Here is a 109,716-nt window from a genome sequence, read left to right on the forward strand (position 1 = left end):
GTGCTCAGGATCTTCTGGATCGTCGCCTCCGGCACCTCCTCCTTGACGCCCTTGGCGCCGTACAGGTTCCAGGTGACGAAGTCGCCCGCGCCGTTCTTGAAGGCGAAGGTGATCGCCTTGCCCTCGGTGTCGCACTTCCCCTTCTGGGGCGTGCCCTCGGAGTGCGCCGTGATGACGCTGCCCTCGAGTCCGGAGGCGGTCGTGTACGCCTTCGGCTTGCCGTACTTGACGCTCTTCTTGTCCGGCTGGGTGTAACCGCCGAAGATCCACCACGGCACCCGGGTCTCGGCCGCCATGTTCGCGTCCTTGGCGCCGTTCTCCCCGCGCGTACCGGCGGTGGCGAGGGCGGTGCTCTCCTTGCGGCCGTCCTTGTTCTCGTCCGTCGTGCACCACTCGGACTTGAGGTAGGCCGGGGCGGTGACCGTGGTCCGGTCGAGCTTGCCGTCCTCCTTCTCCCACTCGAAACCGACGCTGGTGTCGGTGCTGTCGAGCTCCCAGTCGGCCGGCACGTCGAACATGGTGCCGAAGCGCGGGTTGGCGACGACTTGCCAGCCCTCGACGGTCGGCTTCAGCTCGCCGCCGCCGCGCGGGTTCTCGTCGGAGCCGGAAGCGCTCGGATCGGCGGTCGGGGACTGCGACTTCTCCGTGGACGCGGTCGCGGTCGGCTTCTTGTCCTTGCCGTCGTCGGCCTGGTCGTCCTTGTCACCGCCCAGCACCAGGAATCCGGTGACCCCGGCGGCCACCACGACCGCGAGCGCCGCGACGATCGCGACCACCTTGGTCCGGTTCCCGCCACCGCCACCGCTGCCGCCGGTCGTTGCCATCGGAGTGGTGACGGGCTGCGGCGTGCTCCACTGCTGCTGCCCGTACGCGCCGGGCTGCTGCTGGTAGCCGGGCTGCTGGTACGGATTCGGCTGCTGGTACCCCGGCTGCTGGTACGGGTTGCCCTGCGGATGGTTCGGCGGGTTGTTCTGCGGGTTCTGCTCGCCCCCGGGCGGCTGCTGTCCTGGCCACATGAGCAGTCACCCTAATGCCGCCGAGGACACGATTCGGTCACTGCCCTTTGTCAGGGACGTACCGAACGGTGGCGAGGATCTTCCGTACGGTGCCGTCCGGCACCTCGTCGGCGACGTCCGCCGCACCGTAGAACGACCAGGAGACGAGGTCGCCCCCGGCGGTCTCGAAGACGAACGTCGTCGCCTTGCCGTCCACGTCGCACTTGTCCCGCTTCTCGACCCCGGACGACCGGGAGGTGGCGACGCTGCCCGCGATGCCGGAGGACGTGGTGAAGGAGGTCACCGGTCCCGTCGACACCTTGTCGTGCGCCGGCTGGGCGAAGGCCCCGTAGACCCAGGCCGCCGAGTCCTTCCGGGCGATCTCCTCGGGGCCGCGCGCACCGTCGTTGCCCCGGGTGCCCGCACTGGCCAGGGGGACGTGGTCGACCCAGCCGTCCCGGTCGCTGTCCGCCGCGCACCACTTCTCCTCGAGGACGGCCGGGGCCCTCATGGCGACCAGGGGCTTGTCCTCGGGGTCGTCGTTCTCCGCCACGTAGGTGACCCAGGTGGGCGCCTTCGGCACCCAGGAGGCCGGCACGTCGAAGGCGATGCCCAGGGCGGGGTTGGTGACGACCTGCCAGCCCTCGACGGTCGGCCGCGGTCCGTCCGCACCGTCCGCCGGGCCGCCGGCGGCCGACGCGGACGCCTGGGAGGCGGTGGGGCCGGGCTCGGCAGGGTCGTCGCCGGCCAGGAGGACCGCCCCCGTGACCGCGGCGGCTATCACGACGGCCGCGGCGGCCACGACCGCCACCACCTTCGTACGGCCGCCGCCCGGTCGCCGGCCGGGCGGCGGGGTGCCCGGGAACGCGGGGGTGTGCCAGGCGGCGGGCGCCTGCCGGCCCGCGGAGGGCTGGTGCTGTCCGGCGTACGGGGACTGCCCGGCGTACTGGTGCTGCTGGTGGCCGGGCTGCCGATTCGGGTCGGGAAGGTGCGAGTTCGGTCCGCCGGTGGACGGCTGTTCTCCTGGCCACATGGCCGGCAAGCATACGGCGATCATTCCGCGTGCCTGGTCCTCGGATGCTACTCGTGGGTAACCTGTCGTCCATGAGCGCAGACCAGATGTCGATAGGCGAGTTGCTCGCCGCCACGGTGCCGATGGTCAGGACCCTGAACCTCGAGTACCTGGAGACCACTCCGGAGAAGGCCGTACTGGCCCTCCCGGACCAGAGCGAGTACCGCAACCACGTCGGCGGACCGCACGCCGGAGCCATGTTCACGCTGGGCGAGTCGGCCAGCGGCGCGATCGTGCTGGCCGCCTTCGGCGACCAGCTCTCCCGGGCGGTGCCGTTGCCGGTCACCGCGGAGATCGCCTTCAAGAAGATCGCGCTCGGCCCGGTCACGGCCACGGCGACGCTCGGCCGCCCGATCGCCGAGGTCGTGGCGGAACTGGACGCGGGCAGCCGTCCCGAGTTCCCGGTCACCGTCGCCATCCAGCGCGAGGACGGCGCCGTGACCGGTGAGATGACCGTCACCTGGACCCTGCGCCCCAACGGCTGACACCCGCTGAACAGGTAGGCTTCCCGGGCCGCCTCGATCGAGGCGACCCGGGAAGCGGCCAGGCCCACCCGGACCCGGCAGCAGGGGCGCGAATCGGAGGGTGTGGCGTTGCACGTCCAGGAGTGGCTCGACACGGTGCCCGCGGTGGCCGTCTACGCCGTGGTGGGACTCGTCATCGGACTGGAGAGCCTGGGCATCCCGCTGCCGGGCGAGATCATTCTGGTCTCGGCCGCCCTGCTGTCCTCCCAGCACGGCGGCATCGACCCGCTCGTCCTGGGCGCCTGCGCCAGCGCCGGGGCGGTGATCGGCGACTCCCTCGGGTACGCCATCGGCCGCAAGGGCGGCCGGCCGCTGCTGGCCTGGCTGGGGAAGAAATTCCCCAAGCACTTCAGCGAGGGGCACATCGCCACCGCCGAACGGTCCTTCCAGAAGTGGGGCATGTGGGCCGTGTTCTTCGGCCGTTTCGTCGCCCTGCTGCGCATCTTCGCGGGTCCGCTCGCCGGTGTGCTGCGGATGCCGTACTGGAAGTTCCTGATCGCCAACGTCCTGGGCGGCATCGTCTGGGCGGGCGGCACCACCGCCGTCATCTACTACGTCGGCGTCGTCGCCGAGTCCTGGCTGAAGCGCTTCTCGTGGCTGGGCCTGGTGCTGGCCGTGGCCATCGGTATCGCCTCGATGCTGATCCTTAAGCGCAAGGCGGCCAAGGCCCAGCCGGTGACCGCGGGGGAGTGAGCGCTCCTCAGGGGCGCGGGCCGTGTCGATCTCCGGCTCCGCCGCGCGGGCGCGATCAACCACGAACCACCTGCGGACGGCGTTCTACAGGTCCTGTCCCACCGCTCCCCGATGCTCCCCGGCCAGCGCCGCGTACATCGTGCCGTTCAGTGTGACCCCCTGACGCTCCTCCTCCGTCAGCTCCCGCTTCACCTTCGCCGGCACCCCCGCCACCAGCGACCCCGGCGGCACCTCCATCCCCTGCGGCACCAACGCCTGCGCGGCGACCAGCGACCCGGCGCCGATCACCGCGCCGTTGAGGACCGTCGCCCCCATGCCGATGAGACAGTCGTCACCGACGACGGCTCCGTGCACCACGGCGTTGTGCCCGATGGAGACCCGCTCGCCGACGGTGACGGGGAAACCGGGGTCCGCGTGGAGCGTGCAGTTGTCCTGGACGTTGCTGTCCGCGCCGACGGTGATCCGCTCGACGTCGCCGCGGAGCACCGCCCCGTACCAGACGCTCGCCCCGGCGTGCAGCGTCACATCGCCGATGACCGACGACGTCGGTGCCACGAAGGCCTCCGAGTCCACCTTCGGGCCCTTGCCGCCGATGCCCTGGATCAGTGCCTGCTGCCTCATCTTCGCCTCCTGTTCGGGGGGTGCCCCGGGTGATGTACGGCACCGTACGCCACCCGGTGGGGTGAAGATCACAGCCCTCCCGCGTCATGGTCGTAGCGCACGCGGACTACCGTGAGCGGGTGCCGAAGCGCAAGAACACGTTCTCCTCCTGGCGGACCCGCCTCGCGCAGCGGGCCGTCCACGCGGGCTGGGCCTGGGTGCAGCGCACCGGCTCCGTCACCGCCGCACACCCCGGACGCTTCCGCTTCGGCGCCCTCGGCACGGGCACCCGCCTCGCCTTCCCCCTCGGCACGGTCTTCGGCGAGCCCTGGATCCACGTCGGCGCCCACTGCATCATCGGCGAGCAGGTCACCCTCACCGCCGGGCTCATGCCCGACCTGGACCTGGGCCCCGAGCCGATCCTGCGCATCGGCGACGGAGTCGTCCTGGGCCGCGGCAGCCACGTCATCGCGGACACCACGGTCACCATCGGCAGCGACTGCTACTTCGGCCCGTACGTCTACGTCACCTCCACCAACCACTCCTACGACGACCCGCACCAGCCCATCGGCAAGCAGTGGCCCCGCATGGACCCGGTGGAGATCGGCCCCGGCTGCTGGATCGGCACCGGCGCGGTGATCCTGCCCGGCGCACGCGTCGGCCGGAACGTGGTGGTGGCCGCCGGCGCGGTGGTCCGGGGCACGGTCCCCGACCACGCCGTGGTGGCGGGCGCCCCCGCACGAGTCGTACGGCGCTGGACGCCCGGCGACGGCTGGCAGCCGCCCCTGCGGACGCCGGCCCCCGTGCCGATACCCGACGGGATCACGCCAGGACAGCTCCGGGCGCTGTCGCAGCTGGACGACGAGGCGGTGGCCCGGCTCGCCGACCTGGACGACCGGCCGGCGTCGGCCGGGAAACTGGCGGAACCGGCGGCCGAGAGCTGAGCGTTCGGGCGTCCGGCAGTACGGTCCAGAGCGCCCCGCAGTAGAGTTCGGTGAACGTCCGGGCGCGGCCGACGGCGGTCCGGGGCACTGCACCGCGTCGCCCGGATCAGCGAACCAACGCATGGACGGAAAGTGGCGGACCTCGAACTGCTGACCCAGTCCCTGGCGCGCAACGTCAGGCGCTGGCGCGCCGAGCGCGGCTTCACCCTGGAGACGCTCGCCGCGCGGGCGGGTGTCAGCCGCGGCATGCTCATCCAGATCGAGCAGGCCCGCACCAACCCCAGCCTCGGCACGGTCGTGAAGATCGGCGACGCCCTCGGCGTCAGCATCACCACCCTTCTCGACTGGGAGCAGGGGCCCACGGTCCGCGTCGTACCCGCCGAGCAGGCGGTACGGCTCTGGCACACGGACGCGGGCAGCTTCAGCCGGCTGCTCGCCGGGAGGGAAGCGCCCGGCCCGCTGGAGATGTGGGAGTGGCGGCTGATGCCGGGTGAGAGCAGCCCGTCCGACCCGCACCCCACTGGCACGGTCGAGCTGGTGCACGTCACGGCCGGGGAACTCACGCTCACCGTCGACGGCGTGGCCCACCGGGTCCCGTTGGGGGCGAGCGCCTCCTTCGAGTCCGACACTCCCCACACCTACGGCAACGAGGGCGACGCACCGATGGAGATGATCATGGCGGTCTCGGTGCCGCCCGTCCGCTGAGACGGCCGTTCGGCGCGGCCCCCGCTGTTGTTAGCGTGCCGCCATGCACGCACCCATCGGCAACTTCGACAGCGCCAAGCCCGCCCCGGACGCCCTCGACGAACTGACCCGCCCGGTCGCCGACGCCGTACGCCACTGGCGCGGCAGCGTCCCCGCCGACCAGATCGTCTACGTCGACACCGATCCGGAGTGGGCCGACACCGCCACCTTCGTCGAGCACTACGGTCGTGAGCTGCTCGAGCAGTCCGCCAACTGCGTCGTGGTCACCGGCAAGCGGGGCGGCGGCACGACCATCGCCGCCTGCGTGGTGCTCTCCACCACCCGGGTCGACGTCAACGGTGTCGTACGTCGTCACCTGGGCGCCCGCAAGGCCTCCTTCGCGTCCATGGACACGGCGACCGGCGAATCCGGCATGGAGTACGGCGGCATCACCCCGGTCGGCCTGCCCGGCGACTGGCCCGTGCTGGTGGACTCCGCCGTCGTCGACCTGCCCTACGTCCTCGTGGGCAGCGGACGCCGGCGCGGCAAGCTCCTGGTGCCGGGCAAGGCCCTCGCCGAGCTGCCGGGGGCCGTGGTGCTCGAAGGGCTGGGGGTCGCCTGACGCTCACCCGGTGGCGTGGTGGGCCAGCGCGAGGTGTGGGTCCTTCTCGCCGGGCACCGGTGCCGGATCGGCATGGACCAGGGCCGCGGTGAGGCGCGGTACGGCGTGCAGCAGGGCGTGCTCGGCCTCGACGGCGATGCGGTGGGCCTGGCGGACCGTCACCTCGCCGTCCACCACCAGAGCGACCTCGGCGCGCAGCCGGTGCCCGATCCAGCGCAGTCGCAGCTCACCCACTCCGTGCACGCCGGGGACCCGGGCCAGTGCCCGCTCGGCACGGTCCACCAGCGCCGGATCGACGGAGTCCATCACCCGCCGGAACACCTCGCGTGCCGCGTCCCGCAACACCAGCGCGATCGCGGCCGTGATCGCCAGCCCCACGACCGGGTCGGCGAGCCGCCACCCCAGTGCCGCCCCGCCCGCGCTCAGCAGCACGGCCAGTGAGGTGAAACCGTCCGTACGGGCGTGCAGCCCGTCGGCGACCAGCGCGGCGGAGCCGATCTCCCGGCCCACGCGGATCCGGTACCGGGCCACCCACTCGTTCCCGGCGAACCCGGCCAGGGCGGCCGCCGCCACCACCGGGAGGTGCGCCACCGGGCGCGGATCGAGCAGCCGGTCCACCGCCGTCCACCCCGCGAGGACCGCGGAGGCGGCGATCGTCAGCACGATGACGATGCCCGCCAGGTCCTCCGCGCGCCCGTAACCGTACGTGAACCGCCGGGTGGCCGCGCGCCGTCCGAGCACGAAGGCGACGCCCAGCGGCACGGCCGTCAGCGCGTCCGCGGCGTTGTGCACCGTGTCGCCCAGCAGCGCCACCGACCCGGAGACCGCCACCACGGCCGCCTGGACCACCGCCGTCGCACCGAGCACCGCCAGCGACACCCACAGCGCGCGCAGCCCGCGGGCCGAGGACTCCAGCGCCGGGTCCAGCTTGTCGGCGCTCTCGTGGGAGTGCGGGGTGAGGCGGTGCGCGAGGCGGCGCCACCGGCGGTGGGCCCGCGTCTGCTCGTCGTGGTCGTGGTCGTGGTCGTGGCCGTGGTGGTGCCGGTGCGGGTCGCTCACGGGGTGCCCCTTCCGGTGTGCCGGTGCGGTGGGTGGAGGCGGGGCGTCCACGACGCCATTATGTGCGTATGAGCGCACGCATGCACCTGTCACCTGCGGACGATGCGCATCCGCGCAGACCGGGCGAGGAGCAGTTCACGCTCGCCGCCGAGGTCCTCGCCCTGCTCGGGGACCGCACCCGCCTCACAATGCTGCACGCCCTGCTGGAGGGGGAGGCCGACGTCACCACCCTCACCGAGGTGTGCGGCGCGGCGCGGCCCGCGGTCAGTCAGCACCTGGCCCGGCTGCGGCTCGCGGGACTCGTGAGCACCCGCAAGGAGGGCCGCCGGGTCGTGTACGCCCTGCGCGACGGGCATCTGCGCCGCCTGGTCGACGAGGCGCTGAGCGTGGCCGACCACCGGCTCCGCGACCGGCCGCTGCACGACTGAACCCGGGCGCGAGCCGCCGCGCGGATGGCTCAGTCCGTCGTACGGGTGCCGAGGTACTGCTCGGCGAACGCGACCGCCGCGGCCCGCGAGGCGAACAGGCGGCGCATCCGGGCGAGCGCGGCGCCCGACCGGTACGGGTCGCCCGAAGCCGTCCCGTGGTACAGCTCCGCCAGCCACTGGGAGAACTCCTGGTAGTCCCAGGCACGGGCGAGGCACGCGTCCGAGTAGCCGGTCAGACCGCTGTCGTCGCCCCGGGTGAGGTGCGCGACAAGGCCGTCCCCGAGCCGGAAGGCGTCGTACAGGGCGAGGTTGAGGCCCTTGGCGGCGACGGGCGCGGTGAGGTGGGCCGCGTCCCCGGCCAGGAAGAGCCGCCCGAAGGTCATGGGCTCCACGACGTACCCGTGCATGTCCAGAACGCGCTTCTCGATCAGCCGCCCCTCCTCGAGCGGCCGCGCGTCCAACGCGGCGAGCCGCTCCCGCAGCTGGGACCAGACCCGCTCGTGAGACCAGTTCGCCGGATCGTCGCCCCGCGGGCACTGGAGGTAGTACCGGGTCACCTCGGGGCTGCGCGCCATGTGGCCGGCGAAACCGCTCGGGTGCATGCCGAACACGACGCAGTCCGAGGAGGGCGGGGCCTCGGCGAGCAGCGCCAGCCAGCCGACGCCGTAGTCGTGACGGGCCGTGCGGACCCGTCCGGGCGGCAGCGACGCACGCGTCACCCCGCGCGCACCGTCACAACCCGCCACGAACGCGGCCTCCACGACCCGCCGTCCGCCGGAGTCGGGGCACACGTACGACACCGAGGGCCTACCCGCCTCCAGCCCGTGCAGGCGGACGTCGCGGACACCGAACCGGACCTCGCCGCCCCGTACGTCCGCGTACTCCCGCACCAGGTCCGTCACGAGGAACTGCTGCGGGTAGACGTAGTGGTGAGAACCGGTCAGCGCGGTGTACTCGAACCGGTACCGCTCCCCGGCGAACCGGAACTCGAACGCGGTGTGCCGCTGCGCCCGTTCCAGCAGGACCCGTGCGAGCCCGCGCCGCTCCAGACCCCGTACGGCCCACTCCTCGATCACCCCGGCGCGGGGCCGCCGCTCGATGAACGAGCGGGTCTCGGTCTCCAGGACCAGGCAGTCGACCCCGGCGGCGCGCAGGACGTTGCCGACGGTGAGCCCGGCGGGGCCGGCGCCCACGACGACGACCGGGAAGTGCTGTGCGGCAACGGCTTCGGCGTGCGGCGGCGCTGCGGTCACGCGGACATTATGCCTGCGGTGGACGGCCCGGGGGAGGGGCGCGGGTCAGGCGCGGTGGCGCGGACCAGAGCCCGGCGGACTCAGCCGAGCCGCGGGATCTCGATCGCGGGGCAGCGGTCCATCACCATGTCCAGGCCCGCGGCCCGGGTCCGCTCGTACGCGGCCTCGTCGATCACACCGAGCTGGAACCAGACGGCCGCGGCGCCCTTCGCGACCGCCTCGTCGGCGACCGCTCCGGCCAGCTCGCTGTTGACGAAGACGTCCACGACGTCCACCTCGAAGGGGACGTCCGCGAGGGAGGCGTAACCCCGCTCCCCGTGCACCGTCTCCGCCTTGGGATGCACGGGTACGACGCGCTTGCCGAAGCGCTGGAGCACCTCGGCGACCCCGTACGCCGCGCGCTGCCGGTTGGACGACAGGCCGACCACGGCCCAGGTGTCGCCGAGCTCGGTGAGGATCTTGCGGACGGTTGCCTCGTCGCCGTACACCGGCGGCCTCCTTGGACTCGTGGACGGCTCGCGTGTCGGGCCTTCCGGTGGGGCAACGAACGGCGCCGCCCCGGGATTCCCGAGCGGCACGGGAGGGCCGGCGAGCGCGCCCCGGTGCGGCACGGCCCCACCACGCCTACGCTCACCCCGTGCTGCGCATCATCGACGCCCGAACCGGACAGCTCGTTCCCGCCGCCCCCGCCCGGCGGGGCCCCACCCGGGTCCAGGTCCACGCGCCGGGCCCCGGGACGGCCGGGGTGCGTGTGCTGCTCGTCGCCGACCTGCTCGTCCGCGCCCTGGAACTCGACGGCACGCCCGCGTGGGCGCTGCTGGGCGACGGGGAGGACGGGGCCCGACTGCGCGAGGCGGCGGCCGCCCTCGGCATCCGCCCCTTGGAGGACGCCGCCGCCTCCGGTCCGGGCGCCGGCCAGACCGTGCACGTGGTGCGCGAGGGCGGCGCCGCTCCCGAGGGGACGACGGTCGCGGTGGCCACCGCGGACCCGCCCGCGCCCGACCTCTCCGGCCCCGACGCCCTGCGTCTCGCCCTGCTGGCACGGAACCACCACGCGCGCGTGGAGCTCGACGCGACCGCGCTGGACGACGCCCGCGACACCCTCGCCCGCTGGCGCCGCGCGGTCGCCGCCTGGGCGCGGCAGCCGTCGCGCCCCGTGCCCGGCGAGGTGCGCGACCGGCTGCGGGCCGCCTGGGAGGACGACGTGGACGCGCCCGGGGTGCTGCGGGTCCTGCGCCACGTGGAGACCGCACCGGACCTGCCCGACGGAGCCCGGTTCGAGGCCTACGCCCATGCCGACCGCTTCCTCGGCCTCCACCTCGCCCGGGACGTCGGGGCCCCGCAGTGATCGCCGCCGCCCTCGCCCCCGGCCGGGACGGCCGCGCCGAGGGGCGGGACCCGGCGAGCACATAGGGTGGGCGGATGCAGGACGAGTACCGCACGGTCGCCCGCGCGGGTGTGCACGAGACCGAGATCAACCGCTCCCGCTTCCTGTGCGCCCTCGCCCCGGCCGCCACCGAGCAGGAGGCCCAGGAGTTCATCGCGGGCGTGCGCAAGGAGCACGCGGACGCCTCCCACAACTGCTGGGCGTACGTGATCGGGGCCGACGCCGCGGTCCAGAAGGCCAGTGACGACGGCGAACCCGGCGGCACCGCCGGCGTCCCCATGCTGCAGATGCTGCTCCGCCGTGACATGCGCTACGTCGTCGCCGTCGTCACCCGCTACTACGGCGGGGTCAAGCTCGGCGCGGGCGGACTCATCCGCGCCTACGGCGGCGCTGTCGGCGAGGCCCTGGACGACCTGGGCACCCTCACCCGCCGCCGGTTCCGCCTGGCCACCGTGACCGTCGACCACCAGCGCGCCGGGAAGCTCCAGAACGACCTGCGCACGGCGGGACGCGCGGTGCGCGACGTCCGGTACGCCGAGGCGGTCACCATCGAGATCGGTCTGCCGGAGGCCGACGTGGACGCCTTCCGGGCCTGGCTCGCGGACGCCACCGCGGGATCGGCCGGGTTCGAGCTGGGCGGGGAGGCGTACGGGGATGCCTGAATCGGTGTGGGCAATAAGGGCTTAACGGACATTGTGGAGCGGGGGTTGAAGGGCGAAACGGGAGTAACCGCCCGGGCTGTCGGACCCTGCCGTTAGTCTCGGGGATCATGCGACTGCTGCACACTTCCGACTGGCACCTCGGCCGGGCGTTCCACCGGGTGAACATGCTCGGCGCCCAGGCCGGGTTCGTCGACCACCTGGTGGAGACCGTGCGCGAGCACGGTGTCGAGGCCGTGGTCGTCTCGGGAGACGTGTACGACCGGGCGGTCCCGCCGCTCGCCGCGGTCGAGCTGTTCGACGACGCCCTGCACCGCCTCGCCGGCCTCGGTGTGCCCACGGTGATGATCTCCGGGAACCACGACTCGGCCCGCCGCCTCGGCGTCGGTGCCGGGCTCATCGACCGCGCCGGCATCCACCTGCGCACCGACCCGGCGGGGTGCGGGTCCCCGGTGGTGCTGCCCGACGCGTACGGAGACGTGGCCTTCTACGGGCTGCCGTACCTGGAACCGGCTCTCGTGAAGGCCGAGTTCGGGGTGGAGAAGGCCGGCCACGAGGCGGTGCTCGCCGCCGCCATGGACCGGGTCCGGGCCGACCTCGCCACGCGCGCGCGGGGCACCCGTTCCGTCGTCCTCGCGCACGCCTTCGTCACCGGGGGCGAGCAGAGCGACAGCGAGCGGGACATCACCGTGGGCGGAGTCGCCGCCGTGCCCTCCGGCGTCTTCGACGGCGTCGACTACGTGGCGCTCGGCCACCTCCACGGCTGCCAGACCCTCACCGGGCGCGTCCGCTACTCCGGCTCCCCCCTGCCGTACTCCTTCTCCGAGGCCGCGCACCGCAAGAGCATGTGGCTCGTCGACCTGGACGCCGACGGCGCGGTGACCGCCGAACGCGTCGACTGTCCGGTGCCGCGCGCGCTCGCTCGCCTGCGCGGCACCCTGGAGGAGCTGCTCGCCGACCCGGAGCTCACCCCGCACGAGGAGGCGTGGGTCGAGGCGACCCTCACCGACCCGGTCCGGCCGGCCGACCCCATGGCCCGGCTCACCGAACGCTTCCCGCACACCCTGAGCCTCGTCTTCGATCCCGAGCGCGCCCCGGACGACCCGGCGGTGTCCTACGCGCGGCGCCTCGCCGGCCGCAGCGACCAGCAGATCGCCGAGGACTTCGTGAGCCACGTGCGCGGCGCCGGACCCGACGATCATGAACAGGCCGTGCTGCGGGACGCCTTCGACGCGGTGCGCGCCGACGACACCCTGCGGGAGGTGGCCCGGTGAGACTGCACCGGCTCGACATCACCGCCTTCGGGCCCTTCGGCGGATCGCAGAGCGTCGACTTCGACGACCTGTCGGCCGCCGGTCTCTTCCTGCTCCACGGACCGACCGGCGCGGGCAAGACCTCCGTCCTCGACGCCGTCTGCTACGCGCTGTACGGCTCGGTGCCCGGCGCCCGCCAGAGCGGCCAGGGCATGACCCTGCGCAGCGACCACGCGGCCGTCGGCACCCGCACCGAGGTGCGCCTCGAACTCACCGTCGCCGGACGGCGGCTGGAGGTCACCCGGCAGCCGCCCTGGGAGCGGCCCAAGCTGCGCGGCAAGGGCACCACCGTCGACAAGGCCCAGACCTGGCTGCGGGAGTACGACGCGGGCACCGGGGCCTGGAAGGACCTCAGCCGCTCCCACCAGGAGATCGGCGAGGAGATCACCCGACTGCTCGGCATGAGCCGGGAGCAGTTCTGCCAGGTCGTGCTGTTGCCGCAGGGCGACTTCGCGCGCTTCCTGCGCGCCGACGCGGAGGCCCGCGGCAAGCTGCTCGGCCGGCTCTTCGACACCCGGCGCTTCGCCGAGGTCGAGAAGCGCCTCGCCGAGCGGCGCCGCGCGACCGAGGCGCGGGTGCGCGAGGGCGACGCCGCGCTGCTGGCCGACGCCCACCGGATGCAGCAGGCCGCCGGCGGGGCCATGGAACTGCCGGAGCTGGCCCCGGGCGATCCCGGTCTGGCCGAGGCCGTGCTGGGCTCCGCCGCCGTCGCCCGCTCCACCGCCCGGGAGTTGCTGGCCGTCGCCGACAGCCGGCTCGCCGCCGCCGAGTCCGCCCAGGCCGCCGCCGAACGGAAACTGGGCGACGTACGGGAACTGGACCGGCTGCAGCGGCGGTTCGCCGAGGCGCGGGAGCGGGCGGGGCGGCTGGCCGAGCGGGCCGACGCCCACCGCGCGGCGCAGGAGCGCCTGGAGCGGAGCCGGAAGGCCGAGGCGGTGGCCCCGGCCCTGGAGCTGCGGGACGCCACCGACGCCGAACACCGGCGGGCGGGGGACGCGGAGACCCGCGCGCGTGCCCTGCTGCCGGACGACCTCGCGGACGCCGGTGCCGCCGGACTGGCCGCCGCCGCCCGCCGGGCCGCCGAGGAGCTGGGCGGCCTCGAAGCCGCCCGGCGGGCCGAACAGCGCCTCGCCGGGCTGACCGAGGAGCGGGCCGGACTGGACCGCCAGGAACGCGCCGACGACGAAGCCCTGCGGGAGGCGGAGGCCTGGCTGGCCGGCTGGGAGCCCGCCCGCGACCGGCTCCAGGCACGTGTCCAGGACGCCCAGGAGGCCGCGACCCGTGCCGAACAGCTCGCCGAGCGGCGCGACCCGGCCCAGCGCCGGCTGAAGGCCGCCCGGCAGCGGGACCGGCTCGCCCTGGACACGGAGGAGGCGGGGAGGCAGGCGCTCGAATCGGCCGAGCGTGCCGTCGAGGCCCGTGCCCACTGGCTCGACCTCAAGGAACAGCGACTGGGCGGCATCGCGGCCGAACTCGCCGCCGGCCTCACCGACGGCACGCCGTGCGCGGTGTGCGGAGCCACCGAACACCCCGCCCCCGCCCGGAAGATCGCCGGGCACGTCGACCGCGAGGCCGAGGAGCGCGCGCTCGCCGCCTACCAGACGGCCGAGGAGCGCCGGGCGGAGGCCGAGCGGCGCCTGGGCACCGTACGGGAGGCACTGGCCGCCGCGACGGCGGAGGCCGGGGACGCGACCACCGCACGGCTGGCCGGGGAGGCCGAGGAACTGGAGCGCCTGTACTCGCAGGCGCGTGAGGCCGCCTCCGGACTGCACGCCGCGCAGGAGGAACTGCGCCGGGCGGAGCAGGAGCGCGAGCGGCGGATCGCCGCCCAGCAGCAGGCGGCCGTACGGGCCGCCTCCCGGGTCGCCCACCGGGAACGGCTGGAGACGGAAGGGGCGGCACTGGAGGAGGAGTTGGTGCGGGTCCGCGGCACCGCCGGCAGTGTGGCGGCCCGGGCCGCGCAGCTCGAACGCCGGGCCGCGCTGCTCACCGAGGCCGCCGACACCTCACGGCTCGCCGAGGACACGGCACAGCGGCTCAAGGACGCCGACGCCCGCCTGGCCGACGCCGCCTTCCGCGCGGGCTTCGACACCCCGCGCGAAGCCGCCGCCGCGCTGCTCGACGACGACGCCCGCCGCGAACTGCAGCGCCGGCTCGACGCCTGGGAAGCGGAGGAGGCCGCCGTCCGCGCCGTCCTCACCGAGGCCGACACCGCCGCGGCGGCCCAGCGCCCGCCCGCCGACCCGGCCGCGGCCGAACGCGCCGCCGCCGCCGCCGGCCGCCGCCTGCGCGACGCCGCCTCGGCCCGCGACGCCGCCGCCCGGCGCTGCGCCGAGCTGGATCGGCTCTCCGCCCGCGCCACCGCCTCCGTGCGCCGCCTCGCCCCGCTGCGACAGGAGCACGACCGCGTCGCCCGCCTCGCCACCCTGACCGCGGGCACCTCGGCGGAGAACGAACGCCGGATGCGCCTGGAGTCGTACGTGCTGGCGGCCCGCCTCGAACAGGTCGCGGCCGCCGCCACCGCCCGACTGCAGCGCATGTCCTCCGGCCGCTACACCCTCGTCCACTCCGACGACCGCACCGGACGCGGCCGCAGCGGCCTCGGTCTGCACGTGGTCGACGCGTGGACCGGTCGCGAGCGCGACACGTCCACACTCTCCGGCGGCGAGACCTTCTTCGCCTCGCTCGCCCTCGCGCTCGGCCTCGCCGACGTCGTCACGGACGAGGCCGGCGGTGTGCGCCTGGACACCCTCTTCATCGACGAGGGCTTCGGCAGCCTCGACGACCAGACCCTCGACGAAGTCCTCGACGTACTCGACGCACTGCGCGAGCGGGACCGCAGCGTCGGCATCGTCAGCCACGTCGCCGACCTCCGCCGACGTGTCCACGCCCAACTGGAGGTCGTGAAGGGGCGGTCGGGGTCGGTGCTGCGGCAGCGGGGCACCGGCTGAGGTGGGCCGGACACCCGGGCGGTACTTCAGCGGCCCAGCGGCCGGCGGGGGAGCGGCGAGGAGTAGACGACGCTCGTGGTGACCGACCCCAGCGCGCTGATCCGGCCGGACACCTCCTCCAGGTGCCGCATCGAACGGGCCGCGACCTTGATGACGAAGCAGTCGTCACCCGTCACGTGGTGCGCCTCCAGAATCTCCGGGGTCACCGCCACCAGGTCGTGGAACGGCTTGTAGTTGGCGACCGGGTAGCGCAGCCGCACGAAGGCCAGGATCGGCAGCCCCAGCCGCTCCGGATCGACGACCGCCGTGTACCCCTGGATGATCCCCGCCTCCTCCATCCGGCGCACCCGCTCGGTCACCGCGCTGGCGGACATCGAGACGGCACGCGCCAGCTCGGCGTAGCCCGCCCGCCCGTTGCGCTGGAGGGCGTCGAGGATGAGCCAGTCGGTGGTGTCCGGGATATACGTCGTCATCCGGGAGAAGTACCAGTGAATCCCCGGCGAAGGCATGGGCAGGCCGGGGAATCTCGCTTCTGGTGACCTGCTCGCCGACCATAGGTTTGCGGTCAGGAGATCCACCGAGGAAGGGCCGGAAGACCATGACCGCCACCACCGCCAACCCCGTCCTGCGCGTCGCCCCCGCGCCCCCCGCCGAAGCCGCCGCGTACTTCCGCGCGAGCCTCGCCTTCCACACCGACGTCTCCGACGTCGCCGCCGCGCTCGCGGCCGGCGGCGACCCGGGATTCGTCCTCGTGGACATCCGCTCCACCGACTCCTGGGACCAGGGCCACGTTCCCGGCGCCGTCCACCTGCCCACGGCGCTCATCACCGAACAGGCCGGCCTGCTCCTCGACCGAGACGTGCCGGTCGTGACGTACTGCTGGGGCCCCGGCTGCAACGGCGCGACCCGCGCCGCCCTCGCCCTCGCCGAACTCGGCTACCGGGTCAAGGAGATGCTCGGCGGCTTCGAGTACTGGGTGCGCGAGGGCTTCACCCACGAGACGCGGGAGGGCACCGCGCGCCGCACCGCCGACCCCCTGACCGTCCCGGTGGACGCGGCCGACTGCGGCTGCTGACGGGCGTGTAGGTTTCGCCGCATGGTGCGATACGCGGAGCCGGGCGCGGTGGAGTGGGTGGAGTCGGGCGGCGGTCCGCTCATCGCGGTCCCGGAGACGGTCCTGCCGTTCTGGACCGGCGCCGACGGCGGTGACACCGCCTCCGACTACGACCGGGCGTGCGAGGTCGACGGCCACGTCGGGCTCCTCCCGGTCGGGGACTCCACCGCCCTGGTGCTCGGCGACGAACCCGCCTCCACCGCCTATCTCGCCGGTCACGGAACCTTCGTCCGCTGGTGCGCCGCGGACTCCGAGGAGGAAGCGCTGGCCGGCGTCGCCGAGGCTCTCGACACGGCCGACTGGGGGCCCGAAGTGTCCTGGCACGTACCCGGGTCCGTCCTCCTCTTCGACGCCGCCTGGCCCGGCACCGCCTGCGACCGTGCCGACCACGTGCGGGTCGCCCTCGACCCCGGCCGCTACGCGGTGCGGGCCGCCGAGGTGCGCCCCGGACCGGAGACCTGGCTGACCGTCGTGCGACTGCGGCGGCTCGCGGACCGGTAACCGCCCGGCGCGATGGGTACCGCCGCGGTGATATTGGAATGCGCACCGGCGGCGCGCCGTCCATCATGGATGCCCATGCCCCGACTTCCGCACCCCGCCCCCGAAGAACTGCGCCGCGACCCCCTGCCCCTGCGCGGCCGCACCGCCCTCGTCACCGGCGCCAGCCGGCGCGGCGGCATCGGCCACGCCGTGGCCCGGCGGCTCGCCGCCTACGGGGCCAGTGTCTACCTGCACCACCACGTCCCGCACGACGCCGTCATGCCGTGGGGCGCCGACCGGCCCGAGGACGTCGCCGCCTCCGTGCGCGCCGCGCTCGGCGACCCGGACGCCACCGTGGTGGCCGGCCCCGGCGACCTGGCCGACCCCGCCGCACCGGGCGAACTCCTCGACACGGCCGCCGAAGCGCTCGGCGGCCGGCTGGACGTCCTGGTCGCCAACCACGCCCTCAGCGGCTCCGACGGCACCCTCGACACGATCGACGCCGCGATGCTCGACGCCCACTGGCAGGTCGACACCCGCTCGGTGCTGCTCCTCGTCCAGGCCTACGCCCGGCACCGCGCCGCGCTGCCGCCCCGCACGCCCGGCGGACGCGTCGTGATGATGACCTCCGGCCAGGACATCGCGGGCGGCATGCCCGGTGAGATCGCCTACGCGCTGCAGAAGGGCGCCCTCGCCTCCATCACCCGCTCCCTGTCCACGGCCCTCGTCGAACACGCGGTCACCGTGAACGCGGTCAACCCCGGGCCCGTGGACACCGACTACATGACGGGCGAGGACTACGACGCCATCGCCGCGCTCTTCCCCGCCGGGCGGTGGGGCATGCCCGACGACCCGGCCCGCCTCGTCGCGTGGCTCGCCACGGACGAGGCGGAGTGGGTCACCGGACAGGTTGTCGACTCGGAGGGCGGCTTCCGGCGCTGAGCGGTCCGGCTCACAGCCGCGACAGCTCGTCCACCAGGTCGTCCAGGCCCAGCGAACCCTGGGAGAGCGCCGCCATGTGCCAGGCCTTCGCGTCGAAGGCGTCACCGTGCCGCTCGCGGGCCTTCTCCCGGCCCAGCAGCCACGCCCGCTCACCGAGCTTGTAGCCGATCGCCTGGCCCGGGATCGTCAGGTACCGGGTCAGCTCGCTCTCCACGAAGTCCGCCGGCCGGCTGCTGTGCGCGCCGAAGAACTCCTGGGCCAGCTCCGGCGTCCAGCGCTCGCCCGGGTGGAACGGCGAGTCCGCCGGGATCTCCAGCTCCAGGTGCATGCCGATGTCCACGATGACCCGGGCCGCCCGCATCATCTGCGCGTCCAGGTAGCCGAGCCGCTGCTCGGCGTCCGTGAGGAAGCCCAGCTCGTCCATGAGCCGCTCCGCGTACAGCGCCCAGCCCTCGGCGTTGGCGCTCACCATGCCCACGGAGGCCTGGTAGCGGGACAGGTCCTCGGCGACGTGCGCCCACTGCGCGAGCTGGAGGTGGTGGCCCGGCACGCCCTCGTGGTACCAGGTGGAGACCAGGTCGTAGACCGGGAAGCGGGTCAGGCCCATCGTCGGCAGCCAGGTGCGGCCGGGGCGGGAGAAGTCCTCCGACGGGGGCGTGTAGTACGGGGCCGCCGCGCTGCCGGGCGGGGCGATCCGCGACTCCACCCTCCGGACCCGCTCGGCGAGTTCGAAGTGCGTGCCGTCCAGCGACTCGATCGCCTGGTCCATCAGGCCCTGCAGCCAGTCGCGGACCTCGTCGACGCCCTCGATGTGCTTGCCGTGCTCGTCCAGGTGGGCCAGCGCCGCCCACGGGGTCTCGGCGCCGGGCAGGATCTTCTCGGCCTCCTGCCTCATCTCGGCGAGCAGGCGGTGGTACTCGGCCCAGCCGTACGCGTAGGCCTCGTCGAGGTCCAGGTCCGTGCCGTTGTAGTAGCGCGACCAGCGCGCGTAGCGCTCGCGCCCCACCGTGTCCGGGGCACCTTCGATCGCCGGCGCGTACACGTCGCGCATCCAGTCGCGCAGCTCCACCACGGCCGCGGTCGCGCCCCGCGCCGCCTCGTCCAGCTCCGCGCGCAGCGCGTCCGGACCGGCGGACGCGAAGTCCTCGAACCAGCCCCGGCCCTCGCCCGTGTCCGCCCACTCGCCGAGCTGCTCGACGAAGGCGGCGGTCGGGCGCGGAGACGCGTGCAGCTTGCGCTCCAGGCCCAGGGCCAGGGACTCGCGGTAGCCCCCGAGTGCCGCCGGCACCGCGCGCAGCCGCTCGGCGATCCGCGCCCAGTCCTCGTCGGTCCGCGTCGGCGTCACCGTGAAGACCTCGCGCACCGAATGCGCGACGGTGCCCAGGTTGCCGACCGAGCGCAGGCCCTCCTCCGCCTCGTGCACGGCGAGCCCGGCCCTCAGGCGCTCGCGCAGCAGCCGGGCGCAGCGCCGCTCGACGTCACTGTCCCCGCCGGGCCGGCGCTCCGCCTCGTCCAGTCGGGCCAGCGTGGCCCGCGCCAGCTCCGCGAGCGCCTCCTGACCCGCGGGTGAGAGGTCGGGCAGGCGACTGGAACTCTCCTCCACGCCGAGGAACGTACCGGTGACCGGGTCGAGGGCGATGAGCTCGTCGACGTAGGCGTCGGCGACCTCGCGGGGCAGCGGGCTCTTGGTCTCTGACATGCGGACATCCTCGTACGGATCCCGGTACCGCGTCAGCCCGCTTTCCCCGGGCCGCCGCCGCGGGCGGCCGGATTTCGCTCAGGGCGTGCTGTCGGGCGGGGCGGGCGGCAGCAGCGGGCCGCACTCCCACTGCTGGAAGATCAGCCGCGTCTCGACGCGCGCGACCTCGCGCCGGGAGGTGAACTCGTCCAGGACCAGCCGCTGCAGGTCCGCCATGTCGGCGACCGCGACGTGGACCAGGTAGTCGTCCGGGCCGGTGAGGTGGAAGACGGTGCGCGACTCCGGGAGCGCCCGGATCCGGTCCACGAACGGGCCGACCAGCTCCCGCCGGTGCGGCCGCACCTGCACCGACAGCAGCGCCTGGAGGCCGCGCCCCAGCCGGGCCGGGTCCAGTTCCAGCCGGTGCCCGAGGATCACCCCGGCCCGCCGCAGCCGGGCCACCCGGTCCAGGCAGGTCGACGGGGCGACCCCGACCTGGGCGGCGAGGTCGCGGTAGGTGGTCCGGGCGTCGTTCTGCAGCAGCCGCAGCAGATGGAGGTCCACCGGATCGAGTACGACAGGTTCCGCCATCGGCCGAACGTAGCACGGGATCCGGTCCCACCGGCCCGGTCGGTGTTCACCCTTCGGTCCATGGATTCCGCGCGCACGCACACGTCACCACCCGACGACGTACGCTCCACCGCACCCACGGGCAGGGCACTGGCCACCGAGGCCGTGCACGCCGGCCGCGACGATCTCGCGGCCCGGGGACTGCACGCCCCGCCCATCGACCTGTCGACGACCTACCCGTCGTACGACAGCCGCGGCGAGGCCGCCCGCATCGACGCGTTCGCCACCACCGGCGCCGACCCGGACGGCCCGCCGGTCTACGGACGCCTCGGCAACCCGACCGTCGCCCGCTTCGAGACGGCCCTGGCCCGGCTGGAGGGCACGGAGGCCGCCGTCGCCTTCGCCAGCGGCATGGCCGCCCTGAGCGCCGTCCTGCTGGTCCGTGCCTCGATGGGACTGCGCCACGTGGTCGCCGTACGGCCCCTGTACGGCTGCAGCGACCACCTGCTGACCGCCGGGCTGCTCGGGTCCGAGGTCACCTGGACCGATCCGGCCGGCATCGCCGACGCGCTGCGCCCGGACACCGGCCTGGTGCTCGTCGAGTCGCCGGCCAACCCCACGCTGGCCGAGGCCGACCTGCGGGCCGTCGCCCACGCCTGCGGCTCGGTGCCGCTGCTCGTGGACAACACCTTCGCCACCCCCGTGCTCCAGCGGCCCGCCGAGGACGGCGCCCGGCTGGTGCTGCACAGCGCCACCAAGTACCTCGGCGGGCACGGGGACGTGCTGGCCGGCGTGGTGGCCTGCGACGAGGAGTTCGCCGGACGGCTGCGGCAGGTCCGCTTCGCCACCGGCGGCGTGCTGCACCCGCTGGCCGGCTACCTGCTGCTGCGCGGGCTGTCCACCCTGCCCGTACGGGTACGGGCCGCCTCCGCGAACGCCGCCGCGCTCGTCGAGCGGCTCGCCGCCGACCCGCGGGTGGCCCGCGTGCACTATCCGCGCATCGGCGGCGCGATGGTCTCCTTCGAGGTCCACGGCGACCCGCACGAGGTGATCGGCCGGGTCCGCCTGATCACCCCCGCGGTCAGCCTCGGCAGCGTCGACACGCTCATCCAGCACCCGGCGTCCATCAGCCACCGCATCGTGGACGCCGACGACCGCCGGGACGCCGGGGTCGGCGACCGGCTGCTGCGGCTGTCGGTCGGCCTGGAGGACGTCGACGACCTGTGGGCCGACCTGGACCAGGCGCTGGGGGAGCGGGCCGCCGAAGCGGTCCCGCTGCGGGAGGCGCTGGCACGGGCCGAGTGACGCCCCCCTGCCGGGGCGGCTCAGCAGTCCCGGCCGATCCGCTCCCCGCGCGGCAGCCGCGCCGCGGCCCGGGCCGCCGGGTCAAGACGCGCCGTGATGACCAGGGTCCCCTCCTCGATCTGGTAGTCGAGGGGGAGGCCCAGGCCGCGCATCGCGGCGACCATGCCGGTGTTCGACGCCTGCGTCACCGCGTACACGCTCGCGCAGTCCGTCTCGGCGGCCATGGCCACGAGCCGGCCGAGGAGTTCGCCGCCGATGCCCCGGTGCTGCCACGCGTCCTCGACCAGCAGCGCGACCTCCGTCTCGTCCCCGTCCCACAGCAGGTGACCGAGCCCGACGATCCGGCCCGACGCCGTCTGCACGGCGAGGGTGCGGCCGAAACGCGGGCTGAGCAGATGGTCGAGATACCGGTCGGCGTCCCCGACCGGGCCGTGGTACCGCATGCCGAGCGTCCGCGCGGAGCAGCGCTCGTGCATCGCCTTCGCCGCCGCGACGTCACGCGTGTCGGCCCGGCGGACCGTGATGTCGCTCCCCTCGGGCAGCGTCAGCACGTCCCGGCCGCGCGGGACGCGCGGACCGAGCCGGGCGTCCAGCTCGACCAGGGCCCGCGCCCGGGCGAACTCGGCCGGGGTGAACGGCAGGTACGGCCGCTCCACACTGATCACCCCGCCCTCCGGGGCGCGCAGCCGCAGCACGGTGTCCTCCAGCGACCCCTCCGGCGGCACGTCCCCGGCCGTACGTCCCACGGCCGCCGCGGGCAGCGACCGGATGGTGCAGCGGCCCAGCAACTGCCGCAAGGCCAACGGGAGTTCAGCCGTGTCCTGGGCCGTACGGGCCGCCAGGGCCAGCACCCGGGCCGGGGCGTCCACCAGGTCGTGGGCGTCCGCCCGCTCGGTCCACGTGTCGGCACCGCCCGCCGCCGACACCACGTCCGTCAGCCCGGACGCCGTCAGTGCGCCGGGGGCGCGGAGCAGGAACTCGTCCACCGTGCCCTCGGCCAGCGGGTGCGTCTGCAGGCTCAGGATGTCGACCCGCCGTTCGGCGAGGGCGGCGCAGAGCACGGCCAGCGACCCGGGCGCGTCGCGCACCGTCGTCCGCATCCGCCACAGAGCGGTGCCGGCGGTGCCGTCACCGGTCGCGGCACCGGTCGCTCCAGCGTCGCCCGGCTCGGCGTCGCCCCGGCTCCCGGCCGCCGCGGACGGCGGCCGGGAGCCGGTATCGTCCGCGGGCGGTGCGTGCCCGTGGCGCCGTGTCCGCCAACTCCGGAAGCCCGCCGTGGTCATCAGCGCCGCCACCGAGGCCAGCAGCATCACGGGCACCCCGGGACCGTGCTCGACGAGGCGGGCCACGGCATCCGTCACATCGGACATGTCTCGACTCATGCGGCCACTGTGAAGGAACGGTGTTGCCTGATCACGAACGCCCTGTGACGGATGGGTAAAGAAGGCTTGTGGGGATATTCATCGCAATTCACCCATGGGGTGGGCCGGGTCGCGCACCGGGGGATGACGCCGGTGCGCGACACCACCGACAGGCTACGGGACCCTACTGGCCGACGCGGCCCGGCCGGAGCACCTTCGTGAACAGCACCGTGCCGTCCTGCTCGCGCAGACGCACCGTCATCTCGGCACTGTCACCGTCGATCCGGACCTCGCCGAAGAACTGGTAGCCCTCCGCGGGGGAGACGTTGGAGGCGGTCGGCGCCTTCACGAACACCCGCTCCGGGCCGAAGGTCCCGTCCAGGGCGCTGGCCGGGAAGGCACCCGCGTTGAGCGGCCCGGACACGAACTCCCAGAACGGCTCGAAGTCGGTGAAGGCGGCACGCGAGGGCTGGTAGTGCTGGGCGGAGGTGTGGTGCACGTCGGCCGTCAGCCATACCGTGCCGGTGATCCGCCGGTGCTTGACGAAGCGCAGCAGCTCGGCGATCTGCAGTTCCCGCCCCAGGGGCGCGCCGGGGTCGCCCTGCGCGATCGCCTCGATGTTCGCCCGCCCCTCGCCGGTGTCGGGCACGACGAGGCCGATCGGCATGTCGGCGGCGATGACCTTCCACACCGCGCGCGAGCGCGACAGCTCCCGCTTGAGCCACTCCAACTGCTCGCGGCCGAGGATGCCCTGCGGGTCCACGCCCTGGTCGCCGGAGGAGTTGGCATTGCGGTACGTCCGCATGTCCAGCACGAACACGTCCAGCAGCGGCCCCTGACGCAGCACCCGGTGGACGCGGCCCTCCCGCGCGCCGGGGCGCAGCGTGGAGATCGGGAAGTACTCGGCGAACGCGCGCCGGGCGCGGGCGGCCAGCACGTCCACACTCTTCTCGGTGTAGCGGCTGTCCGTCTCAGCGATCGTCTGCCCCGGGTACCAGTTGTTGCGGACCTCGTGGTCGTCCCACTGGACGACCGACGGCACCCGGGCGTTGAAGCGGCGCAGGTTCTCGTCGAGCAGGTTGTAACGGAAGTTGCCGCGGAACTCGGCCAGGGTCTCGGCGACCTTGGACTTCTCCTCGGTGGTGATGTTCCGCCAGGTACCGCCGCCGGGCAGCTCGGCCGTCGCGGCGATGGGCCCGTCGGCGTAGACGTTGTCGCCGCTGCACAGGAAGAAGTCCGGGTCCAGGGCGCCCATCGCGTCGTAGATGCGGTAGCCGCCGATGTCCGGGTTGATGCCCCAGCCCTGGCCCGCCAGGTCACCGGACCACACGAAGCGCACCGACTCGCGCCGACGGACCGGCACCGTGCGGAAGGTGCCCGGCACCGGCTCGCCGGTGCGGCGCGGGTCGTCCGGGTCGGCGAGGAGCACACGGTAGTGGATCTGCTCGCCGGGCGGCAGGCCGCGCAGCCGGGTCGTGCCGGTGAAGTCCGTGTCCGGCCCGAGCAGCGGGCCGCGCCATCTGCGCGGGTTGCGGAACGACTCGGTCGCGGACGTCTCGACGATCATCCGGGCCGGCCGGTCGGACCGTACCCACACCAGACCCGAGTGGGAGGTCACGTCTCCCGTCTGCACGCCCCAGCCCGCGCCCGGCCGCCCGGAACGCGCGAACGCCGGCGCGGCGCCGAGGGCCGTGGGCAGGGTGAGGGCCGCCGACGCGGCGAGGGAGCCGCGCAGCACGCTGCGGCGACCGGGCAACGGACGGTGTGACATGGATGCGCCTCCAGGGACGTCCAGGGACGGGATCCGGCCAGCGACGAGGCCAGTGTGCACGGCCAGACCTACTGGTGCGGCGCGGCGGTCACGGAAACTCCGTGTGAACAACCGGCCGCCCGCGCGCGTGCAACCACCTCACCCGCCCCGCGTCACACGGCCCTGCCCATCATCTCCACCCCCGCACGAATCCGGCTCGGTGTCAGGTGCGCGTACCCGAGCACCAGCCGCACCTCCTTCGCCGCCGCGTCGTCACCACCCGCGCCGTGCGTGTACTCCGCCAGCGAGCGCACGGCGACCCCGGCCTCCGTCACACGCGCGAGGAAGCGCTCCTCGGGGCCGTACCGCTCGGGGAGGGTGGCGATGGCATGGAGTCCGGCGGCGATGCCGGACACCCGGGAGCCGGGAAGGTACTCCTCCAAGGCGGCCACCAGGGCGTCGCGCCGCTCACGGTAGGCGCGCTGGCAGGCGCGCAGTTGGCGGTCGTAGTCGCCGCGCTCCACGAAGCGGGCGAAGAGTGCCTGGTCGAGGGCCGGATGCCCGAGATCCGTGGTGCGCTTGCGCTCGACGACGTCGTCCGCCAGCCACTCCGGAACCAGCAGCCAGCCCAGCCGCAGTCCCGGAGCGAGCGACTTGCTGACCGAACCCGTGTAGGCGACGCGTTCCGGGTCGAGCCCCTGGAGTGCGCCCACGGGGGCACGGTCGTACCGGAAGTCGCCGTCGTAGTCGTCCTCCAGGACGAGGCCGTCCACGGACCGTGCCCAGTCCAGCAGCTCACCGCGCCGGTGCGCGGAGTAGGCGATCCCGGTGGGGAACTGGTGGGCCGGAGTCGTCACCACGGCCCGTACGCCCGAGGCGTGCAGCGGGCCGACGGCGAGCCCCTCGTCGTCCAGCGGCAGCGGCACGGTGTCCACGCCCGCCGACGCGTACAGGGCGTCGTGCTGGGGGCTGCCGGGGTCCTCGACGCCGGTGGCGCGCACCCCGCGCGCGTGGAGCACGCTCGCGAGCAGTGCCGTCGCCTGCGCCACCCCGGAGACCACCATGATCCGTTCCGGGTCGGCCACCACGCCCCGGCGCCGCGCGAGCAGCTGGGCCAGCGCGGTCCGCAGCCGGGGCAGCCCGCGCGGGTCGGGATAGCCGAGGCTCTCGTGCGGCAGCTCCGTCAGCACGCCCCGCTGCGCGGCGGCCCACGCCGAGCGCGGGAAGAGCGACAGATCCGGTGTCCCCGGCACGAAGTCGACGCGATCGGCGGGGGAGCGCGGGGCGAGATCACGCGCGCGCGGACGGGCGGCCCGCACGGCGTCCCCCACCCACGTCCCCGCGCCCCGCCCGCTGCGCAGATAGCCCTCGGCCGTCAGCTGCTCGTACGCCTCCGTCACCAGCCCCCGCGACACCTTGAGGTCGGCCGCCAGGTCCCGGCTGGACGGGAGGCGGGTGCCCGGCGCGAGCCGGCCCGAGCGGACCGCGTCGCGCAGGGCCTCCTGCAGGGCGCGGCCACGCGCGCGTGCCGGTGCCGAGGCGGCGGGCAGCAGCAACTCCCAGGCCGCGCTGGCGGCGGCGGAGCCCGGAGGGCCGCCCGGACCGGTCGACGGCGTCATGAAGGAAGTCCCCCCGAACATCATGTCTGCACCACGTCATCTCAATCACCCACACTTTACGAGGGGTTGGATCCCTTGGTGCGTAAACCGGAGTGAGAGACCACAGCGAGGGGGCGGGCCGATGTCGCGCCCCGGAATCGTACGCGCAATCCAGGAGCGCCCGTGGACGCCAAGAACCGTTTCGAGACGAAGACCACCTTCGCTCTCTCCCGACTCGAATGGCTGGGCTTTCTCGCCGTATCGCTCGTGCTCGCATTCCAGCACCACTCGGAAATCCGCTGGGCCGTCTTCGTGCTGCTGTTCGCGGTGATCGACGTCGTCGGATACCTGCCCGGCGCGATCGCCTTCCGGCGCAGCCCGGACGGACATGTTCCGCGCGGTTGCTACGTGGCCTACAACACGATGCACAGCCTGGTCACAGCGGGTGTCCTGGCCGGGGCGTGGGCGCTGTTCGTCCGGCCGGAATGGGCCCTGCTGGCCCTCCCGATCCACCTCATGGGCGACCGGGCGCTCTTCGGGAACTCCCTCAAACCCTTCGGTGTCGCCTTCGAGCCGGAAACCACCCCGGAGTTCCGCAGGTTCGAGCAGCGGTACCACTCGGCGGCGGATTCCGGTGAGAGCGCCGCCGTGCGGACTCCCGTGGAGGACGCCGATGCCGTCCGTGCTTGACACACTCGCCGCGCACAGCGACAACCCCAGTTCCTTTCTCGCCCTCAACAGCGGGAACGCGTACTTCCACGACGGCGGGTTCGACGGCGCCTGCGCCTATCGCACCTCGGGCCGCTACGTACTGCAATTCGGCGGCCCGTTCACCGCTCCGGAACACCGGGCACGCCTGCTGGACGCGTTCGCCGCCCACGCCGGCCGCCGCCTGGTCGCCGTGCAACTGCAGCGGGCGGACGCCGAGCTGTACGCGGCGCACGGCTTCACGGTCAACCAGCTCGGGGCGTCGTACGCGGTCGACCTGAGCCGTTTCACGCTGCGCGGCTCACGGTTCGTCCGGCTGCGGAACAAGATCTCGCGCGCCCGGCGGGCGGGCCTGGCGGTCGCCGAGGTCATGGCCGGCGACGACTGCGCCGAACTGGACCGGATCGACCAGTGCTGGCTGCGGGACAAGGGCCGGCACGCCAAGGAGCTGCGCTTCCTCGTCGGCCAGCGCAACGGGAGCCTGCAGAGGCACCGCCGTCTGTTCGTCGGCCGGATCGACGGCGAGACGGTCGGCTACATCAACTACTCGCCGGTCTACGGCAGCCGCTCCGGCTGGCTGCACGACCTCAGCCGGCGCCGCCCCGACGCGCCGCCCGGCGTGATGGAGGCGCTCAACGCCACCGTCATGGAACGGCTGACCGCCGAGGGAGCGGGCTGGCTGCACTTCGGCTTCACCCCGTTCACCGGGCTCGACCCGGAGCACGAACTACCCGGTGCCAGCCGTATGTTCACCCGGTTCACCCGTCTCCTGGCCGAGCGCGGCGACGTGATCTACCCGGCGGCCTCCCAGCTCGAGTACAAGCAGAAGTGGGCCCCGCACGTGGTCCTGCCGGAGTACATCGCCTTCCGCGGCAGGCCACGCCCCGGCGCGGTCTGGCAGTTGCTGCGCGCCACCAACGCCCTCTGAGCCACCTCGGCCACGGCCGCGCGAGTGCCGCGCCGATTCCGTATTCATCCCACCCTGGAGGACCGCACGCCCATGAGATTCCTAGAGCGTGAACGCGCCACCCTCGCGAAGCTGCTGCCCGAACTGGACCCCGCCCTGCGCGAGGCCCCGCTGATGGAACTGGAGCGGCCGGGCAGCCCGGGCATCCGGCACTTCCGGGACAGCGGCGGTCCTGGACTGCTGGTCCCCGAGTCCCACCAGGGCCGGGGCGCCACCGCGCTCGATGCCCTGCGCGTGCAGCGGGCCATCGGCAGCCGCTCGCCGTCCCTGGCCGTGGCCACCACCATGCACCACTTCTCCATGGCCACCCTTGTCGGGATCGGCGGCCTCGGCGACGGCTTGGAGTGGATGCTGATCGAGGGCGTGGCCTCGTCCAACCGCGTGATCGCCTCCGGCTTCGCCGAGGGCCGCAGCGGCGCGGGCATCCTCGACCCGTCGATGACCGCCACGGTGACCGCGGACGGCGTGCGGATCAACGGCGTCAAACGGCCGTGCAGCCTGGCCCACTCCATGGACGTGCTCACCGCCAGCGTGATGATCCCGCGCGAGGACGGGCAGGGCGACGAACTCGCCGTGGCCCTCGTGCCCGCGGAGAGCGAGGGTGTGAGTGTCAGCGGCTTCTGGTCCAGCGCCTTCCTCGCCGGGGCCGAGAGCGAACAGGTCACGCTCACCGACGTCCTCGTACCGCCGGAACTCCTGTTGCGTACCGCGACGACCTCCGGTGAACAGCTCGACGAACTTCAGACGGCCGGTCTGATCTGGTTCCAGACGCTGATGACGGGCAGCTACCTCGGCGCCGCGAGCGCGCTGGTGGAGCGGGTGCTGCTGAACGACCGCATCCCCGAGCACGAGCGCGTACGCCTCTTCGTCGAGACCGAGGCCGCCATGGCCACCGCCGAGGGCGTCGCCCGGCGTATCGACGCCGGTGACCTCGACGAGTCGGCGCTCGCACAGGCGTTGTACGTGCGCTACGGCGTCCAGGACGCCATCGCCCGAGTCGTCCCGCGCGCGGTCGAACTCCTCGGCGGCCTCAACTTCATGACGTCCGACGAGGTGGGCCACCTGGCCGCCTGCGCCAACGGACTCTCCCTGCACCCGCCGTCGCGCTCCCGGATGACCGCCCCGTTCTCCGCGTACCTGGCCGACCGGCCACTCGCCATCGCCTGACCGCGCCCCCACCGTCCATCGGTGGGCCGAGACCCGTTGGGAGAACACACCCCCCATGCCGTCAGACAACCAGCGTCTCGCCCTCCTGCCCGTCGGCCGTACGGGACGGCGCGACCGCCCCTTGCTGCTGCTCACCGGCGGTTCCGGAGTGCTCGGACGTGCCCTGATCGACGAGCTGTCACCCGACTTCGACCTGCTGTGCCTGCGCCGCAACACACCGTTGTGCGATCCGCGGGTGCGCGAGCTCCAGGGCGACCTGGTCGCTCCCCGGCTCGGCCTGAGCCCACTGGCCTGGCACGAACTGGCCCTTGAGGTGGACGTGGTGCTGCACTGCGCCGCCGAGACCAACTGGCGTACCCCGCCACAGGACATCTCGCGCACCAATCTGCGCGGTGCCGACAACATGCTCGACCTGGCGGCCCGGGCCGACGCCCCGCTGTACCTGGTGAGTACCGCGTTCGTGGCCAACACCCCCACCGAGGAGGACCGCCGGCGTTTCCCGGGTGCGGCCGCCTACCTCGACTCCAAGGCCAGGGCCGAACAGATGACACGCGAGGCGGGCGTGCCCGGCGCCATCGTCCGGCCCTCGGTCGTCATGGGTGACTCCGTCAGCGGGCGGATCGCCGGTCAGCAGGGGCTGACGAAGACGATCGGCGCGATGGTCCTGGGACAGGCCCCGGTGCTGCCCGGAGCCCCCGAGGCCCGGATCGACATGGTGCCCCAGGACTACGTCTCGCGGGCCATCGGCGACCTGGTCCGGGGCGGTGTTGCCGACGGCGAGTACTGGCTGACGGCCGGCAAGGAGGCCATCGACCTGCGGGAGTTCGCCGACGTCTGCGCGGACGTCGCCGTACGCCACGGCCTGCCCCGGCCCCAGCGGCCCCGGCTCGTCCCCGTCGATGCCGTGCACCGGCTGCTCCTGCCCATGCTGGAGGGCACCTCGCTGCCCGCGTCCCTGAGGCGGCGGCTGGAGTATTACGCGGAACTGCTGCTGGTGTTCCAGCGGGAGCTGCCGTTCGACACCTCCCTCGGCGAACCCGACTGCGGCACCCGCCCGACCCGGACCGACATCCGGGCCGCCCTCGTACGCAACGCGGAGAGCTGGGCCGGGGACAGGGCCGGCCTGCTCAGCCGGAACCGATCCGCCGCGACCGCCCCCATGGAGGTGGCGTCATGACCGTGTCACCACCGTCCACCGGGACCACCGGGCCGCCCTCCGGGTCCCGCGCCTCGTCCTCCGAGGCCGCCGGGCCGTCCTCCGGATCCCCCGCCTCGTCCTCCGGGGCTGCCGGGCCGCGCTCCGGGACCGCCACGCCGTCCTCCGCCCCGTCCTCCGAGTCCTCCACCCCGCGTGCCGGAACCGCCGCGCCGACCGACCGGCCCGACATCGTGGACCTCTACCTGAAGCACATCGGCTCCGGCCGTGCCGTGATGGGCCGTGTCATGGGCGGCATGGCCGAGGTCCGCTCCGAGGGGGCCTGGATCCACGCCGACGACGGCCGCCGCTTCCTGGACTTCGGCGGCTACGGCGTCTTCATCATGGGCCACCGGCACCCGGCCGTCGTCGAAGCGGTGCACCGGCAGATCGACACCCACCCGCTGGCCAGCCGCGTCTTCCTCGAACCCGTCGCCGCCCGGGCCGCCCAGGCCCTGGCCGCCCGCACCCCGCCCGGCCTCGACTACGTCCACTTCGTCAACTCCGGCGCCGAGGCCACCGAGGCGGCCCTGAAACTGGCCCGCGCCCACGGACTCACCTCGGTGATCACCACCCGCAGCGGCTTCCACGGCAAGACCCTCGGTGCGCTGAGCGTCACCGCCAACGCCACGTACCAGACGCCCTTCCAGCCCCTGCTCCCGGACGTCACCCAGGTGGCCTACGACGACCCGGCCGACCTCGAACAGGCGCTGGCCGCCCGCCGCGACCGGGCCTGCGTCATCGTCGAACCCGTCCAGGGCGAGGGCGGCGTACGCATCCCCCGCCACGGCTACCTCAGCCAGGTGCGGGCGCTGTGCCGGGCGTACGGCGCCTTGCTGATCGTCGACGAGGTCCAGACCGGCATGGGACGGCTGGGCACCTGGTGGGGCGTCGACGCCGAGGACGTGCGTCCGGACGTGCTGCTCGTCGGCAAGGGACTCAGCGGCGGTGTCGTACCGGTCGCCGCGATGGTCGCCACCGCGGAGGCCTACGCCCCCTTCAGCCGCGACCCCTACCTGCACACCTCCACCTTCGGCGCCTCGCCGATCGCCTGCGCCGCCGCCCTCGCCACCGTACGGGCGATGGAGGAGGAGGACACCGTGGCCCGGGCCGCCGCGCTCGGCCTGCGCATCCTCACCGCCGTACGGGACGTGTGCGCGCCGTACGAGGGCGGCCTGGTCCGGGAAGTGCGCGGCCGGGGTCTGCTGATCGGCGTCGAGTTCGCCGAGGAACAGGCGGTCGGCGAACTCCTGCTGGAACTGATCTCCCGCGGTGTGCTCGTCAACAACTCCCTCAACTCCACCCGGGTGCTGCGGCTGACCCCGCCGGCCGTGGTCGAGGACTCCGCGCTCGACCTGTTTCTCACCACCCTCGGCTCGGCCCTGCGGAGCACGGCCGGCCGTATGACCAGCTGACGCCGGCTCCTGGCGCCGGCGCCAGCCACCAGCTCCGGACGACCAGCGTCCAAAAACCCTCCGGGAAGGAACCGAACGACCCATGCGCCACGTGATCCTGCACGCCCTCGCCGACGGACTGGCACCCGCCGACGTCTACGGCCGCATCAGCGACTTCCGCCGTTATCCCGAGTACAGCGACACCTTCCGCGAGGTGCACGTCGAGCCTCCGCTGCCCGACGGCTCCACGGTCTCGGACTGGACCGTCGAGTTCCGGGGCGGCCTGATGCGGTGGCGGGAACGCGACACCTACTCGCCCGAGACGTACTCCATCGCCTTCGAACAGGTCAGCGGCGACTTCCAGGCCTTCGAGGGGAGCTGGCGCTGCGAAGCGAGGGACGGCGGCACGCTCGTCGTCTTCACCGCGGCCTTCGACCTCGGCATCCCCTCCATGGCCGAGATCCTCGACCCGGTGGCCGAGTCGACCCTGCGGACCAACATCGCCCGCGTCCTGCGGGGCCTTGCGGGCGCGGAGGTGATCGATGAGCGCGCGGCTGCGGCTGGTGGCTGACCGGACGGCCGTCACGGGCGCCCCGCCCCCGGCCGCCGATCCGCCGCACGAGGAGCCGCTGCACGAGGAACCGGGGCCCGGCGCTGCCCGCTGCCTCGGCCTGTACGCCAAGCTGGCCGCCGGGGTGACCGTCGTGACCGCCCGCGGCGAGGACGGCCCGCTGGGCATGACGGTGTCCGCCGTCACCTCGCTCTCCGCCCGCCCGCCGCTGCTGCTGGCCTGTCTGCGCGACGGCTCCCGCACCCTCGCCGCCGTCCGCGCCCGCCGGGCCTTCGCCGTGCACCTGCTGCGCGAGGAACAGCAGGATCTCGCGGGCCGGTTCGCGTCCCCCACCACGACCGCGGCGGAGCGGTTCGCCGGGACCGACACCCGGCAGGTGCTGGGCGTCCCCGTGCTGGCCGGCGCGCTCGCCTGGTCGGTGTGTCTGACCGAGGACGTACGCCGCTACGGCGACCACCACCTCGTCGTCGGCCGGGTCGCCGCCGTGCACGTGGGCGGCGGACGCCCGCTGCTGTGGCACGACCGCCGGTTCGGTGCGCTGACCGGGCCGGTGCCGGACGCCGTCGGATGACCAGACCACCGGCCGGAACGCCGTACTGGGACCCCGCGGAACTGCCGACGCAGCCCCAGCTGTACGGCGTGGTCACCGCCGACGTGGCCGTCGTCGGGGCCGGGCTGGCCGGGCTGTCCTGCGCCTACCACCTGGCGGAACGCGCCCCGGGGCTCGACATCGCGGTGGTGGACGCCGAGCACCCGGCCGCCGGCGCCAGCGGCCGGGGCACCGGTCTGCTGGGCCCCCGGGCCGGCCCCGCGGTCGACCGCGCGGTGCGCCGCTTCGGCCCGCAGACCGCGCGCAGGATGCATCGGGCCAGCGAGCAGGCGGTGCGGGACGTCCTCGACCTGTGCGCCCGGCTCGACGTGCCCTGCGGGCTGCGGCCCGGCGAGCAGCTGGTGGCCACGCGGTCGTCCGCGGGCCTGGTGGCACTCGCCCGCCAGGCCCGCGCCTGCCGCGAACTCGGTCTGGACGTCCCCGTCCTCTCCCCGGCCGGTATCCGCGACCGGGTCGGCGTGCCCTACCGGGCGGCACTCCTGCACCGCCCCGCCGCGACCCTCGATCCGGCCGCCCTGACCTGCGCCCTCGCCCGTGCCTGCGCCGACAAGGGCGTGCGATTCTACGGCCGCAGCCCGCTGCTGGCCCTCCGCCCCGGCGATCTGGTCGGCCCCGAGCTGGTGCTCCCGCACGGCAGGCTCTACGCCGGTCAGGCGGTGCTGGCCGTCAACTCAGCCGCGCAGGCACTGGACCTGCCGGTCGGCACCGTCCTGCCGCTCGAGGTGTACGCCGTCGCCACCGAACCGCTGAGCGCCCCGGCCTACGAGGCCCTGGGCGGGCGCGCCGGACACTCCGTCGTCGACGCCGTCCCGCTGGCGCCGTACTTCCGGCTGCTCCCGGACCGGGGCCTGGTGGCGGGTGGCGGTACCGCCACGGTCCCGGCGGACATCGGCGCTCCCCGTCTCCAGGCCGTCAGGGAGCGTGCCTGGGCCCGGCTGGAGAGATGGCTGCGGTCCCTGCATCCGGACCTCGCCCGGGTACGGGTCACCCATCGCTGGTCCGGCCGCATCGGCATGACGGGCGACGACCTGCCGGTGGTGGGGCCGGTGCCGGGCTTCGACGACGTCTGGTACATCGGCGGCTGCTGCGGGCACGGACTCGCCCTGTCCGTGGCGCACGGCGCGCACGTGGCCGCGGCCCTGCTGGGTGAGCCGGCACCCGGCGAACCGCTCCCGTGGCACCGTTCCCGGGCCCCGCGCCTGCCCGCACGCGGACCCGCAGGGCCCCTGCTGCGGGCGTACGTGGACGCATTGGGGCGAATCGCGCGGCATACCTGCTGACGGCAGGCACGGCCCGCATCCGTACCCCAGCTCCGCAGACCCCAGCCTCGCAGCCCGACAGACCACCCTCAGAACCCGACCAGGAGGTTTCACGATGCGACCCCACCTCGGTACGGACGGCCGCCTGCCGTCGGCCCTGTCCATGGGAACCGTAGATGTCGCGTTCCACCTGGCGACGGGCGGCAACCCCGTGCCCCTCGCGTTCACGTTCGGGTTCGAAGGCCGTGCCCCCACCCTGGACTCCGTACGCGCGCGGGTCGCCGAACGCGTCCACCACGTCCCGGCGTTGCGCTACCGCATCGCACGGGACCGCGGGAGATTCCGGCGAGTGGACCGGATCGCGGTGGACCGGCATGTGCACGAGGCGTGGCTGCCCGAGGACACCGACGGGTCGGCGACCAGCCGCCTGATGCTGTCCCGGCCGATGAGCACGGACGACCTGCCGCCCTGGGACGTGTGGCTGGTCCACGGCCCGGCGGACCGCCACACCCTGGTCTACCGAACCGACCACACCTTCCAGGACGGCATGGGCGCCGCCTACACCGCCCGTGCTCTCCTCGGAGACGACCCCGAGGGCGGGCCGGCCCCGCAGCATCCCGCCCGGCCCACCGCACACGGCCTCGCGGACGCCCTGGGCGAGGTGGTGGACGCCTTCCGCGCGCCCACCCCGAAACCCGCGTTCGACGGAGAATCCACGGGCCGTGTCGACGTCTGCCACGCCGACACCCCGCTGGCCCGGCTGCGCGCCATCGCCCGCGCCCACGGCGGCACGGTCACGGACGTCTACCTCGCGGCCCTGTCCCACGCCGTCCGCGCCTGGTACCTGAAGGACACCGGCTCGGCCCATCCGCCGCTGCCCGTGTCGATCCCGATGTCGGTCCGGGCCCCGGGAGAGGAGTACGCCCCGGGCAACCGCATGGTCACCGCCCGGCTCCTGCTGCCCTGCGACGAGGAGTCACCCCAGCGGGCCCTGGCCCGGGTCGTCGCCCGCACGGGCCGGCTGCGGGAGAGCCGGCGGCGCGACGCCATGCGCCTGCTGCTGTCCGCCGCCCCGCGGCCGCTCGGCGCCACCGTCGGCACCCGCCTGGTCCGCGGGGCGTTCGTGGCCGGCCCGGTGAGCAGTGTGAACTTCGGCACGGCCCTGGTCCACCAGGGGGTCGCGGCCCGTCGCGCGGCCGTCTTCGCCGGTGTCGCGTCAGGCATCCGGTGTGTGACGACGCTGACGAGCCAGCACGACACCGCGTGCCTGACCGTCGTTCACGACGAGGCCCTGGCGACCGCGGACGAACTCCCCGACCTGTGGCTCGCGGCGCTGCTGGAGCTGGAGCGGCCGTAGCCACGGCACCACGCGCAGGCCCCGGACGCACCGTCCGGGGCCTGCGCGCGGTGCCGTGTCAGGGAGTGCCGCGCAGCGTTCCGGTGGTGAGGAAGACGCTCTCCGCGGCGGCCGTGCCGATCAGCGGCAGATACGGGGAGAGGCGCTCGACCGCGTACGGCAGCGTGTACAGGTCGGCGGCCGCCGCGTCCCAGCCGTGCTCGGCCCACCAGCGCCCCGGATCGGCGATCTGCCAGTTCCAGGCCAGTCCGATCGTCGACAGGGCGTCCATGAAGGGCGCGACGAACGGCGAGGACGTGGTCGCGGAGTTCACGCACTCGGCGCCGAACATGCTGCCGGGGGCCGAGAGTTCGGTCATCGCGGCGACGACGGCCGCCACCTCCGGGGGCCGAAGGAAGTACAGGGGCGCCTCGCAGAGCCATGCGGTGGGCCTGCCGGGATCGAATCCCGCCGCCCTGAGTTCCTCTCTCCAGGATGCCGTGCCGTCGGCTTCGACGACGGTGCGGCGTCCGCAGGAGAGCCGGCTCCAGTCCAGTACGTACTCCTTGAAGGCATGTACGGCCGCGTCCTCCACCTCGAAGACGTGCACCCCGGTCGGCCAGTCGAGCCGGAAGGCACGGGTGTCCAGCCCGGCGCCGAGCAGCACCACCTGGCGGCAGCCCGAACGGGCCGCGGCGAGAAGGTAGTCGTCGAAGAAGCGGGTGCGTACCACCTGATAGTCGGGCAGCAGGCGCTGCAGCGGTCCGTCACCGGGCGGGCCCCCGTCGAACCCGGCCGCGTGGAGGAAGTCGGCGGCCCACGGGTCGCGGACGAGCGGCGCGGGCCGGAGGTTCTCCGCCGCGTGTGCGGCAGCCGTCCAGAGCGCCGCGCGGGAAATGCCGTGCGGGGTCGCGGCGGGCGGCGCGAACGGTGACTGCGGACGTGTGGATTCCGGCATGGGATCTCCTTGAGGTGGAGCGGGATGGCCGTGCGGACCCGGATCATCCGGAGCGGCGACGGCCCAGCAGGAAGGCCGCGGCACCCAGCGCGAGCAGGCTTCCGGAGGGGCGGGTGGGCCGCTGGCCGCCCATCGCGGCGGGGGTGCGCGGCTCGTGGATGTTCAGTGCGAACTGACGGTTGGCCACGTCGGAGAGGACGCCCCGGACCTGTTCCGGACTGGTGACGGCGGCCAGCAGCAGCTCCATGGAGTTCCGGGCGAACTGGTTGCGGCCGAGGAACTCGCGGCCCAGTGCGAAAAGGATCTTCGGCACCTCCGCCTGGAACACCTCGGGCAGCGTGATCTCGGGAGCCATGCACCGCACCGAACCGTCCAGGTTCGCGAAGGACTTGCCCAGCAGTGAGACGGCCGGCGGCGAACCGATCCCGCGCTTGGTCGCCTTGGCCAGCACGGTGGTGAGCGCGACACCGAAGTTCATGTCCTCCAGTGAGAGATGGGAGACGCTGGGCACGAACGCGGCCATGTCGGCGGCGAACGCGGGCATGTTGGCCCACGGCGTCATCCGGCCCATCTCCGCCCAGTGCTGCGCCGTCCCGGCGCCGTCGCTCTGCGCCAAGGCCATGAACAGCGGCAGCAGCTGAAGACTGGTCCTGCGGTCCAGACGGCCGACCATGCCCCAGTCGATCAGCGTCGCGGGTCCGCCGGGAGCGGCGAAGACGTTGCCGGCGTGCGGGTCGGCGTGGAAGAAGCGATGGACGAAGTACCCGTGGTACATGAACCGCAGCAGGTCCTTGCCGATCTCCACGCGCTCGTCGTCCGTGAAGTGGGCGCGGTCGACGTGCCGCACCGACTTCCCGTCGGCCAGCGACTGGACGAGGACCCGGGGGCTGGCGTGCAGTACCCGGGGCACCTCCAGCGAACGGAACGACCGGACCTGCCCGCGGGCTTCGTCCATGTTGCGGGCCTCGCCGGTGAAGTCCAGCTCCGGCTCCATGGCGTCGAAGACCGAGCCGAGCATCGCCTCGATGTCGATGACCTCGTTGAACCGGGGAGCGACGCGGGCCACGATCTTCGACGCCCGGCGCATCAGAGCCATGTCCGCGAGTACGCCCTCGCGGATGCCGGGTCGCTGGATCTTCACCACGGCCGCGCGCCCGCCGGGCAGCGTCACGCGGTAGACCTGGGCGAGGGACGCCGCCCCCAGCGGAGCGACGGTCTCGATGTCGTCGAAGCGCAGCTTCCAGTTCGGACCGAGGTCCCGGGCCAGTACCGGCTCGAACTCCGAGAACGGCTGGACGTCGACCTCGTCGTGCAGGTTCTGCAGTTCGTCCCGGATGGACTGGGGGACCATGTCGGGCCGGGTGGAGAGGACCTGGCCGAGTTTCACATAGAAGGGACCCAGGCTCTCCAGGGCATGCCGTACCGCCTTGGCACGGCGCTGGTCCGCCCCGGCGGTGGCCTCTGCCGCGGACCCGGCGGAGCCGACGAGGCCCTCCGCCGGGGACCGCGTGTCCCGCCTCGTACGTCTCCGCAGCCGGGTCGCCTGTCCCACCTCGTCGGCCACGAGGCTGCCCAGGACCCTGACCACGAGACGCAGCCGATCGCCGACGACAGACGTCATCGTGTGTGATCCTCCTCAGATCGGGACCCGGGTACGAAACGGCGGTCGGCGTGCACCACGGAGACGGCCGGACGGGACGGTGGCACGGCCGGTCAGCCCGAGGTCGAGGACTGTCCGCCCTGGGACGGCTTCCCGCCCTGCCCCTGCTGACCGGTCAGGCCCTGCAGGGCCGCCAGCCCCTGCTGACCGGCCTGGCCCGGCAGGTTGGTCAGGTTCTGCAGGCTCTGGACCGCCTCGAGGAGCTTGGGCAGCACCTGGAGCAGCTGGGTGAGCTGGGTCGGGAGCGCCATCAGGTCGCCCGCCCCGCTCGCCGCGTGTCCGAGGCCTCCGGCCAGCTGACCGAGCCCGCCGAGCGCACCCGCCGCGCCGCCGACCGCGGCGAGCGGATTGGCCGCCCCGCCCAGCGCGGCCAGGGGGTTGCCCGCCCCGCCCAGCGCGGCCGCGAGCGGGTTGCCGCCGCCCGCGGCACCGGTGAGCCCGGCCAGGGGGTTCTGCGCTGCGCCTGCGATGTTCCCCAGCGGGCCCGCGGCCCCCGAGGCGAGGCCGGCGAGCGGGTTGCCGGCTGCGCCGGCCCCGCCGAGGGCGGCCAGCGGGTTGGCGACACCCGCGAGCGCGGTCGCCGGGTTGACGGCCCCGGCCAGCGCGGCGAGGGCGTTCGGGGGCAGCTCGGCCAGCGTGCTGACGGCGTTGCCGGAGCCGCGCGACGATCCTGAGTCGTCGTCTCGGTTCAGGAGGTCGTCGAACGCCTCCTTCCAGCTGTCGGTCATATCACCGACCAGATCCTTGAAGATGTCTTGGATGTTCTTGCTATTACCCATGAGTGTGGTCCCTTTCCGTTTCTCTGTGATGGGAGAGGTGCGGCTTTCGGGTGTTATCGGGCACAGCCTTCCAAGGCTTTCGCGCAGACGTTCTTCAATCGCGCGCGGCCCCTGGTGAAGGCGGCTTCGGCCGCCTTGACGGAGATGTTGTGTATGCGGGCGAATTCCGCAGTGGAAATACCCTTGGCGCGGGCGAGTATGACCTCCTGCTCCCGCCCCCGCAGGTGTTGTACCTGGCCCAGAAGCCATCTGCCGAAGTCTTCGTCGCAGACGTCCTCCTCGGTCGCGCCCGGGGTTTCCGCGAGCGCCGCACGCTGGAGGAGTCTGCTGCGACGTTCCATGTCGCGGTAGAAGTCGATGCAGAGGCGAAGCGCCACGGACGTCAGAAAGGCACCGAGTCGATTCCTGTCCAACGCGGCGTGGGCGGCTGCCCGGGCCATGGTTTCCTGAACGCAGTCCTCGGCGTCCTGAAGACTTGGTAGTCTTCGCCGAACCAGCCGCATGAGGCGGTCCTGATGCTGGAAGATTTCTTCCCAGGAGCATTCAGCGGGCGATTGGCAGGTGGAATGTCGCACCATCGTGGATTGCAGCCCGTTGTCTCTCGGATTGTGCAGGGAGAACCGCGGCCGACTTTCCATTTGTCGGCCATGTGGTTTTCCTACCCGAGGCCCTGGAGCGGCAAACCGGAATACGCACCTCCGGCAGTCGGCAGGAATGTTTTTCCGCGCTCATTTCCGAGGGGCGGGCCGCCGCGCCCAGTCGCGGTTCCAGTTGAGCCACATGTCCCGTACGGTCTGGTGCACTTGGGAGCTGCCGGCGCGCAGCTCGGTGGTGCACGCCTGGGCCGCTTCCTTGCCCACCAGCCGCGCCCCGCCGGTGAAGTAGGAGCCCCGGACGTGCCGCGGTGAGCGGTACTTGCCCCACAGCAGGATCTTCATCAGCGGCCAGAGGGTGAACACCCCGGACGGGCACCGGTTGTCGGGGTCCAGGGTGCCCCACACCGTCGGGGCCAGTCCGCTCTCGCCCAGCACCTCGTAGATGCGTGCGATCGCCTGCTCCTTCGTCAACTCGCCCGCACGATAGGCGAGTACGGCGTCCCGCGACTGGTCGAACATCCGCTCCACCCAGGGGTTGTCCATACCCTGGAGACCTCGGTACGGCGGCAGCTCCAGCATGTCGAAACAGGCCGGGTCGTGCGTCTTCTCGAACGTCACGGCGACCTGGTTCTGGGCGTTCGTGCCGTACAGCGTCGTGATGGTCCACACGCGGTTCCAGGCGTTCCACAGGTCGAAGTCGTCGAACGCGATGTAGCTGCAGGACACCAGGTCGTCGTAGAACCGGAACATGCGCTTGGTCCAGTGGTCCAGGTACGCGAACCGGGAGGTGTCGAAGTCGTCCTGGCGCACCGCGTCGATCAGCCGGTGGCTCAGCGCGTTCAGTGCCATCACGGTGACGGCGAGACCGCTGGAGAAGAGCGGGTCGATGAAGTCACTGGCGTGCGGCAGCAGACACCACCGGTCGCCCACCACCTTCTGCGAGGCGAACTGGGTGCGGTCGGTGGACACGTACGGCCGGACCGCCCGCGCCCGCTCGAACTGCCGGGCCACACTGGGGAACCGGCGCACGTACCGCCAGAACTCGTCCTGAGCCGAGATGTCCTCCGGCCGGGGGTGCTGGTCGAGATCGAGGTTGATGCCGACACTGCACAACTGGTTCGTGCTGGTCGACTGGTTGTCGAACGGGATGACCCAGAACCATCCGCCCGGGAACATGTGGTGGAGCGTTCCCTGGCTGAACGGGCTGGGCATGCCGTGCTGTGCACGCGAAGGCGCCACGGCGTCGAAGGGGCGCACGTCCACCATGTGCGTGAAGATCGTGCGCGACCTCGTGCGGTAGGGCGGTTCCTGCCGCAGCCCGAGGCGCTCGGGCAGGACCGCCCGCATGCCGCCGGCGTCGACCACGTACGAAGCCCGGAAGGTGCCCCGGTCCCGGGTGACGAGAGTCGCGCCGTCCTCCTCGAACTTCACGTCGTCGACCATGGTGTGGGTGTACGCGGTCACGCCGTAGGACACGGCGACGTGGAACATGTACGCGTCCACGTCCTGCCGGAAGTAGTGCGAGTCGGGACCGAGCGGAGGTCCCCAGGTGGGGTACTGGGTGCACTCGTCGGGCCGGGTGGGCTCACCTTCCCGGTGGTAGATGAAGCTGAAGTTTCGCTTGACCCCGCTGTTGGACGACACGTGGCGGCGCAGTGCCGCGTTGGTCGCCAGGTGCTCGAGCTCGGGGACGTCGTAGCGGCGGGCCAGGACCCGGAGGCCGAACGTGGTCTCGGGGACGGTGGACTCTCCGATGGCGAACCTGGGGTGGCCGCTGCCTTCGAGCAGCAGCACACGCACGCCATGACGTGCGAGTACGGTCCCCAGCATCGTCCCGCCGATGCCGCCTCCGACGATGGCGACATCGAAAACACGCTGGTCTTCTTGCATGTCTGCGGTTCCTTTCGCGACGGGAAGGGCGAGTCACCGGGCTCCCCGGTCACCGGTGGGTGACCGGGGAGCCCGGCAGCACCCGGCGCAGCCCGCAGGCCACCACCCGGGCGGAGAAGGACACGGCGAACCCGGGGGTGGGTGCCAGTTGGGCCAACAGGCGGCGGTCACCGGGCACTTGCCGCTCGCCCCGCCCGGTGACGTCCAGCCACACGCCGAAGTGCAGCAGCCGCGCCTCGGGTCCGGCGTCGCGAGCGGGGAACGGCCGCATGTGCTCGCGCACCGCACGCGTGAGGGTCGTGCGCCGCACCGTGCCCACCTGGTGCCGGGCCAGGAAGTGGTCGAGCAACTGGGCGGAGCGGCAAGGGAATCCGCTGCGGCCGAGCGGAGTGCGTCCCACCAGCCCGGCGTCGTGGAACGCCGCGGCGGCCAGCAGGCCGACCCGGTCGTAGGCGGTCCCGTGGGTCCGCGCACAGGCGTCGGCCAGCAGGAACGTCCGCAGAGAGTGCACGGCGACGCGGGGTGGCAGGAGCCGGCACATCTCCGTCAGCGCGGCGCCCGCGAGGGGGTGCCCGAGCAGCTCCGCGAGGGCCGGGCGGCCGAGCAGAGGCTGCCATGCCTCGGGTAACACCTTGGGTGGATCGGAGTGTGAACTCGCCCCGCTCCCACCGGGATCGGGGACCTCCGGCATCTCAGGCCCTGCGGCCATGGCTCAACCCCCCTTGCCTTGCGACCTCTTGGCTGGGTCCGTCTCACCTGTCTTTACGCTCGGGCCGCCCCCGCCCCCCGCTCCCCGTTCCGCAACGCGCCGTCCGCGTAAGCGCGTTGGCGTGCAACCGACGGCGCGCGATACCGGTAACGCGCTCCGGGCGTACGTCCCGGCCGTCCATTCGGAGCCGTGGCCTGTTCGAATGAATGAGCCCTACTCATCCGTTGTGGCGGTGCGGGAGCGGGTGACGGCCAGGAGGATGCGCCCTGCGCTCCCACTGGTGGAAGATTTCTGTAGTAAACCTCGTGAGGTGCGGGGAGTGTTCAGGGCAGGACCGAATCTCGCCTGTGCTGAAATGCGGTGTTGGTATGGCCAGTTTCCCGACCAGCGACGATTTGCGACTTCCGGCGGAAATCGATGCGTCGGCTCTGACGGACGTTTCCGAAGGGCCGCCCGAGAGAATTCTGCTGACGGGAGCCACGGGATTCCTCGGCGGTTCCCTGCTCGCCGACCTGCTGGATGCAACCGACGCTCGAATCCATTGCCTGGTGAGGGCGGAGTCGGCCGCTCAGGCCCGGGAGCGGCTCGCCGGTCAGTTACGCGCCCGGGATGTGCCGGTGCACCACATGTCCCGGGTCGACGTCGTGCTCGGCAGCCTGGCGAAGCCGCGGTTCGGCTTGACCGACGAGGAGTTCTCGGGCCTCTCGCGCGGCATCGACGTCATTTACCACTGCGGTGCTTGGGTCAATCTTCTGGCGAGCTACCCGATCCTGCGCGGTTGCAATGTGTCGGGAACCCAGGAAATCCTGAGACTTGCGACCCGGACCCGCCGCATTCCCGTGCATTACATCTCGACGATGGGGGTGGTCCCGGCGGCCCGAGAGGCCGGGACCGGTGTCTCCGGTTACTGCGCCACCAAATGGGTCGCCGAGCAGTTGGTCGCCCAGGCCGCGGACCGCGGATCGCCCACGATGGTGCACCGGCCCGGTGTGATCCTGGCGGACTCGCGCACCGGCCTGGTGGGGAAGTCGGACTGGTTCGTCCACCTGACGAAGGCGAGCATCCGCGCCCGCTGCGCCCCCGACCACCCCGGTCTCCTGCCGGTGGGCACGGTCGACTTCACCAGCCGCGCCATCGTCGACCTGTCCCTGAGCCGGCGTGCCCGAGGACAGGTGTTCCACGTGATCGATCCCGAACCGCTGCCCTTCCGGTCGTACTTCCAGGGCTTAGCGGACGCGGGTGCCGACCTTCCGCTCGTTCCGTTCGACACCTGGCTGGAGCGGCTTCGCGACCTGGGCGACGAGGTACCCCGCAGCACCATGCGGCTGGCCGGCGAGACCCTCCGGCAGATGATCCCGGCCCCGGGGCAGGACACCGCCGGCCCCACCGCGGCGTCCGCGCACCGCGGCCCGCCCGCGCTCGACTCCGACTACTTCCGCAGGGTGCTCGCCTTCCTGAGCCGCGACGTCGTGCTGCCCGCCCAGTGACCACGCGCGGTCCTCTCCTCCCGTCCCTCCCGTGCACCCTCCCCGCACCTCATCAGCTGGAGTTTCCGCATGTCCCCTTTCACTCTGGAAGACCTGACGGCGATGGTGGCCGAGATCGCCGGCGCCGAAGCGGCCCGGGCGATCTCGGAGCAGCCGGCCGACGCGCCCTTCACATCGTTGGGGTTCGACTCGATGGCCGTCATCGAACTGGCCGAGCGGATCCAGGAGCGCTACGGCGTTCCCATCCCGGACGAGGCGGTGCACGACCTGCGCACCGTCCGGCGGACCCTCGACTACGTGAACGGCCGGGCAGCCGTCGCCGCGGCGGACGGAGGCCGCTGATGGCCCGGGGCGCGGGGCGGCTGACCGGCATCGGCGTCTACCGCCCCGGTGGCCTGCTCACCAGCGCCGAACTCGACACCAGGTTCGGTCACGAGGACGGCCATATCGAGCAGATCACAGGGATCCGGACCAGGCTGAAGGCCGACCCCGACGACACCTTCGTCGAGATGGCCGCGCAGGCGGCGGACAAGGCCCTGGCCCACGCGGGAGTGCTCGCCGAGGACCTGGACTGTGTCCTGTTCTCCTCCGCCAGCAGCGTCGGCCGGGCATCGTGCCGGGCCGCCAGTCTCACCCACCGCATCGGAGCCGGCCGGGCCGGCGGGTTCGACGTCAACGGCGGGTGCGCCGGGTTCGGTTACGGGCTGACCTTGGCCTCCGGACTCATCGCCGCACAGCAGGCGCGTCAGATCCTGGTCGTCGCCGCCGAGCGGCTGAGCGACATCACCGACCCCGACGACTGCGCGACCGTCATGGTCTTCGGCGATGCCGCCGGGGCCGCGGTGGTCAGCGCCGCGGAGCACGGCGGGATCGGACCGGCGGTGTGGGGAACCCACGGCCCCGGTGAGCCCTGGATGACCAGCGCCCCGCCCAAACCCGGTACCGCCCGCCCGTACATGCACATGGACGGCACCCGGGTGGTCCGCTGGTTCGGTTCGCACATGCCGCAAGTGGCCCGGGACGCACTCGACGCGGCCGGGCTCACCTGGGACGACATCGGCGTCTTCGTGCCGCACCAGTGCAACGGGCGGCTGATCGACGCGATGGTGCGCTGGCTGCGCCCGCCCGCGCACGTGGCGATCGCCCGCAGCATCGTCACCGACGGCAACACCAGTTCGGCGTCCATCCCGCTGGCCCTGGAGTCGCTGCTCGCCTCGGCCACCGTACGGCCCGGCGACAAGGCACTGCTCCTGGGCTTCGGCGCCGGGCTGACCTGGTGCGCCCAGGTGGTCGAACTTCCGTAAGGAGCACCTCATGAACGTCACGTCCGCGTCCCCCGCGGTCGACCCCAGGCCCGCCGGCGAACCCGAGGCCGGTGTCGTGGCCCGTCCCCTGTCCCGTCTGTCGGACGCCGATCTCGGCACGCTGCTGATGATCCGCCACTTCGAACTGGCCGTGCTGGAGCTGTTCTCCCAGGGCCGGCTGCACGGCACCACGCACACCTGCCTCGGCCAGGAGTACATCCCCGTCGCGCTCTACCCGCTGCTGGACGGAGGCGACTACGTCTTCAGCAACCACCGCGGGCACGGCCACTACCTGGCCCGCTTCCACGACCCGCACGGTCTGCTCGCGGAGATCATGGGGCGGGCCGGTGCCGTCTGCCACGGCGTGGGCGGCAGCCAGCACATCTACCGCGACCGCTACCTGTCGACCGGCGTACAGGGCCAGAGCCTGCCCGTCGCCGTGGGAGTCGGCCTGCACCTGAAGGGGGCCGAGCCGGGCCGGATCGCGGTGGTCCACATCGGCGACGGCACCTGGGGCGAGGGCGCCGTGTACGAGGCGCTCAACATGGCGCAGCTGTGGCAGGTCCCGGTGCTCGTCGTGGTGGAGCACAACGGGATCGCCCAGTCGACACCGACCGAGCGGCAGATGTCCGGCACCGTCGAGACCCGGGCGGCGGCCTTCGGCGTCGGGCACCTGCGGATCGACTCCGTGGACGTCACCGACGTACGCGCCGCCCTCACCCCCGTGGTCGAGCAGGTCCGCGGCCGGCACCGGCCGTACGTGGTCGAGTGCGTCACCCACCGCGTGGGCCCGCACAGCAAGGGGGACGACACCCGCGCGGCCGAGGTCCGTGAGCGAGCGGCCCGGCACGACTGGTACCGCCGCTACCGACGGGACCATCCCGCACAGTTCGCCGCCGCCGACCAGGCACAGGCGGAGGCCGTCGCCGCCGTCGTACGGGAGGTCGGCGCGCGTCCGGCGTCCCGATGGGAGGCCCGATGACCAGGCGCCAGCGCGTGGCCGAGAACCTCAACAGCGCACTGCACCACCTCCTCGGCGCCCACCCCGGCACTTATCTGATCGGCGAGGACGTCGCCGACCCCTACGGCGGAGCGTTCAAAGTGACCCGGGGGCTCTCCGACCGCTTCCCGGACCGGGTGCTCTCCGCACCGCTGAGCGAAGGCGGCATCGCCGGCGTGGGCGCGGGCCTGGCCCTGGCCGGCAACCGGTCCGTGGTCGAGATGATGTTCTCGGACTTCGCCGCGCTGGCCTTCGACCCGCTGTTGAACTTCGCCGCCAAGTCCGTGTCGATGTACGGCCGCAGGGTCCCGATGAGCATGGTCGTCCGCTGCCCCACCGGCGGCAACCGGGGGTACGGCCCGACGCACAGCCAGAGCCTGCAGAAGCACTTCCTCGGCATTCCCTCGCTGCACCTGCGGGAAGTCTCCCCGTTCCACGACAACCAGCGCGTACTGACCACGATGCTCGACCGCGAGGAGCCCGGTGTGCTCTTCGAGGACAAGGTGCTCTACACCCGCGCCATGTACCAGGCGGGGGTCGTGGACGACCTGTTCCGCTACGAGGTGCTGGCCGATCCCAGCGAGACCGCCCGGGTGTACGCGCCGGACTGCGGTCCCCCCGACTGGATCGTCCTGGCCCCGGGCGGGCTCACCGAACGAGCCGTCACCGCCCTGCGCACCCTGCTCCTCGAAGAGGAGATCACGTGTGAACTGCTGGTGCCCTCCCAGCTGTACCCCTTCGACAGCAAGGCGCTGCTCCCGGTGCTGTCCCGTGCCGACCGCATCTGTGTCATGGAGGACTCCACGGCCGACGGGACCTGGGGCGAACTGCTCGCACAGCAACTCCACGAGCAGCTGTGGAGCCGGCTGGCCCGCCCGGTGCTGCCGCTGAGCGCCGAGCCGAGCATCGTGCCGACCGCGGCGCACCTGGAGCACGACGTGCTGCTCCAGCCGTCCACCATCCACCGCGCGATCATGGAGGCGACGAAGTGATCGGCATCGAGCTGCCCACGCTCAACACGAACGACTCCAGCTACACCCTGGTCGAGTGGCTCGTCCCCGACGGCAGCAGCATCGAGGGCGAGGAACCGCTGGCGCTGGTGGAGACCTCCAAGGCCAGCGAGGAGATCGAGAGCACCGGCCCCGGAATCCTGCACGTCCTCGTCGGCGGCGGCCAGGACTGCAGGCCCGGGCAGACCATCGCCTACCTCTTCGAGTCGGCCGAGGAACGCGACTCCTACCGGGCGTCGGCCGCCACCCGGGCGACATCCGCACCCCCCGGCGCGGAGCTGAGCATCACCAACGCGGCCCGTGCGCTCGCCGACCGCCACGGCGTGTCCGAGGCCGAGCTGCGCGGTCTCGGGCGCACGGTCATCCGTACGGCCGATGTCGAGGCCCTGGTGCGGCGGGCCGCGTCGGCGCCCTCCTCCCCCCAGCGCCGACTGTCGAAGCGACAGCGGACGGTGGGGGCGGTGGTGACCGAGTCGATGCGGACCGTTCCGGCCGCGGCCGCCTACGCCAAGGTCGACGTCGGACAGGCTGAGGAACTGGCCCGGCAGCTGTCCGAGCGCACCGGCAGTTTCGTCTCCCTGCCCGTCCTGCTGATCAAGGCGGTGGCGCGCCGGCACGCGGCACACCCCCTGATGTTCGCCGCGCTCACCGACGACGGCACGGTACGCGAGAGCGAACGGGCCCATGTGGGCGTCACCATGGACGCGGGCCGAGGTCTGTACACCCCGGTGGTGCACGACGCCGCCGAGCTGAGCAGCGACCGGATCGCCGACCTGCTGACCGGCTTCAGGAGCAAGGCGTTCCGGGGCACGTTCCAGGCCGCCGAACTCGCCGGGGCCAACATCATGGTCGCCCCGCACACCACGGAGGGCATGGTCCTGGCCACCCCCATCGTCTTCCCCGGCCAGACCTGCGTGATCTCCATCGGCGCCGTCGACGACCAGGTGCTCCTGGACGCCCAGGGCACTCCTCACACCCACCGGTTCGTCCACCTCGGCCTGGTCTACGACCACCGGGTGGTCAACGGCAGGGACGCGATGGCCCTGCTCAAGGACGTCAAGGAGGAGCTGGAGGCACCGGTCGCGCTCGGCTGACCGCCGACCCGCCACCACGGAACCCCACCACACGGAACCCCACCCCCCCGGGTCCCGCCCGTCGGATTGGAAAGGACACCCCTGACATGACCACCGACACCACCCCCCGCAGCCGCGCCTACGACCTGCTCGCCTCGGTTCTCAGCAACAAGTTCGAAGTGCCCCCCGAGGCCATCGTCCCCACCGCGACCTTCGAGCAGCTGGACCTCGACTCGCTGGCCGTGGTGGAGCTCTTCGTCGTACTCACCGAGGAACTCGGCATCGAAGTACAGGACGGCGAGGCCGACCCGGACCTCACCCTGGCCGGCGTGGCCGACCTCATCGCCGAGGCCGTCAAGCCGTGACCGGCGCCCGTCCCGACGTCGCCGTCACCGGGATCGGCCTGGTCACTCCGGCCGGCACCGGCCGCGAGGCCACCTGGGACGGCGTGTGCGCGGGCCGCCCCACCGCCCGGCACGTCCCCGAACTCAAGGGCCTCCCGGTCGACTTCGCCTGCCTCGTACCGGACTTCTCCCCCCGCGGTCACGTCCCCGGCTCACGCCCCTGGCAGTACGACCGCTTCACCCAGTTCGCCCTCTACGCCGCCCTGGAGGCGGTCTCCGACGCCGGCCTGGACCCGGCCGACTGGGACGCGGACCGCGTCGCGGTGGTCTTCGGCAGCTCGGCCGGCGGCACCGGCACCATGCTGGAACAACACCGCAAACTGCTCGAACTGGGCACGGCACGCGTCTCACCGCTGCTGCTGCCGATGTTCCTGCCCAACATGGCCACCGGACAGCTCACCATCCACCTGCGTGCCCGGGGCCCGGCGCTGTGCACGGTCACCGCCTGCGCATCCGGCGCCACCGCCATCGGCACGGCCCTGCAACTCCTGCGCTCCGGGGCCTGCGACATCGCCGTCGCGGGGGCCTCCGACGCGGTCGTACAGCCCTTCTGGGTCACCGGCTTCGACCGGATGGGCGCGCTGTCCCGGCGCGGCGACGACCCGCGGGCCGCCTCCCGGCCCTTCGACACCGCCCGGGACGGCTTCGTCATGGCGGAGGGCGGCGCCGCCCTGGTCCTGGAGCCGGCGAGTGCGGCCAGGGCCCGCGGACGCCCGGGCTACGCCCTGCTGGCGGGCTACGGAGCATCGTCCGACGCCCACCACCCCGTGGCACCCGACCCCGACGGCGAGGGCGCCGCCCTCGCCGTGCGGCGGGCCCTCGACGATGCCGGCGCCCGCCCCGCGGACGTGCAGCACATCAACGCGCACGGCACCAGCACGCCGCTCAACGACGCCGCCGAGGCCCGTCTGATCCGTCGCCTCTTCCCTCACCAGCCCTCCGTGACCTCGGTCAAGGGCACCCTCGGCCACCTGCTCGGCGCGGCCGGGGCGGTCGAAGCGGCGGTCACCGCCCTGTCCGTGGCCCACGGCCGGGTGCCACCCGTGGCCAACCTCGAGAAACAGGAAGGAGACGCCGAGATCAACGCCGTCACCGGCACCAGCCGGGCGGAGCCCGTCGGCCTCGCCCTGAGCCATTCCTTCGGCTTCGGCGGCCACAACGCCGTACTCGCCTTCAGAAGCTGCCCCACCGAACCGGCCCGGGAGCCGGCCGCTCCTTCACCGTGAGCGTCTCCAGGCGGCGGCAGCGGCCATCCGAACGACCCCTCCGCCGGCCGCCGCCGGTCACTCAGGTTTCCCTACCGTCAGCGGCAGGAGTTTCATGCCCGCGGACACCCCGCCATCTCGCCGACCAGCCTCAGCACACAACGCAGCCGCATCTGCGGCCGCCGTGATGGGGTGAATTTTCTTCCCCAGGGAGAAGACCGTGAGTTTCCTCGATCCCCGTACCCCCGGTGCCAACCCGGACGACGTCGTCACGGACATCACCGAGGCCCCGCACCGCCTGCGTGCGGTCGCCCAGGCCTGCGGAGCGCAGGTCATCGCGACCGTCGACGTACAGGCGGGAGAGGACGACTGGAACGTCCCGCCCACCGAGGAGCATCCGCGTCCGGTGGTGCTCGTGCACGGCACCTTCGGCAACCGGGGCTACACCTGGACCACGGCGGCACCGCTGCTGCGGCAGCACGGTCACCGGGTCTTCCGGCTCGACTACGGCCGGCACGGCCACCCCGTGATCTTCGGCCTGGGCGACATCAAGCACTCCGCCCGGCAGCTCGCGGACTTCGTCGACGAGGTACTGCGGCGGACCGGAGCCCAGGAGGTCGACGTGGTCGGCTTCTCGCAGGGCGGCATGATGCCGCGCTACTACCTGAACGCCCTGGGCGGAGGACCCAAGGTGCGCAACTTCGTCGGCATCGCGCCCAGCAACCACGGAATCACGGCACAGGGCCTGATGAACCTCGCCCGCCAGATTCCCGGCGCGGTGGAACTCCTCGAACAGGGCGCCGTCGGGGAGGTCGTGCCGGCCTGGCCGCAGCTCCAGCACGACCACCCCTTCCAGCGCGAGCTGGCCGATCTCGGCGAGACGACGCAGGGCGTCCGCCACACCGTCATCGCCACCCGGTACGACGACGTGGTCACTCCGTACACGTCGTGCGCCCTCGCGAAGACCGAGGGCCGCTACGTCAACAACATCGTCCTCCAGGACATCGACCCGGACGACCACACGCCGCACGTGAGCATGCCCTACAACGCGACCGTGCTGAACGAGGTCCTCAAGGCCCTGGCCGACTGAGCCCCGCTGCCGTCCAGGAGGACGCGGGCGACCAGCGCCGGGTCGTCGTTCATCGGGACGTGGCCGCAGCCGGGCAGCCGCACCAGGCGGGCCCGCGGCATGGCGTGCTTGGCGCGTATGCCCTGCCGGGGCAGGAGGAGCCGGTCCCGGTCGCCCCACGCCACGGTGACGGGGATGCCGGGCACGTCGTCGGTGAACAGCACGCTCCGTCCGGCCCGGAGCGTCTCGGAGAACCCCTGCGCGTGCGCGAGCGCCAGCGTCTCGGCGACGACCGCCTCGGGGGAGCGGCGGGCGGGACGGGCGTAGATCGTACTCGTCAGCGCGGTGCGGCCGACCGCGGTGCGGGACAGCCGCTCGACCAGCGGGAGGGGCAGGCTCCGGGCGGTCCGGCGCATCCCCATCAGGACGCCGAAGGCGTAGCGCCGCTCGGCCCGCGTCCAGAAGCCGGCCGGGGACAGGGCCGTCACCGACCGCACCAGGTTCTCGCGGCCGAGTTCCAGGGCCAGCAGACCGCCCAGCGAGTTTCCGGCCACGTGCGGCCGGTCGAGCCCCAGCGCCGCGCAGAAGGCGCCGAGTACCGCGTTCATCGTCGGCAGATCGTGCGGCAGGCCGTGCGGCAGTGCGGACGACTGCCCGAACCCCGGCAGGTCCACGGCCACCACCTCGCGCTCGGTCGCGAGGATGTCGACCACCGGGTCCCAGGCCTGCCGGTGGTGACCTATGCCGTGCAGCAGTAGCAGCGGCTCGCCCTCACCCACGCGCGCGTAGGCGAGGGTGATGTCCTGCGGGCCGTGCTCGGTGGGGGCCGTGAAGGAGAGCGTTGCGGACATGGGGCTCCTTGTTGCTCCTTGTCGGGAACACGTGGGAACACGCGTTTCGGGAACGTATGTCGCCAGGAACAGATGAACGACGACGTTGCGTAGACACCTTGTCAGTAAGAGCTACCGACGGGTAGCCCCCGGTCGCCGGTCGGCTTCGGGCGGGGGTGATTCCGCCTGGACACGGCCGCACGCGTCCGCTGGGATGGAACGGTGACCACCGAAACCGCGACCGACATCTTCGAAGAGCACCGCCCCGTCCTCCTGGGCGTCGCCTACCGCATGCTGGGCCGCCTCGCCGACGCGGAGGACGTGGTCCAGGAGGCCTGGCTGCGCTGGTCCGGCGCCGACCGCTCCGCCGTCCGCGAGCCGCGCGGCTACCTGGTGCGGACCACCACCCGCCTGGCCATCGACCGGCTGCGCCAGATCAAGTCGCGGGGCGAGACGTACGTCGGACCGTGGCTGCCCGAGCCCTGCGTCACGGACTTCGGCCAGACCGTGCCGGACACCGCCGAGCGCGCCGTCCTCGCCGACTCCGTGTCCTTCGCCGTCCTGGTGGTGCTGGAATCGCTGTCCCCGCTGGAACGGGCGGTGTTCGTCCTGCGGGAGGCGTTCGGCTACCCCTACGCCGACATCGCCGTCATGCTGGAGCGCGGGGAGGCGGCGGTGCGCCAGCTCGCCGGGCGCGCCCGCAAGCACGTCGAGGAACGCCGGCCGCGGTACGACGTCGACCCGGCCCAGCGTCGTGACCTGACCGAACGCTTCCTCGCCGCCGCGACCGAAGGTGACCTGGACGGACTGATGGCCCTGCTCGCCCCGGACGTCCGCTTGATCGGCGACAGCGGCGGCAAGTCCAGGGCGCCGCTGCGGGTGCTGGAGAGCGCCGACAAGGTGGGCCGCTTCCTGCACGGCGCCGCGCGGAAAGGCATCCCGGACGCCTCCTTCCGCTTCCTGGAGCTCAACGGCGGAGTGGCCCTGCTGGTCCTGTCCGGGGGCGAGCCGGACTCCGTCTTCCAGCTCGACGTCGTCGACGGACGGGTCCAGTCGATCTACGTCGTCCGCAACCCCGACAAACTGCGCCACCTGGCCGGCCTCGGCTAGCCGCACCGCGCCGCGGCGCCCCGCCGACCGGCCGCGACCCCCGAAAGCCCCCGTCCCGCGACGGGGGCTTTCGCCGTCCGGTCACCGGATTGGTCTTGACCAAGGGGGTGGGCCGCCTTATCGTCGCAGAGAACTGCAACAACCTTTAATAAACAAGGGCGTCAAAACGCCGCCGGACCACGGCGATTGCGGAGGACAGGGTGGGGACCACGCAGTTGGAATCGGTGCCGGAACCGAAGTACTGGCACCTCAGGACCGTACTGAGCGAGGCCCTGGACTCGGAGTTCTCGGTGGGCGAGATCCTCCCCAACGAGCGCGACCTCGCCGCCCGCTTCGGCGTCGCCCGCGCCACGCTCCGCCAGGCCCTGGAGCAGCTCGAACTGGAAGGCCGCCTCCAGCGCCGCCGCGGCGTCGGCACGACCGTCGCCCCGCCGCGCGTCGGCGTGGCCGTGGGCACCGCACAGCACGCCTGGCCGGGAACGGCCGACGACGCCTGGGAAGCCACCGGTTGCGAGCTGGCGGCACCGCCCGCGACGGTCGCCGCGGCCCTGGGCATCGCCCGCGACGAGCCCGTGCACACCGTCCGCCGCTCCCGCGTGACGCACGGCCAGCCCGTCGCCGCCGAACTGCTCTACGTCCCGCCGTCCTCGGTGCCCGACCTCACCGCCATCGACGCGCCCTCCGCGGCCGCACGCGCGCGTGCCGTCCTGCGCGAACTGCAGCGCGGCGAACTGGAGCGCCGGGACAGCGCCGTGGAGCTGGGATCGGCCGGTGCCGAGGACGCGAAGGAACTGGACCGCCTCCCGGGCGCGCCCGTCCTCGTCGTCACCACCCGCTACCTCGCCGAGGGCCGCACCGCCGCGCTCTCCGTCGCCACCTACCGCGCCGACACCTGCCGCCTGACCTTCGGGGACGCCGGCGACGTGGAGATCCACCACGGCCCCCAGACCCGGGCCTCCTGAGCGGCCGGCCCGCACTCCCGCGGGTCAGCGGCGTGCCGTGGCGCCCTCCACGGCGAACAACTGCTCCTCGACGTGGTCGAGGGCGAGGCGCAGCGCGCCCGTCGCCACGGCGGCCTCGCCGAGGAGGGACAGGGCGACCTTCGGCGGACGCAGACAGTAGCGGGCCAGCTCGCGCCGCAACGGTTCCAGCACGTCGTCCAGCCCGGCCGCCCAGCCTCCGATGACGACCAGCTCGGGATCGAGGGCCAGCACCATCGCCGCCACGTCGTGCACCAGCCGGTGGATGTACCGCTCGACGGCCGCGCGGGCCCGCTGGTCGCCCTGGCGGGCCTCGGCGAACACCTTGGCGACCGCCTGCTCGTCCAGCGGATGCAGCGGCTCGTCCGTGGTGGACAACAGTGTCTCCGGGGTCACGTCCCGGCCCAGCAGGTGCAGCGCGCCGGTCTCGCCCGCCGCCCCGCCGTACCCCCGGTGCAGCCGCCCGCCGATCAGTGACCCGGCCCCGGGGCTCAGCCCCGCCAGCACGAACACGATGTCGTCCGACTCGGTGGCGGCGCCCTTCCAGTGCTCGGCGACCGCCGCCGCGTTCGCGTCGTTCTCCACCAGTACCGGACACTTGAAGGAACGCCCCAGCCGCTCGCCCAGGCGCAGCCCCGTCCACTCGGGCAGCGCGGTGCTCAGCCGCACCGTGCCGTCCGCCTCCACGATCCCGGGCGAGGCGGCACCCACGGCCCGCAGCGAGCCGCGCGCCACCCCGGCCCGGCGCAGCAGTTCGGCGACCGCGGTGCGCACCCGCTCCAGCCGCTCGTCGGCCGGCGCGCTCACGTCGACGTCCTTGGCCTGGGCGCCGATCACCCGGCCGTCCAGGTCCGACAGGAGCGCGGCCACACGGTGCGGACCGATCTCCAGCCCCAGCAGGTGCCCGGCCTCCGCCCGGAACCGGAACCGTCGTGCGGGCCGTCCCTGCCGACGGGCCGTCCGCTCGTCGGCGGCCGCCTCCACGACCAGACCCGCCTCGATCAGCCCCTCGACGACGCCCTCGACGGTGGGCCGGGACAGTCCCGTCACCCGAGTGATCTCGGTCAGCGTCGCGCAGTCCGTGGCCCGCAACGCGTGCAGCACCACGGCGGAGTTGATCCTCCGCAGCAGCGACGGGTCCCCGCCGGTCAGCCCGCCCAACTCCGTCCTCCCAGCTCGTGCGCGTGTTGGGCGGATCGTACTCGGCCCGCACCGCCCCGGCGAGTGCCGGTCCGCCCCTGCCCGGCCGGCCCGTCACCTCACCCGGGTGCCACGAACCCCGACTCGTACGCCGCGATCACCGCCTGCGTGCGGTCCCGCGCCCCCAGCTTCCCCAGTACCGCGCTCACGTGCGACTTCACCGTCTCCGTGCCGACCGCCAGGCGGGCGGCGATCTCCGCGTTCGACAGCCCGCGCGCCATCAGCCGCAGCACGTCACCCTCCCGCTCGGTCAGCTGCGCCCGCTCCAGCAGCGCGCGGGCGGCGCGGTTGCCGCCGCCGTCGCCGTACTCGGCGGCCAGTTGCCGCACCGACGCCGGGAACAGCAGGGACTCGCCCTCCGCGATCAGCCGTACCGCGTGCACGATCTCGGCCGGGCGGGCCCGCTTCAGCAGGAACCCGTCGGCGCCCGCGCGCAGCGCCTCGTACACGTACTCGTCGTTCTCGAAGGTCGTCACCACCAGGATCTTCGGCGGGTCGGTCATCGTCCGCAGCAGGACCCGCGTGGCCTCGATCCCGTCCAGCAGCGGCATCCGGACGTCCATGGCGACCACGTCCGGGCGTACCTGCCGCACCAGCGGGATCACCGCCGCCCCGTCGGCCGCCTCCCCGACCACCTCGATGTCCGGCTGTGCCTCCAGCACCGCCCGCAGACCGGCGCGTACCAGGGGTTCGTCGTCGACGAGGAGCACTCTGACCGGCATCCGCCCAGCGTAGATCAGCCCGGTGGCAGCTCGACCCGCACCTCCCAGTCACCGGCGCCGTCCGGGCCCGTGTGCGCCCGCCCGCCCAGCAGCGCGGCCCGTTCGCGTATGCCGCGCAGTCCGCTGCCGCGGCCGGGCGCGGTCCTTGCGTCCGGCAGCGGATTGCGCACCTGAAGGGTGAGCGCGCCGTCCGTGACCTCGACCCGTACCCGGGTCGGCACCGCGCCCGCGTGCCGCAGCACATTGGTCAGCGCCTCCTGGAGGATGCGGTAGCCCTCGCGCGAGACCGGACCCGGCAGGGAATCCAGCGGACCGGTGACCTCGGCGTCGACCTTGGCACCCGAGGCACGGGCGGACTCCAGGAGCCGGTCGGCGTCCGCGAGCGTCGGCCTGGCGCTCACGGGCCGCTCCGCCTCCCGCAGGACGCCGAGCACCCTTTCCAGATCCTCCAGCGCGGCCCGGCCGGTCTCCTCGATCGCGGTCAGCGCGCGGTCGGTGAACTCGGGACTGTTCGCCGCGCGGGCGGCCCCGGCCTGGACGACGGCGACGGTCAGCGCGTGGCCGATGGAGTCGTGCAGCTCGCGGGCGATGCGGTTGCGCTCCAGGAGCTGTTCGGTGCGCTCCTCCAGGGCGGTGAGCCGCTCGGCGGCGGAGGGGCCGAGGAGCGCGCGGGCCCCCGCCGTCGCCAGGAGGCCGAGGCCGACCACGGCGCCGTACAGGGCGAGAAGGGGGACCGGCGCGAGGAACGCGTAGGCCCAGTGCGGGGCGGTGTCCCGCAGCACCGGGATGTCGTCGATCCGGTGCCCCGCGGCGAGCCGGACCAGTTCGACGGTGAGGACCGGCAGCCAGACGCAGGCGCCCGTGGTCAACAGACCCAGCAGCAGGCGCCCTTGCAGCCACACCACCGTGCGCAGCCGGTCCCGCCAGGTCGCCGACGGGGCCACCGAGAAGCCGGCGTCCCCCTGACCCGGCGTGAGGAGCCACCGCGCCTGCACCCCCTCGCCGGTCCGCACCGCCGGGATGAGGCCGACCGGGACCAGCACGGCCGCCGGCACCCACATGCTGGTGTCGTCGATGAGCGCCCACACGCTCACGATCAGCATCGGCACCCACAGGTACACGAGCCGTGTGTAAGTAGCCCCCCGGAAGAGCGGGTGCAGGAAGCGGACCATTCGCACATCGTGCCAGCGGCCACCGACACCCGGTTCCCCCGCACGGGGGAGACGGTCTCCACCGGCGGGGGAGGACCGGCCCTCGTACGGACCGGCAGGCTGATGCCATGACCAGCATCGACGTCCAGAACCTCACCAAGGAGTACGGCGCCCGGCGAGCCGTCGACGACCTCACCTTCACCGTCCGCCCCGGCCGCGTCACCGGCTTCCTCGGCCCCAACGGCGCCGGGAAGTCCACCACCATGCGCCTGGTCCTCGGCCTCGACCGGCCCACCTCCGGCACCGCGACCGTCGGCGGACGTCCCTACGCCACCCTCCACGAGCCGCTGCGGCACGTGGGCGCCCTCCTCGACGCGGACGCCGCCCACGGCTCCCGCACCGGACGGGACCACCTGCGCGTCCTGGCGGCGAGCAACCGCCTTCCCGCGCGCCGGGTCGACGAGGTGCTGGAGGAGACCGGCATCGCGCCGGTGGCGCGCCGCCGGGTGAGGACGTACTCCCTGGGGATGCGCCAGCGCCTCGGCATCGCCGCCGCGCTGCTGGGCGACCCGGAGGTGGTGATGCTGGACGAGCCCTCCAACGGACTGGATCCCGAGGGCATCATCTGGATCCGCGAACTGCTGCGCCGGCTCGCGGCCGAGGGACGCACCGTCCTGGTCTCCAGCCACCTGATGAACGAGACCGCGTCCTTCGCCGACCACCTGGTCGTCCTCGGCCGGGGCCGGCTGCTCGCCGACACCCCGATGCGGGAGTTCATCGACGCGCGCGTGCAGCCCAGTGTCCGCGTCCGGACCTCGGACGCCACCGCGCTCAGGGCCGCCCTCGCCCGGCACGGGCACGAGGCGGTGGAACACGACGACGGGTACTGGACCGTGCCGCACGCACGGGTGGACGACATCGGCCGCGCCATGTCCGGTGCCGGCGTCCCGATCCTCGAACTGAGCTCGACGGAAGGCACCTTGGAACAGGCCTACCTCGACCTGACGGCCGCCGAGACCGAGTTCACCGCACAGCCGCAGGAGGCCTGACCATGCACTTCGCACCCGTACTCCGCTCCGAGGCGCTCAAGGTGCTCACCCTGCGCTCGCTGTGCGGCACGCTGCTGGCCGTGTTCGCCTGCACCACCGCCTTCTCCGCGCTGGCGGGGGTGTCCGACACCTCGGACCCGGACTTCGACCCGCTGTTCATGGCCCTCTCCGGCGTCATGCCCGGTCAGATCGCCGCCGTCGCGTTCGGCGCCATGGTCGTGTCGGCCGAGTACCAGGGCAACGGAATCCGCCTCTCCCTGGCCGCCGTTCCGCAGCGCGGGCGGTGGTTCGCGGCGAAACTGGTCGTCGTCGCCGTACCGACCCTCGTGGTCGGCCTGCTCACCTCGTGCGCCGCCCTCGTCGCCGCCCGGGCGGGCCTCGGCGCGGCGGCGGACGGGCTCACCGTGGGCGAGCAGGTGCGCGGTGTCGTGGGATGCGGGATCTACTTCACGCTGATGGCCCTGCTCGCGGCGGGCCTGACCGCCCTCTTCCGCAGCGGTGTGGCCACCCTGTCCACCCTGATCCCGTTCATCCTCATCATCGCCTTCGTGATCGGCGACGCGGCGGGCGGCGCCACGGAGTTCCTGCCGGACCAGGCCGGACAGGTGGTCATCCACCAGACGCACGACGGGATTCTGGGACCCTGGACGGGGCTCGCCGTGACCGCGGCCTGGGCGGGAGCCGCCGTCGCCGCCGGCGCCTGGCGGCTGCGCGGCCGGGACGCCTGACGCCGGGGGCCGCCCGACCGCGAGGGACGCCTGACGCCCCGCCAATTGTCAGTGGCGGCCGGTTTACTGGACGGCATGGACATCGCGCGGCACATCGCCCTCATCGACGAGCTGTGCTTCCGCCCCTTCCCGGCGGAGCACGGCCACTTCGTGGCGGTGCTGGAGAGCAGCCACGGCCTGCGCGAGGGCGACCAGGGGGAGCGGGGGCCGACCGTGGAGCAGTACGAGAAGTACCGCGACGCCCTCCACGAACGCTTCGCCACGCGCTGGGGGGAGACGGAGCCCTGGAACCTGCAGACGGTCCTCCTGCGGACCGAGCGGGAGGAGATACCCGAGCCGTGGGCCGCCCTCAGCGCCCGGGCGCGCCTGGCACACCTGTGGGAGGCCGAGGGGACCGGCCGCTGGGTCGCGGTCGCCGTCGCCGACCTGGACGAGACCGACGAGGTGCAGTTGCTGGCCGTCGTCACGCGGGAGGCGCCCCCCTGACCCCCGGCGGTTCCTTCGCCGGTCTGGGGCTAGTCCTCCGCGTCCGCCGCGATCCGCAGCCGCGCGAACTCCTCCGCCATGGTCTGCGCCGTCCAGTGCGCGTTGAGACCGCTGGGATTGGGAAGCACCCAGATCCGCGTCTCCCCGATCGTCCGCTCCTGGGGGCCGACCTGCGCCTTCCGGTCGTCGAACGCCGCGCGGTACGCGGTGACACCGACGACGGCCAGCCAGCGGGGCCGCAGCCGCGCCACCTTCAGCGCCAGAAGCCGGCCGCCCTCCCGGTACTCCTCGGCGGTCAGCTCGTCCGCCCGCGCGCTGGCCCGCTGGACGACGTTCGTGATCCCGAGCCCGTACGACGGCAGCTCCCCCTGCTCCGACGGCTTCAGCAGCCGCGGGGTGAACCCGGACAGATGCAGCACCGGCCAGAAGCGGTTGCCCGGGCGGGCGAAGTGGTGGCCGGTCGCCGCCGTCATCAGACCGGGGTTGATGCCGCAGAACAGCACGCGCAGGCCGTCCGCGACGACGTCCGGGACGAGACGGTCGCGGGCGGCCTCCAGCTCCGCCGGGGTGAAGCGCGTCAGAGGATCGCTCCGGGCGTGTATCCCGCGGCCTCCGGGCGCTGCTTCACGATCTCCTCGATCCGGCCGACGACGACGCCGACCTGGGAGGCCGCCGCACCCGTGAAGGACAGCTTGTCGGCCATCAGCGCCTCCAGGCCGGTCCGGTCCAGCGGGATGCGCTCGTCGGCGGCCAGCTTGTCGAGCAGTTCGTTGCGCTCGGCGCCCTGCTCGCGCATCGCCAGCGCGGAGGCGACGGCGTTCTCCTTGATCGCTTCGTGCGCGACCTCGCGGCCCACCCCGGCCCGCACCGCGCCCATCAGCACCTTGGTGGTGGCCAGGAACGGCAGGTAGCGGTCCAGCTCCCGGGCCACGACGGCCGGGAAGGCGCCGAACTCGTCGAGCACGGTCAGGAACGTCTCCAGCAGCCCGTCCAGCGCGAAGAACGCGTCGGGCAGGGCCACCCGGCGCACCACCGAGCAGGACACGTCGCCCTCGTTCCACTGGTCGCCCGCCAGCTCGCCGGTCATCGACGCGTAGCCGCGCAGGATCACCGTCAGGCCGTTGACGCGCTCGCAGGAGCGGGTGTTCATCTTGTGCGGCATCGCGGAGGAGCCGACCTGGCCGGGCTTGAAGCCCTCGGTGACCAGCTCGTGTCCCGCCATCAGCCGGATCGTCTTCGCCAGCGACGACGGCGCCGCCGCCAGCTGCACCAGCGCGGTGACGACCTCGTAGTCCAGGGAGCGCGGATAGACCTGGCCGACCGAGGTGAACGCCTCGGAGAAGCCCAGGTGACCGGCGATCCGCCGCTCCAGCTCGGCGAGCTTGTCCGCGTCCCCGCCGAGCAGGTCCAGCATGTCCTGCGCGGTGCCGACGGGGCCCTTGATGCCGCGCAGCGGGTAGCGGCCCAGCAGCTCCTCCACCCGGCCGTACGCGACCAGCAGTTCGTCGGCGGCGGTGGCGAAGCGCTTGCCCAGCGTCGTGGCCTGCGCGGCCACGTTGTGGGAGCGGCCGGCCATGACCAGCTCGGCGTACTCGCCGGCCAGCTTGCCGAGGCGGGCCAGGACGGCCACCGAGCGGTCGCGGATCAGCTCCAGCGACAGCCGGACCTGCAGCTGCTCGACGTTCTCCGTCAGGTCCCGGGAGGTCATGCCCTTGTGCACGTGCTCGTGCCCGGCGAGGTCGTTGAACTCCTCGATCCGCGCCTTCACGTCGTGCCGGGTGACCTTCTCGCGCTCCGCGATCGAGGCCAGGTCGACCTGGTCGAGGACGCGCTCGTAGTCGGCGATGGCGGTGTCGGGCACCTCGATGCCGAGGTCCTTCTGGGCCCGCAGCACGGCGAGCCAGAGCTGCCGCTCCAGCCTCACCTTCTGCTCAGGCGACCAGAGCGTGGCGAGCTCGGCGGAGGCGTAGCGTCCGGCGAGGACGTTCGGGATGCGGGGCTTGGCGGGAGCGGAAGTCACGTAGCGGAAGTTTACTGGCGATTCCTGCAGGCCGGCGCCACGGGGTTCCTCGTCGGAACCTACGAGAGCCCCGTGACCAGGACGATCACGGCGCCAGGTCCTCGTACGGCAGCAGCTCGGGACGCTTGGCGGGGCGTCCGTCGCCGGACGAGCGGCCGGTCAGCCTGCGGCCGATCCAGGGCAGCAGGTGCTGCCGGGCGAACCGGACGTCCGCGGTCCGGCGCATGACCCAGCCGGGCGGCGGCGTCGGCGGGACGGGCGCGTGCCAGTCGGGGTCCTCGGGCTCGTAGCCGAGCGACTGCCACACGGCCTCGGCGACCCGGCGGTGCCCCTCGGCGGTCAGGTGCAGCCGGTCCACGTCCCACAGCCGCGGGTCGGCCAGCGACTGGGCGCCGTACAGGTCGACGACCACGGCGCCGTGGCGCGCGGACAGGTCGTCGATGATCGCGAAGAGCGCCTCCATGCGCGGCCGGAACCGCTCCAGCACCGGCCCCTGGCGGCCGGGACTGCGCATCAGCACCAGCTGCTTGCAGTTGGGTGCGAGCCGCTCCACGGCCTGCGTCAGGAGATCCCGCACCCGGGCCATGTCGCACTTGGGCCGCAGGGTGTCGTTGAGGCCGCCGACCAGGGTGATCACGTCGGCCCCCATGGCCGCCGCCACGTCGACCTGCTCGTCGACGATCTGCCCGATGAGCTTGCCGCGCACGGCGAGGTTCGCGTACCGGAAGCCGGGGGAGCGGGCCGCCATCCGTGCGGCGAGGAGGTCGGCCCAGCCCCGGTAGGAGCCGTCCGGGAGCAGGTCCGACATGCCCTCGGTGAAGGAGTCACCGACGGCGACGAGACTGGTGTGGGTGGGGTTCGTCTGCATGGCGACAGAAATGGTAGCCCCACGCACATACCCGGCGGTCGGTCCCCCTTGGCTCCGTGGGGGGCGACGGGTCCGTTCGCGAGCCCGTTCCACCGGACGGGGCGCACTCCCTTCCGCCGGCCCCGCCGCAGGCGCCTGGTCCGGCGGGCCTGCCGCTGGTCCGGCCACGCGCCGGCCCCCGGGTTCAGGTCCGCTGCCCGAACAGCTCCCTCAGCACGTCCTCCATGGTCACCAGCCCCGCCAGCCGCCCGTCGGACCCGAGGACGGCCGCCAGATGGGTGCGGCTGCGGCGCATCGCGGTGAGCACGTCGTCCAGCGGGGTGCTCTCCCGTACCCGCGCGATGGGCCGCATGTCGCCGAGCCGGAACGGCAGGTCCCGCGGAGAGGTGTCCAGGGCGTCCTTCACGTGCAGGTAGCCGACGATGCGCCGCCCGTCGTCGACGACGGGGAAGCGGGAGAACCCGGACTGCGCCGACAGCCGCTCCAACTGCTCCGGAGTGATGCCAACGCGCGCGTGGACGACCCGCTCCAGCGGCAGCACCACGTCCCGCACCGGGCGCCGGCCCAGCTCCAGCGCGTCGTGCAGCCGCTCCTGGGCCCGGTCGTCGATCAGCCCGGCCTCGCTGGCGTCCTTGACGATCTCGGCCAGTTCCGCGTCCGTGAAGGTCGCCGAGACCTCGTCCTTCGTCTCCACCCTGAGCAGCTTGAGCAGCGCGTTCGCGAAGGCGTTGATCGTGAAGATCACCGGGCGCAACGCCCGGGACAGGGCCACCAGCGGGGGCCCGAGCAGCAGCGCGCTGCGCACCGGCTCGGCCAGGGCGATGTTCTTCGGCACCATCTCGCCGAGCAGCATGTGCAGGTACGTCGCCAGCGCGAGGGCGATCACGAACGACACCACGTGCCCCGCCCCGGAGGGCACGCCCGCCGCGTGGAACACCGGTTCCAGCAGGTGCGCGATCGCCGGTTCGGCGACCACGCCGAGGACCAGCGTGCACAGCGTGATGCCGAGCTGGGCCGCCGCCATCAGCGCCGACACGTGCTCCAGACCCCACAGCACGCTCCTCGCCCGCCGGTCGCCCTCCTCAGCGTACGGCTCGACCTGGCTGCGGCGCACGGAGATCAGGGCGAACTCGGCGCCCACGAAGAATGCGTTGACGACGAGCGTCGCCAGACCGATCAGCAGCTGTACGGCCGTCACCGCCCGCCCTCCCCTTCGTCGTCGGCGGCGGCCGCGTCGGCGAGCGGCGCGTGCAGCAGCACCCGGGCCGCCCTGCGTCCCGTGGCGTCCACGACGTCCAGCCGCCAGCCCGCGACCTCCAGGCTGTCGCCGACGGCGGGGATGCGGCCCAGCTCGGCCGCGACCAGCCCGGCGACCGTCTCGTACGGCCCCTCGGGCACCTTGAACCCCAGGCGCGCGAGCCGGTCGACGCGTGCCGCGCCGTCGGCCCGGTACAGCGCGCGGCCCCGCTCGTCGGTGCCGGCCGGGTCCAGTTCGGGCGTCTCGTGCGGATCGTGCTCGTCCCGCACCTCGCCGACGACCTCCTCGACGATGTCCTCCAGCGTCGCCACGCCCGCCGTCCCGCCGTACTCGTCGATCACGACGGCCATGGTGCGCCGCCCGGAGAGCCGGTCCAGCAGCCGGTCGACGGTCAGCGACTCCGGGACCAGCAGCGGCTCGCGCATCAGCTCCGCGACCGGCAGCCCCGCCCGCCGCTCGGCGGGCACCGCCAGTACGTCCTTGACGTGCGCGGTCCCCACCACGGCGTCGAGGGTGTCGCGGTACACGGGGAACCGGGACAGCCCGGTGGCCCGCGTCGCGTTCGCCACGTCCTCGCACGTCGCGCGGGCGTCGAGGGCGACGACCTGGACGCGCGGGGTCATCACGTGCTGCGCGGTCAGATCGGCCAGGTTCAGCGTCCGTACGAACAACTCGGCGGTGTCGGCCTCCAGCGCGCCCTCCTTGGCCGAGTGCCGGGCCAGCGCCGCCAGCTCCTGCGGCCCGCGGGCGGACGCCAGCTCCTCGGCGGGCTCGACGCCGAGCCGGCGCACGAGCCGGTTGGCCGTGTTGTTGAGGTGGGTGATGAAGGGCCGGAAGGCAGCGCTGAACCAGCGCTGCGGGCCTCCCACCCGCCTCGCGACCGCCAGCGGGGAGGAGATCGCCCAGTTCTTCGGCACCAGCTCCCCGACGATCATCAGGAAGACCGTCGACAGGGCGGTGCCCAGCACCAGCGCCAGCGAGGAGGCCGCCGAACCCGACATCCCCGCGCTCTCCAGCGGACCCGAGATCAGCGCGGCGACCGAGGGTTCGGCGAGCATGCCGACCACCAGATTGGTCACGGTGATGCCGAGCTGGGCCCCCGAGAGCTGGAACGTCAGGTTCCGTACCGCCTTCAGCGCGCTCGTCGCGCCCCGCTCGCCCCGCCGGGCGGCCCGCTCCAGTTCACCGCGCTCCACGGTGGTCAGCGAGAACTCGGCCGCGACGAAAGCGCCGCACATGAGCGAGAGCAGGACCGCCACCAGCAGCAGGAGCACTTCCGTCATCGGGTCACCTCGGATCCATGATCGGCCGGGCCGCCGGCGTTCGCGCGATGTCGTGGGCCGACGGAGGCACCGACAGGGGTGTCGCCGACGAGGGCTCGCTCATGCGCCGTTGGTCACAGCCTTTCAGTCGGTGAGGGATTCGGTGAGCGGCTTCACCCAGCGTCGCCACTGTTCCTCGGGCGCGTACCCGGCGGCCCGCCAGGCATGCTGAGCCCGCTCGTTGCGCCGCAGCACCATCGCGTCCCCGCGGCGCCCGCCGAGCCGTACGAACCGTTCCTCCGCGGCGGCCAGCAGGGCCGAGGCGATCCCCCGACGCCGGTGGCCGGGGTGCACGGCCAGCCGGTACAGATGACAGCGCCAGCCGTCGAAGCCGGCGATCACCGTGCCCACCAGGTCCCCGCCCCGCTCGGCCAGGATCAGCGCCTCGGGATCGCGGGCGACGAGCTGCTCCACGCCCTCCCGGTCGTCGCTGATGCTGGTCCCCTCGGCGGCCGTCTTCCAGAAAGCGAGCACGATGTCCAGGTCCTCGGGCCCGGCGGCCCGTATGCGCAGGTCGGTCATGCCGCGATCCCATCACGCGGGGCGCGTGCCCACGCGCGAATTCCGGCATGCGGACGGCCGGAACCGCCTGTGTCCCGGCGCTGCCGGGACTTGCGGAGCGTCAGTCGCCGCGCAGCGCCCGCATCACCGGGGCGAAGGCCTCCATGTACGGCTCCAGCACCGTCAGGTACGTGAACCCGTACCGCTCGCGCCGCGCCCGCACCTGCGCGGTGATCTCCTCGACGGTGCCCGCCAGGAAGACGGGCAGCTCCAGCACCTGGTCCGTGGTCAGGTCCGGCAGGTACTCGAGGAAGGGCTGTACGGCGGCCTCGCGGTCCTCGGTCACGACGACCATCTGCATCAGCAGATTCAGCTCGGCCGGTTCCTCGCGGTCCGCCGCGAAGTCCAGGTACCGGGCGACGCGCTCGTCCAGCTCGCCGGCCGTGACGGGCGCCGGCTGCCCCGTCGTACTGCCCCGCACCGTACGCCCGCCCGTGAACGCCGCGATGTCGGCGTGCCGGGCCGTCAGCTCCAGCATCCGGTCACCGTTGCCACCGATCAGCAGCGGCACCCCGGACCGCCGCGCCGGGCGCGGCAGGAACTCCTCGTCGCCGAGCAGCCGCTCCAGCTCCTCCACGGTGCGCCGCAGGTGGTCCACCCGCTCGCCCGGCGAGCCGAACGGCAGCCCGGCCGTGTCGTGCTCCGCCCGCACGTAGCCGGTGCCCAGTCCGAGTTCCAGACGTCCGCCCGTCAGGGCGTCCGTGGTGGCCACCTCCCGCGCGAGCAGGGCGGGGTTCCAGAAGCCGGCGTTGAGCACGAAGGTCCCCAGCCGGGGGCGGGCGGTGGCCCGGGCCGCAGCGACGAGCGCCGGGAACGGGGCCATCATGCCGAGGTGGTCCGGGACCTGGATGACGTCGTACCCCAGTTCCTCGGCCCGCCGGCACTTCGCACTCCACTCCTCGGCAGGTGCGGGGACCGTCAGGTTGACGCCGAAGCGGTACGGACGCGACATGAACTCTCCTGACGCGGACGGCAGTTCGGACGCCGGCAGTCAATCACCCGGGGGTGAGGTGCGCCAACGCACGCGTACCCGACACGGACGGCGTCCCGCCGCCCTTGCCGTTGCTAGCGTTTCGGCGCTAGCTTCGGGGTATGGCGAAGACCAGGAAGGCCCAGCTGAACGTGCGGGTGGACGAGGGCACCGCCCGGGCCGCCCGGGAACGGGCCGTGGCGCGGGGGATGAGCGTCAACCGCTACATCGAGGAACTGGTCCGGCAGGACACCGGCGAGGCCGGCCGCACCTTCGTCGACGCGGCCGCCGACTTCATGCGGCAGTACGAGAAGGTGTTCGCCGAGGAGGTCGGCGAGGGCCAGGGCCGCCGCTGACCCGCCGTACGAACCCGGAACCGGATGAACGACCTCACGATCGACCTCGCCTGGCTGCTGATGCTCGCCGAACAGCGCACCCCGGGAGACCCCCAGGTCACCGACTGGGGGGCCCTCGTCGCGGCGGTCGCCCGCCACCGGGCCGAAATATTCGGCACCTCCGTCTACGACGGTCCGCACGCCCGCGCGGCCGCGCTGCTCCAGCTGCTGATCCACGTCCCCGCCCTGGAACGCTCCAACGCCCTGTTCGCCTCCGCGGTCGCCTACGCCTACCTGGTCGCCAGCGGGGTCCGCGTCGTCACCACGGCCGAGCAGGTCCGGGACCTCGCCCTGCTGGTCAAGAACGGTGACGCGTCGGTCGACGACATCGCGGACGAGCTGCGCCGGTGGGGCGCGTGACTACTCCCCGTCGCCGGGCGGACGCCACGCCGTGCCGAGTACGCAGTACGAACTCGGCAGCGCCGGCCCGTTCTCCGGCATCATCGTCCGCCGGTAGGGCCCCAGCGTGAACCCGGCCTCCCGCAGCGCGGCGATCGGCTCGCGGGACAGGTGACAGCCGCCGCTGAGCGGGGGCCACAGCGTCCGGTCCAGCGCGCGCTGGGTGAAGGTCATCACCCGGCCGCCGCCCCGGCCGTGCTCGAAGAACCGCACCTCGCCGCCGGGGCGCAGCACCCGCCTCAGTTCGCTCAGCGCGCGTGGCACGTCGCGGACACTGCACAGCACCAGCGACACCACGGCCGCGTCGAACGCCTCGCTCTTGACCGGCAGCGCCTCCGCGGCGCCCGGTGCCACGTCCACCGGCACCTGGGCGCGCAGCGCCGCCTCCACGGCCAACTGCCGCAGCACACGCTCCGGTTCGACGGCGACGACCTCGGAGACGGTGCCCGGGTAGTGGGAGAAGTTCAGGCCGTTGCCCGCGCCGACCTCGATCACCCGCCCGGACAGCCCGGCGAGCAGCCGCTCGCGCACGCGGCCCATGCCCATCCGGGTCTCGGCGCTCACGCTGAACCGGGCGTAGTAGCGGGCGAACAGCGGATGGTGCACGGCGTCCCGCGGCACCGCGCGGGAACGGGCGGATCGCAATGGCATGGGACCTCCCTCACGAGGTGGTGCCTTACCGCGATTGTCCCCCGCTCCCACGCCCCGCACCCACCGCGCGGGTGCCGGGTTCTGCCCGGGCGTGCCGGGTGTCCCCGCCGTGGCGGCCCCTGGCTTCACCGCGCGGGTTTCGTCTTCGGGTGCCGCGTCGCGGGTGTGGTGGGATCGGCTCGTGCCTGCCATGCGGGTCGGTGCGCGGTGGGCCCGCGCTGAGCCGTGCCGTTCCAGCGTTCACGCGCCGCCGCGCGGACGGCCGGTTCCACCGCCGTCCGCACCGGGCAGCGCGAGCCTGCCCGGTGCGGCCTCCGCCCGGCGAGCCCGGCAGGCGCGCCGCACCAGGCGCGGCGACCCCGCGGGTCAGGGTGCCTCCCGGCGCCCGAACGCCTCCGCGTCCCACGCGCCGTGCAGCCGTGGCGCCAGCCAGTGCGGTGCCGCCGAGCGGAAGGCGGGCGGCGGGAGGGCCGCCGCGCCGGCGGGAACGGCGCCCAGGAGCGGCGCGCCGGCGACGTCGGGGAGGTCCGCGAGGTTGCAGCGTGCGGCCAGGTCCGGGGCCCCGGGCCAGCTGCCGATCACCACACCCGGCAGCTCCAGGCCGCGGGAGCACAGCTCACGCGCGGTCAGCTCCGTGGTGTTCAGCGTGCCCAGCCCGGCCGAGGCCACCAGCAGCACCGGCGCGTCCAGCAGAGCGGCGACGTCCGCCAGCGTCCCGCCGGCCGCGTCGAAGCGCACGAGCAGCCCGCCCGCACCCTCGACCAGCACCAGGTCGTGCTCGGTGGCCAGCTTGCCCGCCGCCTCGGCCACCTCGTGCGGCCGCACGGGTGCCCGGCCGGCCCGGCGCGCCGCCGTGGCCGGTGCCAGCGGCTCCGGATAGCGGGCGACCTCCGCCGCCGTCACGGCGCCCGCGAGGCGCGCGACCTCCTGCGCGTCCCCTGGCTCGTCCGGCCGTACGCCCGTCTGCGCGGCCTTGAGCACGGCCACCGACCGCCCGGCCGCCAGCGCCGTCGCGGCGACCGCCGCGGTCACGACCGTCTTGCCGATCTCCGTGCCCGTTCCCGTGATCACCAGTACCGGCATGTCATCCCTCCCGTGCCGCCGCGCACACCGCGCGGGCGATCCGTGCCACGTCCGCGTCGCCCGTGACGTACGGCGGCATGGTGTAGATCAGGTCCCGGAACGGCCGCAGCCACACACCCTCGCGCACCGCCGCCGCCGTCGCCGCCCGCATGTCGACGGCGTGGTCGAGCTGGACCACGCCGATCGCCCCGAGCACGCGTACGTCCGTGACGCCCGGCAGTCCGGCGGCCGGCGCCAGACCGTCCCGCAGGCCCGCCTCGATCCGCTTGACCTCCGCGAGCCAGTCCTGCCCGAGCAGCAGCCCGATCGACGCGCACGCCACGGCCGCCGCCAGCGGATTGCCCATGAACGTCGGCCCGTGGGCCAGGACCGGGACCTCGCCCCGTGAGATCCCGTCGGCCACTTCGGACGTACACAGCGTGGCCGCCATCGTCAGATAGCCGCCGGTCAGTGCCTTGCCCACGCACATCACGTCCGGCGTCACCGCCGCGTGCTCCGCCGCGAACAACGCGCCCGTACGGCCGAACCCGGTCGCGATCTCGTCGAAGACCAGCAGCACGCCGTGCGCGTCGCACGCCTCGCGCAGCACCCGCAGGTACGCGGGGGAGTGGAAGCGCATCCCGCCCGCGCCCTGCACCACCGGCTCCACGATCACCGCGGCCAGCTCGTCGGCGTGCCGCCCGATCGACGCGCGCAGATGATCCGCGTACCTCTCCTCGTACTCCGCCGGCGGCGCGTCCGCGAAGACCTGGCGCGGCAGGACGCCCTGCCACAGCTCGTGCATGCCGCCCTCGGGGTCGCACACCGACATGGGCTGCCAGGTGTCGCCGTGATAGCCGCCGCGCCAGGTCAGCAGGCGGCGCTTGGCCGGGCGGCCCAGCGAGCGCCAGTACTGCAGGCACATCTTGACGGCCACCTCGACCGACACCGACCCGGAGTCGGCGAGGAAGACGTGCTCCAGGCCGTCGGGTGACATGTCGACAAGGAGTTTCGACAGCCGCACGGCGGGCTCGTGGGTGAGCCCGCCGAACATCACGTGGCTCATCCGCTCCAGCTGCTCGCGCGCGGCCTCGTTCAGCACCGGGTGGTTGTACCCGTGGATCGCCGACCACCAGGACGACATCCCGTCGACCAGCTCGCCCGAGCCGTCGGCCGGCCGCAGCCGCACCCCGCTCGCCGACTCCACGACGAGCGGGTCCTGCCGGCCGGGCATGGGGCCGTACGGATGCCAGACGTGCCGCCGGTCGAGCGCCAGCAGCTCGTCCACGGTCAGTGCGGGCTCAGGCATTGGGCGCGAGGTCCGTTCCGGCACCCCGACGGCGTACGGCGACCAGGTCCGTACGGGGTTCACCGGCGACAACCGGTTCGGCGGGCACGGCGGAGCCGCAGCCGCCGGTCCCCTCGGCCGGGACGGAACCGCAGACACCGCCGCCCTCGTGCGCGGACCCGCAGCCCCCGCCCTCCCCGTGCGACCCGCATCCGCCCCGGTCCGCGACCCGGTGCTCGGGCAGCGTCACCTCTCCGGCGCCCTCCACCTCGAACCCGGCGTCCGCGATCATCTCCAGGTCGGCATGGCCGGCCTGCCCCTCGCTGGTGAGGTAGTCGCCGAGGAAGATGGAGTTGGCCAGGTTGAGGGCGAGCGGCTGCATCGTGCGCAGATGGACCTCGCGTCCGCCCGCGATGCGCACCTCGACGTCCGGGCAGACGAACCGCGTCATCGCCAGGATGCGCAGGCACCGCTGCGGGGTGAGGTGCCACTCCTTGGCGAGCGGCGTGCCCTCCATCGGGATCAGGAAGTTGACCGGCACCGAGTCCGGGTCCAGTTCGCGCAGCGAGAAGACCACGTCGACCAGGTCCTCGTCGCTCTCGCCCATACCCGCGATCAGCCCGGAGCAGGCGGACAGCCCGGCGGCGTGCGCCTTGTTGACCGTGTCCACCCGGTCGGCGTACGTGTGCGTGGTCGTGATGTCCCCGTACGTCGCCTCGGACGTGTTGAGGTTGTGGTTGTAGGCGTCGGCGCCGGCCTCGCGCAGCCGCTCCGCCTGGCCGTCGGAGAGCAGGCCCAGGCAGGCGCACACCTCGACGGCCTCGTTCTGCTCCTTGATGGCCTTGATGGTGTCCGAGACCCGGTCCACGTCCCGGTCGGTCGGCCCGCGCCCGCTGGCCACCAGGCACACCCGCTTGGCGCCCCCGGCGACGCCCGCCGCGGCGGCCCGCGAGGCCTGGTCGGGCTTGAGCCAGGTGTACTTCAGGATCTCGGCCTTGGAGCCGAGCCGCTGCGAGCAGTAGGAGCAGTCCTCGGGACACAGGCCCGACTTGAGGTTGACGAGGTAGTTGAGCTTCACCCGTCGGCCGAACCAGTGCCGGCGCACCTTGCCGGCCGCGGCCACCACATCGAGCAGGTCGTCGTCGGAAGTGGCGAGGACGGCAAGGGCCTCCTCGCGGGTCGGCGTCTCGCGCCGAAGCCCCTTGTCCACCAGCGTGTTCAGCAGGTCCATGAGAGCCGATCCTGTCCTAAGGGGCCGTCCGGGGCCAAGGAGAGTTTGCACAACACTGACAGATCGCCGTGTGGGTATTGCCACACCTCGCGGGGGTGGCGGTACCGCTATCGTCTGTCCATTGCCTACAAAACCCCGGAGGACCCGCCCATGGCGTTCGGCTGGATCGACGAGCAGGCCCGGGCGCGCCGCCGGGCGGGCCTCGTCCGGATTCTGCGCCCCCGTCCGGCCGACTCGCCGCTGCTGGACCTGGCGAGCAACGACTACCTCGGACTGGCCCGGCACCCGGAGGTCACCGAAGGGGCGGCGCGGGCCGCGCGGAGCTGGGGCGCCGGCGCGACCGGCTCCCGGCTCGTGACCGGCACGACCGAGCTGCACGCCGTACTCGAGAACGAACTGGCCGACTTCTGCGGCTTCGAGGCCGCGCTCGTCTTCTCCTCCGGCTACGCGGCCAACCTCGCCGCGGTCACCGCCCTGGCCCCGCACGGCTCCCTCGTCGTCTCCGACGCGGGCAACCACGCCTCGCTGATCGACGGCTGCCGGCTGGCGCGCGGCACGACCCAGGTCGTGGGACACGCCGACCCGGACGCCGTGCGCAAGGCGCTGGCGACGCACGACGGTCCCGCCGTCACCGTGTCCGACACGGTCTTCTCGGTCGACGGCGACGCGGCGCCGCTGGCCGCGCTCGCCGGGGCGTGCCGGGAGTACGGGGCGGGGCTGGTCGTCGACGACGCGCACGGTCTGGGCGTCCTCGGCGAGGGTGGCCGGGGCGCCGCGCACGCGGCCGGCCTCGCGGGCGCCGACGACGTCGTCGTGACGGTGACGCTGTCCAAGTCGCTCGGCAGCCAGGGCGGTGCCGTGCTCGGGCCCGCACGGGTGATCGAGCATCTGGTCAACGCGGCCAGGACGTTCATCTTCGACACCGGTCTCGCCCCCGCGGCGGCGGGCGGGGCGCTGGCGGCGCTGACCCTGCTGCGCAGCGAGCCCGAGCGGGCGGCGCGGGCGCGGGCGGTGGCGGCCGAACTGCACGCACGCCTGACCGCCGAGGGACATTGCGCGGTACGTCCGGACGCCGCGGTCGTCTCGGTGCGCGCCCCCTCCCCGGAGGGGGCCGTACGGTGGGCGGCCGACTGCCGTGCGGCCGGCCTGGCCGTGGGCTGCTTCCGCCCTCCTTCCGTGCCCGACGGCGTCTCACGGCTCAGGCTGACCGCTCGTGCGGACCTCTCCGGGGAACAGATCGAACGCGCTGTACGGGTCATCGGCGAAACGCGACCATGAGTCGGCGTGACACGGCCGTGCGCCGCCCGATGACCGACCTGATCAGTGGCGGTGGACCGAGGCGGTGAACGACGCCCAGCTCCCGGGGGAGAAGAGCAGCGCGGGTCCGGCCGGGTCCTTGGAGTCGCGCACGGCGAGCAGTCCGGCCCAGGGGCCGGCCGACGGCCGGGCCGTCTCCACACAGTTGTTCGCCCCGGTGCTGTAGCTGCTGCGCAGCCAGCGCACGACGGGCAACTCGGTACTCACTGGGATGTTCCGCACACGTGCCGTCGCGGTTCCTGACGTGGTGCCTGACATGGTGCCTCCTTACGCGCCCGCCGCGGTCGCGGCGATGAAGTCCAACGAGTCCTCGGGCGAAAGGGCATGAACCAGAAGGGCGTTGAAGGCCTCGGTGTAGGCCTCTAGGTCTTCTTTCCGTTCGAGATGCAGGCTACTCGTCAAGTGGTCGAGAACAACCACGTCGAGATCAGAAGTGCTCGAAAAAGAGAAGATTACGAAAGGGCCGGTGACACCGATGTGCGCCCCGGCGGCGAACGGCAGTACCCGCAGCCCGACATGGGGCAGGCGTGCGGCCTCGACCAGCCGCGCCAGCTGACGGGCCATGACCCCGGGCCCGCCCACCTCGCGGCGCAGCACCGCCTCGTCCAGGACCGCGCTCAGCCGGAGCGGCGGCTCGGCCCGCAGCACGTCCTGCCGGGCCAGCCGCACCTCCACCAACGTGTCCAGCCGTTCCTCCGGCAGTCCGTCCACCGCGGCGCGCGTCACCGCGCGGGCGTACTCCGGCGTCTGCAGCAGGCCGGGCACCACCGTGGTCTCCAGGGTGCGCATCGCGCTCGCCTGGGACTCCAGGCTGATGAAGTCCCGGTAGGTCGGCGGGAGCACCCCGCGATAGGCGTGCCACCAGTGGTTCCGGCCGCCGCCCGGCCCGTCCGCGCCGGCCAGCACCACCAGCAGTTCCCGCAGCTGGGCGTCGTCCACGCCGTAGGCGTCCAGCAGTAACCGCACGTCGGCCGGTTTCGCCCCGCTCGTGCCGGTCTCGATCCGGCTGACCTTCGACTGGTGCCAGCCCACCAGGCGGGCCGCCTCACCGCTGGTGATCCCCGCCGACGTGCGCAGGGCGCGCAGTTCGGCGCCCAGCTTCCGACGGCGCACCACGGGACCGTGCTGCATGGGCCACTCCTCTACTCCCTGTGAGCCGCCCGAATACGCTCTGCCGTCGCAGAGTTCACCGCATCGAGCGACAGATATATGCATATCTTGGTGGATCGCCGCACATCACCGTGCCGGTGATGGCAGTCTGGCGGCGAAGCACCAGTCCGGGACCGTACTCGAACCATCCGCTCCGTGTCGGACTGCGGTCCCGTGGGAAAGGGACGACGTCGCCATGGCAGACCATCTGGAAGCATCCGTCACTCTGCCGAGCGATCCGGCCTCGGTGGCCGCCGCGCGGACCTATGTGGTCGGCACACTGGCGGAGTGGGGCCTGCCGGCGGAGGCGGAGGTGTCAGAGACCGTCCGGCTGATCGTCTCGGAGCTGGCGACCAACGCGGTCCAGCACACCTTCGGTCAGTCGCCCACCTTCACGGTCGACCTGGCGCTCGACCGCGACGAGCGGCTGCGCATCGGCGTCACCGACAGCCATCCGCGCTTCCCCAAACGCCTGCCGGCCGCCGTCCAGCAGGACAACGGCCGGGGCATGGTGATCATTCGCTGGCTGACGGCGGAGTGCGGCGGCAAGCTGAGGGTGCGCCCCACGCGGGAGGGGGGCAAGACCGTCTCCATCGAACTTCCCTGGACGCCGCCGGACCGCGCGGTCCCGTACGAACCGGCCGCCGTCGCGGGAGGGGGCGCGGGCACCCAGGAGCCCAGGCGGTGACGCGGACGCCCGGCACGCGCGTGTCCGCCACCCGCCCCGGGCGGGCTACTTGACCCGGCCGTACCAGACGTTGCCGGTCCAGATCTTCTGCAGGCGCACCACGTCCCCGGTCTTCGGCGCGTGCCAGATCTTGCCCTTCCCGGCGTAGATGCCGACGTGGTAGACACTGCGGCCCGAGTGGAAGAAGACAAGGTCACCGGCCTTGCGGTTCTTGGCCGAGACGTGCTGGGTCTTGTTGTACTGCTGGGCCGCGGTGCGCGGCAGCTTCTTGCCGGCCTTCTTGAACGAATACAGCGTCAGCCCGGAGCAGTCGAACCTGCTCGGGCCGACGGCACCCCATTTGTACGGTGAACCCTTCTTGGAAGCCGCGATCGTGAGCGCCTTGGTGGCGTGGCTCGCCGCGGCCGCCTCGGAGGCGACGCCGGGAACCACGACGGAGCCGCCCACGGCGGCGAGGGTGAGAGCGGAGGCCGTACCGGCACGGGCCATCAGCGACGGGACTCGATTGAGCGCAGACATGCGCAACCCTTCGTCAGCCGCCTGTGAAGGATGACCTGTCGGATTCGGGCTGGCGAAGTTGCCCGGCCGCACGGGTGCGGCTTCACCCCAAGGGCTGCTCGGCGCGGCGTCCTCCTCCCGGAGACGGCCGTACCGGCGACCCGTCGTGCTCGGGTCCTCCACTCCTGCCGATCCACTCCTGTCGACCGGTCGTCCGGACGGCGGCAGGACTCGGCGTCCGCCCGGACCGCCCCGCCGCTGCGGCGGGGGCTTGTCGTCAGTCACGGATCTTGTCCCGCCCGGTGGGAAAATCCCAACGGAACGTGCCCTTTGTGTTGTTACTCACCACTCATCCGTTCGGGTGGACGGCTCTCCGTTCGGGGCCCCGTCCCATGCGGTGAGGAAGCCGGGACCAGCGGCGGAGCGAGTCGTTCCGGCGTCGGGGGGTGCCGCCCGCGCAACCCCGGAGGTCCGGAAATCCGAGGTGTTCCTACGCCGAAAGGGGGTACGCCGTTCGGTCCGTTTGGACGCCGCGTTCCTCAACTGCCGGGAGTCGGCGGAAGGCTGACCCGGGCCGTGCGCCGTTCACCGTCCAGCACGCGCAGCGCCCGGGCGAGCGTGGTGGTGTGCAGCTCCGTCTCGCCGCGCCGGTGCATGACCGCGAGCGCGTCACGCAGGGCGCTCGCCTTGGCCACCAGCGCCTGGGCGGCACGCAGCCCGCGGTAGGTGTCCCCCTCCAGCGCCGGGTTGATGCGGCCGAGCAGGTCGACGACTTCCAGGTAACGGTCGATCAGCTCGCCCTCGGCGCGGGTGAGGGCGGGCAGTGGGGGCGGTTCCGGTGGCAGCATCGCCGGGTCACCTCGCGCCGGGCGTGGGCGGTGTGGTCCTGTGGCCGGGCACGATCCGGTCGACCAGCCCGTATGCCACGGCCTGCGGCGCGTCGAGGACGGTGTCCCGCTCGATGTCGGCGCTCACCCGCTCCGGGGTGAGCCCGGTGTGCCGTACGAGGATCTCCACCAGGCGGGCACGGACGCGGGTCAACTCGTCGGCCTGGGCGGCCAGGTCGCTGGCCTGCCCCCGAACCGGCTCGGTCAGGGCGGGCTGGTGGAGCACCACTCGCCCGCCCGGCAGCACCGCGCGCTTGCCCGGCGTGCCGGCCGCCAGCAGTACCGCGGCGGACGAACCGGCCTGCCCCAGACAGGTCGTCGCCACGTCGCAGGCGACGTAGCGCATCGTGTCGTAGATCGCCGTCATGGCGGTGAAGGAACCGCCGGGCGAGTTGACGTAGAGCGCGATGTCCCGGTCCGGGGCCTGGTGCTCCAGGTGCATGAACTGCGCCATCACGTCGTTCGCGGACGTCTCGTCGATTGTTGTTCCCAGGAGGACGATCCGTTCCTGGAACAGCTTCGCGTACGGGTCCAGCGTGTGCTGCCCGGCGCTCGTGCGCTCGGTGAACTCGGACAGGACGTGGCGGGCGGACGGCCGGGTCATGGCGGACCCCTCCTCGTGGCAGAGCCGACTTCGGCTGCGCTGTATCTGTCAAAAATGTACAGGACGTACGTAGCCGGAGGTATGTGTATCGGCAGGATCGCGCGTTCGCCGGCGGCGGAAACGGGCGGTCAGGGCGCGGCGGGGTGTCAGTCGGCGCTCGGCGGCTCGTGCAGGCCGAAGACGGAGCCCTGGTTGTCCCGGCACAGAGCGAAGCGGCCGAACCGGGCCACCGACGCGGTGTCCTTCTCGCCCTCGTCGCCCAGGTCATCGACGGCACCACCCAGCTCCCGCACCCGGACCAGGGCGGCGTCCAGGTCGTCGACGCGGAAGAACAGGTACGGCGAGGCCCCCGCGTCGCCCCCGTGGAGGCCGCCCGGCACGCCGCCCGTACCGATGGAGAACCCGCGCCCCGCGGGGCCGGGCTCCAGGGTCCAGCCGAACAAGCCGCCGTAGAAGGCGCTTCCCCGTTCCGGATCCGCCACACCGAGCTCGAAGAAGGACGGTTCGCCTGCCATGGGGCACCTCCTGCGGGCCGGCGGCTGCGCGCGCCCCCGCCCCCCCATCGTCCTCCCCGCCGCACGGTGGCGCAGCCGGTAGTCCGGGCCCGAACCGTAAGCTGGGGGCATGGCCTACGAGATTCCGGTGACGCAAGCCAGGGCTGAGCTCGCCGACCTGATCAACCGGGTGGTGTACGGCGGCGAGCGGGTCGTCGTGACCCGCCACGGCAAGCCTCTCGTCGCCCTGGTCTCCGCCGCCGACCTCGAGCGCCTCGAGGATCTGCAGGAGCCGACCGGGGACCAGGTCGTCACCTCGGTCTCCCGAGTCCGCGACACCGCCGCCCCCGCGCCCGGGGAGCCCGGTCGCTTCGGCATCGCGGCGGAACACCGGGGGCCGAACCCGTCCTAGGCGAAGGCGAAGCTCAGGGCACCGCCCGGTACCGGGCACCGCGGTCCGCCCCGCGACGGGCTTCCGTGAGGCGGGGCCGTGGTGTCCCGGCCGGGGTGGTGGGGTGGCGGGGCGCTCGCGGTCGGGGACGCCGTCGGCGGGGCGTGCGCGGGCCCGGGCGGCCCGGCGTCTCAGGGCACCGGGGCCGGTGCCGGTGCCCGGTCCGGTGACGGAGCCGTACCGCGCGTACGCCGCCGCAGGGTCCCGCCCACCAGGACCGCCCCCAGGCCCAGCAGCGCCCACCAGGCGAGGGTCAGCGCGGGGCCGGTGGCCGCCGCACCGTCGAAGAACGACACCGAGCGCAGCAGCGAGGCGCCCGCACCCGGCGGCAGCCACTGCCCGATCGCCCCGGCCGGCTCCGGAAGCATCTCCGGCGCCGAGGAAGCCGCCGAGAAGGGGTTTCCCAGCAGCATCATCACCGCTCCGCCCAGCGCGAGGCCCGTGCGGCCGAGCAGTGCCGCCAGACCGGCGACGCCCGCGCCCACGGCCAGCGTCGACAGCCCGAAAACCCCGGCCACGGTCCACCAGTCCCCGGTGAGCGCCCCGAGCCAGCTGTGCGCGATCGCCGCCGCGACCAGTCCGGTCAGCGCCGCGGCGCCGACCAGTGCGAGCAACGCGCGCAGGCCCCGCAGTCCCAGCAGGGTCGCCACCGCGCCCGTCGCGATCCCGGCCAGCGCCAGCGGCAGCACACTCGCGCTCAGTGCCGCGCCGCGCGGGTCCGTACCGGGTGCGGGCACCACGTCGACGACCTGGACGGCGGTCCCCGCGGCGGACGCCTGTTCGGTCACCGCCTGCCGGAGCGACTGGGCCACGGCCGGGCTCGCGGCGGACGCGGTGAGCAGCTTCACGCCGTCGCCGCCGGCCACCACCACGCCGTACACGGTCCGGTCCTCGACGGCGTCGCGGGCCGCGGCCTCGTCGGCGTAGCGATGGAGCTCGAAGGCGCCCTCGCGCTGGGCGAGCCGCTCCTCGACCCGTGCGACCGCGGTGGGCGGCCCCGCCACGCCGAGCGGCAGATCACGGGGCGCCGTACGGGAGGCCGGCCACGCGAAGGCCCACAGAGCCAGGGAGACCAGCACGGGGACCAGGACGATCACGGCGATCAGGCGACGCGTGTCCATGAGGACTCCTCAAAAAGAAGGATCGTTCGTTTTAAGTTGTCTCCACCGTGCGTCCGCCAGGCCTCCTTGTCAAGAAGGAACGTTCGTTTTAGGTTGGTGGTCATGGCCCGCGTATCCCAGGAACACCTCGACGCCCGCCGCCGGCAGATCCTCGACGGCGCCGCGCTCTGCTTCGCCCGCAACGGCTTCCACGCCACGTCGATGCAGGACGTGCTGAAGGAGGTCGACCTCTCGGCGGGAGCCGTCTACCGCTACTTCAGCGGCAAGGAGGAGCTGATCGAGGCCATCGTCGCCGAAGTGCTGGGCGCCATCCGCGACGTGTACGAGCGGGCGGCTCAGGAGGACCCGCCGGCCATGCCCGACGAGCTCATCGCCCGCACCCTGGCGCACATGGCGCGGGAGCGGCCGGCGCTGACGGAGGACGGCCGGTGGCTGTTCCCGAGGCTCATGATCCAGGCCTGGACCGAGACGCTGCGCAACGAGACGCTGTCCGCCCTCCTCGACGAGGGCTTCGCCAAGGTCCTCGCGTCCTGGGCGAAGGTCGTCGTCCGCTACCAGGAAGCGGGCATGATGCGTGACGACGTCGACCCGGACGCCGTGGCCCGGACGCTGATGGCGACGGTGCAGGGCTTCGGGGCGCAGTACGCGCTGTTCGGCAGCTTCTCCCCGGAGGCTCTCCAGGCGGGCGTGCGAGGGCTGTTGAGCATGCGGGAGGCCACCGACGGCACCGGTAATCAGTCGGTCAAGAAAGCGTGACGCGGCGGAAACACTCTAGTCCTACTCTCCACCTCGATCCACCTGCGGTTTTTGAGCACCGGCGTGCGCATTCCGGCGCATTCATGTGTGTTACACCTAGAGCCGTCGCGGTGGACGCGGCAGCCGGACGCCGGGTCCTGGCGTCATGCCCTGTGAGGTGGTAAATGCAACTGACCCCGCACGAGCAGGAGAGACTGCTCATCCATGTGGCCGCGGACGTGGCCGAGAAGCGCCGCGCACGAGGCGTGAAGCTCAACCATCCCGAGGTGGTCGCCCTGATCACCTCGCACATCCTCGAAGGTGCCCGGGACGGCCGCACGGTCGGTGAACTCATGGCCTCCGGGCGCAAGTTGATCCAGCGCGACGAGGTCATGGAGGGGATCCCCGAGATGATCCACGACGTGCAGGTCGAAGCCACCTTCCCCGACGGCACCAAGCTGGTCACCGTCCACGATCCGATCATCTGACGGGGACGGCAGCCATGATTCCCGGAGAGATCCTCTTCGCCGACGAGCCGGTCGCCTTCAACGAGGGACGCCCGAGCGTCCGCCTGACCGTGCTCAACACCGCCGACCGGCCGGTCCAGGTCGGCTCCCACTACCACTTCGCCGAGGCCAACCCCGGTCTCGACTTCGACCGCGCCGCGGCCCGCGGCAAGCGGCTGAACATCGCCGCCGGCACCGCCGTCCGCTTCGAGCCCGGCATCCCGGTCGACGTGGAGCTCGTGCCCCTCGCCGGCGCCCGCGTCGTCCTGGGACTGCGCGGCGAGACCGGAGGTGCCCTCGATGCCTGAGCTTTCCCGCACCGCCTACGCCGACCTGTTCGGCCCGACCACCGGCGACCGCATCCGCCTCGCCGACACCGACCTCCTCGTCGAGATCGAGGAGGACCGCTCCGGCGGCCCCGGCCGCTCCGGCGACGAGGCCGTCTTCGGCGGCGGCAAGGTGCTGCGCGAGTCCATGGGCCAGTCCCGTGCCACCCGCGCCGACGGTGCCCCCGACACCGTTGTCACCGGTGCCGTGATCATCGACCACTGGGGCGTCGTCAAGGCCGACATCGGCATCCGGGACGGCCGGATCACCGGCATCGGCAAGGCCGGCAACCCCGAGACGATGGACGGCGTCCACCCCGACCTCGTCATCGGCCCCGAGACCGAGGTCATCGCGGGCAACGGCAAGATCGTCACCGCGGGCGGCATCGACACCCACGTCCACTTCATCTCGCCGGCCGCCGTCGACGAGGCACTCGCCTCCGGGATCACCACGCTCATCGGCGGCGGTACCGGCCCCGCCGAGGGCAGCAAGGCGACGACCGTCACCCCAGGCTCCTGGCACCTGGCGCGGATGTTCGCCGCCATGGAGTCCAGCCCCGTCAACATCGGCTTCCTCGGCAGGGGCAGCACCATGTCCAAGGAGTCCATGCGCGACCAGCTGCGCGCCGGCATCCTCGGCTTCAAGATCCACGAGGACTGGGGCGCGACGCCCGCGGTGATCTCCGCCTGCCTGGACGTGTGCGAGGAGTCCGGCGTCCAGCTCGCCGTCCACACCGACACCCTGAACGAGGCAGGCTTCGTCGGCGACACCTTCGACGCGGTGGCCGGCCGCACCCTGCACGCCTTCCACGTCGAGGGTGCGGGCGGCGGGCACGCACCCGACATGATCACGGCGGTGTCGCTGCCCAACATGCTGCCGGCGTCCACCAATCCGACCCGGCCGCACACCGTCAACACCGTCGAGGAACACCTCGACATGCTGATGGTCTGCCACCACCTGAATCCGGCGGTCCCCGAGGACCTGGCCTTCGCCGAGTCCCGCATCCGGCCCAGCACCATCGCGGCCGAGGACGTCCTGCACGACATGGGGGCGATCTCCATCATGTCGTCGGACGCCCAGGCCATGGGCCGCATCGGCGAGGTGATCCTGCGCACCTGGCAGACGGCGCACGTGATGAAGCGGCGCCGAGGGTTCCTGCCCGGCGACAGCCGCGCCGACAACCTGCGCGCGCGTCGATATGTCGCCAAGTACACCATCAACCCCGCCGTGGCCCAGGGCATCGAGCACGAGGTCGGCTCCGTGGAGCCCGGCAGGCTGGCCGACCTGGTGCTGTGGGAGCCGAGGTTCTTCGGTGCGAAGCCGCAGCTGGTACTCAAGGGCGGGCAGATCGCGTACGCGCAGGTGGGCGACGCCAACGCCTCCATCCCCACCCCGCAGCCGGTCCTGCCGCGCCCCATGTTCGGCGCGCAGGGCAGGGCGCCGGCCGCCAACTCGGTGGCCTTCGTGGCCGAGGCGGCCATCGAGGACGCACTGCCCGAGCGCCTGGGCATCGGACGGGAGCTGGTGCCCATCCGTTCGACCCGGGGCCGTACCAAGGCGGACATGCGGCAGAACGACGCCCTGCCGCGTGTCGAGGTCGCCGCGGACTCCTTCGCGGTGACCATCGACGGCGAGCTCGTCGAACCCGCACCCGTCACCGAACTGCCGCTCGCGCAGCGGTACTTCCTCTTCTGAGCGGCGACATGAGCCGCGCAGCACTGCTCGTCCTCGCGGACGGCCGCTTCCCCGCCGGAGGACACGCCCACTCCGGCGGGGCGGAGGCCGCCGTCCGGGCGGGACACATCACCGACGCCGCGAGCCTGGAGGAGTTCTGCCGGGGGCGGCTGCACACGAACGGAGCCGTCGCGGCATCGCTCGCGGCGGCCGCGTCCCTCGGCGTCGACCCCGGCGAACTCGACCTGGCCGCGGACGCCCGCACACCGTCGCCCGCACTGCGGTTGGCAGCGCGCAGACTCGGGCGGCAGCTGATGCGGGCCGCTCGCACCACCTGGCCGCATCCGGAACTCGACGCACTGGCGCGGCGGTTCCCCAAGGGCGCCCACCAGCCCGTCGTCCTCGGGCTGACCGCCCGCGCGGCCGGGCTCGGGGCGCTGGACGCGGCGTACTGCTCCGCCTACGAGGGGGTGAGCGGGCCGGCGACGGCCGTCGTGCGGCTGCTCTCCCTCGACCCGTTCGACGCGACCGGCGTGCTCGCGCGGCTCGCGCCCGACCTCGACCGGGTGGCGCGGGACGCCGTGGAGGCGGGGCGGGCGGCCGTGACCGAGGGCGTCGACACGCTGCCGGCGCGGTCGGCGCCGCTGCTGGAGACCGGGGCGGAAGCGCATGCCGCCTGGCCCGTGCGGTTGTTCGCCTCGTAGCGGCGCTTCTTCGCCCCCCCCCCCGCCGCCCCTTCCCTACCCCAGGGGCTCTGCCCCGTAAACCCCGCCAGGGGGCGGTGCCCCCTGGTCCCCCGTCGGTCTGAACGGCCTCGTCCTCGAACTCCCCCAGAGGGGGGACCCCAGGACGGGCTGGAACAGCCGGCCTCAGTTCTCGTAGGAGCCGTCATCGTGCATCTTGGTGATCACCACACCACCCCCGCCGTCTCCGCCGACGCCCACCGGCCCGACGGGAGCCGCCGTGCCCTGCGGATCGGGCTCGGCGGGCCGGTCGGGTCGGGCAAGACCGCGACCGTCGCCGCGCTCTGCCGGGCGCTGCGCGAGGAGTTCTCCCTCGCCGTCGTCACCAACGACATCTACACCCGCGAGGACGCCGAGTTCCTGCTCCGCGAGGCGGTACTGCCGCCGGAGCGGATCAGCGCCGTGGAGACCGGTGCCTGCCCGCACACCGCGATCCGGGACGACATCTCCGCCAACCTCGAAGCGGTGGAGGACCTGGAGGAGGAGGTCGGCCCGCTGGATCTCGTCCTGGTCGAGTCCGGGGGCGACAATCTCACCGCCACCTTCTCCAAGGGCCTGGTCGACGCCCAGATCTTCGTGATCGACGTGGCCGGGGGCGACGACATCCCGCGCAAGGGCGGGCCCGGCGTCAGCACCGCCGACCTGCTGATCGTCAACAAGACCGACCTCGCGCCGTACGTCGGCTCCGACCTCGCCAGGATGGCGGCCGACGCGAAGGCGCAGCGCGGTGAACTGCCGGTGATCCTGCAGTCCCTGCGCGGCGAGGACGGTGTCCGTGATGTCGCCGACTGGGTGCGGGGCCGGATCGCCGCGTGGACCGCGTGACCACCCCCGGCGGCGTCCGGGCGCGGGCACGCGTCCTCGCCCGCGGCGACGGGCGGGGCGGCACGGTCCTGCCCGTCCTGGAGGGCGAGGGGCCGCTGGCGGTGCGGCGGACCCGGGGGAGCGGTGCCGAGGCCCACGTCATGCTGGTCGGCGCGATGAGCGGGCCGCTCGGCGGCGACCACTTCACGGTGACCGCCGAGGCCGCGGCGGGCGCCCGGCTGCGGGTCGGCTCGGCCGCCGCCACCCTCGCGCTGCCGGGCCAGGACAAGGCCGGGGCCCGATACGACGTGCGGCTCACCGTCGGTGATAATGCCGAACTGCGCTGGCTTCCCGAGCAGTTGATCTCCGCGCGGGGCAGTGAGCTGTCCGTCGCCACCCGGGTCGACCTGGCTGCCACCGGACGGCTGCTGCTGCGCGAGGAACAGGTGCTCGGGCGGTCCGGCGAGGAACCCGGACGGCTCAGCAGCCGTCTCACCGTACGGGTCGCCGGCCGGTGCGTCCTCGACCAGGAGCTGGCCTGCGGGCCCGGCGCACCGGGCGGCTGGGACGGTCCGGCCGGGCTAGCGGGGCGCCGTGCCGTCGGTCAGCTGGTCGTCGTACGGCCGGAGTTCGCCGTCGCGCCGCCGCGGTCGCGCAGCTTCGCGGAGGGCGCGGCCGTGATGCCGCTCGCCGGGCCCGCCGCGCTGGTGACGGCCCTGGCGCCGGACGGGCTGCGGCTCAGGCGGCTGCTGGAGGAAGGGCTGTCCTCGCTGGGCTGAGGTCCGCCGACCGAACATTCATATCCGTTTATCGGATTGGCAAAGAAGCAGTACCACCCCTGTTCCCAGGGAACACACAGCCGGGAAGATCCCCGTACTTGTCGCGAACACGTACGGGGAGGCCCACTTGAGGAAGAGCAGACTGGGGCGGAGGACGGCGGCGCTCGGCTCGGCCGGAGCGCTCGTCACCGCCACGCTGATAGCCGGCGCCCTCGCGGCGCCCGCCGCGAGCGCCGCTCCGTCCACCGGCCAGGGACACGCGAAGGGCTGGGACCGCGAGGCCCGGGGCACCGCCATCGCCGCGGCCCGCGCCGCGAAGGCCGGCGTCGACTGGCAGGACTGCCCCGCCGACTGGAACCTGCCGAAGCCGATCCAGTGCGGCTACGTCACCGTCCCGCTCGACTACGCCAAGCCGTTCGGCAGGCAGATCCAGATCGCCGTCGACCGCATCGGCAACACCGGCACGAAGGCCGGGCGGCAGGGCGCCCTCATCTACAACCCCGGCGGCCCCGGCGGCTCCGGCCTGCGCTTCCCGGCCCGCGTGACGGGCAAGAGCAAGGTGTGGGCGAAGACCGCCGAGGCGTACGACTTCGTCGGCTTCGACCCGCGTGGCGTCGGCAGGTCCACGCCCATCTCCTGCGTCGACCCGCAGGAGTTCGTCAAGGCACCCAAGATGGACCCCGTGCCCGACTCCGAGGCCGACAAGCGCGCTCAGCGCAGGCTCGCCCGCGAGTACGCCGAGGGTTGCCACGAGCGCAGCGGCTGGATGCTGCCGCACATGACCACGCCGAACACCGCGCGCGACCTCGACGTCATCCGCGCCGCGCTCGGCGAGAAGAAGCTCAACTACCTCGGTGTCTCCTACGGGACCTACCTCGGCGCGGTCTACGGCACCCTCTTCCCGGACCACGTGCGCCGCATGGTCGTCGACAGTGTCGTCAACCCGTCCCGCGAGAAGATCTGGTACCAGGCCAACCTCGACCAGGACGTCGCCTTCGAGAAGCGCTGGAAGGACTGGCAGGACTGGGTCGCAGAGAACGACGCGACCTTCCACCTCGGCGACACCCGTGCCGAGGTCCAGGACCAGTGGCTGAAGCTGCGCGCCACCGCCAAGAAGGAGCCCCTCGGCGGGATCGTCGGCCCGGCCGAGCTGATCTCCTTCTTCCAGAGCGCCCCCTACTACGACTCGGCGTGGGTGCCGGTCGCGACGGTCTTCAGCAAGTACGTCGCGGGTGACACCCAGGCCCTCGTCGACGCCGCCGCCCCCGACCCGTCCGACACCGCGGGCAACGCCTCCGCGGAGAACGGCAACGCCGTCTACACCGCCGTCGAGTGCGCCGACGCCAAGTGGCCCACCAACTGGCGCACCTGGGACCGGGACAACACCAGGCTGCACCGCGACCACCCGTTCATGACCTGGGCCAACGCCTGGATGAACCTGCCGTGCGCCACCTGGCCGGTCAAGCAGCACACGCCGGTGAACGTCAAGACCGGCAAGGGACTCCCGCCGGTGCTGATCGTCCAGTCCGAGCGGGACGCGGCCACCCCGTACGCGGGCGCCGTCGAACTGCACGAGCGGTTCGAGGGCTCGCGCCTGATCACCGAGCGGGACGCCGGCTCGCACGGCGTGACCGGCCTGGTCAACCCGTGTATCAACGACCGGGTGGACACCTACCTGCTCACCGGCGAGGTGGACGCCAGGGACGTGACCTGCGCACCGCACGCCACCCCCAAGCCGTAACAGGCGACGCGCGACGGGGGAGGGGCGGCCGGTACGGTCCGGCCGCCCCTCCCGCCGTTCCGCCACCCGACTTCACGCCTGCCGCGCCGCCAGCCAGGTGTCCTCCGCCGCGTAGTCGAAGAGGTCGCCGTAGTTCCCGAACATCTTCGGGTACGCCTCCCGCCAGTCCCGCCCGGCCAGCCGCTCCTCGATGAAGGCGACCGTCTCCGGCAGGGTCTCGGCGTACCGGACCACCGGGCGGTAGCCCAGTTGCCGCCGCGCCTCGGTCATGTCGCACACGACCGGCGCGGGCACCGTCCACGGCGTGTCACCCACACCGTCCGCCGCCGGCGGACCGTCCAGCAGGACGTCCTCGGTCTCCACGCCCATCACCGCGTCGATCGCCGCCGCGATCCGCGCCACCGTCGGCGCCTGTGGGTCGACCGCGTTCAGGACGCGGGTGCCGGGCCGCGGCGCGGCCAGCCGGATCAGCTCGGCGATGTTGTGCACGCTCGCCGGGTGGAAGCGGCTCGCACCGCCGTAGGAGAGGACGCGCCGCCGCCGCCCGTCGAGGTTGCGCTTCACGAAGTACAGCTCGCGCGGGGTGCGGCAGTACGGCCCGTGGATCGCGCCCGCGCGCAGCAGCGTGACCGGCAGCCGGTCACCCGCCGCGAGGAGCTCCCGCTCCAGCGCTGCCTTGCGGGTGCTGTACGAGGTGTTGCCCGGGCGCACCGTACGCTGCTCCTCGGTCAACGGCACCGGGTACTGGGGGAAGCCGTCCGGCTCGGCCTGGGTGTCGAAACTGCGGCCCTCGTCGTCCTCGTAGACCGACACGCTGGAGATCACGACCGCGGAGCCGGCCCGCCCCGCGAGCGACACCAGTTGCCGCGCGTGGCCCTCCCCGAACGCCACCATGTCCACCAGCACGTCACAGCCGTCGCCGACCGCCGCCGACAGGGCCGCGTCGTCCTCCCGGTCGGCCCGCACCACGCGCACGCCCTCGGGCCAGCCCGCGTCCCGGTCGCCGCTCCGCGATACGGCCGTCACCTCCCAGCCGTCCCGGGCCAGCACCCCCACGGCCACCCGTCCGATCTGTCCCGTCGCTCCGAGCACCACAGCACGTGTCATACGGCGACCGTAGGCGCACGTCCGGCCGCTCGGCCACGCGCTTCTGCCGACGGCAGACAGCGGGTTCTCGCGATGCCCTACCGGAGCGGCCGCCGCGGGAACCTCGGCCCCCTCGCCGCCCTCTCGGCCTCCTCGGCCTTGACGTCGGCCGCGTACCGGTCGACGTACTCCTGGCCGGACAGCGACATGATCGCGTACAGGATCTCGTCGGTGACGGCGCGCAGCACGGCCTTCTCGCCCTCCATGCCGGCGTAGCGGGAGAAGTCCAGCGGCTCGCCGAACCGGATCACCACGGGGTGCAGCCTGGGGATCTTGCGGCCCGGGGGCTGCGCCTCGAACGTGCCGATCATCGCGCAGGGCACGACAGGCACCCCGGCCCTGAGCGCCATGACCGCCACCCCGACCTTGCCCTTGTAGAGCCGGCCGTCGTGCGAGCGGGTGCCCTCCGGATAGATCCCGAGCAGTTCGTCCTTGGCCAGGACGCCGAGGCCCTCGCGGATCGCGGCCTGTCCCGCCTCATTGCCGGAGCGGTCGACGGGGATCTGCCCGGCGCTGCGGAAGAAGAACGCGGTCAGCCGGCCCTTGAGGCCCGGGCCGGTGAAGTACTCGGCCTTGGCGAGGAAGGTGATGCGGCGCCTGAGCACCGCGGGCATCAGGAAGTGGTCCGAGAAGGAGAGGTGGTTTCCCGCGACGATCGCCGCGCCCGACGCGGGCACGTGGTCCAGGCCCTCGATCCGGGGACGGAAGACGACTTTCAGCAGCGGGCCCAGCAGCACGTACTTGAGCACGTAGTAGAACACGGTGTGTCTCCCACTCTCCCGGTAGGCACGGCCACTGACGGCAGCCACGGCACGGCCCCGTGCCGGACGTCCGCGTCCAGTGATCGATCGTAGCCCGGACCGCGCCGGTCGGACCGGGACCGTGCGGCCGGGCTCTCGGCGTCCGCTACCGGTGCCTACAGGGTCACACCGCCTGCCCGGGCCGGGAGTAGCCGAACGTCCCCGCCCTGTGGCAGCGCCTGTGACGCACTGACGAGGCGGTGGGGGCACCACGTGCCCCCACCGCCTCACGACGCCCGCTCAGAACTTCGGCGTCGGCGCCTGGGCCTCGACGATCTCCGCCGCCTCCTCGTCGGTCTGCACCGAGGGCGGGGAACCCTCCAGGGGCTGCTGCGCCGTCTCCTTCATGCAGGCCACCGCCACGACACCGACCAGGGCCGCGGCCATGGCGTAGTACGCGGGCATCATGTCGGAACCGGTCACGCTGATCAGGGCGGTGATGACCAGCGGCGTGGTGCCGCCGAACAGGGAGGCCGACAGGTTGTAGCCGACCGACAGGGACCCGTACCTGACGTTGGTCGGGAACATCGCCGGGAGCGCCGCCGACATCGTGCCGAGCAGGCAGACCAGGGACAGGCCGAGCATCAGCATGCCGGCCGAGACGGCGAGCAGACTGCCCTCCTGCACCAGCACGAAGGCCGGGGCGGACAGGACGAAGAAGCCGATCATCCCGGTCATGAGCAGCGGCTTGCGGCCGAAGCGGTCGGACAGCCGGCCGATCTGGTTGATGATCAGCATCAGCAGCACCATGGTCGCGACCAGGATCATCAGGCCGTGGCTCTCGCTGTAGTGCAGCTCGTCCGACAGATATGTCGGCATGTACGACAGCAGCATGTAGTCGGTGATGTTGTAAGCGCCGACGAGCGCGATGCACAGGATCAGCATGCGCCAGTGCGTGCGGAAGATCTTCGCGAGGTCGCCCCGCGCGGTGGTCTCCACCGCGGTCGCCGCCTCCGAGATGTGGACGTTGGAGTCCTCCAGCTTCAGGAAGGCGGGCGTGTCGTCCAGCTTCAGCCGCAGGTAGATACCGACGATGCCGAGCGGCGCCGCGACCAGGAACGGGATGCGCCAGCCCCAGGCGTCCATGGTGTCGCTGCCCAGCCAGGCGGTGAGGCCGGTGACGAGACTGGCGGCGCCGGTGTACCCGGCCAGTGTGCCCAGCTCCAGGAAGCTGCCGAAGAACCCGCGCCGCTTGTCCGGCGCGTACTCGGCGATGAAGGTGGAGGCACCGCCGTACTCGCCGCCCGTGGAGAAGCCTTGGAGCAGGCGGAACAGGATCAGCAGGACCGGGGCCCAGAAGCCGATGGAGTCGTAGCTCGGGATGAGTCCGATGGCGGCCGTGCCGATCGCCATGAGGATCATCGTCAGCGCCAGCACCTTCTTGCGGCCGATCTTGTCGCCCATGGGCCCGAAGACCATGCCGCCGAGCGGGCGCACCAGGAACGCCACGGCGAACGTGGCGAACGAGGAGAGCAGCTGCGCCGTGTCGCTCCCGGACGGGAAGAAGACGCGGCCGATGGTGCCCGCCAGATAGGCGTAGATGCCGAAGTCGAACCACTCCATGGCATTGCCGAGCGAGGCCGCCTTCACGGCCCTCTTGACCGCGGCCTCGTCCGTGACCGTGATGTCCGACCGGCGCAGTCGGGGGTTCTGCCGGCGCCTGATGGCCCGGAACAGGGCCGGGTGGCGGCGGACCGCCGCGGCGTCGGATTCCTGGCCGTTCTCGTTGGGGGACGTGGCGGCCTCCCTTTCCACGTGCAGACACCCCTGGCGGGGCACTGCTCGGTCGTACGATTCTCAGCTCGTACCCGTTCCCCCGATCATCCTGGGTATGGCCGTGACGTCAGTCATGTGGTTGAGCCGATGAGGTGAGGAGCGGCCCATTAGGCTTCGCACATGCGGATCTCCGTCTCCTCCGACATGGACGAACCCGTGGCCCGCCTCCTCGTCGAGGAGCTGCGCGGACGCGGACACGAGGTGCTGACCCACGGCGCCCTGGAACCCGGGGCGGACGCCCGGTGGGCGGTGTGCTCCGAGCGGGCCGCGCGCGAGGTCGCCGACGGGACCGCCGACCAGGCCGTGGTGTGCTGCTGGACCGGCACCGGCGCGTCGATCGCGGCCAACAAGGTGCCGGGCGTACGGGCGGCCCTGTGCACCGACGCCTACACGGCGGACGGCGCCCGCCGCTGGAACGACGCCAACGTGCTCGCCCTCAGCCTGCGCCTGACCTCGGCGCCGCTGCTGGGGGAGATCCTCGACGCCTGGTTCGCGGGCGCGCCCGGCGAGGATCCCGAGGACCGGGCCAACGTGACGCACGTGGAGCGGCTCGACCGGGGCCGAACCGCTCCGTGACTCCCGCGCGTCCTCAGGACGTCAGGACCTTCTCCAGGGTCCCGAGCGCGCCCTCCAGTTCCTCACCCGTGACCGTCAGCGGCGGGGCCAGCCGGATCGTCGAACCGTGGGTGTCCTTGACGAGGACGCCCTCGCGCATCAGCCGCTCGCTGACCTCGCGGCCGGTGCCGAGCGCCGGGTCGACGTCGACGCCCGCCCACAGCCCGCGCGCCCGGAAGCCGACCACGCCCTTGCCGACCAGGGCCGCCAGGCCCTCGCGCAGCACGGTGCCCAGCTCCGTCGCCCGGCGCTGGAACTCTCCCGTCTCCAGCAGCTCCACCACCGCCGTGCCCACCGCGGCCGCCAGCGGATTGCCGCCGAACGTCGAGCCGTGCTCACCCGGACGCAGTACACCCAGCACCTCCCGGCTGCCGACGACCGCCGACACCGGCACGATGCCGCCGCCCAGCGCCTTGCCGAGCAGGACCACGTCCGGCACCACCGACTCGTGCTCGACGGCGAGCGTGTGCCCCGTGCGGCCGAGGCCCGACTGGATCTCGTCGGCGACGAACAGGCACCCGGCCCGGCGCGTCAGCTCCCGCACGCCCGCCAGGTAGCCGTCGTCCGGGATGTTCACGCCCGCCTCGCCCTGGATCGGTTCGATCAGCACCGCCGCCGTCGTCCCGTCGACCGCCGCCTCCAGCGCCGCCAGGTCGTTGTAAGGGACGATCTTGAAACCGGGCGTGAAGGGGCCGAAGCTGGCGCGGGCCGTCTCGTCCGTCGAGAAACTCACGATCGTCGTCGTGCGCCCGTGGAAGTTGTCCGCCGCGACCACGATCGTCGCCCGGTCGGCCGGGACGCCCTTGACGTCGTAGGCCCACTTGCGGGCCACCTTGATGCCGCTCTCCACGGCCTCCGCTCCCGTGTTCATCGGCAGCACCATGTCCGTGCCGGTCAGCGCGGACAGCCGCTCGGCGAAGCCCGCCAGCCGGTCGTTGTGGAAGGCGCGGGAGGTGAGGGTGAGCCGGTCCAGCTGGCGGTGGGCGGCGTCGATCAGCGCCGGGTGGCGGTGGCCGAAGTTGAGCGCGGAGTACCCGGCCAGCATGTCCAGGTAGCGGCGGCCCTCCACGTCCTCGACCCAGGCGCCCTCGGCGCGGGCCACGACGACGGGCAGCGGGTGGTAGTTGTGCGCGAGGACGGGCTCCTCGGCGCGGATCAGCTCCTCGGAGCCGCGGGTGGTGCGGACGGGTGCGGTCATGAGCGGGACTCCCGGATCTCCTGGGTGCAGCACTTGATGCCGCCACCGGCCTTGTGGAACTCGGACAGGTCGACGGGGACGGGGACGTAGCCGCGGTCGCTGAGCCGGTCGGCGAGTTCCCCGGCCCCGGGGGCGATGAACACGTTGCGTCCGTCACTGACGGAGTTCAGCCCGAACGCCATGGCGTCCTCACGGGTGGCGATCACCGCGTCCGGGTACAGCCGCTCCAGCACCTCACGGCTGCCGGGCGAGAAGGCCCCCGGGTAGTACGCCACGTTCTCGTCGTCGAGGACGAACAGCGCCGTGTCCAGGTGGTAGAAGTACGGGTCCACCAGCGTCAGCGAGACCACCGGCACGCCGAAGAACTCCTGCGCCTCGCGGTGCGCCTCGGGGGTCGTGCGGAAGCCCGTGCCGGCCAGGATCCACCGCCCGGCCGGGACCAGGTCCCCCTCGCCCTCGCAGACCGCCTCCGGATGCTGGACCTCGAAGCCCTCCGTCTTGAACCACGCCTCGTAGGCCACGGACTCGCCCCGGCGCTCGGGCGCGTGGAAGCGGGAGCCGAAGACCCGGCCCTCCACCACGACCGCGCAGTTCGCGGCGAAGACCATGTCGGGCAGGCCCGGCACCGGCGCGACGGTGTCGACGGTGTGGCCGTGGGCCCGGTAGGCGTCGACCAGTGCCTGCCACTGGTCCAGGGCGCGGATGACGTCGACCGGTCGGCCGGTGCTCATCCACGGGTTGATCGCGTACTGCACGGCGAAGTGTCTGGGTTCGCAGACCAGAAAGCGCCGCCGGCGCGGCACACGGTTCTCGGGCACAGAGGGGTACCTCCGCTTCCTCACGGTGTGTGACTGGGGGTTGACACCACGGTAGGAAGCGGCGACCGCGCCCGACAAGCGACGAAGGCTGCGTGTCCACGCACCATCGCTGCGTTGTCGGCCAGGTCAGCGCACGTCTGATGCGCCCTCCGGGGCGAGGAGGCCGGCTCCCGCCTCCGGACTGTCCGGGATCAGGTGGGACAGCACCATCACACTGATCGTCTTGCGGATGAACGGCTCCGCACGGATGCGCTCCAGCACCTCCTCGAAGTGCTCCACGTCCCGCGCCCGCACGTGCAGCAGCGCGTCCGCGCCGCCGGTCACCGTCATCGCCGCCGTGATCTCCGGATAGGCGCGCACCACCTCCGCCAGCCGCCTCGGCGGAGCCGCCCCCTCGCAGTACACCTCGACGTACGCCTCGGTGCGCCAGCCCAGCGCGGAGGGCCGCACCGTAGCCGTGAACCCGGTGATCACGCCGGTCTCGCGCAGCCGGTCCACCCGGCGCTTGACCGCCGTCGAGGACAGCCCGACCTCCGCGCCGATCTCGGCGAAGGACGTCCGGGCGTTGGCCATCAGGGCGGTGACGATCTTCCGGTCGAGTTCGTCGAACGGGCTGGGCCTGCTGTTCATGCGGGCACTGTATCCAGCGGATACGTCCACGTCGGGGCGTGTTCAGGCGTACGGATTGCTCCTACACTCCACCTTCATGCTGCGCGCCCTGGCTGTCGACGACGAACGCCCCACGCTCGAGGAGCTCGTGTACCTGCTGAACGCCGATCCCCGCATCGGCACGGCGGAGGGCGCGGGCGACGCGACCGAGGCGCTCCGCCGCATCAACCGGGCGCTGGAGTCGGGTCCCGACGGTCCGGACGCCATCGACGTCGTCTTCCTCGACATCCAGATGCCCGGCCTCGACGGACTGGACCTCGCCCGGCTGCTGACCGGGTTCGCCCGGCCGCCGCTGGTCGTGTTCGTCACCGCTCACGAGGACTTCGCCGTCCAGGCCTTCGACCTCAAGGCCGTCGACTACGTGCTCAAACCCGTCCGCAGGGAACGGCTGGCCGAAGCGGTCCGCCGGGCCGTCGAACGCCGCGGCACCGCGACGTCCCCGGCCCCGCGCATCCCCGTGCACGAACCCGACCCCGACCACATCACCGTCGAACTCGGCGGCGTCACCCGCTTCGTCCCCGTCGACGACATCACCCACGCCGAGGCCCAGGGCGACTACGCCCGCCTGCACACCGACAAGGGCAGCCACCTCGTCCGCATCCCCCTGTCCACCCTGGAGGAACGCTGGCGCGCCCGCGGCTTCGTCCGCATCCACCGCCGCCACCTCGTCGCCCTGCGCCACATCGGGGAACTCCGCCTGGACGCCGGCAGCGTCAGCGTCCTGGTCGGCACCGAGGAACTCCAGGTCAGTCGCCGCCACGCCCGCGAACTGCGGGACCTGCTCATGCGGAGGCCGTGAGTCCATGCCCCAGGACCCCACCGAGCGGCGCGTCACCGTCACCGGCCCGCCCAGGCGCACGCGACGCGCCTCGGGCTACTACCGCCCGCGCACCGAGATCGACGAGCAGACCACCCTCGGCCACACCTACGTCCGCTCCCTGATGCGCAGCCAGCTGCGGGCCGGCCTCGCCGCCCTCGCGGTCCTCGGCCTCCTGGTCGGGCCGCTGCCGCTGCTGTTCGCGGCGATGCCCGACGCCCGCCTCCTGGAGTGGGCCGTCCTCGGCTTCGGCCTGTACGCCCCGCTCGTCCTCCTCGCCCGCTGGTACGTGCGCCGCGCCGAGCGCAACGAACGCGACTTCGTGCGCCTGGTCGAGGACCGATGACCCTGCCGGACCAGGCCGTGAAGGCACCATGAACTCCAGCTACGCCATACCCGCCGTCGCCCTCGTCGTCGTGGCCACCGTCCTCGTCGGCGCCTTCGGCCTGCGCATCTCCCGCACCACCTCCGACTTCTACGTCGCCTCCCGCACCGTCGGCCCCCGCCTGAACGCCGCCGCCATCAGCGGTGAGTACCTGTCCGCCGCGTCCTTCCTCGGCATCGCCGGCCTGGTCCTCGTCCAGGGACCCGACATGCTCTGGTACCCGGTCGGCTACACCGCCGGCTACCTCGTCCTGCTCCTGTTCGTCGCCGCCCCGCTGCGCCGCTCCGGCGCCTACACGCTGCCCGACTTCGCCGAGGCCCGGCTCGCCTCCCAGGGGGTACGACGGCTGGCGGGGGCCTTCGTCGTCGGAGTCGGCTGGCTCTACCTGCTGCCCCAGCTCCAGGGCGCGGGACTGACCCTGACCGTGCTGAGCGGGGCGCCCGACTGGCTCGGCGGGGTGATCGTCGCCGTCGTCGTGACCGCCATCGTCGCGGCCGGCGGCATGCGCTCCATCACCTTTGTCCAGGCCTTCCAGTACTGGCTCAAACTCACCGCCCTGCTCGTCCCCGCCCTCTTCCTGGTGCTGGCCTGGCAGGGTGACGGCGCTCCCGGCCGCCCCTTCGAGGAACCCGCCACCTTCCGCGAGCAGCGCTCGGTACGGGTCGACGACACCCTCACCCTCAAGCTGGAGCGGCCGCTCACCGTCACCGTCGACGGCACGGTGGACGGCCGCGCCCACGACGGCACCCGGGTCGACCTGCCCGCCGGCACCCACCGCATCGAGGCCGGCACCCGCCTGACCTTCGCCAAGGACGCCGCCGTCCCGGCCGCCGGACGCGGCGCCGACGACGCCCTGTCGCCGTCGCGGGCCGAGAGCCGCACCGAACGCCCGCTGTACGCCACGTACGGCCTGATCCTCGCCACCTTCCTGGGCACCATGGGCCTGCCCCACGTGGTGGTCCGCTTCTACACCAGCCCGCACGGCGTCGCCGCCCGCCGCACCACGGTCGCCGTCCTCGGCCTGATCGGCGCCTTCTACCTGCTGCCGCCCGTCTACGGCGCCCTCGGCCGCATGTACGCCCCCGAGCTGACGCTCACGGGCGACGCGGACGCCGCCGTCCTGCTGCTGCCGGACCGGGTGATCGGGGGAGTGGGCGGCGACCTGCTGGGCGCGCTGGTGGCGGGCGGCGCCTTCGCCGCGTTCCTGTCCACCGCCTCCGGGCTGACCATGGCCGTCGCGGGCGTCCTCACTCAGGACGTGCTGCCGTCCCGGGGCGTGCCGCACTTCCGGCTCGGCACGGTCCTCGCCATGGCGGTGCCGCTGGCGGCGAGCGCCCTGGTCGGCGGGCTGCCGGTCGCCGACGCGGTGGGCCTGGCCTTCGCCGTCTCCGCCTCGTCCTTCTGCCCGCTGCTGGTCCTCGGCATCTGGTGGCGGCGGCTGACCCCGCCCGGTGCGGCGGCCGGGATGCTGGTGGGCGGCGGCTCGGCGCTGCTCGCCGTCGCGGCCACCATGGGCGGCTTCCCGGGCGGCGGCGGCGCTCTGCACGCGCTGCTGGCCTGGCCCGCGCTGTGGTCGGTGCCGCTGGGCTTCCTCACCATGGTGCTGGTCTCGCTGGCCACCCCGGCGCGGGTGCCGGCCGGGACGGCGGCGATCCTGGCCCGCTTCCATCTGCCGGAGGAGCTGCGCGCGGACGAACTGCGCAAGGAGGTGTCCCCGTGAGCGGCTCCGTGAGCGGTTTTCTGGCCGGTCTGGCCGTCGCCGTGCTGCCCCTGCTGGCCGCGGGCTTCTGGCTGGGGCGCCGCACGGCCCGCCCGCGGCACCTGGGCGGGCTCGGCACGCCGGTCGAGCACGCCACCTTCCAGACCCTGCACACCGCCTCCCTGGCCACACCCCCGCTCAGGGCCGGTCTGACCGGGGAGACGGCCGGCAAGTCCGCCCGCAAGCTGCGCTCCCTGCTCGGCACGGACGCGCTGTGCCTGACCGACCTCGAGGAGGTCCTGGCCTGGGACGGCGCGGGCGCCCACCACCGCGCCGAGATCATGGAACGCCTCGCCGGTCCGCTGGAGACCGGCCGCGGCGAGGCCTTCCCGCTCACCTGCGACACCCCCGACTGCGCGGTGCGCTGGGCGGTCGTCGCCCCGCTCACCGTCGACGACCGCGTCCACGGCGCCCTGGTCGCCTGCGCGCCCCGCGAGTCCGCGGTGCTGGTCAGGGCGGCCGGCGAGGTCGCCCGCTGGGTCTCCGTCCAGCTGGAGCTGGCCGACCTCGACCAGTCCCGCACCCGGCTCATCGAGGCCGAGATCAAGGCCCTGCGCGCCCAGATCTCCCCGCACTTCATCTTCAACTCGCTCGCGGTGATCGCGTCCTTCGTCCGCACCGACCCCGAGCGCGCCCGCGAGCTGCTGCTGGAGTTCGCCGACTTCACCCGCTACTCGTTCCGCCGGCACGGCGACTTCACCACCCTCGCCGACGAGCTGCACGCCATCGACCACTACCTGGCGCTGGTGCGGGCCCGCTTCGGCGACCGCCTCGCCGTCACCCTCCAGGTCGCCCCCGAGGTGCTGCCGGTCGCCCTGCCCTTCCTCTGTCTCCAGCCGCTCGTCGAGAACGCCGTCAAACACGGCCTGGAGGGCAAGTCCGACCGCTGCCGCATCCAGATCACCGCCCAGGACGCGGGTGCCGAGGCCCTGGTCGTCATCGAGGACGACGGCGCCGGCATGGACCCCGACCTGCTGCGCCGCATCCTGGCGCGCGAGGTCAGCCCTTCGGGCGGCATCGGGCTGTCCAACGTCGACGACCGTCTCCGCCAGGTCTACGGGGACGACCACGGCCTCGTCATCGAGACGGCCGTCGGCGCGGGCATGAAGATCACCGTCCGGCTGCCGAAATACCAGCCGGGCGTGCACTCGGCGGGCCGCGTCGGCCGCGAGTGAGACGGCGTGTACGTCCCCGTGCGGGGCTCAGGCGCTGCGCGTGGCGACCATTCCCACGGTGATCAGCCCCAGCACGACCCAGCCGAACCACAGCCAGCCGTTGCTCCCGAGCGCCACCGTGTAGGCCGTCACCGCGACCAGGCCTCCGATGGTGAGCGCCCCCATCGTCTTCGTCGAACTGTCCGTGGAACCGGGCATCGCAACACCCTCCTCGTGGTCCGTTCCCCTCCATAGTGCCCCCGTTCCGCCTCCGTACGGTGCAGAGGACCAGATGTGACCCGGATTTCCAGGAACCCGCGGCCGTCTGGGGCCCGGCCTCGTGCAGGGAGGGGCCGAACCCGTAGTCGCGCGGCGGCACCTTCCGCGCGCACGCCTCGTCCGCCGCCGCGGGCGCCTCGGCGAGCGTGACACCGGCGGCCAGCCGGGTGCAGCCCAGTACCTGGGCGTCGTACCGGCCGCCGCAGGACACCAGCCGGACCTCCCGCGCGGAACGTACGTCCAGACAGTCCCGGCGCTGCATGGTCGCGGTGTCCGCGAACACCGACCCCGGCTCCCGGTGCCGGCCCAGCGGCCCGTAAACCGGCCCGTACGCCCCCAGCACCAGGCAGGCGGTGCGCCGCCGGGCGGTCTCGAAGCCGTCCTCGTCGGGTACGACCGCCACACTCCGCACTCCGGCCATCCGGCTCCCCAGTTCCCGGGGCCACAACGCGCGGACCCCAGCTCGCGGGCCTCCCGGGCGAAGGAGGCGGGCGCGAACGCCATCACCTGCCCGTCGGGCGTCCCGTCCCGGCAGTCCGCGTCCACGGTGAGGCGCGGGGCCCCGCGAACCGGGTACCGCCGGGCCAGCGGGCGCGCACGCAGTCCCCGTCCTCCAGCGGTGCCACCAGCCCCACGGCGCCGCCGTACGGCGCCCCGGTCCCGTCGGCCGGGCGGTCGGCCAGGGCGTACCAGACGCCGCCCAGGGCGAGCAGCACACCGAGTCCGCCGGCCAGGGCGGCACGCAGCGCGCGCGGACGCGGCCGCCGGTGCCCGCCGTGCGGGGCGACCGCCCCGGCGACGGGCGTGGGCGCCGCCGACCAGGGCGGCTGCGATCCCGGGTCGGTCCGCTGCCGGACGTACGTCTCGGTCTGCGGGGTGACGATCCACGCCAGCTCCGCCTCCGCCTCGGCCACCGCGGCGCGGGGCGGCGGACCGGCGAGCAGCCTCTCCAGCAGCGGTCCGAGCGCACCGGCCCGCACGGAGGCACGGGCAGGTCCCGGCCCGAGGGATCGCGGCCCTCGACGGCGTACTGGAGCGTGCGGCCCAGCGAGCGGAGACCGCCACCGTCCAGCGGGGCGGCCGTGCCGGGGCCCGTCAGCAGAATCCGGCCGTACGGCGTCCCCGCACGGTCCGGCGCCAGCAGGACGCCCGCCGGTGACACGCCCCGCTCGTGCCCGGCGGCCCACGCGTCGAGCACGGCGAGCCCGATCCGGGCGCACTCGGCAGGGCGCCAGCGGCCCGCTCCGGCCCACCAGCTCCCTCAGACCGACGGCATCGGGGACGTACTCCATGACGAGCCACGAGGCGCCGTCGTGCTCCACCACGTCATGGACGGTGGCCACGTGCGGATGGACGCGAGGAGACGGCAGGTCCGGTAAGCCGGCGCGGGCCGCCCGCAGCGCGACCTCGCCGCCCAGTCGCTGATCCGGGCGAGCCACACGCGCGCCGGACGGCCGTCACCGAGCGGACGCGACAGCACGTAGCGACCGGCGATCACCTGGCCTGAAAAGGCATGACGCGTCATACCGCTCCCCCCGGGCGGCCCCCCCGACGCGCCACATGCTACTGAACGAAGACGCCGCTCAGCCGCCGCGTGTGTTCAGTGAGGCCAGATAGGCGTTGTATGCCTCGAGTTCCTTGTCACCGTCGCGATCGGCGGCTCGGTCGGTGCGCCGGGCCTGCCGCTCCTCGGAGGCGTACCACTGGAACAGCAGGGCGAGCAGCACCAGCACGGACGGGACCTCGCTGAAGGCCCAGGCGATGCCGCCGGCCGCGTTCTGGTCGGACAGGGCGTCGATGCCGAGCGAGGCGGGCGGGTTCTGGAACGTCTCGACCATGGGAGAGGACGCCATCATCAGCGCGATGCCGAAGAACGCGTGGAACGGCATGCCCGCGAACAGCTCCAGCATCCGCATCACGTAGCCCGGCCGGTGCGGGCCCGGGTCCACGCCCATGATCGGCCAGAAGAACACCAGCCCGACGGCGAGGAAGTGCACCATCATCCCGATGTGCCCGACCTTGGAGCCCATCAGGAAGTCGAAGAGCGGGGTGAAGTACAGCGCGTACAGGCTCGCGATGAACAGCGGGATGGTGAACGCGGGATGCGTGATGATCCGCATGTAGCGGCTGTGCAGCAGCATCAGCAGCAGCTCGCGGGGGCCCTTGCGGCCACGGCCCGCCGTGGGCAGCGCGCGCAGGGTCAGGGTGATCGGCGCGCCCAGCAGCAGCAGGATCGGCGACACCATGCTGATGATCATGTGCTGCACCATGTGCACGCTGAACATCACCATGCCGTAGTCGTTGAGCTTGGTGCACATCATCAGCAGCACGCTCAGCACACCGGCGACGAACGACACGGTCCGGCCGACCGGCCACTTGTCGCCGCGCCGGGTCAGCCGGACGACACCCCAGCCGTAGAGCGCCAGTCCCAGGAGACAGGCGATGAGGAAGAAGGGGTCCGCCGACCACGCGAGACCTCGCCCCAGCGTGAACGGCGGCAGATCCGTCATCATGCCGTGCCCGCTGTGATCCATCCGCCGGCTCCTGTTTCGTGGGGGTTGAGCGCGGTTCAACGCCGCTTGTCCGAAGCCAAGCGTAGAACTGCCCCCGGCCACACTCGTGACCGGGGGGCAGTGAAACGCGCTCCAAAGGGGCGCGGGGAACTGCGCGATCAACCACACACGGTCCGCAGCCCGCGACGAACCTCGTGTCCCGAGCTCTCAACGGCCCCGCGAGATCACAGTACGCACTCCGCCTCCGCGTACCGCGCATCCGGCACCGTCTTCAACGACGCCACGGCCTCCGCGAGCGGCACCATCCGGATGTCCGTCCCGCGCAGCGCCGTCATCATCCCGAACTCACCCCGGTGCACCGCCTCCACCGCGTGCCACCCGAACCGCGTCGCCAGCACCCGGTCGTAGGCGGTGGGCGTCCCGCCCCGCTGCACGTGCCCGAGGATCACCGGCCGGGCCTCCTTGCCGAGCCGCTCCTCCAGCTCAACGGAGAGCTGGCGGGCGATCCCGGCGAAGCGCTCGTGGCCGTAGACGTCCTTGCCGCCCTCGTCGAAGTCCATCGTGCCGGGCTTCGGCTTGGCGCCCTCCGCGGCGACCACGATCGCGAACCGCTTGCCCGCCGAGAACCGCTCGCCGACCTTCGCGGTCAGCTCCTCGATGTCGAAGGGCCGCTCCGGAACGACGACGGCGTGCGCGCCGGCGGCCATGCCCGAGTGCAGGGCGATCCAGCCGGTATGACGGCCCATGACCTCGACGATCAGCACCCGCTGGTGGGACTCGGCGGTGGTCTTCAGCCGGTCCAGGGCCTCGGTGGCCACGGTGACCGCGGTGTCGAAGCCGAACGTCACGTCGGTGACCGCTATGTCGTTGTCGATGGTCTTCGGCACGCCCACGATCGGCAGGCCGTTGTCGGACAGCAGCCGGGCCGCCTTGAGCGTGCCCTCGCCGCCGATCGGGATGATCGCGTCCAGGCCGAGTTCCTCGACGTGGCCGCGGGCGCGCTCCACGCCGTCCCTCAGGTGCTCGGGACGGACCCGGGAGGAGCCGAGGATGGTGCCGCCGCGGGCGAGTATGCCGCCGACCGCGTCGAGGTCGAGCTTGAGGTAGTCGCACTCCAGGAGGCCCTTCCAGCCGTCCCGGAAACCGATGACCTCGTCGCCGTGGTCGACGACGGAACGGTGCACGACGGACCGGATGACGGCGTTCAGGCCGGGGCAGTCGCCGCCGGACGTGAGGACACCAATGCGCATAGCCCGAAATACCTTCTCAAGTGGCACGGGTCCGGACCGCGCTGTCCGGCTCGATCCCCGCCACCCTAGCGGCATCGGGGGGCGGGACCGAACCGTGCGTCCGCCTACTGGACGTGCCCGCTCACCTGTGCGGATGACTCATCAGACGGGCTGTCCCAGCAGGCTTCCGGCAGCCGTCAGGCGGGCTGCTGCGCCGCCGCGATCCGCTCGCCCCGCAGCGCTTCGTACCACCGGTCGTCGGTCGGCGGCAGCGCGTTCACGTCGAGGGCCAGCTTCAGCAGCAGGTCCGCGATCTGCGGGTTGCGGGCCAGTACCGGGCCGTGCATGTACGTGCCGAAGACGGTGTCGTTGTACGCCCCCTCCGTGCCGTCCCCGGTGCCGTTGCCGTTGCCGAAGCGGACCTGGGCCAGCGGGCGGGCGCCGGGGCCGAGGTGGGTGACGCCCTGGTGGTTCTCGAAACCGGTCAGCGGGGGCAGGCCCAGGCGCGGGTCGATGTCGCCGAGGACGTCGCCGACGCACCGGGCGCCCTCGCCGCGCGTGGAGACCACGTCGAGCAGGCCGAGGCCCGGCTCGCGCTGGCCGAGGTCGTTGATGAACTCGTGGCCGAGGATCTGGTAGCCGGCGCAGACGGAGAAGACGATCGCGCCGTTCTCCACCGCCCGGTGCAGACCGCCGTCGCGGCGCAGCCGCTCGGCCGCGAGCCGCTGCGGGCGGTCCTCGCCGCCGCCGATGAGGTAGATGTCGCCGGAGGTCGGGATCGGCTGGTCGCTGCGCACGTCGAGCCGGGCCACGTCGAGGCCGCGCTGCCGCGCCCGGCGTTCCACGACGAGGGCGTTGCCCTGGTCGCCGTACGTGCTGAGCAGGTCCGGGTAGATCCAGACGATCCGCAGTTGGTTGTCGCTCACGAAAGTCCCCTGAAATCTCGCGGTCAGTTGCCGACGCGGCGGCGCAGGTCCTGGAAGGCGGTGTAGTTCGCGATGACCTCGATCCGGCCGGGCGGGCACAGCGACACCGCCTGGTCGAGGTCCTCGCACACCTGGAACTGCTGGTTCGCGACCTCCAGGCGCACCGCGAGGTCCAGCTTGCGGTCGCCGATCACGCAGATCGGGTGGCCGGACAGCCGGGTGTAGTCGACGTCCCAGAGCCAGGAGGTGTCGGTGCCGTCGGCGCCGCGCGCGTTCACCGAGAGGATCACCGGGGCCGGCGGCGGGTCGATCAGGGAGAAGGTCTCCAGCCAGCCCGCCGGGTTCTTGGCGAGCAGCAGGCGCAGATCGCGGCCCTGGAACTGGACGACGTCGTAACGTCCGGCGACCGCCTGCACCTGGTACATGCGCTCCAGCGCCACCTGCGGCGGCACCCCGAATACGGCGGCGACGGCGGCCGACGAGGCGGCGTTGGCCTTGTTGGCGCGGCCCGGCAGCTGGAGGTGGATCGGCCAGGCGGAACCGTGCGGGTCCAGGACGTGGTCGCCGGAGAGCGCCCAGCTCGGCGTCGGGCGGCGGAAGCCGCACTCACCGCAGAACCAGTCGTCGCCCGGACGCTGCATCACGCCGCCGCAGGACGGGCAGGACCAGGCGTCGTCCTTCCACATCTGCCCGGCGGCGACCCAGATCACGTTGGGGGAGGAGGACGCGGCCCACACCACCAGCGGGTCGTCGGCGTTGGCGACGATCACGGCCTTGGAGCCGGCCAGGCCCTCGCGCCAGTTCTCGGCGAGCATCCGGGTCTCGGCGGCGCGGTCGAGCTGGTCGCGGGAGAGGTTGAGCAGGGCGATGCACTTCGGCTCGGTGGCCTGGGCGACGCCCACGAGGTACTTCTCGTCGACCTCGATGACGCCGTACCGGGCCTCCGAACCGGCCGCGAGGGCCGAGGTGATGCCGGCCGGCATGTTGGCGCCGAGCGCGTTGGAGACGACCGGGCCGGCCGCCTTGAGCGCCTCGGCGATGAGCCGGGTCGTGGTGGTCTTGCCGTTGGTCGCCGAGACCAGGGTCACGTCCAGGTGCCCGGCGAGCCGGTGGAGGAGATCGGGGTCGAGTTTCAGCGCGACCCGGCCGCCGATCACCGAACCGCTGCCGCGCCCGGCGGCGCGAGATGCCGCCGCGACCGCCTTGCCCGCGGTCACGGCGATCTTGGCCCGCGGCGTGAGCGGGTCCGAGTTGCCTGCCATCAGTTCTCGATCCTCCTTGCGTACGCGCCGCGCCTTAGCCTGACCGGCCACGTGGTGGGACCTCAGCCTATCGAGATCCATTCGCACTCCCGAATCGCGGCACCGGCCACGGGGCTCCGGCGGTGGGCGCGCGCCGCCGGGGGACACTGGGACCTTACTCTTGCCGCCATGCGACACGGCTCCATCCCGGGCGCCCACGGGCGCGTCCGGCCCCTCAGTCTCCTCGGCGATCCCGTCCTGCACGCTCCCTGCGAGGAGGTGACGGACTTCGGTCCGGAACTCGCGGCGCTCGTGGAGGACTTGTTCGCCACCATGTACGCCGCGCGCGGTGTGGGGCTGGCCGCCAACCAGATCGGCGAGCGGGTCCGGGTCTTCGTCTACGACTGCCCGGACGACGAGGACGAGCGCCACCTCGGCCACGTGGTGAACCCGCGGCTGGTGGAGACCGGCGGCGTGGTGGTGCGCGGACCCGAGGGCTGCCTGTCGCTGCCGGGGCTGGAAGCAGGGACCGAGCGGCACGACGAGGCGGTGGTGGCGGGTTTCACGGTGACCGGGGAGCCGGTCACCGTGCGCGGCACGGGATTCTTCGCACGGTGCCTCCAGCACGAGTGCGACCACCTGGAGGGCGGCATCTACGTGGACCGGCTCACGGGATGGCGCAGGCGGCGGGTGCTGCGGCGGGCGGCCAGGGCGTCATGGGGGCGCGCCGGGGCGCCGGAGCGGGCGGAGGAGCGGGCCTAGAACCCGGGACCGCCCGCCTTGTCCCCGGCCTCGGCGAGCCGGCCCCACAGCAGGTCGGCCAGACTGCGCACCAGCTCCGCCCGGGAGCACGGGCGTTCGCCCAGCCACCAGTCCCCGGCGGCGTGCATCATGCCGACGATCCCGTGGCCCCAGACCCGGGCCAGCTGCTGGGTGCCCGGCCCGACGTCCAGGCGTTCCTCGATGACCTGGGCCAGCTCCTCGCCCATGCGGCGCAGCAGCGGCGCGGAGTGCTTGCCGACGTCGAAGCCGGACTCGGCCTGGTCGCCCGGAGCGGTGGCGCCCTCGGCCGGATGCATCAGGAAGCGGTACACCTGCGGGCGTGCCTCGATGGCCGCCAGATAGGTGTCCAGGGTGGACTCGACGCGCCTGCGCCGCTCCGCCGGGGCGTCCAGGGCGGCCCGCAGCGAGGAGAGGAGAGCGTCGGTGTGCCGCTGCGCGAGGGCGGCGTAGAGTCCGCCCTTGTCGCCGAAGTGACGGTAGAGGATGGGCTTGGTGATGCCGGCCTCGGCGGCGATGGCGTTCATCGAGGCCTGCGGGCCGTCGCGCAGCACCACCCGGTCGGCGGCCTCCAGAAGCTCGCGCCGTCTGCGGTCGGCGGACCGCTGCTGATCGGTCCGCTGTGTGGTGTCCATGTGCTCTCCCCACCCGTGCTCGTTCGGTGACGCCTGCGCAAACTAACACCCACAGGACGTGGGACATCGACGGGAGGGCGACGGGCTCGCGGGAGTTGACTTTTCTTACCCGTGGGTAACAGACTCGTGTTACCGCAAGTAACATGCACGTGCGTCACTGGAGGGGACATGGCCGAGTTCACCATGGAGCTGAGCGACGAACAGAAGGAGGTCCGGGACTGGCTGCACGGCTTCGCGGCCGACGTCATCCGTCCCGCGGCCGCCGAATGGGACGAGCGTGAGGAGACTCCCTGGCCGGTCATCCAGGAGGCCGCCAAGGTCGGCATCTACTCCCTCGACTTCTACGCCCAGCAGTACTTCGACCCCACCGGCCTCGGCATCCCCATGGCGATGGAGGAGCTGTTCTGGGGGGACGCCGGCATCGCCCTGTCCATCGTCGGCACCGGCCTCGCCGCCGTCGGCGTCCTCGCCAACGGCACCGAGGAGCAGATCGGCACCTGGATCCCCCAGATGTACGGCGACGCGAACGACGTCAAGGTCGCCGCCTTCTGCTCCTCCGAGCCCGACGCCGGCTCCGACGTCGCCTCGATGCGCACCCGCGCGGTGTACGACGAGGCCAAGGACGAGTGGGTGCTCAACGGCACCAAGACCTGGGCGACCAACGGCGGCATCGCCAACGTCCACGTCGTCGTTGCGGTCGTCGACGCGGAACTGGGCTCCAAGGGCCACGCGTCCTTCATCGTCCCGCCGAACACCCCGGGGCTGTCCCAGGGCCAGAAGTTCAAGAAGCACGGCATCCGCGCCTCGCACACCGCCGAGGTGATCCTCGACAACGTGCGCGTCCCCGGCTCCTGCCTGCTCGGCGGCAAGGAGAAGCTGGACGCGCGCCTGGCCCGCGCCCGTGAGAAGGCCAAGAAGGGCGGCGAGCGCGTCAAGAACGCGGCGATGGCGACGTTCGAGGCGTCCCGCCCGGCGGTCGGCGCCATGGCGGTGGGCACCGCGCGTGCCGCGTACGAGGTGGCGCTGGAGTACGCCCAGACGCGTGAGCAGTTCGGCCGCCCGATCATCGACAACCAGGGCGTCGCCTTCCAGCTCGCCGACATGCGCACCTCCATCGACGCGGCGCGGCTGCTGGTGTGGCGGGCCTCCTGGATGGCGGTCAACGGCAAGCCGTTCACGGCGGCCGAGGGGTCGATGTCCAAGCTGTTCGCGAGCGAGACGGCGAAGAAGGTCACCGCCCAGGCGGTGCAGATCCTGGGCGGCAACGGCTACACGCGGGAGTACCCGGTGGAGCGGATGCACCGGGACTCCGCGATCTACACCATCTTCGAGGGGACGAGTGAGATCCAGCGGCTGGTGATCGCGCGGACGCTGGCGGGTATGCCGATCCGCTAGCGGTGCCTGAGCGGCGTCAGCTGCTCGATGTCGTACTTCGCGCGCAGCGCCTCGATCGCCGCGTGGTCCGGCGGGCCCCCGCCCCCGAGGATCTCCAGCAGTTCCTCGAAGTAGCGCTCGTGGTCCGGGGGCGGGCTGGCCTGGAAGAACACCTTGGCCGGCTCGCCCGTCGGGTTCGCGAAGGCGTGCGGGCACCCGGGCGGTACGACGATGACCGTGCCCGGCGTGGCGCGGACCACCCGGTTGCCGGAACTCGACTCCCACTTCTGCCAGTTGTCCGGCGTACGGACCCTCGGCTCGAAGGCGAGCACGTCCAGCTCGCCCTCCAGCACGTAGAACAGTTCCTCGCTGCGGGTGTGCACATGGGCGCCGACGTCGAAGCCCGGCGGCACGATCACCTCGAAGGTCGAGGCCATGCGCGAGTGCGAACCGGTCACCTTGAAGGTGACGTGCTGGGCCGGCGCCTGGACGACCCGCCCGTGCCCCGGCGGAACCAACAGCCCCTCCGTCGCCGCCGCGAGGGCGCTCACCAGGTCACCGGCAGGGCCTCGGGCCCGCGGATCAACGCCCCCTTCTTGAAGGGCACGTCCTCGGGCGGCACCGCGAGCTTCATGCCGGGCACCCGGTCCAGCAGGGTGTCGACCAGCAGCTCCGACTCCAGGCGGGCCAGCATGCCGCCGGGGCAGTAGTGCGGGCCGAAGCCGAAGGACACGTGCGGGTTGGGGTTGCGGGAGAAGTCGATCGCGTCCGGGTCCGGGAAGACTACCGGGTCCCGGTTGGCCGCCAGGTACGACACGTAGACCGCGTCGCCCGCCCGGATCCGCACCCCTCGCAGCTCCACGTCCTCCAGGGCGATCCGGGACAGCCCGACCGCGTTGCGATGGGGAATCCAGCGCAGCAGCTCGTCGATGGCGCGCGGACGGATCTCCGGCTCGGAGCGCAGGCGTTCGGCCAGTTCCCGGCGGGTCAGCAGCAGGTAGAACATCTGCCCGCTGTTGTTGGTGACCGCCTCGCCGCCGATCTGCAGCAGGACCGCGAGCCCGACCGCCTCCTCCGACGTGATCTCCTCCCGGGCGACGGCGGCGCCCAGGAGCGAGGTGACGTCCTCGCCGGCGCCGTCGGACCGCACTCCGATGAGGTCGGCGAAGTAGTCGTTCATCTCCTGCTTGGCCCGCTCGCTGACCTCCGCGCCGTGCGACGAGGAGAGGATCAGCTGGGTCCAGGTGTGCATGCTGTGCCGGTCGGCGGCCGGGACGCCCATCAGCTCGCAGATCACCGCGATGGGGAAGGGGCTGAGGACCGCCTCGGTCAGGTCGGCCGGCGGACCGGCCTTCAGCATGGCGTCGACGAGCTCGTCGAGCATGGAACGGGACCGGGAGCGCACCCGCTCGACGCCCCGCGCCGTGAACGCGGCGGCGACCGAGCGGCGCAGCCGGGTGTGGTCCGGCGGGTCCAGGAAGCCGACCGCGCCGCGCGCCGGGATGAAGTGCGGGGCGAGCCGGGTGACCTGCCGGTCCATGACCGCCTCGCGGCCGAACCGGGGGTCGTTGGTGACCATGCGGACGTCGTCGTGCCGGGTCACCAGCCACGCCCAGCCCTCGCCGTTGGGCAGCGAGATCCGGGTGACGGGCCCTTCGCGCATCAGCTCGGTCAGGACGGGGTCGAAGTCGGTGCCCGGCAGGTCGACGGCCGGCCAGTCCCGGACCGGCGGAGCGGCCCGGTCGATCGCTTCTTCGGTCACGCTTGCCTCACGCCTTGCAACTCGTCGGAGGTCAGCTCGTCGGAGGTCTGCCAGCGCCCCAGGGACATCTCCGCGGTGATGCCCGGACCGAAACCGGCCAGCAGCCCGCGCGCCCGGTCGTGGACGCCGCCTTCGTCGAAGAGCCTGCGCAGCGCGTCCAGGACGACGGCGCTGGCGATGTTCCCGTACTCGGTGAGCGTGGCCCGGCTGAACCGGAACGCGTGCGGATCGACCTTGAGGAACTTGCTGAGGTCGTCCAGGATCCGCGGCCCGCCCGCGTGCACCACGTAGAAGTCCAGGTCGGAGGCGTCCCACCCGTGGGTGCCCGCGAGGTCCGTCAGGGCCGGCGCGAGCGGCTCCATGGTGGCCGGCACCCGCTTGTCCAACAGGAAGTGGAAGCCGGTCGCCTTCACGTCGTACATGATCCACTCTTCGGTCTTGGGGATCAGGTACGAACCGTTGCGCTCCAGCCGGACGCCGGTGCCGCCCCGGCCGCGGACCACCGCGGCGGCGATGCCGTCGCCGAAGAGGCCGTTGGAGAGCAGGGAGCCCACACCGATGTCGGTGGGCTGGTAGCACAGTGAGCAGAACTCGCAGGCCACGATCAGCGCGTTGGCCTCGGGGTAGGCCGTGCAGAAGTCGTGGGCGCGGTTGATGGCCGCACCGCCGGCCGCGCAGCCGAGCTGGGCGATGGGTATCTGCCGCGTGGTGCTCTCGAAGCCCATCTCGTTGATCAGCCACGCCGTCAGCGACGGCATCATGAAACCCGTGCACGACACGTAGATGATCACGTCGATGTCGGTGGTGAGCAGTTCCGCGTCGTCCAGGGCCCGCTGGACCACCGCCGGGACCCGGGCCTTCGCCTCCCGCTCGTAGAGCCGGTTGCGGTCCTCGAATCCGGGGTGCTTCAGGGTCTCCTCGATGGGCTGCACGATGTGCCGGGTGCGAACCCCGGTGTTCTCTATCAACCGGAGGGCCAGCGGCAGTTGGGGATGGCCGGCGTGGCGCTCGCGCGCCAGTTGCAGCGTCTCCTCCATCGTGATCACGTGCTCCGGAACGGACACCGAGGGTCTGCACAAAGTCGCCATGTACCGTGCCTGCTTTCGCCTCGCGGAAGGCTCGCGCCCCCCGGCCGGGAAGTGCCGCACCCTTTTCGGGGTGCTCACCCACGATCACTCACGGGGGCGGCGATCTCTCGCCGGGCTACTCCGTCTCGGGGAACGGGCAGGGACGGCCGGGCGTGGCGTCAGGTGGACTGGCCGCTGCTGTGGGCGATGCAGGCCACGTCGATCCGGTCGGCCAGCTTGGCGAGTTCGATGGTCAGGGCCGCGACCGTGTCCTCGTCCAGACTCTCCTCGCCGGCCTCCACCAGGTGCAGCCAGCGCCCGCCCACCGTGCGCAGCAGCTTGCTCACGTCGGACGCGGCGACCTGGAGCGTGCCGCGGTCGTCGACGATCAGAGGCAGGGTCACTTCGCGGTTCACGAAGGGGATCGTAGTCGCGGAAGGCTCACGCTCCGTGCCATACGGTGGTGATGTTGCAGAACTCGCGGATTCCGTGCCCGGACAGCTCACGCCCGTAGCCCGACCGCTTGACCCCGCCGAACGGGAACGCCGGATGGGACGCCGTCATCCCGTTGACGTACACGCCGCCCGCCTCCAGGTCCCGTACGAAGCGGTCGACGTCGGCGTCGTCGCGGGTCCACACGTTGGAACTGAGGCCGAAGTCGGTGTCGTTGGCGATCAGCACCGCCTCGTCCAGGTCGGCCGCGCGGTACAGCGTGGCGACCGGGCCGAAGGCCTCCTCGCGGTGGATGCGCATCTCGCGGGTGACGCCGGCCAGCACGGTCGGCGGGTAGTACCAGCCGGGTCCGTCCGGGCGTTCGCCTCCGCACAGCACCTCGGCGCCGCCGCGCACCGCGTCGTCCACCAGCCCCACGAGGTCCTCGACGCCCTGTTCGCTGGAGAGCGGGCCCACCTCGGTCTCCTCGTCCATGGGGTCGCCCACCTTCAGTGCCTTCATGCCCTCGGTGAAGCGCGCGACGAAGGCGTCGTACACGTCGGTGTGCACGATGAACCGCTTGGCGGCGATGCAGGACTGGCCGGCGTTCTGGGTGCGCGCGTTCACCGCCACCCGGGCGGCGCGGTCGACATCTGCGGACGGCATCACCACGAACGGGTCGCTGCCGCCCAGCTCCAGCACCGTCTTCTTGATCATCTCCCCGGCGGTGGAGGCCACCGCGCGGCCGGCCGGCTCGCTGCCGGTCAGGGTCGCGGCCCGCACACGCTCGTCGCGCAGTACGTCGTCCACGGCCGCCGAGCCGATCAGCAGGGTCTGGAAGCAGCCTTCGGGGAAGCCGGCGCGGTGGAACAGGTCCTCCAGGTACAGGGCCGTCTGAGGCACGTTCGAGGCGTGCTTGAGCAGCCCGACGTTGCCCGCCATCAGCGCGGGGGCGGCGAACCGGACCACCTGCCAGAGCGGGAAGTTCCACGGCATCACCGCGAGCACCGGGCCGAGCGGCCGGTAGCGGACCAGGGCCCGGGAGGCGCCGGAATCCTTGACGTCGGACTCGGCGGGCTCCTCGTCGGCGAGCAGCTCCGCCGCGTGGTCGGCGTACCAGCGCATCGCCTTGGCGCACTTGGCGGCCTCCGCGCGGGCCTGCTTGACCGGCTTGCCCATCTCGGTGGTGATCACCTTGCCGATCTCGTC

115 protein-coding genes, 1 pseudogene and 1 riboswitch (2 of these 117 cut by a window edge) are annotated in these 109,716 nt (G+C 72.8%); of the genes and pseudogenes, 57 read left to right on the forward strand and 59 right to left on the reverse strand.

The window, feature by feature from the left end:
* Both ACFW47_RS26340 and ACFW47_RS26345 read right to left on the reverse strand, forming a co-directional pair.
* A protein-coding gene (locus ACFW47_RS26340) for a hypothetical protein (protein WP_386285600.1) crosses the window boundary here: on the reverse strand, positions 1–1,016 show its 5' portion. The gene continues 37 nt to the left of window position 1, outside the view; 1,016 of the gene's 1,053 nt are visible here — the first part of the coding sequence; the start codon lies at positions 1,014–1,016; its stop codon lies beyond the left edge, outside the window.
* Between the two features lie 37 nt (positions 1,017–1,053).
* Complete coding sequence (locus ACFW47_RS26345) at positions 1,054–2,028, reverse strand: hypothetical protein (protein ID WP_386307332.1); 975 nt, start codon at positions 2,026–2,028, stop codon at positions 1,054–1,056.
* Positions 2,029–2,114: 86 nt separating this feature from the next.
* Between ACFW47_RS26345 and ACFW47_RS26350 the strand changes: the two genes are divergently transcribed.
* Both ACFW47_RS26350 and ACFW47_RS26355 read left to right on the forward strand, forming a co-directional pair.
* Positions 2,115–2,552, forward strand: coding sequence for a DUF4442 domain-containing protein (locus ACFW47_RS26350; RefSeq protein WP_217250614.1), 438 nt, complete (start codon positions 2,115–2,117; stop codon positions 2,550–2,552).
* 108 nt (positions 2,553–2,660) lie between these two features.
* On the forward strand, positions 2,661–3,284 hold the full coding sequence (locus ACFW47_RS26355) for a DedA family protein (protein WP_386285727.1): 624 nt from the start codon (positions 2,661–2,663) through the stop codon (positions 3,282–3,284).
* Positions 3,285–3,368: 84 nt separating this feature from the next.
* On the opposite strand, the gene ACFW47_RS26360 is transcribed toward ACFW47_RS26355, so the two are convergent.
* Positions 3,369–3,905, reverse strand: a complete 537-nt coding sequence (locus ACFW47_RS26360) for a gamma carbonic anhydrase family protein (RefSeq protein WP_386307333.1) — start codon at positions 3,903–3,905, stop codon at positions 3,369–3,371.
* A gap of 119 nt (positions 3,906–4,024) precedes the next feature.
* On the opposite strand from ACFW47_RS26360, the gene ACFW47_RS26365 reads away from it, so the two are divergent.
* The 3 genes from ACFW47_RS26365 (at position 4,025) to ACFW47_RS26375 (ending at position 6,134) form a co-directional block, all read left to right on the forward strand.
* Complete coding sequence (locus tag ACFW47_RS26365) at positions 4,025–4,828, forward strand: acyltransferase (RefSeq protein WP_386285594.1); 804 nt, start codon at positions 4,025–4,027, stop codon at positions 4,826–4,828.
* Positions 4,829–4,960: 132 nt separating this feature from the next.
* A complete protein-coding gene (locus tag ACFW47_RS26370; RefSeq protein ID WP_386285592.1) occupies positions 4,961–5,533 on the forward strand; it encodes a helix-turn-helix domain-containing protein in 573 nt (190 codons plus the stop codon).
* Between the two features lie 43 nt (positions 5,534–5,576).
* On the forward strand, positions 5,577–6,134 hold the full coding sequence (locus ACFW47_RS26375) for a YbaK/EbsC family protein (RefSeq protein WP_386285590.1): 558 nt from the start codon (positions 5,577–5,579) through the stop codon (positions 6,132–6,134).
* Between the two features lie 3 nt (positions 6,135–6,137).
* Here ACFW47_RS26375 and ACFW47_RS26380 read toward each other — a convergent pair whose 3' ends face one another.
* Positions 6,138–7,193: a cation diffusion facilitator family transporter gene (locus tag ACFW47_RS26380; protein ID WP_386307334.1), complete on the reverse strand. Its 1,056-nt coding sequence runs from the start codon at positions 7,191–7,193 to the stop codon at positions 6,138–6,140.
* Positions 7,194–7,261: 68 nt separating this feature from the next.
* Here ACFW47_RS26380 and ACFW47_RS26385 point away from each other — a divergent pair, with 68 nt between their 5' ends.
* On the forward strand, positions 7,262–7,621 hold the full coding sequence (locus tag ACFW47_RS26385) for an ArsR/SmtB family transcription factor (protein WP_386307335.1): 360 nt from the start codon (positions 7,262–7,264) through the stop codon (positions 7,619–7,621).
* Positions 7,622–7,650: 29 nt separating this feature from the next.
* Here the strand turns inward: ACFW47_RS26385 and ACFW47_RS26390 are convergent, their stop codons facing one another.
* Together ACFW47_RS26390 and ACFW47_RS26395 are read right to left on the reverse strand one after the other, a co-directional pair.
* Complete coding sequence (locus ACFW47_RS26390) at positions 7,651–8,874, reverse strand: 4-hydroxybenzoate 3-monooxygenase (RefSeq protein ID WP_386307337.1); 1,224 nt, start codon at positions 8,872–8,874, stop codon at positions 7,651–7,653.
* A gap of 80 nt (positions 8,875–8,954) precedes the next feature.
* Complete coding sequence (locus ACFW47_RS26395; protein ID WP_386285582.1) at positions 8,955–9,362, reverse strand: CoA-binding protein; 408 nt, start codon at positions 9,360–9,362, stop codon at positions 8,955–8,957.
* Positions 9,363–9,511: 149 nt separating this feature from the next.
* On the opposite strand from ACFW47_RS26395, the gene ACFW47_RS26400 reads away from it, so the two are divergent.
* From ACFW47_RS26400 to ACFW47_RS26415, 4 genes are all read left to right on the forward strand, one after another.
* Positions 9,512–10,222: a hypothetical protein gene (locus ACFW47_RS26400; protein WP_386307339.1), complete on the forward strand. Its 711-nt coding sequence runs from the start codon at positions 9,512–9,514 to the stop codon at positions 10,220–10,222.
* Positions 10,223–10,296: 74 nt separating this feature from the next.
* Positions 10,297–10,923 (forward strand): YigZ family protein, encoded by a 627-nt coding sequence (locus ACFW47_RS26405; RefSeq protein ID WP_386285578.1) that lies wholly within the window; start codon positions 10,297–10,299, stop codon positions 10,921–10,923.
* 107 nt (positions 10,924–11,030) lie between these two features.
* A complete protein-coding gene (locus ACFW47_RS26410; RefSeq protein ID WP_386285576.1) occupies positions 11,031–12,194 on the forward strand; it encodes an exonuclease SbcCD subunit D in 1,164 nt (387 codons plus the stop codon).
* On the forward strand, positions 12,191–15,184 hold the full coding sequence (locus ACFW47_RS26415; protein WP_386285574.1) for an AAA family ATPase: 2,994 nt from the start codon (positions 12,191–12,193) through the stop codon (positions 15,182–15,184). Before ACFW47_RS26410 ends, ACFW47_RS26415 begins: the two co-directional genes overlap by 4 nt.
* A 26-nt stretch (positions 15,185–15,210) precedes the next feature.
* Here ACFW47_RS26415 and ACFW47_RS26420 read toward each other — a convergent pair whose 3' ends face one another.
* Positions 15,211–15,657 (reverse strand): Lrp/AsnC family transcriptional regulator, encoded by a 447-nt coding sequence (locus ACFW47_RS26420; protein WP_386285572.1) that lies wholly within the window; start codon positions 15,655–15,657, stop codon positions 15,211–15,213.
* A gap of 125 nt (positions 15,658–15,782) precedes the next feature.
* Here ACFW47_RS26420 and ACFW47_RS26425 point away from each other — a divergent pair, with 125 nt between their 5' ends.
* From ACFW47_RS26425 to ACFW47_RS26435, 3 genes are all read left to right on the forward strand, one after another.
* Complete coding sequence (locus tag ACFW47_RS26425; RefSeq protein WP_386285570.1) at positions 15,783–16,259, forward strand: rhodanese-like domain-containing protein; 477 nt, start codon at positions 15,783–15,785, stop codon at positions 16,257–16,259.
* A 21-nt stretch (positions 16,260–16,280) separates the two neighbouring features.
* A complete protein-coding gene (locus ACFW47_RS26430; protein WP_386285568.1) occupies positions 16,281–16,799 on the forward strand; it encodes an immunity 21 family protein in 519 nt (172 codons plus the stop codon).
* Between the two features lie 75 nt (positions 16,800–16,874).
* Positions 16,875–17,720, forward strand: a complete 846-nt coding sequence (locus ACFW47_RS26435) for an SDR family oxidoreductase (protein WP_386285566.1) — start codon at positions 16,875–16,877, stop codon at positions 17,718–17,720.
* A 10-nt stretch (positions 17,721–17,730) separates the two neighbouring features.
* On the opposite strand, the gene ACFW47_RS26440 is transcribed toward ACFW47_RS26435, so the two are convergent.
* Together ACFW47_RS26440 and ACFW47_RS26445 are read right to left on the reverse strand one after the other, a co-directional pair.
* The gene (locus tag ACFW47_RS26440) at positions 17,731–19,419 is read right to left on the reverse strand and encodes a DUF885 domain-containing protein (protein WP_386285564.1); all 1,689 of its coding nucleotides are present in this window, start codon (positions 19,417–19,419) and stop codon (positions 17,731–17,733) included.
* Between the two features lie 78 nt (positions 19,420–19,497).
* The gene (locus tag ACFW47_RS26445) at positions 19,498–19,989 is read right to left on the reverse strand and encodes an Lrp/AsnC family transcriptional regulator (RefSeq protein ID WP_386285559.1); all 492 of its coding nucleotides are present in this window, start codon (positions 19,987–19,989) and stop codon (positions 19,498–19,500) included.
* A gap of 60 nt (positions 19,990–20,049) precedes the next feature.
* Between ACFW47_RS26445 and ACFW47_RS26450 the strand changes: the two genes are divergently transcribed.
* The gene (locus ACFW47_RS26450; RefSeq protein ID WP_386307341.1) at positions 20,050–21,273 is read left to right on the forward strand and encodes a trans-sulfuration enzyme family protein; all 1,224 of its coding nucleotides are present in this window, start codon (positions 20,050–20,052) and stop codon (positions 21,271–21,273) included.
* A 20-nt stretch (positions 21,274–21,293) separates the two neighbouring features.
* Here ACFW47_RS26450 and ACFW47_RS26455 read toward each other — a convergent pair whose 3' ends face one another.
* The 3 genes from ACFW47_RS26455 to ACFW47_RS26465 form a co-directional block, all read right to left on the reverse strand.
* Complete coding sequence (locus ACFW47_RS26455; protein WP_386285555.1) at positions 21,294–22,643, reverse strand: GNAT family N-acetyltransferase; 1,350 nt, start codon at positions 22,641–22,643, stop codon at positions 21,294–21,296.
* A 175-nt stretch (positions 22,644–22,818) separates the two neighbouring features.
* On the reverse strand, positions 22,819–24,405 hold the full coding sequence (locus tag ACFW47_RS26460) for an alkaline phosphatase D family protein (protein WP_386285554.1): 1,587 nt from the start codon (positions 24,403–24,405) through the stop codon (positions 22,819–22,821).
* Positions 24,406–24,557: 152 nt separating this feature from the next.
* Positions 24,558–26,003 (reverse strand): PLP-dependent aminotransferase family protein, encoded by a 1,446-nt coding sequence (locus tag ACFW47_RS26465; RefSeq protein ID WP_386307342.1) that lies wholly within the window; start codon positions 26,001–26,003, stop codon positions 24,558–24,560.
* 162 nt (positions 26,004–26,165) lie between these two features.
* On the opposite strand from ACFW47_RS26465, the gene ACFW47_RS26470 reads away from it, so the two are divergent.
* The 9 genes from ACFW47_RS26470 to ACFW47_RS26510 all read left to right on the forward strand — a co-directional run bounded on the left by ACFW47_RS26470 (position 26,166) and on the right by ACFW47_RS26510 (position 35,210).
* Positions 26,166–26,672, forward strand: coding sequence for a hypothetical protein (locus tag ACFW47_RS26470; RefSeq protein ID WP_386285551.1), 507 nt, complete (start codon positions 26,166–26,168; stop codon positions 26,670–26,672).
* Positions 26,656–27,618 (forward strand): bifunctional lysylphosphatidylglycerol flippase/synthetase MprF, encoded by a 963-nt coding sequence (locus ACFW47_RS26475; protein WP_386307344.1) that lies wholly within the window; start codon positions 26,656–26,658, stop codon positions 27,616–27,618. The genes ACFW47_RS26470 and ACFW47_RS26475 overlap by 17 nt, the downstream gene beginning before the upstream one ends.
* 72 nt (positions 27,619–27,690) lie before the next feature.
* A complete protein-coding gene (locus ACFW47_RS26480; protein ID WP_386285547.1) occupies positions 27,691–28,824 on the forward strand; it encodes an acyl-CoA dehydrogenase in 1,134 nt (377 codons plus the stop codon).
* A gap of 55 nt (positions 28,825–28,879) precedes the next feature.
* Positions 28,880–30,001: an SDR family oxidoreductase gene (locus ACFW47_RS26485; protein ID WP_386307346.1), complete on the forward strand. Its 1,122-nt coding sequence runs from the start codon at positions 28,880–28,882 to the stop codon at positions 29,999–30,001.
* Positions 29,998–31,434: an aspartate aminotransferase family protein gene (locus ACFW47_RS26490; RefSeq protein WP_386285543.1), complete on the forward strand. Its 1,437-nt coding sequence runs from the start codon at positions 29,998–30,000 to the stop codon at positions 31,432–31,434. The genes ACFW47_RS26485 and ACFW47_RS26490 overlap by 4 nt, the downstream gene beginning before the upstream one ends.
* An 82-nt stretch (positions 31,435–31,516) precedes the next feature.
* The gene (locus ACFW47_RS26495; RefSeq protein WP_386285540.1) at positions 31,517–31,984 is read left to right on the forward strand and encodes an aromatase/cyclase; all 468 of its coding nucleotides are present in this window, start codon (positions 31,517–31,519) and stop codon (positions 31,982–31,984) included.
* Positions 31,956–32,555 carry a flavin reductase family protein gene (locus ACFW47_RS26500; protein WP_386285538.1) on the forward strand — a complete coding sequence of 200 codons (600 nt, stop codon included), beginning with the start codon at positions 31,956–31,958 and terminating at the stop codon, positions 32,553–32,555. Before ACFW47_RS26495 ends, ACFW47_RS26500 begins: the two co-directional genes overlap by 29 nt.
* Complete coding sequence (locus tag ACFW47_RS26505; RefSeq protein ID WP_386307347.1) at positions 32,552–33,874, forward strand: NAD(P)/FAD-dependent oxidoreductase; 1,323 nt, start codon at positions 32,552–32,554, stop codon at positions 33,872–33,874. The genes ACFW47_RS26500 and ACFW47_RS26505 overlap by 4 nt, the downstream gene beginning before the upstream one ends.
* Before the next feature lie 94 nt (positions 33,875–33,968).
* Positions 33,969–35,210, forward strand: coding sequence for a wax ester/triacylglycerol synthase domain-containing protein (locus tag ACFW47_RS26510; RefSeq protein ID WP_386307348.1), 1,242 nt, complete (start codon positions 33,969–33,971; stop codon positions 35,208–35,210).
* 58 nt (positions 35,211–35,268) lie between these two features.
* Here ACFW47_RS26510 and ACFW47_RS26515 read toward each other — a convergent pair whose 3' ends face one another.
* The 6 genes from ACFW47_RS26515 to ACFW47_RS26540 form a co-directional block, all read right to left on the reverse strand.
* On the reverse strand, positions 35,269–36,147 hold the full coding sequence (locus ACFW47_RS26515) for an SAM-dependent methyltransferase (RefSeq protein ID WP_386307350.1): 879 nt from the start codon (positions 36,145–36,147) through the stop codon (positions 35,269–35,271).
* Positions 36,148–36,190: 43 nt separating this feature from the next.
* On the reverse strand, positions 36,191–37,768 hold the full coding sequence (locus tag ACFW47_RS26520; RefSeq protein ID WP_386285530.1) for an ABC1 kinase family protein: 1,578 nt from the start codon (positions 37,766–37,768) through the stop codon (positions 36,191–36,193).
* Between the two features lie 92 nt (positions 37,769–37,860).
* Positions 37,861–38,586 (reverse strand): hypothetical protein, encoded by a 726-nt coding sequence (locus ACFW47_RS26525; protein ID WP_386285528.1) that lies wholly within the window; start codon positions 38,584–38,586, stop codon positions 37,861–37,863.
* Between the two features lie 53 nt (positions 38,587–38,639).
* Complete coding sequence (locus ACFW47_RS26530) at positions 38,640–39,224, reverse strand: RNA polymerase sigma factor (RefSeq protein WP_386307351.1); 585 nt, start codon at positions 39,222–39,224, stop codon at positions 38,640–38,642.
* Positions 39,225–39,314: 90 nt separating this feature from the next.
* Entirely contained in the window at positions 39,315–41,072 is a 1,758-nt protein-coding gene (locus ACFW47_RS26535) for an NAD(P)/FAD-dependent oxidoreductase (RefSeq protein ID WP_386307353.1), read from the reverse strand.
* A gap of 49 nt (positions 41,073–41,121) precedes the next feature.
* Complete coding sequence (locus ACFW47_RS26540; RefSeq protein WP_386307355.1) at positions 41,122–41,703, reverse strand: hypothetical protein; 582 nt, start codon at positions 41,701–41,703, stop codon at positions 41,122–41,124.
* Positions 41,704–42,149: 446 nt separating this feature from the next.
* On the opposite strand from ACFW47_RS26540, the gene ACFW47_RS26545 reads away from it, so the two are divergent.
* The 9 genes from ACFW47_RS26545 to ACFW47_RS26585 all read left to right on the forward strand — a co-directional run bounded on the left by ACFW47_RS26545 (position 42,150) and on the right by ACFW47_RS26585 (position 50,354).
* The gene (locus ACFW47_RS26545; protein ID WP_386307356.1) at positions 42,150–43,268 is read left to right on the forward strand and encodes a thioester reductase domain-containing protein; all 1,119 of its coding nucleotides are present in this window, start codon (positions 42,150–42,152) and stop codon (positions 43,266–43,268) included.
* 69 nt (positions 43,269–43,337) lie between these two features.
* On the forward strand, positions 43,338–43,610 hold the full coding sequence (locus ACFW47_RS26550) for an acyl carrier protein (RefSeq protein WP_386307358.1): 273 nt from the start codon (positions 43,338–43,340) through the stop codon (positions 43,608–43,610).
* Entirely contained in the window at positions 43,610–44,572 is a 963-nt protein-coding gene (locus tag ACFW47_RS26555; RefSeq protein WP_386307359.1) for a ketoacyl-ACP synthase III, read from the forward strand. The genes ACFW47_RS26550 and ACFW47_RS26555 overlap by 1 nt, the downstream gene beginning before the upstream one ends.
* A gap of 10 nt (positions 44,573–44,582) precedes the next feature.
* Complete coding sequence (locus ACFW47_RS26560) at positions 44,583–45,554, forward strand: thiamine pyrophosphate-dependent dehydrogenase E1 component subunit alpha (RefSeq protein ID WP_386307361.1); 972 nt, start codon at positions 44,583–44,585, stop codon at positions 45,552–45,554.
* A complete protein-coding gene (locus ACFW47_RS26565) occupies positions 45,551–46,564 on the forward strand; it encodes an alpha-ketoacid dehydrogenase subunit beta (protein WP_386285514.1) in 1,014 nt (337 codons plus the stop codon). Before ACFW47_RS26560 ends, ACFW47_RS26565 begins: the two co-directional genes overlap by 4 nt.
* Entirely contained in the window at positions 46,561–47,676 is a 1,116-nt protein-coding gene (locus ACFW47_RS26570) for a 2-oxo acid dehydrogenase subunit E2 (RefSeq protein ID WP_386285512.1), read from the forward strand. Before ACFW47_RS26565 ends, ACFW47_RS26570 begins: the two co-directional genes overlap by 4 nt.
* Before the next feature lie 86 nt (positions 47,677–47,762).
* Entirely contained in the window at positions 47,763–48,020 is a 258-nt protein-coding gene (locus tag ACFW47_RS26575) for an acyl carrier protein (protein WP_386285510.1), read from the forward strand.
* A complete protein-coding gene (locus ACFW47_RS26580; RefSeq protein WP_386285508.1) occupies positions 48,017–49,285 on the forward strand; it encodes a beta-ketoacyl-[acyl-carrier-protein] synthase family protein in 1,269 nt (422 codons plus the stop codon). The genes ACFW47_RS26575 and ACFW47_RS26580 overlap by 4 nt, the downstream gene beginning before the upstream one ends.
* A gap of 199 nt (positions 49,286–49,484) precedes the next feature.
* The gene (locus ACFW47_RS26585; RefSeq protein WP_386307362.1) at positions 49,485–50,354 is read left to right on the forward strand and encodes an esterase/lipase family protein; all 870 of its coding nucleotides are present in this window, start codon (positions 49,485–49,487) and stop codon (positions 50,352–50,354) included.
* Here the strand turns inward: ACFW47_RS26585 and ACFW47_RS26590 are convergent.
* Positions 50,306–51,184: an alpha/beta fold hydrolase gene (locus ACFW47_RS26590; protein WP_386285503.1), complete on the reverse strand. Its 879-nt coding sequence runs from the start codon at positions 51,182–51,184 to the stop codon at positions 50,306–50,308. The two genes, ACFW47_RS26585 and ACFW47_RS26590, sit on opposite strands and share 49 nt — an antisense overlap.
* A 201-nt stretch (positions 51,185–51,385) precedes the next feature.
* Between ACFW47_RS26590 and ACFW47_RS26595 the strand changes: the two genes are divergently transcribed.
* Positions 51,386–52,273 carry an RNA polymerase sigma-70 factor gene (locus ACFW47_RS26595; protein ID WP_386307364.1) on the forward strand — a complete coding sequence of 296 codons (888 nt, stop codon included), beginning with the start codon at positions 51,386–51,388 and terminating at the stop codon, positions 52,271–52,273.
* Between the two features lie 200 nt (positions 52,274–52,473).
* Complete coding sequence (locus tag ACFW47_RS26600; RefSeq protein ID WP_386307365.1) at positions 52,474–53,235, forward strand: GntR family transcriptional regulator; 762 nt, start codon at positions 52,474–52,476, stop codon at positions 53,233–53,235.
* A gap of 24 nt (positions 53,236–53,259) precedes the next feature.
* On the opposite strand, the gene ACFW47_RS26605 is transcribed toward ACFW47_RS26600, so the two are convergent.
* The 3 genes from ACFW47_RS26605 to ACFW47_RS26615 all read right to left on the reverse strand — a co-directional run bounded on the left by ACFW47_RS26605 (position 53,260) and on the right by ACFW47_RS26615 (position 56,347).
* Entirely contained in the window at positions 53,260–54,414 is a 1,155-nt protein-coding gene (locus ACFW47_RS26605; protein ID WP_386285497.1) for an ROK family transcriptional regulator, read from the reverse strand.
* Between the two features lie 98 nt (positions 54,415–54,512).
* Entirely contained in the window at positions 54,513–55,175 is a 663-nt protein-coding gene (locus tag ACFW47_RS26610; protein ID WP_386285495.1) for a response regulator, read from the reverse strand.
* A 14-nt stretch (positions 55,176–55,189) separates the two neighbouring features.
* Positions 55,190–56,347, reverse strand: coding sequence for a sensor histidine kinase (locus ACFW47_RS26615; protein WP_386285493.1), 1,158 nt, complete (start codon positions 56,345–56,347; stop codon positions 55,190–55,192).
* Between the two features lie 107 nt (positions 56,348–56,454).
* Here ACFW47_RS26615 and ACFW47_RS26620 point away from each other — a divergent pair, with 107 nt between their 5' ends.
* The 3 genes from ACFW47_RS26620 to ACFW47_RS26630 all read left to right on the forward strand — a co-directional run bounded on the left by ACFW47_RS26620 (position 56,455) and on the right by ACFW47_RS26630 (position 58,589).
* Positions 56,455–57,375 carry an ABC transporter ATP-binding protein gene (locus ACFW47_RS26620; RefSeq protein WP_386285491.1) on the forward strand — a complete coding sequence of 307 codons (921 nt, stop codon included), beginning with the start codon at positions 56,455–56,457 and terminating at the stop codon, positions 57,373–57,375.
* Positions 57,376–57,377: 2 nt separating this feature from the next.
* Complete coding sequence (locus ACFW47_RS26625; protein WP_386285489.1) at positions 57,378–58,103, forward strand: ABC transporter permease; 726 nt, start codon at positions 57,378–57,380, stop codon at positions 58,101–58,103.
* Positions 58,104–58,178: 75 nt separating this feature from the next.
* Positions 58,179–58,589 (forward strand): hypothetical protein, encoded by a 411-nt coding sequence (locus ACFW47_RS26630; RefSeq protein WP_386307367.1) that lies wholly within the window; start codon positions 58,179–58,181, stop codon positions 58,587–58,589.
* A 29-nt stretch (positions 58,590–58,618) separates the two neighbouring features.
* Here the strand turns inward: ACFW47_RS26630 and mug are convergent, their stop codons facing one another.
* The 7 genes from mug to ACFW47_RS26665 all read right to left on the reverse strand — a co-directional run bounded on the left by mug (position 58,619) and on the right by ACFW47_RS26665 (position 65,570).
* Positions 58,619–59,170, reverse strand: coding sequence for a G/U mismatch-specific DNA glycosylase (gene mug / locus ACFW47_RS26635; RefSeq protein ID WP_386285725.1), 552 nt, complete (start codon positions 59,168–59,170; stop codon positions 58,619–58,621).
* Positions 59,167–60,609: an adenylosuccinate lyase gene (purB, locus tag ACFW47_RS26640; protein WP_386285485.1), complete on the reverse strand. Its 1,443-nt coding sequence runs from the start codon at positions 60,607–60,609 to the stop codon at positions 59,167–59,169. The genes mug and purB overlap by 4 nt, the downstream gene beginning before the upstream one ends.
* Before the next feature lie 85 nt (positions 60,610–60,694).
* Positions 60,695–61,477, reverse strand: a complete 783-nt coding sequence (locus tag ACFW47_RS26645) for an SGNH/GDSL hydrolase family protein (RefSeq protein WP_386285483.1) — start codon at positions 61,475–61,477, stop codon at positions 60,695–60,697.
* 184 nt (positions 61,478–61,661) lie between these two features.
* Positions 61,662–62,675 carry a hemolysin family protein gene (locus tag ACFW47_RS26650; protein ID WP_386285482.1) on the reverse strand — a complete coding sequence of 338 codons (1,014 nt, stop codon included), beginning with the start codon at positions 62,673–62,675 and terminating at the stop codon, positions 61,662–61,664.
* On the reverse strand, positions 62,672–64,018 hold the full coding sequence (locus tag ACFW47_RS26655; protein WP_386307369.1) for a hemolysin family protein: 1,347 nt from the start codon (positions 64,016–64,018) through the stop codon (positions 62,672–62,674). Before ACFW47_RS26655 ends, ACFW47_RS26650 begins: the two co-directional genes overlap by 4 nt.
* 123 nt (positions 64,019–64,141) lie before the next feature.
* Complete coding sequence (locus tag ACFW47_RS26660) at positions 64,142–64,579, reverse strand: GNAT family N-acetyltransferase (protein ID WP_386307370.1); 438 nt, start codon at positions 64,577–64,579, stop codon at positions 64,142–64,144.
* Between the two features lie 100 nt (positions 64,580–64,679).
* A complete protein-coding gene (locus tag ACFW47_RS26665; RefSeq protein WP_386307371.1) occupies positions 64,680–65,570 on the reverse strand; it encodes an LLM class F420-dependent oxidoreductase in 891 nt (296 codons plus the stop codon).
* Between the two features lie 140 nt (positions 65,571–65,710).
* Between ACFW47_RS26665 and ACFW47_RS26670 the strand changes: the two genes are divergently transcribed.
* Both ACFW47_RS26670 and ACFW47_RS26675 read left to right on the forward strand, forming a co-directional pair.
* Positions 65,711–65,944, forward strand: coding sequence for a toxin-antitoxin system HicB family antitoxin (locus tag ACFW47_RS26670; RefSeq protein ID WP_100046577.1), 234 nt, complete (start codon positions 65,711–65,713; stop codon positions 65,942–65,944).
* Positions 65,945–65,968: 24 nt separating this feature from the next.
* Positions 65,969–66,343 (forward strand): fic family toxin-antitoxin system, toxin component, encoded by a 375-nt coding sequence (locus ACFW47_RS26675; RefSeq protein WP_386307372.1) that lies wholly within the window; start codon positions 65,969–65,971, stop codon positions 66,341–66,343.
* On the opposite strand, the gene ACFW47_RS26680 is transcribed toward ACFW47_RS26675, so the two are convergent.
* The 4 genes from ACFW47_RS26680 to bioB all read right to left on the reverse strand — a co-directional run bounded on the left by ACFW47_RS26680 (position 66,344) and on the right by bioB (position 70,614).
* Positions 66,344–67,033, reverse strand: coding sequence for a class I SAM-dependent methyltransferase (locus tag ACFW47_RS26680; protein WP_386285471.1), 690 nt, complete (start codon positions 67,031–67,033; stop codon positions 66,344–66,346).
* 366 nt (positions 67,034–67,399) lie between these two features.
* Positions 67,400–68,116, reverse strand: a complete 717-nt coding sequence (bioD, locus tag ACFW47_RS26685; RefSeq protein WP_386285469.1) for a dethiobiotin synthase — start codon at positions 68,114–68,116, stop codon at positions 67,400–67,402.
* A gap of 1 nt (position 68,117) precedes the next feature.
* Positions 68,118–69,404 carry an adenosylmethionine--8-amino-7-oxononanoate transaminase gene (locus ACFW47_RS26690; protein WP_386285467.1) on the reverse strand — a complete coding sequence of 429 codons (1,287 nt, stop codon included), beginning with the start codon at positions 69,402–69,404 and terminating at the stop codon, positions 68,118–68,120.
* Positions 69,397–70,614 carry a biotin synthase BioB gene (gene bioB, locus ACFW47_RS26695; RefSeq protein WP_386307373.1) on the reverse strand — a complete coding sequence of 406 codons (1,218 nt, stop codon included), beginning with the start codon at positions 70,612–70,614 and terminating at the stop codon, positions 69,397–69,399. Before bioB ends, ACFW47_RS26690 begins: the two co-directional genes overlap by 8 nt.
* Positions 70,615–70,764: 150 nt before the next feature.
* On the opposite strand from bioB, the gene ACFW47_RS26700 reads away from it, so the two are divergent.
* Complete coding sequence (locus tag ACFW47_RS26700) at positions 70,765–71,892, forward strand: 8-amino-7-oxononanoate synthase (RefSeq protein ID WP_386307375.1); 1,128 nt, start codon at positions 70,765–70,767, stop codon at positions 71,890–71,892.
* Between the two features lie 42 nt (positions 71,893–71,934).
* On the opposite strand, the gene ACFW47_RS26705 is transcribed toward ACFW47_RS26700, so the two are convergent.
* Both ACFW47_RS26705 and ACFW47_RS26710 read right to left on the reverse strand, forming a co-directional pair.
* Entirely contained in the window at positions 71,935–72,189 is a 255-nt protein-coding gene (locus ACFW47_RS26705; RefSeq protein ID WP_386285461.1) for a DUF397 domain-containing protein, read from the reverse strand.
* A gap of 9 nt (positions 72,190–72,198) precedes the next feature.
* Positions 72,199–73,062: a helix-turn-helix domain-containing protein gene (locus ACFW47_RS26710; protein ID WP_386285459.1), complete on the reverse strand. Its 864-nt coding sequence runs from the start codon at positions 73,060–73,062 to the stop codon at positions 72,199–72,201.
* A gap of 214 nt (positions 73,063–73,276) precedes the next feature.
* On the opposite strand from ACFW47_RS26710, the gene ACFW47_RS26715 reads away from it, so the two are divergent.
* Positions 73,277–73,768: an ATP-binding protein gene (locus ACFW47_RS26715; protein WP_386285457.1), complete on the forward strand. Its 492-nt coding sequence runs from the start codon at positions 73,277–73,279 to the stop codon at positions 73,766–73,768.
* A 45-nt stretch (positions 73,769–73,813) separates the two neighbouring features.
* Here ACFW47_RS26715 and ACFW47_RS26720 read toward each other — a convergent pair whose 3' ends face one another.
* The 4 genes from ACFW47_RS26720 to ACFW47_RS26735 form a co-directional block, all read right to left on the reverse strand.
* The gene (locus ACFW47_RS26720) at positions 73,814–74,287 is read right to left on the reverse strand and encodes a C40 family peptidase (protein WP_386285455.1); all 474 of its coding nucleotides are present in this window, start codon (positions 74,285–74,287) and stop codon (positions 73,814–73,816) included.
* 3 nt (positions 74,288–74,290) lie between these two features.
* Positions 74,291–74,435: riboswitch (cyclic di-AMP (ydaO/yuaA leader) on the reverse strand.
* A gap of 370 nt (positions 74,436–74,805) precedes the next feature.
* Positions 74,806–75,114, reverse strand: coding sequence for a hypothetical protein (locus ACFW47_RS26725; RefSeq protein WP_386307376.1), 309 nt, complete (start codon positions 75,112–75,114; stop codon positions 74,806–74,808).
* 7 nt (positions 75,115–75,121) lie between these two features.
* Positions 75,122–75,757, reverse strand: a complete 636-nt coding sequence (locus ACFW47_RS26730; RefSeq protein WP_386307377.1) for an ATP-dependent Clp protease proteolytic subunit — start codon at positions 75,755–75,757, stop codon at positions 75,122–75,124.
* Positions 75,758–75,903: 146 nt separating this feature from the next.
* Entirely contained in the window at positions 75,904–76,272 is a 369-nt protein-coding gene (locus ACFW47_RS26735) for a VOC family protein (protein WP_386307378.1), read from the reverse strand.
* 109 nt (positions 76,273–76,381) lie between these two features.
* On the opposite strand from ACFW47_RS26735, the gene ACFW47_RS26740 reads away from it, so the two are divergent.
* Positions 76,382–76,663 (forward strand): type II toxin-antitoxin system Phd/YefM family antitoxin, encoded by a 282-nt coding sequence (locus ACFW47_RS26740; protein WP_386307379.1) that lies wholly within the window; start codon positions 76,382–76,384, stop codon positions 76,661–76,663.
* A 170-nt stretch (positions 76,664–76,833) separates the two neighbouring features.
* On the opposite strand, the gene ACFW47_RS26745 is transcribed toward ACFW47_RS26740, so the two are convergent.
* A complete protein-coding gene (locus ACFW47_RS26745; RefSeq protein ID WP_386307381.1) occupies positions 76,834–77,823 on the reverse strand; it encodes an ABC transporter permease in 990 nt (329 codons plus the stop codon).
* A gap of 102 nt (positions 77,824–77,925) precedes the next feature.
* On the opposite strand from ACFW47_RS26745, the gene ACFW47_RS26750 reads away from it, so the two are divergent.
* From ACFW47_RS26750 to ACFW47_RS26785, 8 genes are all read left to right on the forward strand, one after another.
* Complete coding sequence (locus tag ACFW47_RS26750; protein ID WP_217250448.1) at positions 77,926–78,579, forward strand: TetR/AcrR family transcriptional regulator; 654 nt, start codon at positions 77,926–77,928, stop codon at positions 78,577–78,579.
* Between the two features lie 164 nt (positions 78,580–78,743).
* Positions 78,744–79,046, forward strand: a complete 303-nt coding sequence (locus ACFW47_RS26755) for an urease subunit gamma (protein WP_100048517.1) — start codon at positions 78,744–78,746, stop codon at positions 79,044–79,046.
* 14 nt (positions 79,047–79,060) lie between these two features.
* Complete coding sequence (locus ACFW47_RS26760; protein ID WP_217250446.1) at positions 79,061–79,372, forward strand: urease subunit beta; 312 nt, start codon at positions 79,061–79,063, stop codon at positions 79,370–79,372.
* Positions 79,365–81,086, forward strand: a complete 1,722-nt coding sequence (locus ACFW47_RS26765) for an urease subunit alpha (protein ID WP_386307382.1) — start codon at positions 79,365–79,367, stop codon at positions 81,084–81,086. Before ACFW47_RS26760 ends, ACFW47_RS26765 begins: the two co-directional genes overlap by 8 nt.
* An 8-nt stretch (positions 81,087–81,094) precedes the next feature.
* Complete coding sequence (locus ACFW47_RS26770; protein WP_386307383.1) at positions 81,095–81,769, forward strand: urease accessory protein UreF; 675 nt, start codon at positions 81,095–81,097, stop codon at positions 81,767–81,769.
* Between the two features lie 189 nt (positions 81,770–81,958).
* Positions 81,959–82,633 carry an urease accessory protein UreG gene (gene ureG, locus ACFW47_RS26775; RefSeq protein ID WP_386285438.1) on the forward strand — a complete coding sequence of 225 codons (675 nt, stop codon included), beginning with the start codon at positions 81,959–81,961 and terminating at the stop codon, positions 82,631–82,633.
* On the forward strand, positions 82,621–83,391 hold the full coding sequence (locus ACFW47_RS26780) for an urease accessory protein UreD (protein ID WP_386307384.1): 771 nt from the start codon (positions 82,621–82,623) through the stop codon (positions 83,389–83,391). Before ureG ends, ACFW47_RS26780 begins: the two co-directional genes overlap by 13 nt.
* A gap of 127 nt (positions 83,392–83,518) precedes the next feature.
* A complete protein-coding gene (locus ACFW47_RS26785) occupies positions 83,519–85,132 on the forward strand; it encodes an alpha/beta hydrolase (protein WP_386307386.1) in 1,614 nt (537 codons plus the stop codon).
* A 72-nt stretch (positions 85,133–85,204) separates the two neighbouring features.
* Here ACFW47_RS26785 and ACFW47_RS26790 read toward each other — a convergent pair whose 3' ends face one another.
* From ACFW47_RS26790 to proP, 3 genes are all read right to left on the reverse strand, one after another.
* Positions 85,205–86,239 (reverse strand): NAD-dependent epimerase/dehydratase family protein, encoded by a 1,035-nt coding sequence (locus ACFW47_RS26790; RefSeq protein ID WP_386285434.1) that lies wholly within the window; start codon positions 86,237–86,239, stop codon positions 85,205–85,207.
* Between the two features lie 77 nt (positions 86,240–86,316).
* Positions 86,317–87,039, reverse strand: a complete 723-nt coding sequence (locus ACFW47_RS26795; protein ID WP_386285433.1) for a lysophospholipid acyltransferase family protein — start codon at positions 87,037–87,039, stop codon at positions 86,317–86,319.
* Between the two features lie 279 nt (positions 87,040–87,318).
* The gene (gene proP, locus ACFW47_RS26800; RefSeq protein ID WP_386285431.1) at positions 87,319–88,833 is read right to left on the reverse strand and encodes a glycine betaine/L-proline transporter ProP; all 1,515 of its coding nucleotides are present in this window, start codon (positions 88,831–88,833) and stop codon (positions 87,319–87,321) included.
* Positions 88,834–88,974: 141 nt separating this feature from the next.
* Here proP and ACFW47_RS26805 point away from each other — a divergent pair, with 141 nt between their 5' ends.
* Positions 88,975–89,430 (forward strand): RpiB/LacA/LacB family sugar-phosphate isomerase, encoded by a 456-nt coding sequence (locus ACFW47_RS26805; protein ID WP_386285430.1) that lies wholly within the window; start codon positions 88,975–88,977, stop codon positions 89,428–89,430.
* 13 nt (positions 89,431–89,443) lie between these two features.
* Here the strand turns inward: ACFW47_RS26805 and rocD are convergent, their stop codons facing one another.
* The 3 genes from rocD to ACFW47_RS26820 form a co-directional block, all read right to left on the reverse strand.
* Positions 89,444–90,667, reverse strand: coding sequence for an ornithine--oxo-acid transaminase (gene rocD / locus ACFW47_RS26810; RefSeq protein ID WP_386307388.1), 1,224 nt, complete (start codon positions 90,665–90,667; stop codon positions 89,444–89,446).
* Entirely contained in the window at positions 90,664–91,485 is an 822-nt protein-coding gene (gene ddaH, locus ACFW47_RS26815; protein ID WP_386285428.1) for a dimethylargininase, read from the reverse strand. Before ddaH ends, rocD begins: the two co-directional genes overlap by 4 nt.
* A gap of 126 nt (positions 91,486–91,611) precedes the next feature.
* The gene (locus ACFW47_RS26820; protein WP_386285426.1) at positions 91,612–92,115 is read right to left on the reverse strand and encodes an Lrp/AsnC family transcriptional regulator; all 504 of its coding nucleotides are present in this window, start codon (positions 92,113–92,115) and stop codon (positions 91,612–91,614) included.
* Positions 92,116–92,191: 76 nt separating this feature from the next.
* Here ACFW47_RS26820 and ACFW47_RS26825 point away from each other — a divergent pair, with 76 nt between their 5' ends.
* Genes ACFW47_RS26825 through ACFW47_RS26840 form a run of 4 tightly spaced genes read left to right on the forward strand, consistent with a single transcriptional unit; the run spans position 92,192 to position 96,290 of the window.
* Positions 92,192–92,953: a LytR/AlgR family response regulator transcription factor gene (locus tag ACFW47_RS26825; protein ID WP_386285424.1), complete on the forward strand. Its 762-nt coding sequence runs from the start codon at positions 92,192–92,194 to the stop codon at positions 92,951–92,953.
* Between the two features lie 4 nt (positions 92,954–92,957).
* The gene (locus ACFW47_RS26830) at positions 92,958–93,317 is read left to right on the forward strand and encodes a hypothetical protein (protein WP_386285422.1); all 360 of its coding nucleotides are present in this window, start codon (positions 92,958–92,960) and stop codon (positions 93,315–93,317) included.
* 28 nt (positions 93,318–93,345) lie between these two features.
* Positions 93,346–95,076 (forward strand): cation acetate symporter, encoded by a 1,731-nt coding sequence (locus tag ACFW47_RS26835; RefSeq protein ID WP_386285420.1) that lies wholly within the window; start codon positions 93,346–93,348, stop codon positions 95,074–95,076.
* Between the two features lie 8 nt (positions 95,077–95,084).
* Positions 95,085–96,290: a sensor histidine kinase gene (locus tag ACFW47_RS26840; protein ID WP_386307445.1), complete on the forward strand. Its 1,206-nt coding sequence runs from the start codon at positions 95,085–95,087 to the stop codon at positions 96,288–96,290.
* A gap of 27 nt (positions 96,291–96,317) precedes the next feature.
* On the opposite strand, the gene ACFW47_RS26845 is transcribed toward ACFW47_RS26840, so the two are convergent.
* From ACFW47_RS26845 to ACFW47_RS26875, 7 genes and pseudogenes are all read right to left on the reverse strand, one after another.
* Positions 96,318–96,488: a membrane protein gene (locus ACFW47_RS26845; protein ID WP_019327487.1), complete on the reverse strand. Its 171-nt coding sequence runs from the start codon at positions 96,486–96,488 to the stop codon at positions 96,318–96,320.
* A gap of 121 nt (positions 96,489–96,609) precedes the next feature.
* Positions 96,610–96,969 (reverse strand): annotated as a pseudogene (locus tag ACFW47_RS26850) (septum formation family protein); the annotation flags it as partial.
* Between the two features lie 82 nt (positions 96,970–97,051).
* A complete protein-coding gene (locus ACFW47_RS26855; RefSeq protein WP_386285418.1) occupies positions 97,052–97,528 on the reverse strand; it encodes a hypothetical protein in 477 nt (158 codons plus the stop codon).
* A gap of 603 nt (positions 97,529–98,131) precedes the next feature.
* A complete protein-coding gene (locus ACFW47_RS26860) occupies positions 98,132–99,082 on the reverse strand; it encodes a cytochrome c oxidase assembly protein (protein ID WP_386285416.1) in 951 nt (316 codons plus the stop codon).
* A 203-nt stretch (positions 99,083–99,285) separates the two neighbouring features.
* Positions 99,286–100,311: a 6-phosphofructokinase gene (locus tag ACFW47_RS26865; protein ID WP_386285414.1), complete on the reverse strand. Its 1,026-nt coding sequence runs from the start codon at positions 100,309–100,311 to the stop codon at positions 99,286–99,288.
* Positions 100,312–100,487: 176 nt separating this feature from the next.
* Positions 100,488–101,216 carry a type 1 glutamine amidotransferase gene (locus ACFW47_RS26870; RefSeq protein WP_386285412.1) on the reverse strand — a complete coding sequence of 243 codons (729 nt, stop codon included), beginning with the start codon at positions 101,214–101,216 and terminating at the stop codon, positions 100,488–100,490.
* 23 nt (positions 101,217–101,239) lie between these two features.
* On the reverse strand, positions 101,240–102,478 hold the full coding sequence (locus tag ACFW47_RS26875) for a MurT ligase domain-containing protein (RefSeq protein WP_073731312.1): 1,239 nt from the start codon (positions 102,476–102,478) through the stop codon (positions 101,240–101,242).
* A 168-nt stretch (positions 102,479–102,646) separates the two neighbouring features.
* Here ACFW47_RS26875 and def point away from each other — a divergent pair, with 168 nt between their 5' ends.
* Positions 102,647–103,219 carry a peptide deformylase gene (def, locus tag ACFW47_RS26880; protein WP_386285410.1) on the forward strand — a complete coding sequence of 191 codons (573 nt, stop codon included), beginning with the start codon at positions 102,647–102,649 and terminating at the stop codon, positions 103,217–103,219.
* Here the strand turns inward: def and ACFW47_RS26885 are convergent.
* On the reverse strand, positions 103,216–103,872 hold the full coding sequence (locus ACFW47_RS26885; RefSeq protein ID WP_272590387.1) for a TetR family transcriptional regulator: 657 nt from the start codon (positions 103,870–103,872) through the stop codon (positions 103,216–103,218). The two genes, def and ACFW47_RS26885, sit on opposite strands and share 4 nt — an antisense overlap.
* A 168-nt stretch (positions 103,873–104,040) precedes the next feature.
* Here ACFW47_RS26885 and ACFW47_RS26890 point away from each other — a divergent pair, with 168 nt between their 5' ends.
* Positions 104,041–105,267 carry an acyl-CoA dehydrogenase family protein gene (locus ACFW47_RS26890; protein ID WP_386285408.1) on the forward strand — a complete coding sequence of 409 codons (1,227 nt, stop codon included), beginning with the start codon at positions 104,041–104,043 and terminating at the stop codon, positions 105,265–105,267.
* On the opposite strand, the gene ACFW47_RS26895 is transcribed toward ACFW47_RS26890, so the two are convergent.
* From ACFW47_RS26895 to ACFW47_RS26915, 5 genes are all read right to left on the reverse strand, one after another.
* On the reverse strand, positions 105,264–105,797 hold the full coding sequence (locus tag ACFW47_RS26895; RefSeq protein ID WP_386307389.1) for a cupin domain-containing protein: 534 nt from the start codon (positions 105,795–105,797) through the stop codon (positions 105,264–105,266). The genes ACFW47_RS26890 and ACFW47_RS26895 overlap by 4 nt on opposite strands.
* On the reverse strand, positions 105,794–107,008 hold the full coding sequence (locus tag ACFW47_RS26900) for a cytochrome P450 (protein ID WP_386307390.1): 1,215 nt from the start codon (positions 107,006–107,008) through the stop codon (positions 105,794–105,796). Before ACFW47_RS26900 ends, ACFW47_RS26895 begins: the two co-directional genes overlap by 4 nt.
* Positions 107,005–108,156 carry a type III polyketide synthase gene (locus ACFW47_RS26905; protein ID WP_386285721.1) on the reverse strand — a complete coding sequence of 384 codons (1,152 nt, stop codon included), beginning with the start codon at positions 108,154–108,156 and terminating at the stop codon, positions 107,005–107,007. The genes ACFW47_RS26900 and ACFW47_RS26905 overlap by 4 nt, the downstream gene beginning before the upstream one ends.
* A gap of 98 nt (positions 108,157–108,254) precedes the next feature.
* Positions 108,255–108,491, reverse strand: a complete 237-nt coding sequence (locus ACFW47_RS26910) for a DUF6213 family protein (protein ID WP_073731305.1) — start codon at positions 108,489–108,491, stop codon at positions 108,255–108,257.
* Positions 108,492–108,516: 25 nt separating this feature from the next.
* Positions 108,517–109,716: the 3' portion of an NADP-dependent succinic semialdehyde dehydrogenase gene (locus ACFW47_RS26915; RefSeq protein ID WP_386307392.1), read on the reverse strand. 186 nt of this gene lie beyond the right edge of the window; the window shows 1,200 of its 1,386 coding nt (coding positions 187–1,386); the start codon falls outside the window, past its right edge; the stop codon is at positions 108,517–108,519.

The organism is Streptomyces sp. NPDC058796, from assembly GCF_042745235.1.
Classification (GTDB): Bacteria; Actinomycetota; Actinomycetes; order Streptomycetales; family Streptomycetaceae; genus Streptomyces.

What these genes read in the sequence shown, in the direction of transcription:
- ACFW47_RS26565 (WP_386285514.1), top strand. Translation starts at nt 45,551, where the DNA reads ATGACCAGGCGCCAGCGCGTGGCCGAGAACCTCAACAGCGCACTGCAC.
- ACFW47_RS26575 (WP_386285510.1), top strand. Translation starts at nt 47,763, where the DNA reads ATGACCACCGACACCACCCCCCGCAGCCGCGCCTACGACCTGCTCGCC.
- ACFW47_RS26450 (WP_386307341.1), top strand. Translation starts at nt 20,050, where the DNA reads ATGGATTCCGCGCGCACGCACACGTCACCACCCGACGACGTACGCTCC.
- ACFW47_RS26485 (WP_386307346.1), top strand. Translation starts at nt 28,880, where the DNA reads ATGCCGTCAGACAACCAGCGTCTCGCCCTCCTGCCCGTCGGCCGTACG.
- ACFW47_RS26680 (WP_386285471.1), bottom strand. Translation starts at nt 67,033, where the DNA reads ATGCCATTGCGATCCGCCCGTTCCCGCGCGGTGCCGCGGGACGCCGTG.
- ACFW47_RS26410 (WP_386285576.1), top strand. Translation starts at nt 11,031, where the DNA reads ATGCGACTGCTGCACACTTCCGACTGGCACCTCGGCCGGGCGTTCCAC.
- ACFW47_RS26630 (WP_386307367.1), top strand. Translation starts at nt 58,179, where the DNA reads ATGGACATCGCGCGGCACATCGCCCTCATCGACGAGCTGTGCTTCCGC.
- ACFW47_RS26350 (WP_217250614.1), top strand. Translation starts at nt 2,115, where the DNA reads ATGTCGATAGGCGAGTTGCTCGCCGCCACGGTGCCGATGGTCAGGACC.
- ACFW47_RS26885 (WP_272590387.1), bottom strand. Translation starts at nt 103,872, where the DNA reads ATGGACACCACACAGCGGACCGATCAGCAGCGGTCCGCCGACCGCAGA.
- ACFW47_RS26670 (WP_100046577.1), top strand. Translation starts at nt 65,711, where the DNA reads ATGGCGAAGACCAGGAAGGCCCAGCTGAACGTGCGGGTGGACGAGGGC.
- ACFW47_RS26375 (WP_386285590.1), top strand. Translation starts at nt 5,577, where the DNA reads ATGCACGCACCCATCGGCAACTTCGACAGCGCCAAGCCCGCCCCGGAC.
- ACFW47_RS26820 (WP_386285426.1), bottom strand. Translation starts at nt 92,115, where the DNA reads ATGAACAGCAGGCCCAGCCCGTTCGACGAACTCGACCGGAAGATCGTC.
- ACFW47_RS26610 (WP_386285495.1), bottom strand. Translation starts at nt 55,175, where the DNA reads ATGCCGGTCAGAGTGCTCCTCGTCGACGACGAACCCCTGGTACGCGCC.
- ACFW47_RS26845 (WP_019327487.1), bottom strand. Translation starts at nt 96,488, where the DNA reads ATGCCCGGTTCCACGGACAGTTCGACGAAGACGATGGGGGCGCTCACC.
- ACFW47_RS26490 (WP_386285543.1), top strand. Translation starts at nt 29,998, where the DNA reads ATGACCGTGTCACCACCGTCCACCGGGACCACCGGGCCGCCCTCCGGG.
- ACFW47_RS26545 (WP_386307356.1), top strand. Translation starts at nt 42,150, where the DNA reads ATGGCCAGTTTCCCGACCAGCGACGATTTGCGACTTCCGGCGGAAATC.
- bioD (WP_386285469.1), bottom strand. Translation starts at nt 68,116, where the DNA reads ATGCCGGTACTGGTGATCACGGGAACGGGCACGGAGATCGGCAAGACG.
- ACFW47_RS26755 (WP_100048517.1), top strand. Translation starts at nt 78,744, where the DNA reads ATGCAACTGACCCCGCACGAGCAGGAGAGACTGCTCATCCATGTGGCC.
- ACFW47_RS26725 (WP_386307376.1), bottom strand. Translation starts at nt 75,114, where the DNA reads ATGCTGCCACCGGAACCGCCCCCACTGCCCGCCCTCACCCGCGCCGAG.
- ACFW47_RS26465 (WP_386307342.1), bottom strand. Translation starts at nt 26,003, where the DNA reads ATGACGCCGTCGACCGGTCCGGGCGGCCCTCCGGGCTCCGCCGCCGCC.
- ACFW47_RS26765 (WP_386307382.1), top strand. Translation starts at nt 79,365, where the DNA reads ATGCCTGAGCTTTCCCGCACCGCCTACGCCGACCTGTTCGGCCCGACC.
- bioB (WP_386307373.1), bottom strand. Translation starts at nt 70,614, where the DNA reads ATGGACCTGCTGAACACGCTGGTGGACAAGGGGCTTCGGCGCGAGACG.
- ACFW47_RS26865 (WP_386285414.1), bottom strand. Translation starts at nt 100,311, where the DNA reads ATGCGCATTGGTGTCCTCACGTCCGGCGGCGACTGCCCCGGCCTGAAC.
- def (WP_386285410.1), top strand. Translation starts at nt 102,647, where the DNA reads ATGCGACACGGCTCCATCCCGGGCGCCCACGGGCGCGTCCGGCCCCTC.
- ACFW47_RS26535 (WP_386307353.1), bottom strand. Translation starts at nt 41,072, where the DNA reads ATGCAAGAAGACCAGCGTGTTTTCGATGTCGCCATCGTCGGAGGCGGC.
- ACFW47_RS26735 (WP_386307378.1), bottom strand. Translation starts at nt 76,272, where the DNA reads ATGGCAGGCGAACCGTCCTTCTTCGAGCTCGGTGTGGCGGATCCGGAA.
- ACFW47_RS26435 (WP_386285566.1), top strand. Translation starts at nt 16,875, where the DNA reads ATGCCCCGACTTCCGCACCCCGCCCCCGAAGAACTGCGCCGCGACCCC.
- ACFW47_RS26720 (WP_386285455.1), bottom strand. Translation starts at nt 74,287, where the DNA reads ATGTCTGCGCTCAATCGAGTCCCGTCGCTGATGGCCCGTGCCGGTACG.
- ACFW47_RS26460 (WP_386285554.1), bottom strand. Translation starts at nt 24,405, where the DNA reads ATGTCACACCGTCCGTTGCCCGGTCGCCGCAGCGTGCTGCGCGGCTCC.
- ACFW47_RS26770 (WP_386307383.1), top strand. Translation starts at nt 81,095, where the DNA reads ATGAGCCGCGCAGCACTGCTCGTCCTCGCGGACGGCCGCTTCCCCGCC.
- ACFW47_RS26405 (WP_386285578.1), top strand. Translation starts at nt 10,297, where the DNA reads ATGCAGGACGAGTACCGCACGGTCGCCCGCGCGGGTGTGCACGAGACC.
- ACFW47_RS26675 (WP_386307372.1), top strand. Translation starts at nt 65,969, where the DNA reads ATGAACGACCTCACGATCGACCTCGCCTGGCTGCTGATGCTCGCCGAA.
- ACFW47_RS26690 (WP_386285467.1), bottom strand. Translation starts at nt 69,404, where the DNA reads ATGCCTGAGCCCGCACTGACCGTGGACGAGCTGCTGGCGCTCGACCGG.
- ACFW47_RS26440 (WP_386285564.1), bottom strand. Translation starts at nt 19,419, where the DNA reads ATGTCAGAGACCAAGAGCCCGCTGCCCCGCGAGGTCGCCGACGCCTAC.
- ACFW47_RS26560 (WP_386307361.1), top strand. Translation starts at nt 44,583, where the DNA reads ATGAACGTCACGTCCGCGTCCCCCGCGGTCGACCCCAGGCCCGCCGGC.
- ACFW47_RS26835 (WP_386285420.1), top strand. Translation starts at nt 93,346, where the DNA reads ATGAACTCCAGCTACGCCATACCCGCCGTCGCCCTCGTCGTCGTGGCC.
- ACFW47_RS26740 (WP_386307379.1), top strand. Translation starts at nt 76,382, where the DNA reads ATGGCCTACGAGATTCCGGTGACGCAAGCCAGGGCTGAGCTCGCCGAC.
- ACFW47_RS26660 (WP_386307370.1), bottom strand. Translation starts at nt 64,579, where the DNA reads ATGACCGACCTGCGCATACGGGCCGCCGGGCCCGAGGACCTGGACATC.
- ACFW47_RS26430 (WP_386285568.1), top strand. Translation starts at nt 16,281, where the DNA reads ATGGTGCGATACGCGGAGCCGGGCGCGGTGGAGTGGGTGGAGTCGGGC.
- ACFW47_RS26645 (WP_386285483.1), bottom strand. Translation starts at nt 61,477, where the DNA reads ATGCAGACGAACCCCACCCACACCAGTCTCGTCGCCGTCGGTGACTCC.
- ACFW47_RS26750 (WP_217250448.1), top strand. Translation starts at nt 77,926, where the DNA reads ATGGCCCGCGTATCCCAGGAACACCTCGACGCCCGCCGCCGGCAGATC.
- ACFW47_RS26505 (WP_386307347.1), top strand. Translation starts at nt 32,552, where the DNA reads ATGACCAGACCACCGGCCGGAACGCCGTACTGGGACCCCGCGGAACTG.
- ACFW47_RS26510 (WP_386307348.1), top strand. Translation starts at nt 33,969, where the DNA reads ATGCGACCCCACCTCGGTACGGACGGCCGCCTGCCGTCGGCCCTGTCC.
- ACFW47_RS26615 (WP_386285493.1), bottom strand. Translation starts at nt 56,347, where the DNA reads ATGGTCCGCTTCCTGCACCCGCTCTTCCGGGGGGCTACTTACACACGG.
- ACFW47_RS26495 (WP_386285540.1), top strand. Translation starts at nt 31,517, where the DNA reads ATGCGCCACGTGATCCTGCACGCCCTCGCCGACGGACTGGCACCCGCC.
- ACFW47_RS26860 (WP_386285416.1), bottom strand. Translation starts at nt 99,082, where the DNA reads ATGGATCACAGCGGGCACGGCATGATGACGGATCTGCCGCCGTTCACG.
- ACFW47_RS26555 (WP_386307359.1), top strand. Translation starts at nt 43,610, where the DNA reads ATGGCCCGGGGCGCGGGGCGGCTGACCGGCATCGGCGTCTACCGCCCC.
- ACFW47_RS26830 (WP_386285422.1), top strand. Translation starts at nt 92,958, where the DNA reads ATGCCCCAGGACCCCACCGAGCGGCGCGTCACCGTCACCGGCCCGCCC.
- ACFW47_RS26655 (WP_386307369.1), bottom strand. Translation starts at nt 64,018, where the DNA reads ATGACGGAAGTGCTCCTGCTGCTGGTGGCGGTCCTGCTCTCGCTCATG.
- ACFW47_RS26385 (WP_386307335.1), top strand. Translation starts at nt 7,262, where the DNA reads ATGAGCGCACGCATGCACCTGTCACCTGCGGACGATGCGCATCCGCGC.
- ACFW47_RS26705 (WP_386285461.1), bottom strand. Translation starts at nt 72,189, where the DNA reads ATGTCAGGCACCACGTCAGGAACCGCGACGGCACGTGTGCGGAACATC.
- ACFW47_RS26550 (WP_386307358.1), top strand. Translation starts at nt 43,338, where the DNA reads ATGTCCCCTTTCACTCTGGAAGACCTGACGGCGATGGTGGCCGAGATC.
- ACFW47_RS26445 (WP_386285559.1), bottom strand. Translation starts at nt 19,989, where the DNA reads ATGGCGGAACCTGTCGTACTCGATCCGGTGGACCTCCATCTGCTGCGG.
- ACFW47_RS26515 (WP_386307350.1), bottom strand. Translation starts at nt 36,147, where the DNA reads ATGCCGGAATCCACACGTCCGCAGTCACCGTTCGCGCCGCCCGCCGCG.
- ACFW47_RS26665 (WP_386307371.1), bottom strand. Translation starts at nt 65,570, where the DNA reads ATGTCGCGTCCGTACCGCTTCGGCGTCAACCTGACGGTCCCCGCACCT.
- ACFW47_RS26525 (WP_386285528.1), bottom strand. Translation starts at nt 38,586, where the DNA reads ATGGGTAATAGCAAGAACATCCAAGACATCTTCAAGGATCTGGTCGGT.
- ACFW47_RS26345 (WP_386307332.1), bottom strand. Translation starts at nt 2,028, where the DNA reads ATGTGGCCAGGAGAACAGCCGTCCACCGGCGGACCGAACTCGCACCTT.
- ACFW47_RS26455 (WP_386285555.1), bottom strand. Translation starts at nt 22,643, where the DNA reads ATGTCCGATGTGACGGATGCCGTGGCCCGCCTCGTCGAGCACGGTCCC.
- ACFW47_RS26875 (WP_073731312.1), bottom strand. Translation starts at nt 102,478, where the DNA reads ATGGCAGGCAACTCGGACCCGCTCACGCCGCGGGCCAAGATCGCCGTG.
- ACFW47_RS26805 (WP_386285430.1), top strand. Translation starts at nt 88,975, where the DNA reads ATGCGGATCTCCGTCTCCTCCGACATGGACGAACCCGTGGCCCGCCTC.
- ACFW47_RS26425 (WP_386285570.1), top strand. Translation starts at nt 15,783, where the DNA reads ATGACCGCCACCACCGCCAACCCCGTCCTGCGCGTCGCCCCCGCGCCC.
- ACFW47_RS26590 (WP_386285503.1), bottom strand. Translation starts at nt 51,184, where the DNA reads ATGTCCGCAACGCTCTCCTTCACGGCCCCCACCGAGCACGGCCCGCAG.
- ACFW47_RS26520 (WP_386285530.1), bottom strand. Translation starts at nt 37,768, where the DNA reads ATGACGTCTGTCGTCGGCGATCGGCTGCGTCTCGTGGTCAGGGTCCTG.
- ACFW47_RS26480 (WP_386285547.1), top strand. Translation starts at nt 27,691, where the DNA reads ATGAGATTCCTAGAGCGTGAACGCGCCACCCTCGCGAAGCTGCTGCCC.
- ACFW47_RS26890 (WP_386285408.1), top strand. Translation starts at nt 104,041, where the DNA reads ATGGCCGAGTTCACCATGGAGCTGAGCGACGAACAGAAGGAGGTCCGG.
- ACFW47_RS26710 (WP_386285459.1), bottom strand. Translation starts at nt 73,062, where the DNA reads ATGCAGCACGGTCCCGTGGTGCGCCGTCGGAAGCTGGGCGCCGAACTG.
- ACFW47_RS26760 (WP_217250446.1), top strand. Translation starts at nt 79,061, where the DNA reads ATGATTCCCGGAGAGATCCTCTTCGCCGACGAGCCGGTCGCCTTCAAC.
- ACFW47_RS26420 (WP_386285572.1), bottom strand. Translation starts at nt 15,657, where the DNA reads ATGACGACGTATATCCCGGACACCACCGACTGGCTCATCCTCGACGCC.
- ACFW47_RS26625 (WP_386285489.1), top strand. Translation starts at nt 57,378, where the DNA reads ATGCACTTCGCACCCGTACTCCGCTCCGAGGCGCTCAAGGTGCTCACC.
- ACFW47_RS26360 (WP_386307333.1), bottom strand. Translation starts at nt 3,905, where the DNA reads ATGAGGCAGCAGGCACTGATCCAGGGCATCGGCGGCAAGGGCCCGAAG.
- ACFW47_RS26620 (WP_386285491.1), top strand. Translation starts at nt 56,455, where the DNA reads ATGACCAGCATCGACGTCCAGAACCTCACCAAGGAGTACGGCGCCCGG.
- ACFW47_RS26730 (WP_386307377.1), bottom strand. Translation starts at nt 75,757, where the DNA reads ATGACCCGGCCGTCCGCCCGCCACGTCCTGTCCGAGTTCACCGAGCGC.
- ACFW47_RS26475 (WP_386307344.1), top strand. Translation starts at nt 26,656, where the DNA reads ATGCCGTCCGTGCTTGACACACTCGCCGCGCACAGCGACAACCCCAGT.
- ACFW47_RS26825 (WP_386285424.1), top strand. Translation starts at nt 92,192, where the DNA reads ATGCTGCGCGCCCTGGCTGTCGACGACGAACGCCCCACGCTCGAGGAG.
- ACFW47_RS26700 (WP_386307375.1), top strand. Translation starts at nt 70,765, where the DNA reads ATGGCGTTCGGCTGGATCGACGAGCAGGCCCGGGCGCGCCGCCGGGCG.
- rocD (WP_386307388.1), bottom strand. Translation starts at nt 90,667, where the DNA reads ATGACCGCACCCGTCCGCACCACCCGCGGCTCCGAGGAGCTGATCCGC.
- ACFW47_RS26790 (WP_386285434.1), bottom strand. Translation starts at nt 86,239, where the DNA reads ATGACACGTGCTGTGGTGCTCGGAGCGACGGGACAGATCGGACGGGTG.
- ACFW47_RS26500 (WP_386285538.1), top strand. Translation starts at nt 31,956, where the DNA reads ATGAGCGCGCGGCTGCGGCTGGTGGCTGACCGGACGGCCGTCACGGGC.
- ACFW47_RS26715 (WP_386285457.1), top strand. Translation starts at nt 73,277, where the DNA reads ATGGCAGACCATCTGGAAGCATCCGTCACTCTGCCGAGCGATCCGGCC.
- ACFW47_RS26530 (WP_386307351.1), bottom strand. Translation starts at nt 39,224, where the DNA reads ATGGAAAGTCGGCCGCGGTTCTCCCTGCACAATCCGAGAGACAACGGG.
- ACFW47_RS26745 (WP_386307381.1), bottom strand. Translation starts at nt 77,823, where the DNA reads ATGGACACGCGTCGCCTGATCGCCGTGATCGTCCTGGTCCCCGTGCTG.